At 66.9% G+C, this 110,005-nt stretch carries 115 protein-coding genes, 1 tRNA gene and 3 pseudogenes (1 of these 119 cut by a window edge); 51 read left to right on the top strand and 68 right to left on the bottom strand.

The window, feature by feature from the left end:
* Window positions 1-1,761, bottom strand: the 5' portion of a protein-coding gene (locus CVUC_RS05770; RefSeq protein WP_096033687.1) for a TonB-dependent receptor. 1,005 nt of this gene lie to the left of the window's left edge; the window shows 1,761 of its 2,766 coding nt (coding positions 1-1,761); its start codon is at window positions 1,759-1,761; its stop codon lies beyond the left edge, outside the window.
* 309 nt (window positions 1,762-2,070) lie between these two features.
* On the opposite strand from CVUC_RS05770, the gene CVUC_RS05765 reads away from it, so the two are divergent.
* Together CVUC_RS05765 and CVUC_RS05760 are read left to right on the top strand one after the other, a co-directional pair.
* On the top strand, window positions 2,071-3,885 hold the full coding sequence (locus CVUC_RS05765) for an alpha-amylase family glycosyl hydrolase (RefSeq protein ID WP_164468151.1): 1,815 nt from the start codon (window positions 2,071-2,073) through the stop codon (window positions 3,883-3,885).
* A complete protein-coding gene (locus CVUC_RS05760) occupies window positions 3,861-5,504 on the top strand; it encodes an alpha-amylase family glycosyl hydrolase (RefSeq protein WP_164468150.1) in 1,644 nt (547 codons plus the stop codon). The genes CVUC_RS05765 and CVUC_RS05760 overlap by 25 nt, the downstream gene beginning before the upstream one ends.
* On the opposite strand, the gene CVUC_RS05755 is transcribed toward CVUC_RS05760, so the two are convergent.
* Window positions 5,501-6,589 (bottom strand): LacI family DNA-binding transcriptional regulator, encoded by a 1,089-nt coding sequence (locus CVUC_RS05755; protein WP_096033685.1) that lies wholly within the window; start codon window positions 6,587-6,589, stop codon window positions 5,501-5,503. The genes CVUC_RS05760 and CVUC_RS05755 overlap by 4 nt on opposite strands.
* A gap of 246 nt (window positions 6,590-6,835) precedes the next feature.
* Between CVUC_RS05755 and CVUC_RS05750 the strand changes: the two genes are divergently transcribed.
* From CVUC_RS05750 to CVUC_RS05740, 3 genes are all read left to right on the top strand, one after another.
* A complete protein-coding gene (locus tag CVUC_RS05750; RefSeq protein ID WP_164468149.1) occupies window positions 6,836-8,347 on the top strand; it encodes an MFS transporter in 1,512 nt (503 codons plus the stop codon).
* 33 nt (window positions 8,348-8,380) lie between these two features.
* Window positions 8,381-10,696: a glucan 1,4-alpha-glucosidase gene (locus CVUC_RS05745; RefSeq protein ID WP_096033683.1), complete on the top strand. Its 2,316-nt coding sequence runs from the start codon at window positions 8,381-8,383 to the stop codon at window positions 10,694-10,696.
* 123 nt (window positions 10,697-10,819) lie between these two features.
* Window positions 10,820-13,165 carry a methyl-accepting chemotaxis protein gene (locus tag CVUC_RS05740; RefSeq protein WP_096033682.1) on the top strand — a complete coding sequence of 782 codons (2,346 nt, stop codon included), beginning with the start codon at window positions 10,820-10,822 and terminating at the stop codon, window positions 13,163-13,165.
* Here CVUC_RS05740 and CVUC_RS05735 read toward each other — a convergent pair.
* On the bottom strand, window positions 13,162-13,491 hold the full coding sequence (locus tag CVUC_RS05735; RefSeq protein WP_010920141.1) for a hypothetical protein: 330 nt from the start codon (window positions 13,489-13,491) through the stop codon (window positions 13,162-13,164). The two genes, CVUC_RS05740 and CVUC_RS05735, sit on opposite strands and share 4 nt — an antisense overlap.
* Window positions 13,492-13,684: 193 nt before the next feature.
* On the opposite strand from CVUC_RS05735, the gene CVUC_RS05730 reads away from it, so the two are divergent.
* From CVUC_RS05730 to CVUC_RS05700, 7 genes are all read left to right on the top strand, one after another.
* Window positions 13,685-14,179 carry a GAF domain-containing protein gene (locus tag CVUC_RS05730; RefSeq protein ID WP_096033681.1) on the top strand — a complete coding sequence of 165 codons (495 nt, stop codon included), beginning with the start codon at window positions 13,685-13,687 and terminating at the stop codon, window positions 14,177-14,179.
* 94 nt (window positions 14,180-14,273) lie between these two features.
* Window positions 14,274-15,425, top strand: coding sequence for a GNAT family N-acetyltransferase (locus tag CVUC_RS05725; protein WP_096033680.1), 1,152 nt, complete (start codon window positions 14,274-14,276; stop codon window positions 15,423-15,425).
* Window positions 15,425-16,345 carry a glycosyltransferase family 2 protein gene (locus CVUC_RS05720; RefSeq protein ID WP_096033679.1) on the top strand — a complete coding sequence of 307 codons (921 nt, stop codon included), beginning with the start codon at window positions 15,425-15,427 and terminating at the stop codon, window positions 16,343-16,345. The genes CVUC_RS05725 and CVUC_RS05720 overlap by 1 nt, the downstream gene beginning before the upstream one ends.
* Window positions 16,231-17,265, top strand: a complete 1,035-nt coding sequence (locus CVUC_RS05715) for a hypothetical protein (protein WP_124743071.1) — start codon at window positions 16,231-16,233, stop codon at window positions 17,263-17,265. The genes CVUC_RS05720 and CVUC_RS05715 overlap by 115 nt, the downstream gene beginning before the upstream one ends.
* A gap of 39 nt (window positions 17,266-17,304) precedes the next feature.
* Complete coding sequence (locus CVUC_RS05710; protein ID WP_010920136.1) at window positions 17,305-17,829, top strand: flavin reductase family protein; 525 nt, start codon at window positions 17,305-17,307, stop codon at window positions 17,827-17,829.
* A gap of 75 nt (window positions 17,830-17,904) precedes the next feature.
* A complete protein-coding gene (locus CVUC_RS05705; protein WP_096033677.1) occupies window positions 17,905-19,401 on the top strand; it encodes a CoA-acylating methylmalonate-semialdehyde dehydrogenase in 1,497 nt (498 codons plus the stop codon).
* 177 nt (window positions 19,402-19,578) lie between these two features.
* Window positions 19,579-20,547, top strand: coding sequence for a M15 family metallopeptidase (locus tag CVUC_RS05700; protein ID WP_096033676.1), 969 nt, complete (start codon window positions 19,579-19,581; stop codon window positions 20,545-20,547).
* An 11-nt stretch (window positions 20,548-20,558) separates the two neighbouring features.
* On the opposite strand, the gene CVUC_RS05695 is transcribed toward CVUC_RS05700, so the two are convergent.
* The 3 genes from CVUC_RS05695 to CVUC_RS05685 form a co-directional block, all read right to left on the bottom strand.
* Window positions 20,559-21,965: a serine hydrolase domain-containing protein gene (locus CVUC_RS05695; protein ID WP_096033675.1), complete on the bottom strand. Its 1,407-nt coding sequence runs from the start codon at window positions 21,963-21,965 to the stop codon at window positions 20,559-20,561.
* Between the two features lie 236 nt (window positions 21,966-22,201).
* Window positions 22,202-22,939, bottom strand: coding sequence for an endonuclease III domain-containing protein (locus tag CVUC_RS05690; protein WP_096033674.1), 738 nt, complete (start codon window positions 22,937-22,939; stop codon window positions 22,202-22,204).
* Window positions 22,940-23,020: 81 nt separating this feature from the next.
* Window positions 23,021-23,584 (bottom strand): NUDIX hydrolase, encoded by a 564-nt coding sequence (locus CVUC_RS05685; protein WP_164468278.1) that lies wholly within the window; start codon window positions 23,582-23,584, stop codon window positions 23,021-23,023.
* Between CVUC_RS05685 and CVUC_RS20795 the strand changes: the two genes are divergently transcribed.
* Genes CVUC_RS20795 through upp form a run of 3 tightly spaced genes read left to right on the top strand, consistent with a single transcriptional unit; the run spans window position 23,478 to window position 27,301 of the window.
* Window positions 23,478-24,443 carry a (2Fe-2S)-binding protein gene (locus tag CVUC_RS20795; protein WP_423748627.1) on the top strand — a complete coding sequence of 322 codons (966 nt, stop codon included), beginning with the start codon at window positions 23,478-23,480 and terminating at the stop codon, window positions 24,441-24,443. The genes CVUC_RS05685 and CVUC_RS20795 overlap by 107 nt on opposite strands.
* 2 nt (window positions 24,444-24,445) lie before the next feature.
* Entirely contained in the window at window positions 24,446-26,620 is a 2,175-nt protein-coding gene (locus CVUC_RS05675; protein ID WP_096033671.1) for a xanthine dehydrogenase family protein molybdopterin-binding subunit, read from the top strand.
* Window positions 26,621-26,671: 51 nt separating this feature from the next.
* Window positions 26,672-27,301 (top strand): uracil phosphoribosyltransferase, encoded by a 630-nt coding sequence (upp, locus tag CVUC_RS05670; protein WP_096033670.1) that lies wholly within the window; start codon window positions 26,672-26,674, stop codon window positions 27,299-27,301.
* Window positions 27,302-27,472: 171 nt separating this feature from the next.
* Here upp and CVUC_RS05665 read toward each other — a convergent pair whose 3' ends face one another.
* The 6 genes from CVUC_RS05665 to CVUC_RS19855 all read right to left on the bottom strand — a co-directional run bounded on the left by CVUC_RS05665 (window position 27,473) and on the right by CVUC_RS19855 (window position 32,227).
* A complete protein-coding gene (locus CVUC_RS05665) occupies window positions 27,473-27,871 on the bottom strand; it encodes a Dabb family protein (RefSeq protein WP_096033669.1) in 399 nt (132 codons plus the stop codon).
* A gap of 41 nt (window positions 27,872-27,912) precedes the next feature.
* A complete protein-coding gene (locus CVUC_RS05660; RefSeq protein ID WP_096033668.1) occupies window positions 27,913-28,812 on the bottom strand; it encodes a 5'-methylthioadenosine/S-adenosylhomocysteine nucleosidase in 900 nt (299 codons plus the stop codon).
* A 133-nt stretch (window positions 28,813-28,945) separates the two neighbouring features.
* The gene (locus CVUC_RS05655) at window positions 28,946-29,383 is read right to left on the bottom strand and encodes an acetyltransferase (protein WP_010920126.1); all 438 of its coding nucleotides are present in this window, start codon (window positions 29,381-29,383) and stop codon (window positions 28,946-28,948) included.
* A 79-nt stretch (window positions 29,384-29,462) separates the two neighbouring features.
* On the bottom strand, window positions 29,463-30,959 hold the full coding sequence (locus CVUC_RS05650) for a phosphomannomutase/phosphoglucomutase (protein WP_096033667.1): 1,497 nt from the start codon (window positions 30,957-30,959) through the stop codon (window positions 29,463-29,465).
* A gap of 99 nt (window positions 30,960-31,058) precedes the next feature.
* Window positions 31,059-32,015 (bottom strand): KpsF/GutQ family sugar-phosphate isomerase, encoded by a 957-nt coding sequence (locus CVUC_RS05645; protein WP_096033666.1) that lies wholly within the window; start codon window positions 32,013-32,015, stop codon window positions 31,059-31,061.
* Window positions 32,012-32,227 (bottom strand): hypothetical protein, encoded by a 216-nt coding sequence (locus CVUC_RS19855; RefSeq protein ID WP_164468277.1) that lies wholly within the window; start codon window positions 32,225-32,227, stop codon window positions 32,012-32,014. Before CVUC_RS19855 ends, CVUC_RS05645 begins: the two co-directional genes overlap by 4 nt.
* A gap of 160 nt (window positions 32,228-32,387) precedes the next feature.
* Between CVUC_RS19855 and gpmA the strand changes: the two genes are divergently transcribed.
* From gpmA to CVUC_RS05625, 3 genes are all read left to right on the top strand, one after another.
* A complete protein-coding gene (gene gpmA, locus CVUC_RS05635; protein WP_010920122.1) occupies window positions 32,388-33,101 on the top strand; it encodes a 2,3-diphosphoglycerate-dependent phosphoglycerate mutase in 714 nt (237 codons plus the stop codon).
* A gap of 92 nt (window positions 33,102-33,193) precedes the next feature.
* Window positions 33,194-34,453 carry a pentapeptide repeat-containing protein gene (locus tag CVUC_RS05630; protein WP_010920121.1) on the top strand — a complete coding sequence of 420 codons (1,260 nt, stop codon included), beginning with the start codon at window positions 33,194-33,196 and terminating at the stop codon, window positions 34,451-34,453.
* A gap of 102 nt (window positions 34,454-34,555) precedes the next feature.
* On the top strand, window positions 34,556-35,821 hold the full coding sequence (locus tag CVUC_RS05625) for a pentapeptide repeat-containing protein (protein ID WP_096033664.1): 1,266 nt from the start codon (window positions 34,556-34,558) through the stop codon (window positions 35,819-35,821).
* Window positions 35,822-35,899: 78 nt separating this feature from the next.
* Here CVUC_RS05625 and CVUC_RS05620 read toward each other — a convergent pair whose 3' ends face one another.
* Window positions 35,900-36,358, bottom strand: a complete 459-nt coding sequence (locus CVUC_RS05620) for an Hsp20 family protein (protein ID WP_010920119.1) — start codon at window positions 36,356-36,358, stop codon at window positions 35,900-35,902.
* 231 nt (window positions 36,359-36,589) lie between these two features.
* Between CVUC_RS05620 and CVUC_RS05615 the strand changes: the two genes are divergently transcribed.
* From CVUC_RS05615 to CVUC_RS05595, 5 genes are all read left to right on the top strand, one after another.
* Complete coding sequence (locus tag CVUC_RS05615) at window positions 36,590-37,432, top strand: class I SAM-dependent methyltransferase (RefSeq protein WP_010920118.1); 843 nt, start codon at window positions 36,590-36,592, stop codon at window positions 37,430-37,432.
* 44 nt (window positions 37,433-37,476) lie between these two features.
* Complete coding sequence (locus tag CVUC_RS05610) at window positions 37,477-38,373, top strand: class I SAM-dependent methyltransferase (protein ID WP_096033663.1); 897 nt, start codon at window positions 37,477-37,479, stop codon at window positions 38,371-38,373.
* A complete protein-coding gene (locus tag CVUC_RS05605; protein WP_096033662.1) occupies window positions 38,370-39,047 on the top strand; it encodes a hypothetical protein in 678 nt (225 codons plus the stop codon). Before CVUC_RS05610 ends, CVUC_RS05605 begins: the two co-directional genes overlap by 4 nt.
* Before the next feature lie 88 nt (window positions 39,048-39,135).
* A complete protein-coding gene (locus CVUC_RS05600; RefSeq protein WP_010920115.1) occupies window positions 39,136-39,444 on the top strand; it encodes an SCP2 sterol-binding domain-containing protein in 309 nt (102 codons plus the stop codon).
* Between the two features lie 3 nt (window positions 39,445-39,447).
* Entirely contained in the window at window positions 39,448-40,428 is a 981-nt protein-coding gene (locus CVUC_RS05595; RefSeq protein WP_096033661.1) for an alpha/beta fold hydrolase, read from the top strand.
* Here the strand turns inward: CVUC_RS05595 and hisN are convergent.
* Entirely contained in the window at window positions 40,403-41,239 is an 837-nt protein-coding gene (hisN, locus tag CVUC_RS05590) for a histidinol-phosphatase (protein ID WP_096033660.1), read from the bottom strand. The genes CVUC_RS05595 and hisN overlap by 26 nt on opposite strands.
* A gap of 62 nt (window positions 41,240-41,301) precedes the next feature.
* Entirely contained in the window at window positions 41,302-41,697 is a 396-nt protein-coding gene (locus CVUC_RS05585; RefSeq protein WP_010920112.1) for a helix-turn-helix domain-containing protein, read from the bottom strand.
* A 117-nt stretch (window positions 41,698-41,814) separates the two neighbouring features.
* On the opposite strand from CVUC_RS05585, the gene CVUC_RS05580 reads away from it, so the two are divergent.
* Complete coding sequence (locus CVUC_RS05580) at window positions 41,815-42,759, top strand: lysophospholipid acyltransferase family protein (RefSeq protein ID WP_096033659.1); 945 nt, start codon at window positions 41,815-41,817, stop codon at window positions 42,757-42,759.
* Here CVUC_RS05580 and CVUC_RS05575 read toward each other — a convergent pair.
* The 4 genes from CVUC_RS05575 to xseA all read right to left on the bottom strand — a co-directional run bounded on the left by CVUC_RS05575 (window position 42,756) and on the right by xseA (window position 46,006).
* Window positions 42,756-43,274, bottom strand: a complete 519-nt coding sequence (locus tag CVUC_RS05575) for a response regulator (RefSeq protein ID WP_010920110.1) — start codon at window positions 43,272-43,274, stop codon at window positions 42,756-42,758. The two genes, CVUC_RS05580 and CVUC_RS05575, sit on opposite strands and share 4 nt — an antisense overlap.
* A gap of 135 nt (window positions 43,275-43,409) precedes the next feature.
* The gene (locus CVUC_RS05570) at window positions 43,410-44,261 is read right to left on the bottom strand and encodes a M23 family metallopeptidase (RefSeq protein WP_096033658.1); all 852 of its coding nucleotides are present in this window, start codon (window positions 44,259-44,261) and stop codon (window positions 43,410-43,412) included.
* Window positions 44,246-44,461, bottom strand: coding sequence for a DUF2093 domain-containing protein (locus CVUC_RS05565; protein ID WP_012640448.1), 216 nt, complete (start codon window positions 44,459-44,461; stop codon window positions 44,246-44,248). The genes CVUC_RS05570 and CVUC_RS05565 overlap by 16 nt, the downstream gene beginning before the upstream one ends.
* Before the next feature lie 27 nt (window positions 44,462-44,488).
* On the bottom strand, window positions 44,489-46,006 hold the full coding sequence (gene xseA / locus CVUC_RS05560) for an exodeoxyribonuclease VII large subunit (RefSeq protein ID WP_096033657.1): 1,518 nt from the start codon (window positions 46,004-46,006) through the stop codon (window positions 44,489-44,491).
* An 86-nt stretch (window positions 46,007-46,092) separates the two neighbouring features.
* Between xseA and CVUC_RS20315 the strand changes: the two are divergent.
* Window positions 46,093-46,182, top strand: a pseudogene (locus tag CVUC_RS20315) (hypothetical protein); the annotation flags it as partial.
* Window positions 46,183-46,281: 99 nt separating this feature from the next.
* On the opposite strand, the gene gcrA reads toward CVUC_RS20315, so the two are convergent.
* On the bottom strand, window positions 46,282-46,803 hold the full coding sequence (gcrA, locus tag CVUC_RS05555) for a cell cycle sigma 70 cofactor GcrA (RefSeq protein WP_024265783.1): 522 nt from the start codon (window positions 46,801-46,803) through the stop codon (window positions 46,282-46,284).
* Window positions 46,804-47,041: 238 nt separating this feature from the next.
* On the opposite strand from gcrA, the gene CVUC_RS05550 reads away from it, so the two are divergent.
* The 4 genes from CVUC_RS05550 to CVUC_RS05535 all read left to right on the top strand — a co-directional run bounded on the left by CVUC_RS05550 (window position 47,042) and on the right by CVUC_RS05535 (window position 51,414).
* Window positions 47,042-47,863: an ABC transporter permease gene (locus CVUC_RS05550; RefSeq protein ID WP_010920105.1), complete on the top strand. Its 822-nt coding sequence runs from the start codon at window positions 47,042-47,044 to the stop codon at window positions 47,861-47,863.
* Between the two features lie 154 nt (window positions 47,864-48,017).
* Window positions 48,018-49,235: an aspartate aminotransferase family protein gene (locus CVUC_RS05545; RefSeq protein ID WP_010920104.1), complete on the top strand. Its 1,218-nt coding sequence runs from the start codon at window positions 48,018-48,020 to the stop codon at window positions 49,233-49,235.
* A 117-nt stretch (window positions 49,236-49,352) separates the two neighbouring features.
* Entirely contained in the window at window positions 49,353-50,288 is a 936-nt protein-coding gene (gene argF, locus CVUC_RS05540) for an ornithine carbamoyltransferase (RefSeq protein WP_010920103.1), read from the top strand.
* A 217-nt stretch (window positions 50,289-50,505) separates the two neighbouring features.
* Window positions 50,506-51,414, top strand: coding sequence for an Hsp33 family molecular chaperone (locus CVUC_RS05535; protein WP_096033656.1), 909 nt, complete (start codon window positions 50,506-50,508; stop codon window positions 51,412-51,414).
* Window positions 51,415-51,564: 150 nt separating this feature from the next.
* Here CVUC_RS05535 and CVUC_RS19850 read toward each other — a convergent pair whose 3' ends face one another.
* The 3 genes from CVUC_RS19850 to metZ all read right to left on the bottom strand — a co-directional run bounded on the left by CVUC_RS19850 (window position 51,565) and on the right by metZ (window position 53,702).
* The gene (locus CVUC_RS19850) at window positions 51,565-51,999 is read right to left on the bottom strand and encodes a hypothetical protein (RefSeq protein ID WP_024265782.1); all 435 of its coding nucleotides are present in this window, start codon (window positions 51,997-51,999) and stop codon (window positions 51,565-51,567) included.
* A gap of 73 nt (window positions 52,000-52,072) precedes the next feature.
* Entirely contained in the window at window positions 52,073-52,537 is a 465-nt protein-coding gene (gene apaG, locus CVUC_RS05525; protein WP_010920100.1) for a Co2+/Mg2+ efflux protein ApaG, read from the bottom strand.
* Entirely contained in the window at window positions 52,518-53,702 is a 1,185-nt protein-coding gene (gene metZ, locus CVUC_RS05520; RefSeq protein ID WP_012640446.1) for an O-succinylhomoserine sulfhydrylase, read from the bottom strand. Before metZ ends, apaG begins: the two co-directional genes overlap by 20 nt.
* 175 nt (window positions 53,703-53,877) lie before the next feature.
* Between metZ and CVUC_RS05515 the strand changes: the two genes are divergently transcribed.
* From CVUC_RS05515 to CVUC_RS05470, 10 genes and pseudogenes are all read left to right on the top strand, one after another.
* Window positions 53,878-54,903, top strand: coding sequence for a 2'-deoxycytidine 5'-triphosphate deaminase (locus tag CVUC_RS05515; protein ID WP_024265781.1), 1,026 nt, complete (start codon window positions 53,878-53,880; stop codon window positions 54,901-54,903).
* A gap of 112 nt (window positions 54,904-55,015) precedes the next feature.
* Window positions 55,016-55,540, top strand: coding sequence for a hypothetical protein (locus CVUC_RS05510; protein WP_096033655.1), 525 nt, complete (start codon window positions 55,016-55,018; stop codon window positions 55,538-55,540).
* Window positions 55,541-55,656: 116 nt separating this feature from the next.
* Window positions 55,657-55,920 carry a hypothetical protein gene (locus tag CVUC_RS05505; RefSeq protein WP_164468148.1) on the top strand — a complete coding sequence of 88 codons (264 nt, stop codon included), beginning with the start codon at window positions 55,657-55,659 and terminating at the stop codon, window positions 55,918-55,920.
* Window positions 55,921-55,948: 28 nt separating this feature from the next.
* Window positions 55,949-56,386, top strand: a complete 438-nt coding sequence (locus CVUC_RS05500; protein WP_096033653.1) for a hypothetical protein — start codon at window positions 55,949-55,951, stop codon at window positions 56,384-56,386.
* Window positions 56,296-56,812, top strand: a pseudogene (locus CVUC_RS05495) (hypothetical protein). Before CVUC_RS05500 ends, CVUC_RS05495 begins: the two are co-directional and overlap by 91 nt.
* Window positions 56,809-57,003 carry a helix-turn-helix transcriptional regulator gene (locus tag CVUC_RS05490; RefSeq protein WP_010920093.1) on the top strand — a complete coding sequence of 65 codons (195 nt, stop codon included), beginning with the start codon at window positions 56,809-56,811 and terminating at the stop codon, window positions 57,001-57,003. Before CVUC_RS05495 ends, CVUC_RS05490 begins: the two are co-directional and overlap by 4 nt.
* A gap of 27 nt (window positions 57,004-57,030) precedes the next feature.
* A complete protein-coding gene (locus CVUC_RS05485; protein WP_096033651.1) occupies window positions 57,031-57,705 on the top strand; it encodes a hypothetical protein in 675 nt (224 codons plus the stop codon).
* A 116-nt stretch (window positions 57,706-57,821) separates the two neighbouring features.
* On the top strand, window positions 57,822-58,760 hold the full coding sequence (locus tag CVUC_RS05480; protein ID WP_096033650.1) for an alpha/beta fold hydrolase: 939 nt from the start codon (window positions 57,822-57,824) through the stop codon (window positions 58,758-58,760).
* Between the two features lie 93 nt (window positions 58,761-58,853).
* Window positions 58,854-59,744 carry a TraB/GumN family protein gene (locus CVUC_RS05475; protein WP_096033649.1) on the top strand — a complete coding sequence of 297 codons (891 nt, stop codon included), beginning with the start codon at window positions 58,854-58,856 and terminating at the stop codon, window positions 59,742-59,744.
* A gap of 516 nt (window positions 59,745-60,260) precedes the next feature.
* Window positions 60,261-61,241 (top strand): hypothetical protein, encoded by a 981-nt coding sequence (locus CVUC_RS05470; RefSeq protein WP_125469935.1) that lies wholly within the window; start codon window positions 60,261-60,263, stop codon window positions 61,239-61,241.
* Window positions 61,242-61,346: 105 nt separating this feature from the next.
* Here the strand turns inward: CVUC_RS05470 and CVUC_RS05465 are convergent, their stop codons facing one another.
* From CVUC_RS05465 to CVUC_RS05455, 3 genes are all read right to left on the bottom strand, one after another.
* Entirely contained in the window at window positions 61,347-61,685 is a 339-nt protein-coding gene (locus CVUC_RS05465) for a YciI family protein (RefSeq protein ID WP_096033647.1), read from the bottom strand.
* A gap of 17 nt (window positions 61,686-61,702) precedes the next feature.
* A complete protein-coding gene (locus CVUC_RS05460; protein ID WP_096033646.1) occupies window positions 61,703-62,251 on the bottom strand; it encodes a hypothetical protein in 549 nt (182 codons plus the stop codon).
* A gap of 460 nt (window positions 62,252-62,711) precedes the next feature.
* Entirely contained in the window at window positions 62,712-63,575 is an 864-nt protein-coding gene (locus tag CVUC_RS05455) for a DNA adenine methylase (RefSeq protein ID WP_096033645.1), read from the bottom strand.
* Window positions 63,576-64,146: 571 nt separating this feature from the next.
* On the opposite strand from CVUC_RS05455, the gene CVUC_RS05445 reads away from it, so the two are divergent.
* The gene (locus CVUC_RS05445) at window positions 64,147-64,587 is read left to right on the top strand and encodes a hypothetical protein (RefSeq protein WP_096033643.1); all 441 of its coding nucleotides are present in this window, start codon (window positions 64,147-64,149) and stop codon (window positions 64,585-64,587) included.
* A 307-nt stretch (window positions 64,588-64,894) separates the two neighbouring features.
* Here CVUC_RS05445 and CVUC_RS05440 read toward each other — a convergent pair whose 3' ends face one another.
* The 5 genes from CVUC_RS05440 to CVUC_RS05420 are packed head-to-tail and all read right to left on the bottom strand — an operon-like array spanning window position 64,895 to window position 66,989.
* Window positions 64,895-65,326, bottom strand: coding sequence for a hypothetical protein (locus CVUC_RS05440; protein ID WP_096033642.1), 432 nt, complete (start codon window positions 65,324-65,326; stop codon window positions 64,895-64,897).
* Window positions 65,323-65,694 carry a DUF6527 family protein gene (locus CVUC_RS05435; RefSeq protein WP_096033641.1) on the bottom strand — a complete coding sequence of 124 codons (372 nt, stop codon included), beginning with the start codon at window positions 65,692-65,694 and terminating at the stop codon, window positions 65,323-65,325. Before CVUC_RS05435 ends, CVUC_RS05440 begins: the two co-directional genes overlap by 4 nt.
* A 2-nt stretch (window positions 65,695-65,696) precedes the next feature.
* Window positions 65,697-66,191: a TIGR02594 family protein gene (locus CVUC_RS05430; protein WP_096033640.1), complete on the bottom strand. Its 495-nt coding sequence runs from the start codon at window positions 66,189-66,191 to the stop codon at window positions 65,697-65,699.
* Window positions 66,192-66,244: 53 nt separating this feature from the next.
* Window positions 66,245-66,607 (bottom strand): hypothetical protein, encoded by a 363-nt coding sequence (locus CVUC_RS05425; RefSeq protein WP_096033639.1) that lies wholly within the window; start codon window positions 66,605-66,607, stop codon window positions 66,245-66,247.
* A 4-nt stretch (window positions 66,608-66,611) separates the two neighbouring features.
* A complete protein-coding gene (locus tag CVUC_RS05420) occupies window positions 66,612-66,989 on the bottom strand; it encodes a hypothetical protein (protein WP_096033638.1) in 378 nt (125 codons plus the stop codon).
* 93 nt (window positions 66,990-67,082) lie between these two features.
* Here CVUC_RS05420 and CVUC_RS05415 point away from each other — a divergent pair, with 93 nt between their 5' ends.
* A complete protein-coding gene (locus CVUC_RS05415) occupies window positions 67,083-67,535 on the top strand; it encodes a hypothetical protein (RefSeq protein ID WP_096033637.1) in 453 nt (150 codons plus the stop codon).
* Window positions 67,536-67,595: 60 nt separating this feature from the next.
* Here CVUC_RS05415 and CVUC_RS05410 read toward each other — a convergent pair whose 3' ends face one another.
* The 32 genes from CVUC_RS05410 to CVUC_RS05270 form a co-directional block, all read right to left on the bottom strand.
* Window positions 67,596-68,510, bottom strand: a complete 915-nt coding sequence (locus CVUC_RS05410; protein WP_096033636.1) for a hypothetical protein — start codon at window positions 68,508-68,510, stop codon at window positions 67,596-67,598.
* 10 nt (window positions 68,511-68,520) lie between these two features.
* Entirely contained in the window at window positions 68,521-71,949 is a 3,429-nt protein-coding gene (locus CVUC_RS05405; protein ID WP_096033635.1) for a hypothetical protein, read from the bottom strand.
* A gap of 3 nt (window positions 71,950-71,952) precedes the next feature.
* On the bottom strand, window positions 71,953-72,243 hold the full coding sequence (locus tag CVUC_RS05400) for a hypothetical protein (RefSeq protein WP_096033634.1): 291 nt from the start codon (window positions 72,241-72,243) through the stop codon (window positions 71,953-71,955).
* A 20-nt stretch (window positions 72,244-72,263) separates the two neighbouring features.
* Entirely contained in the window at window positions 72,264-72,515 is a 252-nt protein-coding gene (locus CVUC_RS05395) for a hypothetical protein (RefSeq protein WP_096033633.1), read from the bottom strand.
* A 4-nt stretch (window positions 72,516-72,519) separates the two neighbouring features.
* Window positions 72,520-75,678 carry a hypothetical protein gene (locus tag CVUC_RS05390; RefSeq protein WP_096033632.1) on the bottom strand — a complete coding sequence of 1,053 codons (3,159 nt, stop codon included), beginning with the start codon at window positions 75,676-75,678 and terminating at the stop codon, window positions 72,520-72,522.
* Complete coding sequence (locus CVUC_RS05385) at window positions 75,675-76,073, bottom strand: DUF6950 family protein (RefSeq protein WP_096033631.1); 399 nt, start codon at window positions 76,071-76,073, stop codon at window positions 75,675-75,677. The genes CVUC_RS05390 and CVUC_RS05385 overlap by 4 nt, the downstream gene beginning before the upstream one ends.
* Before the next feature lie 10 nt (window positions 76,074-76,083).
* Window positions 76,084-76,713, bottom strand: coding sequence for a hypothetical protein (locus CVUC_RS05380; protein WP_096033630.1), 630 nt, complete (start codon window positions 76,711-76,713; stop codon window positions 76,084-76,086).
* Window positions 76,710-77,396, bottom strand: a complete 687-nt coding sequence (locus CVUC_RS05375) for a hypothetical protein (RefSeq protein WP_125469934.1) — start codon at window positions 77,394-77,396, stop codon at window positions 76,710-76,712. The genes CVUC_RS05380 and CVUC_RS05375 overlap by 4 nt, the downstream gene beginning before the upstream one ends.
* Complete coding sequence (locus CVUC_RS05370) at window positions 77,393-79,825, bottom strand: phage tail length tape measure family protein (protein ID WP_096033628.1); 2,433 nt, start codon at window positions 79,823-79,825, stop codon at window positions 77,393-77,395. Before CVUC_RS05370 ends, CVUC_RS05375 begins: the two co-directional genes overlap by 4 nt.
* Window positions 79,822-79,977, bottom strand: coding sequence for a DUF7697 family protein (locus CVUC_RS19845; RefSeq protein WP_164512717.1), 156 nt, complete (start codon window positions 79,975-79,977; stop codon window positions 79,822-79,824). The genes CVUC_RS05370 and CVUC_RS19845 overlap by 4 nt, the downstream gene beginning before the upstream one ends.
* 173 nt (window positions 79,978-80,150) lie before the next feature.
* On the bottom strand, window positions 80,151-80,594 hold the full coding sequence (locus tag CVUC_RS05365; protein ID WP_101685796.1) for a hypothetical protein: 444 nt from the start codon (window positions 80,592-80,594) through the stop codon (window positions 80,151-80,153).
* A gap of 52 nt (window positions 80,595-80,646) precedes the next feature.
* The gene (locus CVUC_RS05360) at window positions 80,647-81,939 is read right to left on the bottom strand and encodes a phage tail tube protein (protein ID WP_096033626.1); all 1,293 of its coding nucleotides are present in this window, start codon (window positions 81,937-81,939) and stop codon (window positions 80,647-80,649) included.
* Window positions 81,940-81,954: 15 nt separating this feature from the next.
* Window positions 81,955-82,374, bottom strand: coding sequence for a hypothetical protein (locus CVUC_RS05355; RefSeq protein ID WP_096033625.1), 420 nt, complete (start codon window positions 82,372-82,374; stop codon window positions 81,955-81,957).
* Window positions 82,375-82,376: 2 nt separating this feature from the next.
* Window positions 82,377-83,099: a DUF6441 family protein gene (locus CVUC_RS05350; RefSeq protein WP_125469933.1), complete on the bottom strand. Its 723-nt coding sequence runs from the start codon at window positions 83,097-83,099 to the stop codon at window positions 82,377-82,379.
* Window positions 83,083-83,445: a head-tail joining protein gene (locus CVUC_RS05345; protein WP_096033623.1), complete on the bottom strand. Its 363-nt coding sequence runs from the start codon at window positions 83,443-83,445 to the stop codon at window positions 83,083-83,085. Before CVUC_RS05345 ends, CVUC_RS05350 begins: the two co-directional genes overlap by 17 nt.
* 3 nt (window positions 83,446-83,448) lie before the next feature.
* On the bottom strand, window positions 83,449-84,099 hold the full coding sequence (locus tag CVUC_RS05340) for a hypothetical protein (protein WP_096033622.1): 651 nt from the start codon (window positions 84,097-84,099) through the stop codon (window positions 83,449-83,451).
* Window positions 84,100-84,150: 51 nt separating this feature from the next.
* Complete coding sequence (locus CVUC_RS05335) at window positions 84,151-84,483, bottom strand: DUF2190 family protein (protein ID WP_096033621.1); 333 nt, start codon at window positions 84,481-84,483, stop codon at window positions 84,151-84,153.
* Window positions 84,484-84,640: 157 nt separating this feature from the next.
* Window positions 84,641-86,695: a prohead protease/major capsid protein fusion protein gene (locus tag CVUC_RS05330; RefSeq protein ID WP_096033620.1), complete on the bottom strand. Its 2,055-nt coding sequence runs from the start codon at window positions 86,693-86,695 to the stop codon at window positions 84,641-84,643.
* 11 nt (window positions 86,696-86,706) lie between these two features.
* On the bottom strand, window positions 86,707-88,200 hold the full coding sequence (locus tag CVUC_RS05325) for a phage portal protein (protein ID WP_096033619.1): 1,494 nt from the start codon (window positions 88,198-88,200) through the stop codon (window positions 86,707-86,709).
* A 1-nt stretch (window position 88,201) separates the two neighbouring features.
* The gene (locus CVUC_RS05320; protein WP_096033618.1) at window positions 88,202-88,420 is read right to left on the bottom strand and encodes a phage head-tail joining protein; all 219 of its coding nucleotides are present in this window, start codon (window positions 88,418-88,420) and stop codon (window positions 88,202-88,204) included.
* Entirely contained in the window at window positions 88,420-90,570 is a 2,151-nt protein-coding gene (locus CVUC_RS05315; RefSeq protein WP_096033617.1) for a phage terminase large subunit family protein, read from the bottom strand. The genes CVUC_RS05320 and CVUC_RS05315 overlap by 1 nt, the downstream gene beginning before the upstream one ends.
* Window positions 90,571-90,578: 8 nt before the next feature.
* Window positions 90,579-91,208: a hypothetical protein gene (locus CVUC_RS05310; RefSeq protein ID WP_233279784.1), complete on the bottom strand. Its 630-nt coding sequence runs from the start codon at window positions 91,206-91,208 to the stop codon at window positions 90,579-90,581.
* A gap of 250 nt (window positions 91,209-91,458) precedes the next feature.
* On the bottom strand, window positions 91,459-92,154 hold the full coding sequence (locus CVUC_RS05305) for a hypothetical protein (RefSeq protein ID WP_096033615.1): 696 nt from the start codon (window positions 92,152-92,154) through the stop codon (window positions 91,459-91,461).
* Window positions 92,155-92,425: 271 nt separating this feature from the next.
* Entirely contained in the window at window positions 92,426-94,030 is a 1,605-nt protein-coding gene (locus CVUC_RS05300; RefSeq protein WP_164512738.1) for a DNA primase family protein, read from the bottom strand.
* The gene (locus tag CVUC_RS05295; protein WP_096033613.1) at window positions 94,027-95,223 is read right to left on the bottom strand and encodes a DUF7146 domain-containing protein; all 1,197 of its coding nucleotides are present in this window, start codon (window positions 95,221-95,223) and stop codon (window positions 94,027-94,029) included. Before CVUC_RS05295 ends, CVUC_RS05300 begins: the two co-directional genes overlap by 4 nt.
* On the bottom strand, window positions 95,220-95,435 hold the full coding sequence (locus CVUC_RS05290; RefSeq protein ID WP_096033612.1) for a hypothetical protein: 216 nt from the start codon (window positions 95,433-95,435) through the stop codon (window positions 95,220-95,222). Before CVUC_RS05290 ends, CVUC_RS05295 begins: the two co-directional genes overlap by 4 nt.
* A complete protein-coding gene (locus CVUC_RS05285) occupies window positions 95,432-96,172 on the bottom strand; it encodes a hypothetical protein (RefSeq protein ID WP_096033611.1) in 741 nt (246 codons plus the stop codon). Before CVUC_RS05285 ends, CVUC_RS05290 begins: the two co-directional genes overlap by 4 nt.
* Window positions 96,169-96,732, bottom strand: a complete 564-nt coding sequence (locus CVUC_RS05280; RefSeq protein WP_096033610.1) for a hypothetical protein — start codon at window positions 96,730-96,732, stop codon at window positions 96,169-96,171. Before CVUC_RS05280 ends, CVUC_RS05285 begins: the two co-directional genes overlap by 4 nt.
* A complete protein-coding gene (locus tag CVUC_RS19840) occupies window positions 96,729-97,100 on the bottom strand; it encodes a hypothetical protein (protein WP_164512737.1) in 372 nt (123 codons plus the stop codon). The genes CVUC_RS05280 and CVUC_RS19840 overlap by 4 nt, the downstream gene beginning before the upstream one ends.
* Before the next feature lies 1 nt (window position 97,101).
* Window positions 97,102-97,437, bottom strand: a complete 336-nt coding sequence (locus CVUC_RS05275; RefSeq protein WP_096033608.1) for a hypothetical protein — start codon at window positions 97,435-97,437, stop codon at window positions 97,102-97,104.
* Window positions 97,434-97,862 carry a hypothetical protein gene (locus CVUC_RS19685; RefSeq protein WP_125469932.1) on the bottom strand — a complete coding sequence of 143 codons (429 nt, stop codon included), beginning with the start codon at window positions 97,860-97,862 and terminating at the stop codon, window positions 97,434-97,436. Before CVUC_RS19685 ends, CVUC_RS05275 begins: the two co-directional genes overlap by 4 nt.
* Window positions 97,859-98,119, bottom strand: coding sequence for a hypothetical protein (locus tag CVUC_RS05270; RefSeq protein ID WP_125469931.1), 261 nt, complete (start codon window positions 98,117-98,119; stop codon window positions 97,859-97,861). The genes CVUC_RS19685 and CVUC_RS05270 overlap by 4 nt, the downstream gene beginning before the upstream one ends.
* 186 nt (window positions 98,120-98,305) lie before the next feature.
* Here CVUC_RS05270 and CVUC_RS05265 point away from each other — a divergent pair, with 186 nt between their 5' ends.
* Window positions 98,306-99,013 (top strand): helix-turn-helix domain-containing protein, encoded by a 708-nt coding sequence (locus CVUC_RS05265; protein WP_096033606.1) that lies wholly within the window; start codon window positions 98,306-98,308, stop codon window positions 99,011-99,013.
* Here CVUC_RS05265 and CVUC_RS05260 read toward each other — a convergent pair.
* Entirely contained in the window at window positions 99,010-99,315 is a 306-nt protein-coding gene (locus tag CVUC_RS05260; RefSeq protein ID WP_096033605.1) for a hypothetical protein, read from the bottom strand. The genes CVUC_RS05265 and CVUC_RS05260 overlap by 4 nt on opposite strands.
* Window positions 99,316-99,562: 247 nt before the next feature.
* On the opposite strand from CVUC_RS05260, the gene CVUC_RS05255 reads away from it, so the two are divergent.
* From CVUC_RS05255 to CVUC_RS05215, 8 genes are all read left to right on the top strand, one after another.
* Window positions 99,563-99,985, top strand: a complete 423-nt coding sequence (locus CVUC_RS05255) for a helix-turn-helix domain-containing protein (RefSeq protein WP_096033604.1) — start codon at window positions 99,563-99,565, stop codon at window positions 99,983-99,985.
* Window positions 99,985-100,317, top strand: coding sequence for a hypothetical protein (locus CVUC_RS05250; RefSeq protein WP_096033603.1), 333 nt, complete (start codon window positions 99,985-99,987; stop codon window positions 100,315-100,317). Before CVUC_RS05255 ends, CVUC_RS05250 begins: the two co-directional genes overlap by 1 nt.
* A gap of 2 nt (window positions 100,318-100,319) precedes the next feature.
* Window positions 100,320-100,841, top strand: a complete 522-nt coding sequence (locus CVUC_RS05245; protein ID WP_096033602.1) for a hypothetical protein — start codon at window positions 100,320-100,322, stop codon at window positions 100,839-100,841.
* The gene (locus CVUC_RS05240; RefSeq protein WP_096033601.1) at window positions 100,838-103,417 is read left to right on the top strand and encodes a ParB N-terminal domain-containing protein; all 2,580 of its coding nucleotides are present in this window, start codon (window positions 100,838-100,840) and stop codon (window positions 103,415-103,417) included. Before CVUC_RS05245 ends, CVUC_RS05240 begins: the two co-directional genes overlap by 4 nt.
* A complete protein-coding gene (locus tag CVUC_RS05235) occupies window positions 103,404-103,793 on the top strand; it encodes a hypothetical protein (RefSeq protein WP_096033600.1) in 390 nt (129 codons plus the stop codon). Before CVUC_RS05240 ends, CVUC_RS05235 begins: the two co-directional genes overlap by 14 nt.
* An 11-nt stretch (window positions 103,794-103,804) precedes the next feature.
* A complete protein-coding gene (locus CVUC_RS05230; protein ID WP_096033599.1) occupies window positions 103,805-104,281 on the top strand; it encodes a hypothetical protein in 477 nt (158 codons plus the stop codon).
* 216 nt (window positions 104,282-104,497) lie between these two features.
* Window positions 104,498-104,968: an ead/Ea22-like family protein gene (locus CVUC_RS05220; RefSeq protein ID WP_096033597.1), complete on the top strand. Its 471-nt coding sequence runs from the start codon at window positions 104,498-104,500 to the stop codon at window positions 104,966-104,968.
* Between the two features lie 182 nt (window positions 104,969-105,150).
* Window positions 105,151-106,305, top strand: a complete 1,155-nt coding sequence (locus CVUC_RS05215; protein ID WP_096033596.1) for a tyrosine-type recombinase/integrase — start codon at window positions 105,151-105,153, stop codon at window positions 106,303-106,305.
* A gap of 22 nt (window positions 106,306-106,327) precedes the next feature.
* Here the strand turns inward: CVUC_RS05215 and CVUC_RS05210 are convergent.
* The 3 genes from CVUC_RS05210 to CVUC_RS05200 all read right to left on the bottom strand — a co-directional run bounded on the left by CVUC_RS05210 (window position 106,328) and on the right by CVUC_RS05200 (window position 108,837).
* Window positions 106,328-106,402 (bottom strand) — tRNA-Gly (locus tag CVUC_RS05210).
* A gap of 68 nt (window positions 106,403-106,470) precedes the next feature.
* Window positions 106,471-108,348, bottom strand: coding sequence for a glycoside hydrolase family 9 protein (locus tag CVUC_RS05205; protein ID WP_164468147.1), 1,878 nt, complete (start codon window positions 108,346-108,348; stop codon window positions 106,471-106,473).
* A 153-nt stretch (window positions 108,349-108,501) separates the two neighbouring features.
* Complete coding sequence (locus tag CVUC_RS05200; protein ID WP_096033594.1) at window positions 108,502-108,837, bottom strand: calcium-binding protein; 336 nt, start codon at window positions 108,835-108,837, stop codon at window positions 108,502-108,504.
* A 187-nt stretch (window positions 108,838-109,024) separates the two neighbouring features.
* On the opposite strand from CVUC_RS05200, the gene CVUC_RS05195 reads away from it, so the two are divergent.
* A complete protein-coding gene (locus CVUC_RS05195) occupies window positions 109,025-109,879 on the top strand; it encodes a DUF6065 family protein (RefSeq protein WP_096033593.1) in 855 nt (284 codons plus the stop codon).
* 13 nt (window positions 109,880-109,892) lie between these two features.
* Here CVUC_RS05195 and CVUC_RS05190 read toward each other — a convergent pair.
* Window positions 109,893-110,005: pseudogene (locus CVUC_RS05190) on the bottom strand (IS5/IS1182 family transposase); the annotation flags it as partial.

Genomic DNA, 110,005 nt, shown 5'->3' with positions numbered 1-110,005 from the left:
GCCGAAATTGCCGGTCACCGGGATCGAGCCGACCTGGGAGTCGACGCCGAACTTGGCGTAGGCCACCTGCACGTCTTCACGGACAGACCAGTTGCGGGTCTGCACGGCCGGGTTTGCGTCGGCGATCAGGGTGTAGAAGCCGTTCTTCAGCAGGTAGGTCGGGTCATAGGCCAGCATGGCCTTGATGCCGATCAGGTCCAGCTTGGCGACGCCGATGATGGCTTCCTGCGGGATCGCGCGGCTGGTCGGGGCGCCGTCAGCAATACGGCCGCCGAAGGTCAGGAAGCTTTCGTGGACTTCTTTGTCCTTCTCGCGACGGCTGGCGTTCACGCCGAACTCGACCGACTTGACCGGACCCCACTCCAGGTCGCGCTTGGCGGTGAACCGGGCGGCCGTCAGTTCGTCGGTGATCGACGGGGTGTTGTAGAAGCCGGCCTGGGTCAGAGCACCGCCGGAGGCGCCGCCGCCCCAACCCTGCGGGTCGGTCAGCCTGAACAGGTTGCGGTCGGTGTAGTCGAGGGTCGAGGCGAACATCGTGCCCGCGCCCGGCGTGGTCGTGAAGCCTAGGGTGTCGGTCGCGCCGACGCCGTTCGGGCCGGTGCCCGAGTAGGACTCGAAGATCACGTCAGTGCGGTCGGCCGAGGAGTAGCTCAGGTCCGTCGTCAGCGACCAGCCATTGTCGGTCAGGTAGTTCAGGTTCCAGCCGGCCGACTTCAGGGTGGTGTCGCGCGTGTTCAGGTCGTTGCGCATCACGCCCTTGACGCCCGAGAAGGTGCCGTTGGTGATCAGGCCGACGCTGGTGGTGCGCGTCGGCTGCAGCGTCGCGGACGACCATTGCAGCGGCAGCTCGATGCCACGCAGGATCTGCTCTTCCTGGAACTCCGAGTAGTAGACGTCCAGCGAGGTCGTGACCTTGTCGTTCGGCTTGTACTCGAGGACGCCGATGGCGCCGAAACGCTCGAGGTTGTTCGACTGGATGTAGGGCTTGGCGCCGCCGATCACGCGATCATTGGCCGCGTTGATGGTCGGATAGCCCCAGGCGTTGAAGCGCTTGCTCTGGGTCGGGGTCGAGATGTCCGAAATGGCCAGTGCCAGGCCAACCGTGTCGTTCGCGAACTGGTTGACGTAGGTGGCGCTGAAGCGGTGCCCCGTGTCCTTGGCGTCCGGGTTCAGCTTCTTTTCGCTGTTCATTTCATAGCGAGCGTTCGCCGACAGGATGCGCTTGCCGTAGGTCAGTGGGCGGATCGTCCGCAGGTCGGCGGTGCCCGACAGGCCCTGACCGATCAGGCCGGCGTCCGGGGTCTTGTAGACCACCACGCCCGAGAGGATTTCCGACGGATACTGGTCGAACTCGACGCCGCGGTTGTCGCCGGTCGAAACCTGTTCGCGACCGTTCAGCAGGGTCGAGGTGAAGTCCGGGCCAAGGCCGCGGATCGAGATGACCTGGGCGCGGCCGTCGAGGCGCTGGGCGGTCAGGCCGGGCAGGCGAGCCAGCGACTCGGCGATCGAGGTGTCCGGCAGCTTGCCGATGTCTTCGGCCGAAATGGCTTCGACGATCGAGGTCGATTGCTTCTTGAGCGCGATCGAGTTTTCGAGGCCGGCGCGAATGCCGGTGATGACGACTTCCTCGACCTTGGTGTCATCCGCAGCGGTCGTGGTGGTCTGGGCCTGAGCCGAACCGGCGACGGCGAAGGCGAGCGCCAGGCCCGTGGCCCCGCCGGCCATCAGCCAGGCGCGACGGCGCAAAAATTGGGTGTTCATGCGAGTTCCCTCCCTGTCCGGCTCTGCGCTGTTGAAATCATGCGGCGGGCCGTTGCTGCAAACTACTGCAAATTAACGGACCGTAATCAACACAAAAATCTGCAAACCATAACCGTTCGGTGCGGCGAGGCGGCTCGAAACGGGCGATGTGTGTCTTCTTTGCGCCACTTATCACCCATGCCTGTGGGCGCTAAGTGCGCAAATCCCCCCAAGTTGACGGATTGACAGGTTGCCAATCGGGCTGCAAATTCTTGCAAAGAATTGCAATGCTGCTCGCAAGTCGGGGCGCGCATTGAGGGGAGGGGAGCGATGTCGGCCTTGACGCCTTGGCGGCGGACGCTGCTGGCCATGACGGCCGTGAGCGCGCTCGGCATGGGCGCCATGACGACGGCCGCCGCGGCGGCTCCCGATCCCTACCTTCAGCGCAAGCCCCAGGACGAGGTGATCTACTTCGTCCTGCCCGATCGCTTCGAGAATGGCGACGCGACCAATGATCACGGCGGCCCCGCCTTGGGGGCGCTGGTCGACGGCTTTGATCCCGCGCGCGCGGGCTTCTATCACGGCGGCGACCTCAAGGGTGTGACGCGGCGTCTGGACTATATCCAGGGCCTGGGGGCGACCGCCGTCTGGCTGGCGCCGATCTTCGTGAACCGGGCCGTGCAGGGGCCGCCCGGCCAGGAATCGGCCGCGCATCACGGCTACTGGATCACCGACTTCACCGACGTGGATCCGCACCTGGGAACCAAGGCCGACTTCAAGGCCCTGGTCGACGCGGCCCATGCGCGCGGCATGAAGGTCTATATGGACATCGTCGTGAACCACACGGCCGACGTCATTCAGTACAAGGAATGCCCGGACAACCGCTGCGCCTATCGCGGCGTCTCCGACTATCCCTATGTCCGCCGCGGCGGGGTCGACGGGGCGCCGATCAATGACGGCTTCGACGGCAAGGATTTCAGCAAGCTCAAGCGCCCGGACTGGGCCTATACGCCCTATGTCCCGCCCGGCCAGGAACGCGCCAAGACGCCCGCCTGGCTCAACGATCCGATCTACTATCACAATCGCGGTGACAGCACCTTCGCCGGCGAGAGCTCGCTGCTGGGTGACTTCGCCACGCTCGATGACGTCTTTACCGAGCACCCGCGCGTGGTCGAAGGGTTCATCGAGGTCTATGGCCGGTGGATCGACGAGTTCGGGATCGACGGCTACCGCATCGACACCGCTCGCCATGTGAACCCGGAGTTCTGGCAGGCCTTTGTTCCGGCCATGCTCGCGCGCGCCAAGGCCAAGGGTATCGAGAACTTCCACATCTTCGGCGAGGTCTTCGACGCCGACGTCGCCACGCTGGCGCGGCATGTGAAGGTCGACAAGCTGCCGACGGTGCTGGACTTCGCCTTCCAGGCGGCGGTGACCGATGTCGCGCTTGGCCGCGCCGGACCCGACCGGCTGGCCAGTGTCTTCGCCGGGGACGCCGTCTATGAGGGCGGCGAGGCCACGGCGCGCCAGCTGCCCACCTTTCTGGGCAATCACGACATGGGCCGCATCGGTCACTTCGTGCTGAAGGCCCATCCGAAAATCGGCGATGACGCGCTTCTGGCGCGGGTCACCCTGGCCAACGCCATCATGCTGACCGCGCGCGGCGTGCCGACGATCTACTATGGCGACGAGCAGGGCTTCACCGGCGACGGCGACTATGCCGACAGCCGCGAGGACATGTTCCCGAGCCAGGTGGCCAGCTACAACGACAATCGCCTGGTCGGCTCGAGCGCCAAGGGGCCCAGGTCCGCCTTCCAGACGGACAGCGTGCTCTATCGCCGCATCGCCGCGCTCGCCAAGCTGCGGAGCATGACGCCCGCATTGCGCGAGGGGCGTCAGGTGACGCGCATCGCCGAGGGCAAGGCCGGCCTGCTGGCCTTCTCGCGGCTGATGGCGGGAACCGAGGTGCTGGCCGTCTTCAACACTAGCGACAAACCGATCAAGGCGCGCGTGCCGGTCGAGATGGGCTCTGCGGCTTGGAAGAGCCTGCACGGCGCCTGCGTCTCGAGCGCCGCCGCGCCAGGCAGCTACGCCGTTGAGTTGGCGCCGTTCGACTACATGATTTGCGTTTCCGAGGGACGATCGTGACAGTGCAGCTACTTGAGCGCCCCGATGCGGAGACCTCGATGAACGCCGAATGGTGGCGTGGCGCCGTCATCTATCAGGTCTATCCGCGCAGCTTCGCCGACTCGAACGGCGACGGTGTCGGTGACCTGCCGGGGATCACCGCTCGCCTCGATCACATCGCCTCGCTGGGCGTCGGGGGCGTGTGGCTGTCGCCGTTCTTCGCATCGCCGATGAAGGACTTCGGTTACGACGTCTCGGACTATTGCGATGTGGATCCGATCTTCGGAACCCTGGCCGATTTCGACGCCCTGATCGCGCGGGCCCATGACCTCGGCCTGAAGATCATCATCGACCTTGTGTTCTCGCACACCTCGGACGAGCACCCCTGGTTCGTCGAGAGCCGGCAGGACCGGTCCAACGCCAAGGCCGACTGGTTCGTCTGGGCCGACGCCAAGCCCGACGGCAGCCCGCCCAGCAATTGGCAGTCGGTGTTCGGTGGTCCCGCTTGGACCTGGGACGCCCGGCGCGGCCAGTACTACATGCACAACTTCCTCAGCAGCCAACCGCAGCTGAACCTGCACAATCCGGCGGTCCAAGAAGCCCTGCTGGCCGTCACCCAGTTCTGGATCGACAAGGGCGTGGACGGCTTCCGCTTCGACGCCATCAACTTCTCGATGCACGATCCGAAGCTGACCGATAACCCGCCCCTGCCGCCGGGCGGCAAGCGCACGCGGCCGTTCGACTTCCAGGACAAGATCCACAACCAGAGCCACGCCGATATTCCGAAGTTCCTCAGCCGCCTGCGGGCGCTGACCGACGCGGCGGGCGGACGCTTCTCGGTGGCGGAAGTCGGCGGCGACCACGCCGAGCGCGAAATGAAGCTGTTCACGGCCGGCGAGGATCGGCTGAACAGCGCCTATGGCTTTCTCTATCTCTACGCCGACAAGCTGATCGGCGAGATGATCCCGCAGGGCGCGGCCATGTGGCCGGGCGAGGCGGGCGAGGGCTGGCCGTCCTGGACCTTCTCCAACCACGACGCCCCGCGCGCGGTGTCGCGCTGGGCCGAGGGGCGCGATCGCAAGGCCTTCGCCGAGCTGTGCCTGCTGCTGCTGATGGGCCTGCGGGGCAATGTGTTCGTCTACCAGGGCGAGGAACTGGGCCTGCCCCAGGCCCATGTGCCGTTCGAGCGGCTGCAGGACCCTGAGGCCATCGCCAACTGGCCCCAGACCCTGGGCCGCGACGGGGCCCGCACCCCGATGCCGTGGGTTTCAGGCGCATTGAACGCCGGCTTCTCTGGCGTCGAGCCCTGGCTGCCCGTCGATCCGGAACATCTGCCTCTGGCGGTCGACGCGCAGGAGGCAGATCCGGCCTCGACGCTGAACGTCGCGCGTCGCCTGATCGGCCTGCGTCGCGCCTATCCGGCCCTGCGCACCGGCGCGATCACCTTCAGCGACACCAACAGCCCGCTGCTGATCTTCCAGCGCGGCGAAGGGGCGGACGCGGTGCTGCTGGCGTTCAACCTGGGCTTTGAGCCGGTCGCATGGTCGCTGCCCGATGGCTGGACGCTGATCGACGGCGTCAACCTGGGCGGTGAGGGGCAGATGCCGGCGTGCGCGGGGCTGATCGCGCGGCGGGGCTAGCCCCCGCAGCTTTCCCGAATGATCAGATCCGTTGGCACGCGCTCGGACCGGCTGGCGCGCTCGCCGCTGTCGAGCAGCTTGGAGACCATCAGCTTGCCGGCCTTGGTCGTGTCCTGAGCGATGGTCGACAGGGCCGGGCTGGCGTAGCGGCTGAACGGCACATTGTCGAAGCCGATCACCGAAACGTCGCCCGGAACCGAGAGGCCCGCATGCTTCAGGGCGCGGATCGCGCCCAGGGCGATCAGGTCCGAGGCGGCGACGACGCCGTCGAACGTGATGCCGTGATGGATCAGGCTGTCGACTGCGGCTTCGGCCGACTCGACCTCGAAGTGGGCCGGGACGATCAGGTCGGGATCTATGCCCAGCTTGGCGTGCTCGAGCGCGTCGAGATAGCCGCGATGGCGCTGCATGGCTTCGGGGGCTTCGGTATCGCCCAGGAAGACGATGCGCTTGCGGCCCAGGCGCTGCAGGTGAAGCGTCGCGCGACGCCCGCCCATGACGTTGTCCGATCCGACCGAGCAGTAGTTCTGGTCAGGCAGTTGCGCGCCCCAGACGACAAACCGGTTCTCCGTTTCGGCCAAGCGGTTGAACGCCGCGTGCAGCGAGCTCTGGCCCAGGAAGATCACGCCCTCGGCCCGGCTGGTGGTCATGGCCTCGGACAGGTCGTCGAAATTGGTCGGCGCGATGTGGGAGAGGATCACGTCGCAACCCCGCTCGCGAGCCGCCTCGCCGACGCCGGCCAACAGTTCCAGGAAGAACGGGTCCGACATGCTGCTGCCCCGGCCCTGGGGGCGCGGGGTGACGATGGCGATGGTCGCCTCCGCGCCGATCGGGCCGGCGGGCATGTAGCGACGGAACGGGTAGTCCATCTCGCGCGCCAGCTTCCAGATCAGCTGCTTGGTGCGCTTGTTGACCGCCGGACTGTCGTTGAGGGCGCGCGAGGCGGTCGAGATCGAAACGCCCGCCAACTTGGCCAGGTCTTCCAGTCGCGTCGCGCCCTTGCTCACCCCGAACTCGCCCCTAATGCAAAGATTTCTGCAAATTTTTTCAGAGCCCCATAAGGCGCGGTTTGTCCGGCTTTGCAAGAGCAGGGCGGCGGCTTCGGATCGAAATTCATCTTTGAAAACTCTTGCAAAGAGTCGCCGTTCTCCCTTGTGGTGCTAAGTCGGATCACTGGGTCAGTCAAAGCGCATCGTGCCGAAATTGGTCAAGCAATCATGCATTTTACGTTGCGTGTGGCGTCCGCGCGTGCGCAAATGCCGCCTGCAAAGCGAGATGAAAAATTTTGCGAACCAGCCGGGCCAGCCGGTGGTCGGAGTGGCGGAGGATCGATGGCCAGGCAAAGGCTCAGTTTCCTGCAGATCTGGAACATGTGCTTTGGCTTCTTCGGAATCCAGATCGGTTTCGGCCTGCAGAACGCCAACACCAGCCGCATCTTCCAGTCTCTCGGCGTGGATGTGAACCACCTGGCCATCCTGTGGATCGCCGCGCCGGCCACCGGCCTGCTGGTTCAGCCCATTATCGGTCATTTCAGCGACAAGACCTGGGGGAGGTTCGGGCGTCGTCGCCCCTACTTCTTCTGGGGCGCGATCCTGACGACCCTGGCCCTGCTGGTCATGCCCAACTCGCCCACGCTGTGGGTGGCGGCGGCGGCGCTGTGGATCATGGACGCCTCGATCAACATCACCATGGAGCCGTTCCGCGCCTTTGTCGGCGACAACCTGCCTGACGAGCAGCGCGCCACCGGCTACGCCATGCAGAGCTTCTTCATCGGGCTGGGCGCGGTGTTCGCCTCGGCCCTGCCGTGGATGCTGACCAACTGGTTCGACGTGGCCAACACCGCGCCCGCCGGCCAGGTGCCGGACTCGGTGCGGATCGCCTTCTACACCGGCGGCGCCGGCCTGCTGCTGGCGGTGCTGTGGACGGTGTTCACCACCCGCGAGTACAGCCCCGAGCAACTCACCGCCTTCGAGAAAGCCGAGCGCGAGATCGCCGGGCTGGGCCTGCATGAGGAGCCCGAGCCGTCGGTCAACGCCTACATCGCCTTGGGCGTCGGCGGCGTTCTCCTGGGAGCGGCCCTGGCGCTCATTGTCTGGGGTGCGGGCCTGGAGAAGGAGCTCTACGTCCTGGCCGGTCTGCTGTTCGCTTTCGGTCTCGCGGGCGTGGCGGGGGCCTGGCTCAAGCGGATCGGGCGCACCGACAACGGCTTCTCCGAAGTGCTGGCCGACGTCTTCCGCATGCCCAAGACCATGCGCCAGCTGGCGGTGGTGCAGTTCTTCTCATGGTTTGGCCTGTTCGCCATGTGGATCTACACGACGCCCGCCGTGGCGACGATCCACTTCGGCGCGGTCGACGCGTCTTCGAAGGCCTATAACGAGGGCGCCGACTGGGTCGGCGTACTGTTCGCCGTCTACAACGGTGTTGCGGCGCTCGCCGCGCTGGTGATCCCGCTGATGGTCAAGGTCACCAGCCGTCGCGTCAGCCATGCGGTGTGCCTGGGCCTTGGCGCGCTGGGCCTCTTGTCGTTCCTGGTGATCCGCGATCCTGGCCTGCTGTGGATCGGCATGGTGGGCGTCGGCTTCGCCTGGAGCTCGATCCTGTCGGCCCCGTACTCGATCCTGGCCGGGGCGCTGCCGGCGCGGAAGATGGGCGTCTATATGGGCATCTTCAATGTGTTCATCGTCGTTCCGCAGCTGCTGGCCGCCACGCTGCTGGGACTGATGCTGAAGACCTTCTTCGGCAATCAATCGATCTTCGCCCTGGTGCTGGGCGCCTTGTCTTTCGCGCTGGCCGCCGCCGCGACCTTCCTGGTCCGTGACCGCGTCGCCGGCGCCCCCGCCTGACCCCTTTCCTTCAAGCCTGACGAGGTCCTCGCCATGCGCACGTTGAAAACCTTCGCCCTGGCCTCGGCCGCGACCCTGATCGCCACCGCCGCCCAGGCCGCGCCTACGACCTGGGCCTATTCGGCCAAGACCGGTGTCGGCGCCTCCTATGAGGCCTATGTCGACGGCGCCTACAAGGCCGGCGGCAAGACCGGGGCGGTGTCGAAGGTCTGGTTCTCGATCGCCGACGGCGTCCTCACCGAGACGATGTACGGCCTGATCCATGAGGCGCAGATCAAGCAGATGCGCGTCGCCGTCGAGACGGCGAGCGGCCTGGCCATTGAGGGGGCGGATACGACCTCCAAGACCGAGTATCTGCATGTGGACGCCGCCGGCCGGCCGCTGTCTCCGGCCTACAAGATCACCACGACCGATCGCCAAGGCCGGTTTGTCATCGAAAAGCGCATCTTCACCGATCCCGACCGCAATGCGCTGTTCGTGCGCGTGACGGTGACGGCCCTGAAGGGCGCGGTCACGCCGACCCTGCTGCTGGAGCCGCACATGGCCAACACCGGCGGTGGCGATGTGGGCGCGGCCTCGGCCTCGGCGCTCACCGCCCACGAGGGCAAGGCGTTCCTCAGCCTGAAGGCCAGCAAGCCCTTTGCGAAAGCCTCGGCCAGCGTTCTGAAGGATGGCGATGCTCTGGCGGCTTTGAAGGCGACCACGACTTCGGCCAAGGGCGCGATCGTGCTGGCCGGAGAGCTGCCCAAGGTCGCCAAGTCCGAGACCTTTGATGTGGTGATCGGCTTCGGCGCAGACGCCAAGGCCGCCGACCAGACCGCCGCCGCGACGCTGAAGACGGGCTACGCCGAGGTCCTGGCCCGCTACAACGGCGAGGGCGCGCATGTGGGCTGGGAGGACTATCTGGCCTCGCTGAATGAGTTGCCGCGTCTGCGCGAAGCGTCCGAGGACGGCGGCAAGCTTCTCCAGGCCAGCGCCCTGATGCTCAAGGTGCAGGAAGACCGCACCTACGCCGGCGCGCTGATCGCCTCGCTGTCCAACCCCTGGGGCGACACGGTCGACGCGACCAAGTCCTCGACAGGTTACAAGGCCGTCTGGCCGCGCGACTTCTATCAGTGCGCCATGGCCTTGGCGGCCCTGGGCGACAAGGAGACGCCGCTGGCGGCCTTCCACTATCTGCCCACGGTCCAGGTCGGGCCCAAGACGCCGGGCAACAAGGGCGACGGCGGCTGGTTCCTGCAGAAGTCGCACGTCGACGGCACGCCCGAGTGGGTCGGGGTCCAGCTCGACCAGACGGCCATGCCGATCATGCTGGGCTGGAAGCTGTGGACGTGGGGCTGGCTGCCGGACGCCGAGCTGAAGGCGTTCTACGGCAAGATGCTGAAGCCGGCGGCCGACTTCCTGGTGAAGGGCGGCACGGTCAATCTGGATTGGAACACCGCGACCATCACCCCGCCGTTCACCCAGCAGGAGCGCTGGGAGGAGCAGGGCGGCCACTCGCCCTCGACGACCGCCGCCGTCATTGCGGGCCTGGTGGTCGCGGGCGACATCGCCGAGGCCGCCGGCGACGCCGGCTCGGCCACGCTCTATCGCCAGACCGCCGACGACTACGCCGGCCGGCTCGAGGCCCGGATGGTCACGACGAAGGGGACCTTCGGCGACGGCCACTATTATCTGCGCCTGAACAGCGACCAGGACCCGAACAACAAGAGCCCTGTGGAGGCGCGCAACGGACAGGCCCCGGTGGCCGAGGATAAGATGCTGGACGCGGGCTTCCTGGAACTGGTGCGCTATGGCGTTCGCCGCGCCGATGATCCGGCGATCCTGGCCAGCCTGCCGGAGATTGATGACGAGGCCCTCGAAGACCTCTACCGCGTTCGCTACAGCTTCACGTTCCCTGGCGTGGAGGGCAGCTTCCCCGGCTGGCGCCGCTACGGCGTCGACGGCTACGGCGAGGACACCAAGACCGGCGCGAACTACGGCGCCGACAACCAGATGCGTCCCGGCCAAAGGGGCCGGGTGTGGCCGATCTTCACCGGCGAGCGTGGGCACTACGAGCTGGCCTTGGCGGGCCTCTCGGGCAAGCCCGATCCCACCGCCGTGCAGAAGATCCGCGATACCTACGTCAAGGCGATGGAGTTGTTCGCCAACGAGGGACTAATGATCCCCGAGCAGGTCTGGGACGGCGTCGGGGCCGACAGCGCTCATGGCTATGTCCGGGGCGAGGGGACCGATTCGGCCACGCCCCTGGCCTGGAGCCACGCGGAGTACGTCAAGCTGCTGCGATCGGTCAGCGACGGGCAGGTCTGGGACAACTATGCGCCCGTAAAGGCGCGGTACGCGCGCTAGAGGGGCCAAAAAGTGCGCGACAATGTCGCGGTCGCGCATTCTCGAGACGTGGTTAACGGGCCTTTAGGCATTGGGCCGTGAACTTGAGCGTAATCGCCTAGTTCATGGCCGGAGGCCTTTGTTATGAAAGCGTTCCGTCGACTGACCATCGCCTGGAAACTGGTCCTCGTGGCGGGTCTTGCGATCGGACTCCTGCTTGTCGCCGCGGCTGTGGCGGTGTCGTCTCACACCAGCGCGATCGTTTCACAGCTCACCAATCAGTACGCCGGGGCGGTGGCGGACGAGGCGATTGAGCAGGTGACGGCCGACATCAACGCAGCCGCGGCGGCCGCCAAGGCCATGCAGGGGTCGATATCCGCGGCGCATGAGGCGGGGTTGACCGAACGCGACAAGTTCATGGCGCTGGTCAAGCCGAACGCCATGGCCACCAAGAGCGTCATGGGCGCCTGGCTGATGGCCGAGCCCAATGGGCTGGACGGCAAGGACGCCGATCACATCGGCGACGCGGCGACCGCGTCCAACAAGGATGGTCGCTTCTCGGTCTACTGGGTCAACGACGCGGGCCAGCCCACACTGGAGCTGCAATCCGACGGCTCGGATTTCGCCGAAGACTATTACAACGACACGGCCAAGAGCGGTGAGCCGCGCCTGACCGAGCCCTATTTCGACAGCATCGCCGGCAAGCAGGTGGCGATGACCTCGGTGGCCTATCCGGTCAAGTCGGGCGGGCGCATGATCGGCGTGGCCGGCCTGGACATGTCGCTGGACAATCTGTCGACGGCGCTGGGGCAGATGCATCCCCTCGACGGCGGACGGGTGATGCTGCTGTCGTCGGCGGGGCAGTGGGTGGCGCACCCTGATCCCGAACAACGGATGAAGCCTTACGCAGACACCGGCGCCGACGCCGTGCGGGGCGTCTTGGCCGGCGGCGCCGCTGTCGAGGTCAAGGGCGTCGCCGATGGCGACACGCCGATGATCCGTATTGTCCGGCCGATCGCCATTCCCGAACTGAACGCCCGCTGGGCGCTGGTCATGGATGTTCCGGCGGCGGCGATCACCGGTCCCGCCGATCGCTTGGCCAAGATCCTATTCGCCGGTGGCGTGCTGATCACCCTTGCGGTTCTGGCGGCCTTGTTCCTGGCCAGCGCAACCCTCGTGAAGACCCCGCTGACCGGTCTGACACGCTCGGTCGATAAGCTCAGCGCCGGACGCTATGACGACGCTGTGCCGGGCGTGGATGGCGGCGATGAGATCGGCGCGATCGCGCGCGCGCTCGATGGTTTCCGCCACGATCTGGCCGACGGCCAGCGCCGGCGCGCCGAGCAGGAGGCCGAGCGGGCCGCCGCCGAGATCGAACGACAAAGGCACGCCGAGGAAGCGGAAGCCTTCGCCCAGGCGCAGGCCCGATCTGTCGCCAAGCTCGGCGAAGGCATGGAGCGCCTGGCCGATGGCGACCTGATCTGGCGCATGCGCGAGGAGGAGTTTCAAGGCGACGCGGTCAAGATGCCGCGTGACTTCAACGCCGCGGTCGAGAGCCTGCAGGCCACCATGGCGGGCATCCTTACCGCCGCGCGCAGCATCAAGAGCGGTTGCGCCGAGATCAGCATCGCCGCAGACGATCTGGCCCAGCGGACCGAGCGACAGGCCGCTGGCCTTGAGCAGACCGCCGCAGCCCTGGACCAGATCACCGCCACGGTGCGCCGCAGTTCGGAAGGCGCCGAGCGGGCCCGTCAGGTGACCATGACCGCCAAGGCCGCCGCCGAGCGCAGCGGCGCGGTGGTCGAGGAGGCGGTCGAGGCGATGGGCGGTATCGAGCGGTCTTCGCAGTCGATCACCCAGATCATCGGGGTCATCGACGAGATCGCCTTCCAGACCAACCTTCTGGCCCTGAACGCCGGCGTCGAGGCGGCGCGCGCGGGCGAGGCTGGTCGTGGTTTCGCGGTGGTCGCCCAGGAAGTGCGCGCCCTGGCGCAGCGCTCGGCGGACGCCGCCAAGGAGATCAAGGGCCTGATCAGCGCCTCGACCCAGCAGGTCGGCAAGGGCGTCAAGCTGGTCGGCGAGACCGGCGAGACCTTGCGCGAAATCCTGGTTCAGGTGGCCGAGATCAATGAACTGGTCGGCGAGATCGCCGCTTCGTCCAAGGAGCAGGCCGTTGGTCTGGCCGAGGTGAACCAGGCGGTGAACCAGATGGACCAGGTCACCCAGCAGAACGCCGCCATGGTCGAGCAATCTACGGCCGCCAGCCATGCGCTGTCGAACGAGGCTGCTCAGCTGGAACGTCTGATCGCTCGCTTCCAGGTCGGCGCGGAAGTCCACGAGCTGCAGACGCGCTCCGAACGTCCAGCCATCTCCACGTCGCGTCCGGCCACCGCTCCGACGCGCGAGAGCTTCCGGCAGCGCTACGTGCAGGGCGCCAACGCCCTGAAGGTCGCCCCCAGCTCCCGTCCCGGGGAATGGGAAGAGTTCTAGGCCTGACCGCTCTCAGCCGTGCGCAGGGCGAAACGGAGCTCTGACAGAGCGATACCGTTCTGGGCCTTCTCGGCTTCGCGAACGCTGACCAGGAGCTCATTCATGCCATTGGCGACGGCCCAGTCCCAATGGGCGTGACCTGGGGTCGCCACACGGCTGATGTCGGCGGCCGATTCAAGGTGCAGAACCGTGCGTCCACCGTCCGCGTCGCGGCGGCAGAAAGCAAAGGCGCCTTCCCGCCGCACGAACCGGCCATCGTGGTGATAGAGGCTCACGAAGCGCACGTCCGGTTCGCCAAAAGCGCTTGATCCGTCGGCCATGCTCAATCCCCTCTACGCGCCCGGCGGTCGTCCGGGTCACCTTGCGTTGGTCACCGTCGCGGGATTCGCGGCGCGGGCGGAAGGGCGCCTCTTCGACGATCCACAGGGACGTGGACCGGGGCTTGGGGTCAGGCGCTACGCCCTGAGGAATTCTGCGCCGCCCTCTGACATATCGCGAAGGCCACGCTATATCCGCGCCATGGCCGAAGCGTTCAACGACATCACCCTCTCCGCCGATAAGGCCACCCGCTACGCCGAGGTGGCCGACGAGATCGCGTCCGTTCTGGATGGCGAGCCGAACCTGACCGCTCGCATGGCCACCGTGGCCTCGATGCTGGCCAACAGCTTCGACAGCTATTTCTGGGCAGGCTTTTACGTGGTCGATCCCACCAAAGAGCGCGAGCTGGTGGTCGGGCCGTATCAGGGCACACTGGGCTGCCTGCGGATCGCCTTTGGTCGCGGTGTTTGCGGCGCGGCGGCGGCGACAGGCCAGACCCAACTGGTGCCGGACGTGCATGCCTTTCCCGGACACATCGCCTGCGATGGTCGTTCTCAGAGCGAGATCGTTGTCCCGGTGTTCGACCCGGATGGCCAGCTGATCGCGGTGTTTGACGTCGACTCCGACAAGCCTGCGGCCTTTGACGAGATCGACCAGGCGTGGCTGGAGAAGATTCTGAAGGCGACCTTCGGCTGATACCCATTTTGCGTTGATGGGCCCAGGAATGGCCTGTCGATTGCAGCCGGCGATCCATCTTTCCCTAACCCGCGTCGGAGTAGGACAGGTGGACATGCTGGACGTCGAGACCATCCATCCGAGCTTTCTGAGCCCCGCCGACGCGGCGCTGTGGCGCAGCCTTGCCGCTTCGGCGGAGGGCTTTGGCAATCCGCTTCTGGGGCCTGAGTTCGCACAAGCCGTTGGAAAGGTTCGCGAAGACGCGCGTGTCGCGGTGATCCGTCGCGGCGGCGAAACCGTGGGCTTCCTGCCGTTCCACCGGCGGCCGGGGGGGCGGGCGCGTCCGATCGGCGCGCCGCTCTCCGACTATCATGGCCTTGTCTCGCGTCCCGATGCGGGACTGCGGATCAGCGACGTCCTGCGCGCCGCCGAGGTCAGCGTGTTCCGCTATTCGGGTCTGATCGATCCCCACGCCGTGTTTCCGACCTCGCCCGAGACCGATCGCACGGCCTATCTGATCGACCTGACCGGGACGACCGTCGAGGCCTATCTGGAGGCCGTTCGGGCCGAGAGCCCGAAGAAGATCAAGAACTATCGCCGCCTCGACAACAAGCTGGACCGGGAGATCGGTGCGGTGCGTCTGGTGGCGAGCGACTTCTCGCGAGACGCTTTCAATCTGCTGATCGACTGGAAGCGCGAACAGCTTGCCCGAACGGGCGCCCATGATTTCCTGCGCGCCGACTGGACGCGCGAGCTGTTGGCGGACCTGTTCACGACGCGGAGCGGCGCGATGCAGGGGTTGATGATCAACCTCTATGCCGGCGATACCCTGGTGGGCGGGCACTTTGGCATCCGACAAGGCGCGACCTATCACCCCTGGATCGCCTCGACGAACCCGGAGATGGCCGCCTGGTCTCCGGGGCAGATCTTCTTCCTGCGGGCCATCGCGGCCATGCCGGGAATGGGCCTGACGCGCTATGATCTTGGTCCCGGCCATGATCACTACAAGCGGGCCTATGGCCTGCGCACCGTTCAGATCGGCGAGGGCGCGGCGACCGCCGCCAATGTGGCCGGTCGCGTCGCGCATTCCATGGAGAGTGTCTGGAATCTGGCGGGCGCGCACGGCGCGGGCCCTGTCGGTCAACTGCGTCGTCGCATGGACGCCATCGCCAGCACCGAGCTGACCATGACGGGGCGCGTCCGCGGCTTTGTCGAAGCCGTGGCGGCGCGGGCGCAGCGCGGGCGCGGAGAGCACACGGAGGCCTGATGGCGCGCGTCACGGTCATGATCCCGACCCAGAGACGCCCCGACGGCCTGGCCGTCGCGGCGCGCTCGGTGTTTGGCCAGGTCGGCGTCGATTTCGCCGAGCTTGAGCTGGTGATCGTCGACAACGACCAGGTTCCTTCGGCCAAGGCGGTGGTGGATGCGCTGAGCAAGGGCGCGCCGTGCCCGGTGATCTATGTCAACGAGAAGCGGCCCGGCGTCGCCTTCGCGCGCAACGCCGGCATGGCGCGCGCGTCCGGTGACTTCATCGCCTTTCTGGACGATGATGAGGAAGCGCCCAGTGGTTGGCTGGCGGCGCTGCTGGCCGCCCAGGAACGCTACGACGCCGACGTCGTGTTCGGGCCGGTCAAGGCCCGCGCGCCGGCCCATATCGACCAGCACCGGGACTATCTGGAGCGCTTCTTCTCGCGCATCGGCCCTGCCGAGGCGGGCGTCATCGACTATCATTATGGCTGCGGCGACAGCCTGATCCGGCGCTCGGCGCTGCCCGATCCGGTCGCCCCCTTCGCGGTCGAGCGCAACTTCATCGGCGGCGAGGACGACCTCCTGTTCGGCCACATGGGCGCAGCGGGCAAGCGCTTCGCCTGGGAGCCGGCCGCCTGGGTCTGGGAAGATCCGGTCCCGTCGCGGCTGAACCTCGGCTACACGATCCAGCGGGCCTTCGCCTACGGCCAGGGCCCCTCGGCCCACTGCGCCGCCGCCGTGCCGCGCGATAATCTGGGCGTCACCCGCTGGATGGTCATCGGTCTGGGCCAGGCCGCAGTCTTCGGTCTCGTCGCCGCAGTGAAATGGGCCGTCCGCGCCAAGGACCGCGCCGAGTGGCTGGACCGCGCCGCCCGGGGTCTGGGCAAGACCTTCTGGTGGGGACCCTTCAAGATCCAATTCTACGGGAGGACCGCGTGAGCGTGATCACCGACTGGACGCCGGAGAAGGCCAAGGCCTTCGGTCGCGAGAACCTGACGTTCCAGCACGCTCTGCACGAGCGTCCGATGTTCGATGATGAAGGCCTGGCGCGTCTGCTCGACCTCTATCCCCGCGACAAGCTGGGCGTCTTCACCATGGGCGAGGATCCCAAGGCCTGGACGACCTGGCGCAAGGGCTCGGCCGGCAACCTGACCGGCGACCAGCTGCTTGAAGCGGCCAAGACCGGCCGCATCTGGCTGAACCTGCGCCAGACCAACGATCATGTGCCCGAGTACGCGGCCCTGGCCGACGAGATCTTCGCCGACAAGGAAGCGCACGTGCCTGGCCTGCGCACCTTCAAGCGCGACCTTGGCATGTTGATCTCCAGCGCCAATGCGCAGGTGTTCTATCATCTGGACGTGCCGCTGGTGTCGCTGTGGCAAATCCGGGGCCAGAAGAAGGTGTGGGTCTATCCGGTGGCCGATCCCTATGTGGGTGATCTGGCGCTGGAGAAGATCGTGCTGCGCGAGACGGCCGAGCAGTTCGCTTTCGATCCCGAATGGGACAAGGGCGCCCAGGAGGTCGATCTGACGCCGGGCAAGATGGTCACCTGGCGCCAGAACGCCCCGCACCGGATCGAGAACGGCCCGATGCTGAACGTCTCGATCTCGATCGAATTCATGACCCCGCCGGCCCTGATGCGGGCCAATGTGATCTACGCCAACGGTGTCTTGCGGCGGCGTCTCGGCGCCAAGCCACGCGTCCAGGAGGGCTTTGGTCCGACGGCGCTGGGCAAGCTGGCGGTGGCGCGCGGCGCCAAGGCCCTGGGCCTGCAGACGCCGCATGTGCGGCATCTGCCGGTCACCTTTGGCCTGGATGCCAGCCAGCCGGGCGTCTTGATCGAGCCGCCACGACCCTAAGGCTTGCCCGTCGCGCCGCTTTGCCCCACTGCTTAGCCGATGAGTAAAGCGGTTACGATCGAACTGGGGGAGGGCGCCGAGCACGACGCCCGGGCCCTGCGCAATGCGTTTGGATGTTTCACGACGGGGGTCACCGTCGTCACCACGCTGGCCCCTGACGGCCGCCGGGTGGGCCTGACCGCGAACTCGTTCACCTCGGTCTCGCTGGATCCGCCGCTGGCGCTGATCTGTGTTGACCTCAAGTCTTCCAGCCTGCCGGCGCTGGACGCGGCGCAGAAGTTCGCCGTCAACGTGCTGCACGCTGAGCACCAGCAACTGGCCCGCCAGTTCGTGCAGAAGGAAACGGATCGCTTCGCGGGCCTCGAGACCGAGACCTGGCGCACCGGCGTTCCGATCCTGCCCGAATGCATGGCCAATTTTGAATGCGAGACCCATCACGCCTTCGACGCCGGCGATCACCGGGTCTATGTCGGCCGGGTGGTCAAGCTTCGGTATGACCCCGACCACGAGCCGCTCGTGTATCTGCAAGGGCGGTTCCGCCGCGTGCACGTCGACGCGGAGTAGCTTGGCAGAATTTCGCGCGATACGGCGTGAACCTGGGGTGCTATTGACGCGCAAAACAGCGTTAGGGAGCGCATTATGCGAGACATCGCCCATTTCGTGAACGGCCAGACCCTGGTCGGCGCCTCCGGCCGCTTCGGCGACGTCTTCAATCCCAACACCGGCGAGGTCCAGGCCCGCGTTCAGTTCGCGACTGACGCCGAGCTCGACGCCGCCGTCCAGGTCGCCGCCAAGGCGCAGGTGGGCTGGGCCCAGACCAATCCGCAGCGCCGCGCCCGCGTGATGTTCGAGTTCAAGCGCCTGATCGAGCGCGACATGAACACCCTGGCCGAGATCCTGTCGTCCGAGCACGGCAAGGTCATCGACGACAGCAAGGGCGACATCCAGCGCGGCCTCGAAGTCATCGAGTTCGCCTGCGGCATCCCCCACATCCTGAAGGGCGAATACACCGAGGGCGCGGGCCCCGGCATCGACGTCTATTCGATGCGCCAGCCGCTGGGCGTCTGCGCGGGTATCACCCCGTTCAACTTCCCGGCCATGATCCCGATGTGGATGTTCGGCATCAGCATCGCCGTCGGCAACACCTTCATCCTCAAGCCTTCGGAGAAGGACCCGACGGTGCCGGTCAAGCTGGCCGAGCTGATGATGGAAGCCGGCGCGCCCGCCGGGGTGCTGAACGTCGTGCATGGCGACAAGAGCGCCGTCGACGCCATCCTGACCCATCCGCTGATCCGCGCGGTCAGCTTCGTCGGCAGCTCGGACATCGCCCACTATGTCTACCAGACCGGCACGGCGCACGGGAAACGCGTCCAGGCCATGGGCGGCGCCAAGAACCACGGCATCGTCCTGCCCGACGCCGACATGGACCAGGTGGTCAAGGACCTGTCGGGCGCGGCCTTCGGCTCGGCCGGCGAGCGCTGCATGGCCCTGCCGGTGGTGGTCCCCGTTGGTCAGAAGACCGCCGATGAGCTGCGCGAGCGCATGGTCGCCGAGATCGCGTCCTTGAAGGTCGGCGTCTCCACCGATCCCGACGCCCACTACGGCCCGGTGGTCAGCGCCCAGCACCGCGACAAGATCGCCGACTACATCCGCATCGGTCAGGAAGAGGGCGCCGAGCTGGTGGTCGACGGCCGCGGCTTCCAGCTGCAGGGCTTCGAGAAGGGCTTCTTCATCGGCCCGTCTCTGTTCGACGGCGTCAAGAAGGGCATGAAGACCTATCACGAGGAGATCTTCGGCCCGGTGCTGCAGATCGTCCGCGCCGAGACCCTGGAAGAGGCTATGGCCCTGCCGTCCGAGCACCAGTACGGCAATGGCGTCGCCATCTTCACCCGCAACGGCCGCGCCGCGCGCGAGTTCGCCGCGAACGTCAATGTCGGCATGGTCGGCATCAATGTGCCGATCCCTGTGCCGGTGGCCTATCACACCTTCGGCGGCTGGAAGCGCAGCGCGTTCGGCGACACCAACCAGCACGGCGTCGAGGGCGTGAAGTTCTACACCAAGGTCAAGACGGTCACCGCCCGGTGGCCCGAGGGCGAGGTGGCGGATTCGAGCTTCGTCATCCCGACGATGAAGTAGTCTTCTTCCTTGTGTCATCCCGGAAGCCTCGCAGAGGCTATCCGGGACCCAGGGGGTGACAGAGCTCTGTGCGCGCTGCCCCTGGGTCCCGGCTCTACCCCCGGCTTTCGCCGGGGTTCGGCCGGGATGACACCTGAGGTTATGGTGCGCCTTGAATTTAGGTCGGGGAGACGCCCTATGCGTGATCTTGCGCGACGATCCTTCCTGGCGCTCACCGCTGCGGGGCTGGCCGCGCCCGCCGCCTTCGCTCAGAGCCGCGCCGAACAGGCCGCGATCGGGCAGTACGGCGACAAGGCCGCGCCCTTCACCGTCTTCGAGAGGGACGGCGCGCTGTACATCGACGGCGAAGGCTTCAAGGCCGCGCGGTTGAACGCTCTGGGCGGTGGCCGCTACGCGATCGCCGGTGGCGGCGAACTGATCCTGGAAGCGGGCGCGGTGCGTCTCAACGGCAAGGTTCTGGCCTTCCACGATTTCGGCGCCGAGGTCGAGGCGGCGATCCGCAAGGCCGTCCGGGCCGATCCCGCCCTGCTGCGCCAGCGTGCGCTGGCGGCCACCCCGCCCACCGAGACGGGCGACAAGCTTGCCTCCGACCTCGTCGATGTCACGACGATCACGCCGGGGATCAAGCTCGACATCCGTTATGCGGGCGCGAACAACTTCATGGGCATTCCGCTCTACGAGAAGTCGGCGGCCTATCTGCAGCGCCCGGCGGCCGAGGCCCTGGGGCGTATCCATCGCGCTCTGTCGGCGAAGGGCTATGGCCTGCTCATCCACGACGCCTATCGCCCCTGGTCCGTGACCTGGATGTTCTGGGAGGCCACGCCGCCCGAGGCGCGCATCTTCGTCGCCGATCCCGCCCAGGGCTCGCGCCACAACCGGGGCTGTGCGGTGGACCTGACCCTGTACGACCTCAAGACCGGCCAGCCGGTCGAGATGCCCAGCCGCTATGACGAGTTCTCGACCCGCGCCTATGCCGACTTCGTTGGCGGGACGACCAGGCAGCGGGCCCTGCGCGGCGTGTTGCGCGAGGCCATGGAGGCGGACGGCTTCATGGTCCTGCCTGATGAATGGTGGCACTTCGACTACCGCGACTACGCGCGCTACCCGATCGGAACAAAGACGTTCACGCAGCTAGCGGCGGGGTAGGGGCAATCCACCTACTGCAGCGAAAATCGATCCGCTGCGAACTGAGCGATCGAACCCGCCAGAAACGGCGGCGCCGTGTTGCTGAGCGTCACAACGACGCCTTCGCCGCCGTTCAGGATTCGCAGGTCGCCGTTCATGCCTGGCGCACCGCCGCCGTGTCCGAGAGTAGGTATGTCGGATGGCAGGATGTACAGGCCATAGCCGTACTTTCCACCCCGGCCGTCTTCGGCCTGGACAGCGGTCATCATCTTGAGATGGGTCTCGTCCAGAAGCCGGCCATCGAAGAGCGCCATGGCGAACTTCAGGAAATCCTCCGCCGTCGAATAGCCGCCGCCGGCCGAGGTGCCGCGCCAGGGCAAGCTCCCGGCTGGCTTCCAGATTCCGCCCACCAGTTCATAGGCTACGGCTCGATCAGGCACTGGCGTTGTCTCCGGCGCGAAGCCGCTGCCCGAGATGCCGGCTGGTTTGAAGACATGGTCACTGACGTAGTCATAGTAGCTCTGGCCTGAGACCATCTCGACGACCCGACCCAGCAGGATGAAGCCATAGTTGGCGTACTCGTGCCTTGCGCCAGGCTCGAAATTTGGTTCGCGGGCACCGTAGAGGACAACGTAATCCTGCAGCGTCCGCAGGTTATCGCGGTTCTTCTCGTAGTCCGGACCGAAGAAATCGCCGGCGCCGCCGGTGTGGGTCAGCAGTTGGCGCACAGTGACTTTCTTGGCCCAGGCGGCGTTGGGATAGTCCTTCAGATAGGTGATCAGCGGCGCCTGAAGGTCGATCTTGCCAGCCTGGGCCAATTGCAGGACGGCGACTGAGGTGTGCATCTTGTTCATCGAGCCAACGCGAAACTTAGTCGCCTGGGTGATTGGGGTTTTTCGGTCGCGGTCGGCCAAGCCCTGGGCGAAAGCGATGAACGGCTTGCCCTTGCGGGCGATCAGCACGACGCCAGAATAGTTCTCGCCCATCATGGCCAATTTTCCGGCGACGGCCTTGGTGAGCGCGGCGTCGTCGAGCCGGGGGACGGCTGCGATGTCGGATGGACGCTGGACAGGGCGCGCGCCCAGCATCTTGATCTGTGTGGGCGCGGCCGGATCGGTCTCGATCTGAAGCCGGGCGAAGCCTTCGCTATGGCGCTCGCGTACGAGCGCCGTAAGCGTAGTTGGTGTGGCCGCCTCTATCTTCACGAGGTCGAAGCCGCCGACTTGGCGCCCGAAGCCCACGAAACCGTCCGCGTCGAGCGGAGATGCTGGAAAACGGTCTTTGATGAACGCTGCAGCCTTGGCCTGGTCGCGCGAGTTTAGCGCCTCAAGATAAGCTTTCGCCGCTTCCCCGACAGAGGTCGATGGCAAAACGACCTGGGCGAGAGCAAGGGCGGGCAGTGCGAGTCCGGCGAGAACGCTGGCGAGAAAGAGGCGCATCGATCGATCCACTTGAGGTTGGCCGATGTTCGCCGTGAATTCTATGGATGTATAGGCGGGTTCAGGTCAGGGGCGAGAGTTGGTCCACCGTCTAGAAGGACGAAATGTGCCCTATGCCCGACCCGGGCGCTTCAACATCAATGCTCCTATGCAATTCCGCCCCTCCCAACGTCTCGCCGGGACGGTCGGAACAGCGATGACGCTTTCCAGTCAGCGGAGTGAGGGACGGGGAGGCTTCATCCTTGCCCCGCTGTCCTCGGTCGCCAGGCCAGCACCTCTGCGCTGTGACCCACGTCGACCTTGGCGCACATCGCCTTCACCGGACACGCCCCGCACTTCGGTCCCTCGTGCGGGCAGAGCATCTGCCCCAAGCCGCGCTTCATCAGCCAATGCAACTCGAAGAGATCGTCCGCCGTCCAGCTCGCCGGCGCCATGGCCATTAGCGTGTGATAGGTGTTGGTCGTGTCGCCCGAGCCCACCAGGCCGATGCGCCGGGCGACGCGGTCGACGTGGGTGTCGACCACCAGGGCCCGCATGGCCAGGTCGCTGAAGTTCAGCACGCAGGCGGCCACCTTCACGCCCACGCCGGGCAGGGCCTGCAGTTCCCAGCGGGCCTGGTCGACCTCAAGCGTCTTGAGGTGGCTCAGCGACAGCCAGCCGACCTTCTCCTGGATCATGCGCAGGGCGGTGGTCAGGCGGCGGGCCTTGTCCTCCGGAAAGGTGACGTCCTGGATGGCCATGGCCACGCGCGCGGGCTTGGCCTCCGCCAGATCCTCCCAGCTCTTGAACTCGGCCCGCAGGCGCAGGAACGCCGCCCACGACACCGCATCGGGCGTTCGGCCGCTGATCGACGACTTCACCAGCTGCGAGATGGGGTCCATGCGCGCCACCGGGCGCTGAGGCCCAAACTCGCACAGGAGAGCGTCCCGCACGCTTTCCAGCGGTGACCGGGCCAGGGCTAGGGACAGCTGCATGGAACCTCTCCGCGCGAGAACATAGCAAGAACATTATGCTCGGCGTCGAGGTTTGTCCACAGGCTTATAGGGAAGGTGGCGTTAGCGGCGGTAGCGGCCCCAGAGCGCCGTCACGCGGCGACGCAGGCGCTGGAACGCCACGCGTACGGGCGTCGGGGCCTTGGCGGGCATGTCGTGGTCGCTGGCCAGATCGACGCCGGCGAAGCGGGCGATGAGGTCGCGCAGCTCCGGTTCCTGAACGGCGAGCGCGGCTTCGACCGGAGTCATCCACTCGAGGGTTCGCTGGCCTTGCTCAGGCCATGCCGCCAGGGTCTCTTTGACCTCGAGAGGATAGACATCGACCTTGACCATCCGCGCCTGACCGTTCTTCAGCCGCTTCAGGTACGGGTACTCGCCGAAAGGACGCGGCGCGATGGCTCCCTTCAGACCGGCCTCCTCATAGGCCTCCTGGGCGGCGGCCTGTGGATCGGTGCGCCCCTTCATCGGCCAGCCTTTGGGGATGACCCAGCGCCGCGTCTCGCGCGACGAGACCAGGAGGATGCGCAGGGCGTCGCCTTCGCCGCGCCAGGGCAGGGCGGCGACTTGGCGGCGTTTGCCGCTTTTGCGTCCTTCCATCTCGTCGTCCGACCGGCTCACGTCATTCAGAACTCCAGAGAAACCCAAGCGGCCATCGCACGCACCGGCGCGACCCGCCCGAGGCGTCCATACCGCCCATCATCGGCCGAGTCGTCGAGACCATTACGCTCGCGACCAATGTCCGGAGATGGGCGTAGTCCTGGCGCGCACGATGCGCCAAGTCTCTTCCGCACGGCCTCGCCTTCGAATCCGCCGATCCGGCGCAGCCGCGGGCAGGCCCCTTAAGCCACGCGCTCAATCTTGTCTTGATAAATGTCCTTGGGCGGATGATTTCGATGATTGCGCTTCCAGGCTTGGGTGGTCGGGGCTTTCAAAACGCGCGCCGACGCGCCAAATTCCATGTCTGTCCAAGAGAAACATCGCGCGCGCTCGTCCGCGCCGCCCTGATGAGGAGCGTTCGACCATGGCGTTCAATCTGACCGTCAACGGAGAAAGCCGCATCGCGGATGTCGACGGCGACACCCCGCTGTTGTGGGTTCTGCGCGATACGCTGGGCCTGGTCGGCGCCAAGTACGGCTGCGGCGCGGCGCTTTGCGGCGCCTGCACCGTGCATCTGGACGGTATTCCGGTGCGCGCTTGTGTCACGCCGATCAGCGGGGTCGGCGAGCAAAAGGTGACCACCATCGAGGGCGTGGGCAAGACGGCAGTCGGCGCCAAGGTGCAGGCGGCCTGGAAGGCGGTCGACACGCCCCAGTGCGGCTACTGCCAGGCCGGCCAGATCATGTCGGCCACGGCGCTGCTGGCCACCACGCCCAAGCCGACCGACGAGGAGATCGACGCGGCGATGAACGGCAATCTGTGCCGCTGCGCCACCTACATCCGTATCAAAAAGGCGATCAAGGTCGCCGCCGGTCTGGAGAAGGCTTGATCATGGACGGCGAGATCCTGCGCGACCCGACCCGTCGCTTCGTCCTGCAGTCCGGCGCCGCTGTCGGCGGCGGCCTGCTGCTCAGCTTCACCATGTCGTCGGAAAGCCAGGCGGCGGGCGACACCAAGGTCAACGCCTATGTGCGCATCGCGTCCGACGGCAAGGTGACCATCGCGTCCAAGGTTCCCGAGGTGGGGCAGGGGATCAAGACAGCCCTGCCGATGCTGATCGCCGAGGAACTGGACGTCGACTGGTCGGCGGTCACCGTCGAGCAGGCCATCGCCGACACCAAGGTCTACGGACGCCAGGTGGCCGGCGGCAGCATGGCCACGACGCTGGAATACGACGGTCTGCGCCGGGTCGGCGCGACGGTTCGGGCCTTGCTGATCGCCGCAGCCGCCGCCCGCTGGAACGTCCCGGCCGACAGTCTCAAGACCGAGGCGGGCTTTGTCGTTGACGCCGCCGGCAAGCGCCGCGCGTCCTATGGCGAGCTGGCCCAGGCCGCCGCCGCGCTGACGCCGCCGGACCCCAAGTCGCTGACGCTGAAGGACCCCAAGGCCTTCCGCATCATCGGCAAGAGCCACAAGAGCCAGAACCTCGACGCGATCGTCACCGGCCAGCCGACCTACGGCATCGACGTGCGCCTGCCGGGGATGCTGTTCGCCGCCTTCGCCAAGGCGCCGGTCTATGGGGCCAAGGTCGCGTCCGTTGATCTGGCGCCGGCGAAGGCGGTGAAGGGCGTTCGCGACGCCTTCATCATCGAGGGCGGGACCAACCTGCAAGGGCTTCTGCCCGGCGTAGCCGTGGTCGCCGACAGCTGGTGGGCGGCGCGCAAGGGCCGCGAGGCGTTGCAGATCCAGTGGGCCGAGCATCCGACGGCCCGCCAGAGCACCGCCGGCTTCGCGGCCAAGGCCGCCGAACTGGCCGCCGCGCCGCCGCATCGCAACCTGCACAACGACGGCGATGTCGAGGCGGCGCTGAAGGGCGCGGCCAAGACCGTCAGCGCCGCCTACAGCTATCCTTTCATCGCCCATGCGGCGCTGGAGCCGCAGAACTGCACCGCGCACGTCAAGGACGGCAAGGTGGAGATCTGGGCCCCGACCCAGAACCCTGAGTCCGGCCGCGCCCTGGTCGCCCGGTCGCTGAATATCGACCCTTCGGCGATCACCATCCACTTGATCCGCGGCGGCGGCGGCTTTGGTCGCCGACTGATGAACGACTACATGGTCGAAGCCGCCGCCATCGCCGCCAAGGTCAATGCGCCGGTCCAGCTGATCTGGACCCGCGAGGACGACATGCAGCACGACTTCTATCGTCCGGGCGGCTGGCACAACCTGACCGCCGGCCTGGACGCCAAGGGCGGGCTGACAGCTTGGAAGAACCACTTCATCACCTTCGGCGAAGGCGAGACCTTCAACACCGCTGCGGCGATGAACGCGACCCAGTTCCCGTGCCGCGCCGTGGCCAATTACCGCCATGACGTGTCGGTGATGCCGCTGGGCTTCCCGACCGGCTTCCTGCGTGCGCCGGGCAACAACGCCTTTGGCTTCGTGATCCAGAGCTTCACCGACGAGCTGGCCCTGGCGGCCGGCAAGGACCCTGTCGCCTTCCGTCGCGAGCTGCTGGGCGAGCCGCGCCTTCTGGGCGAGCCGGGCAAGGGCGACAGCTTCCACACCGGTCGCATGCGTGGCGTGCTCGACCTAGCGGCCGAGATGTCGGGCTGGGGGCGTAAGGTTCCCAAGGGCACGGGCCTGGGCGTGGCCTGCCACTACAGCCACCTGGGCTATGTGGCGGTGGTCATGCAGGTGACGGTCAAGGACGGCGCGGTGAAGGTCGACAAGGTCTGGGCCGCCGCCGATGTCGGTCGCCAGATCGTCAACCCCAGCGGCGCTGATCAGCAGATGCAGGGCTCGATCCTCGACGCCATAGGCAGCACGCTCTACCAAAGCATCACCTTCGAGAACGGCGCGGCCGTGAACAGCAATTTCGGCGACTTCCCGCTGCTGCGCATGGCGGACGCGCCGCCCGTCGAGGTGCGCTACAAGCTGTCGGACAACAACCCGACGGGCCTTGGCGAGCCGGCCTATCCGCCGGCGCCGGCGGCGCTGTGCAACGCCATCTTCGCCGCGACCGGCAAGCGGATCCGCAGCTTGCCGATCGGCGACCAACTGGCCTGATTTCCGAGGGGCTGCTAGGAGCGTGAAGCCACGTTCCTAGCAGAGCTCTCCATGTCCAACGTCACCGTCGTCAGCCATCCGCTCGTCCAGCACAAGCTGACCAAGATGCGGGACAGGACGACCTCGACCAAGACGTTCCGCGCCCTGATGCGCGAGACCGCGACGCTGATCTGCTACGAGGTCACGCGCGACCTGCCGATGGACGAGGTCCAGATCGAGACCCCGGTCGCGCCGACCACGGCCTATGAGATCGCCGGCAAGAAGCTGGTCTTCGCACCGATCCTGCGCGCGGGCCTGGGCATGTGCGAGGGCATGCTGGACCTCGTGCCGTCGGCGCGAGTGGCGCATATCGGCCTCTATCGCGATCACGAGACGCTGGAGGCGGTCGAATACTATTTCAAGGCGCCCGAGGACATCGCCGGCCGCCTGGTCATTGTCGTCGATCCGATGCTGGCCACCGGCCACTCGGCCATCGCGGCGATCGCCCGCCTCAAGCACTATGGCGTCACCAACCTGCGCTTTGTCTGCCTGCTGGCGGCGCAAGCGGGTGTCGATGCTCTGCGCGAGGCCCACCCGGACGTGCCGATCTGGACGGCGGCGATCGATCAGACGCTGAACGACCACGGCTACATCGTGCCGGGGCTCGGCGACGCGGGCGACCGCACGTTCGGGACGCGGTAAGGGGCGACTCACCCCTTCCGTGTCATCCCGGCCGAACCCCGGCGAAAGCCGGCGGTAGAGCCGAGACCCAGGGGCGGCTCGCACGGCGCTCTTGGACCCCCCGGGTCCCGGACAGCCTCTGCGAGGCTTCCGGGATGACACGGGGTTTTAAAGGCTAGGGTGTTTGCCCCTTCAAACCGACATCGAGTCGTAGACCACCACCTTGCTCCACAGATGGCTGCAATCGGCCACGAATTTCTGGAGCAGCGGGTGGTCCCGGTAGCGCTTCTGGTCCTCGACGCTCTTGAACACCATCAGTTCGGAGACATCGTAGCTGTTGTCGACGACGTCGCGCTTCTCGGTCGCAGCGGGCACGCCGACGTGCAGTTGCTGGATGACGTCGATGGCCTTCAGCGCCTTCAGCCCCGCGATCAGTTTGTCCCGATCAGCCTTGTCGCCCGGGTTCTTTAGCCAGAAGAACACCTGGTGAAACAGCATCGGGGCGTCAGGCGCGGCGCTCGCGGGCGTCGCCAGTGCGGCGCTGGCCGCCAGGCCGCCCGAGATCAGGACGCGGCGATCGAAAGACGACATGGTTTGCTCCTCCGGGGTCTGAACTCAGGGTGTTGGGAAGTTTAGGGCAGCGCCTTGACGAACGCCTTCACCACCGTGGCCGAGTTGTCCGAGGCGAGGGCCATGAAGGTGTGCATCTCATTGTCGCCCGCGCCGCCGCCGGCCAGGTCCGACAGGCTGCGGAAGGCGATGAACGGGGTCTTGTTGACCAGCGCCACGTGGGCGACGGCCGCGCTTTCCATGTCGACCACCCGGGCCTCGAAGGTGGCGCGCAGGTATTTGCGATAGGCGGCGTTGTCCAGGAACACCGACGCCGAAACGCCGTTGCCGCCGATCACGACCTTCGGCGGGTGAACCAGGCACTTGTCGGCCGCGCAGCGCTGCAGGGCGACATCGGCGGCCACCTTGCGGGCGGTATCCAGCAGGATCGGATCGGTTGGGAACCAAACGCGCGCGGGCGCTCCCAGGGCATCGCCCGGCATGTGGATACCGCGCGGAAAGATCATGCCGTAGTTGGCCAGGGTCGTCGTGCGGATGCTGGGCGAGACCTCGAAGCCCTTGTCGGTCTCGCGCGCGAAGGCGCTTTCCAGGTTCTGAGCCCACTGGTCGGCGACCACAACGTCGCCGATGTCGAGGCTCTCGTCGACGCCGCCGGCGATGCCCGAGAAAACGATCCGCGTGATGTTGAAGCGCTCCAGCGCCATCTGGGTGGTCATGGCCGCGTTGACCATCGACACCCCGCTCAGGAACACCACGACCGGTTTGCCCTCGAGCTTGCCGGTCATGAATCGCACGCCGTTGACCTCATAGGCCTTCTGTTCGGCGGTGGCGGCGTTCAGCGCGCCGATTTCCGGCGGAAAGGCCGAGATGACCGCCACGCGCGGCGTCTCGTCCAGTCGCTGGGCCCAGGCGGGCGAGACCAGCAGGGCGATGAAGGCGAGGACGAGGGCGGGCAGGCGCATGGCGGGTCCTTGAGTCTAACGATGCCTGCTTACCCCTCCGTCGGACTTGGCCCAAGGGGCAGGGCGCCCCGACGCGGCCGCTACGCCCGGGATGATCAGCAAGAAAGCCGCCCCGCCTTGGCGCTGCCCAGGCTCAGTCGCCGAACCGCATATGGACCAGCGGATAGGGCCGGCCCTGGCCGTCGGTGGCTGACCAGCCGATGGGGTCGAAACCCATATGCCGGTAGAAGCCGAGCGCCTGGGCGTTCTGTTCGTTGACGTCCAGGTCCAGCAGCGGATGCACCGCCAGGGCGTACTCGATCAGCATGCGGCCGATCCCAGCGTCGTGGTGCTCGGGATCCACGAACAGCGCCTCCAGGCGGCCGTCTTGGATCAGCATGAAGCCGACCGGCCGATCCCGGCGATCGACGGCCACGGTCAGGGGCGCATAGGGCAGGAACGCCTCGACCTCGCGGCCGATAGCGGTGCGATCCTCGGCGGAGAGGAAGTCGTGCGTAGCGTCAACGGCGGCCGCCCAGATCTCCAGGACCCGTGGACCGTCATCGGGGCGGGAAGGGCGGAGCCTGATCATGGCGTCTGGTTAGACAATCGCGCACCAAAGAAAAAGGCCGGAGCGTTCGCCCCGGCCTTTGGTGAGCATCTCAGCTCACTCAGATTTCCTGATTGTACTTGCCGACCCGGTCGCCCAGGCGCGGCTTGACCTCCTGGCGGAAGAGGGCGCGCATGTCGTCTTCGGACTGGGTGCTTTCGACCACGACGACGACCTCGGGCTTGTTGGACGAGGCGCGGACCAGGACCCAGGAGCCGTCCTCCAGGTGCACCCGCACGCCGTTGACCGTGATCACCTCGGTGATCTTGCGGCCCAGGATCGAACCGCCGGCGGCGAACAGGTCCTCGTATTCCTTCACCACGTCGGCGACGACGCCGTACTTCACCTCGTCGCCGCACTTGGGGCTCATGGTCAGGGAGGTGAAGGCCACCGGCAGGGCCTTGCGCATGTCCGACAGCTTCACGCCGGGATTGCGGTCCAGCATGGCCAGGATGGCCGCGGCGGCGGTCAGGCCGCAGTCGTAGCCATAGCCCAGCTCGCCGTTCATGAAGAAGTGGCCGCTCTTTTCGAAGCCGGCCAGGGCGCCCAGCTCCGCGCTCTTGCGCTTGATGTAGCTGTGGCCGGTCTTCCAGTAGATCACCTTGCAGCCGTGCTGGGCCAGGATCGGATCGGTGGCGTAGAGGCCCGTCGACTTCACATCCACGACGAAGGTCGCGCCCGGATGCAGCGGGGCCAGGTCGCGCGCCAGCATCAGGCCGATCTTGTCGGCGAAGATCTCCTCGCCCTCGTCATCGACCACGCCGCAGCGGTCGCCGTCGCCGTCGAAGCCGAACGCCAGGTCCGCGCCCGTCTCACGGACAGCGTCAGCCATCGCGTGCAGCATCTCGGCGTCTTCGGGGTTGGGATTGTACTTGGGGAAGGTGAAGTCGAGGTCGGTGTCCATCGGCACGACCTCAGCGACACCCATCTTCTGCAGGGCCTCGACCACGAAGGCGCCGGCCGTGCCGTTACCGCAGGCGGCGATCACCTTCAGGGGACGGGTGACGCTGGCGCGCTTGGCCACGTCGTCGATATAGCGCTGGGCCTCGCCCTGCACGCGGATCAGCTTGCCGCCATCGCGCTCGACGAACTCGGCGTTCAGCACGATGGCCTTGAGGCGGCTCATCTCGTCGGGGCCGAAGGTCAGCGGCTTCTGGGCGCCCATCTTCACGCCGGTCCAGCCGTTTTCGTTGTGGCTGGCCGTGACCATGGCCACGCACGGGATGTCGAGGTCGAACTGGGCGAAATAGGCGGTGGGCGACAGGGCCAGGCCAATGTCGTGCACCTCGCAGCCGGCGCTGATCAGACCCAGGATCAGGGCGTTCTTGATCGAGGTCGAATACGAGCGGAAGTCATGGCCGACCACGATCTTCGATTGGCCCAGTTCGTGGATATAGGTTCCCAGACCCAGGCCCAGGGCCTGCACGCCCAGGAGATTGATCTCCGGCCCAAACAGCCAGCGCGCGTCGTACTCGCGAAAGCCCGTCGCCTTGACCAGGGCTTCGTTTTCGTAAGCAGCCGTATTCGGAACCAGATCGGCGCGGGGCGAGGAGAACATTGAAGGCTCGCTTCAGTTGAGATGGTATGGCTTTAGCCGTGCGGACGCGGCACGACTAGCGCGTTCGCATGACAAGGTTTTACAAAGTTTCGATGTGACCTAGATCACACCCGCGCGAAGCAGGTCGTGCACATGTAGAATGCCGACGGGGCGTTCGCGCTCGACGACGAAAAGCACGGTGATCCGCCGCTCGTTCATAACCTTCAGCGCTTCAGCCGCCAGGGCGCCGGGGCCGATGGTCAGGGGAGCGTGCGTCATGACCTCGCCGGCGGTGTGGGTCAGCAGCCCATCCATGTGTCGACGCAGATCACCGTCCGTGATCAAGCCGGCCAGGTGACCCGCGTCATCAACGACGCCGACCGCGCCGAAACGCTTTTCGCTCATGACCAGTAAAGCGTCGGGCATGGCGGCGTCGGCGGCGACCAGGGGAAGCTCATCGGCGCCGTGCATCAGGTCGCCGACCGTGCGCAGCATAGCGCCGAGCTTGCCGCCGGGGTGGAAGACGCGGAAGTCGCTGGCGGTGAAGCCGCGCCGCTCCAGCAGAGCCACAGCGATCGCGTCGCCCAGCGCGATCTGCAGGGTGGTCGACGTGGTCGGGGCGTTCACTTCCGCCGTCCCCTCGGGCGCGTCGGGGAGCAGCAGCAGGATGTCGCCCGCCTGACCGAGCGGGCTGTCGGCCACGGCGGTCATGGCGATCAGCGGGATCGAGAAGCGCTTAGCGTAGGCCAGGGTGTCGGCCAGTTCGCGGCCGGCGCCCGACTTGGACAGCGCCAGAACCACGTCGTCTGGCCCGATCATGCCCAGGTCGCCGTGCGAGGCTTCGGCGGGGTGGACGAACATCGCCTGGGTGCCGGTCGAAGCGAGGGTGGCGGCGATCTTCCGCGCCACATGCCCCGACTTGCCCATGCCCGTGCAGACGACGCGACCCTTGGCGTTGAAGATCGTCTCGACCGCATTGGCGAAGGCCTCGCCCAGCGAGTCTGCGAGGACGCGCAGCGCATCGGCTTCTACGGCGAGGACGCGGCGGCCCACCTGAACAGCGTTGAAGGCGCTCATTGCGAAAGCTGATCCATGGCCTCGACAGCCTTTTTCGCCGCCTCGTCCCGACGGCGCGCCGAGTCCTTTTCCCGCTGAATCTTGGCCCTCATCTCCGGGGTCTGCTGAACGGGCGTGTGGCCGAAGGGGCCCCAGGAGCGGTCGCCCTGGCCCTGGGGCCAGACGAGAGAGAGGGCGATCAGCGCGGCGGCGATGAGTCCCATAAGAGGCATGAAGATGCGATCAGGCATGGCTCGCCTATAGCACGCGCGGCGGCCTGGGGGAGGGGGCGCGCACCGGGCCGATCGGGTCCTTGGTCGCTTCGGCGCTTGACGCTGAAGCGGGCTGGCCTTAGCCCGCCCTGACATTTCCCTGATCTCCGAAGGAAGCCCGATGCCGACGCTCGTCCTGCTGCGCCATGGCCAAAGCCAGTGGAACCTGGAAAACCGCTTCACCGGTTGGGTTGATGTTGACCTCACCGCTGAGGGCGAAGCTCAGGCCCGGAAGGGCGGCGAGCTGATCGCTGCGGCCGGCATCGAGATCGACCGCTTGTTCACCTCGGTTCAGACCCGCGCCATCCGCACGGGCAATCTGGCGCTGGACGCCGCCAAGCAGAGCTTCGTGCCGGTGACCAAGGACTGGCGCTTGAACGAGCGCCACTATGGCGGGCTGACCGGCCTGAACAAGGCTGAGACCGCCGAAAAGCACGGCGTCGAGCAGGTGACCATCTGGCGCCGTTCGTACGATATCCCGCCGCCGGAGCTGGCGCCGGGCGGCGAGTACGACTTCAGCAAGGACCGCCGCTACAAGGGCGCAAGCCTGCCCAGCACGGAAAGCCTGGCGACGACGCTGGTTCGCGTTCTGCCCTACTGGGAAAGCGACATCGCTCCGCATCTCAAGGCGGGTGAGACTGTGCTGATCGCCGCTCACGGCAACTCGCTGCGCGCCATCGTCAAGCATCTGTTCAACGTGCCGGACGACCAGATCGTCGGTGTGGAGATTCCGACCGGCAATCCGCTGGTGATCGACCTGGATGCTGCATTGAAGCCGACCGGCGCGCGCTACCTGGACGACAGTCGGGCTGAGGCGCTTCCCAAAGTTGGTTAAAACGCCGAAAGCTTAAGCGGAAGGTGTTGGAAACACGGCGTTAATTTTGCTCTGCGCAAGGTGTCCCGTTAACTCGGGATACCCAGCGAGCCATGAGCGCCGCCGCCAGCACGCCACAAGAATACAAGCGCCTGACGCAGTACGAAGTGGACGTCATCTGCGCCAAGCATGACCGTCTGTGGTCGGCGCGGATGGGGGGCGCGCGCGCGGTGTTCGCGTTCTGCGACCTGTCTGGCCTCTCCGTGCCGGGGCGCAATCTCTGCGACGCCGATTTCACCGGCGCCATTCTCGTCGGCTGTGACCTGCGAAAAGCCAAGCTGGACAACGCCAACTTCTATGGCGCGGATCTGCAAGGCGCCGACTTGACCGACGCGTCGTTGCGGCGGGCTGACCTGCGCGGATCCAGTCTGCGCGGCGCCAACCTGACCGGCGCCGACATGTTCGAGGCCGATCTGCGGGAGGGCACGATCGCCGCCGCCGACCGCAAGGAAGGTTATCGCGTCATCGAACCGACCCAACGCGAAGCCTTCGCGGCCGGCGCGAACCTGTCGGGCGCCAACCTCGAGCGTTCGCGCCTGTCGGGCATCGTCGCGACGAAGGCGGACTTCAGTGACGCTATCCTGAAGGACGCCAAGCTGGTTCGGGCCAACCTCAAACAGGCCAATTTCAACGGCGCCAACCTGGCGGGGGCCGATCTGTCGGGCGCTAACCTCGCCGGCGCTGATCTGCGCAACGCCGTGCTGGTTGGGGCCAAGACCCTGTCCTGGAACGTCAACGACACCAATATGGACGGCGCGTTGACCGACAAGCCGTCGGGCACAAGCGTCTCTGACCTGCCGTATGAGCAGATGATCGCCGACCACGCACGATGGATCGAGACCGGCGGCGGCGAGGGCAAGCCCTCGGTGTTCGACAAGGCCGATCTGCGGAATCTGCGATCTGTCCGAGGCTTCAATCTCACGGCCCTGTCGGCGAAGGGGGCGGTGTTCTACGGCCTCGACATGGAAGGCGTGCAGATGCAGGGCGCGCAGTTGGATGGCGCCGATCTGCGAGCCTGCAACCTGCGCCGCGCCGACCTGCGAGGCGCGCGGTTGAAGGGCGCCAAGCTGACGGGAGCGGACCTGCGTGACGCACAGCTGGGGCCGCTGCTCATCGCAGCCGACCGCTTGCTGCCGGTCGATCTGACGGGGGCGATTCTTACCAACGCCGACCTCGCGCGCGCTGACCTGCGGCAGGCCCGAATGGCCGGCGCGGATGTCTCGCGCGCCAACTTTACCGGCGCGCAGCTACGCGACCTGGATCTGACCGGCGCCATCAGGCTGGCGGCGCGCGGCCTGGATGATGTCATCTAGGAAATATTTTGCGACAATCCGACGCAGTCTTAACGCTTCGCTCGTTGGTCGGCGTTAGAGTCCCCGTAACTAAGAGAACAAAGTCATACGGGGAAATTCCTTATGAACGCCGCGCAGAGCGTGGCCGGGCGACGCCGCCTGAGCCAAGCCGAGCTCGACATGATCGTGACGGCGCACGAGAAATTCGTTACCGGCAAGCAGGGGGGGAAGCGGGCTTCGCTCCGTTTCGTCCAGCTGTCGGGCCTAGATCTGTCGTTTCGGAACCTGGTCGATGCGGACCTTTCCGCCTCGGTCCTCGAGGGCTGCCGCATGGTCCGCACCAAGCTGGACCGGGCGAGCCTGTTCGGCTGTGATCTGCGCAAGAGCGACATGCGCCAGGCGTCCATGGTCCGCGCCGATCTGCGCGGCGCCTGCCTGCGCGGCGCCAACCTCGCCCAGGCAGATTTGACCCAGGCCGACTTCCGAGAGGGCCAGATCGCCATTCCCCATCCCCGGAAGGGTCTCGATACGCTGCGCCATGAAACGCGTCAGGGCGAGGCCGACGAGGTCAACTTCTCCGGGGCCACGCTGGACGGCTCGCAGTTCGAGGGCGTCTCCGCCTTCAAGGCCGACTTCAGCGATTGCTCGCTCAAGGGCGCCAAGCTCTCGGGGGCGAACCTCAAGGAAGCCAACCTGTGCGGCGCGATCCTCGACGGCGCCGACGTCAAGGGAACCAACCTTGAAGGCGCCAACCTGTCGGGAGCGGTCATGGCCGGGGTCGACACCTCGACCGCGCGGGTCAGCGGCGCTCACATGAACGGGACCCTCAAGGCCGCCAGCCGCGAGGCTTTGGCTCGGGCCGAAGAACTGCTGCGTCGCTGCGTCGACAATCAGCGTTGGTGTCAGACGGGCGGCCGGGAAGGCTCGGCGGCGCGCCTGGATGGCGAGGATCTGCGTCCGCTCGGCGACAAGCTCAAGGGTCTTCGGCTGACCGCCATGAGCGCCAAGGGCGCCTGCATGATCGGTCTTGATCTGTCGGGCGCGCAATTGCAGGGCGCCAATCTTCAGAACGCCGATCTTCGGGCGGCCAATCTGCGTGGGGCCGACCTGCGTGGCGCCAAGCTGGCGGGCGCCAACCTGACCAAGGCGGATCTGCGGCAAGCCGTCCTGTCGCCTTTGCCGCTGGGGCCGGAGCGTCGGACCCAGTCGAGCCTGCAGGCCGCGCGTCTGCGGTACGCGCTGTTGCAAACGGCGGATTTGAGCGAAGCCATCCTCGATGGCGCCGATCTGCGCGGCGCGGACCTCACCGGCGCGCGAGTGGTCAAGACCAGCTTCCGGGACGTGGATCTCAGCCAGATCCAGGGCCTTGATCTTTCGATGCCGGACTGATCCCACGAAAAAGGCGGCGCCTTTCGGCGCCGCCCAAGTTCAGAGGGGATTGGGAGACAGAAACAGCAGGGCTGCGGGTTACGCGGCCTTTTCGCCTTCGATCAGGGTCGAGGCAGAGGGCGTCTTGATCTCCACCGTGCGGGGCTTGAGCGCTTCGGGCAGTTCGCGCTTCAACGCGATCGACAGCAGGCCGTTCGACAGATCGGCGTCGACCACCACCAAGTAGTCGGTCAGCTGGAACTTGCGCTCGAAGTTGCGCTCGGCCAGGCCGCGATGCAGGTACTGCTTGGCTTCGTCGTTCGCGGCCTTGCGGCCGGTGACGGTCAGCAGGTTTTCCTTCACCTCGACGTTCAGTTCTTCGGGCTTGAAGCCCGCCACCGCGATCTCGATGCGGTAGGCGTTCTCGCCGGTGCGTTCGATGTTGTAGGGGGGATAGCCCGAGGCCGCTTCGTTACGCGCGGCGGCGTCCAGCTGGTCGGCGAGGCGGTCAAAGCCGACGAGCGAGCGGTACAGGGGCGAAAGGTCGATCGTACGCATAGAATTAGATCCTTCTCATCAAGCAAGGTCTCAAGGGTTTCGTCCCTTCGGCGACCCGAAATCGGCGTCACCTGCGGTCCGGAAGGCCCGGTCATCCAGCGCCTTCGTTCATGTAGTTGGTGAGCGGATTTTCGGGTTCAAGGGGCGCCAACTCACAGAACGTGAATCGTTTGACGCGCCGATAACCATGGCTAAGGTCGCCGCTCCCATCCGACCGAAGGACACTTCCCCATGCCGCTTCGTCGCCAAGTTCTGCTTCTGGCCGCCGCTTTCACTCTGTCCGCGCCGGCCGCCTTCGCCGCCACCGACGCCGCCCTGAAGGCTGCGATCGCCTCGCCGACCCGCCCCGCCGCCGACGTCGCTCGCGACGGCGCCCGTCATCCGTATGAGAGCCTGATCTTCTGGGGTCTCAAGCCCAAGCAGACCGTGATCGAGGTCTCGCCCGGCGGCGGCTACTGGACCGCGATCCTGGCGCCCTACGCCAAGGCCACCGGCGGAACCTACGTGGCCGGCGTCGCCGACCTTGCCAATCCGAAGCTGTCGGAAGGCGCCCGCAAGGGCCGCGCTGACTTCGAAGCCCGCTTCGCTGACGAAGCCAAGTACGGCAAGCCGCAGTTCGCCAATTTCGGCCCGGTGTCGGGTCCGCTCGGCGCGCCGGGTTCGGCCGACATCGTGCTGACGGCGCGTAACGTCCATAACTGGACCGTGCAGCCGGGCGTCGCCGACAAGGTGTTCGCCGACTTCTTCGCCGTGCTGAAGCCGGGCGGCGTGCTGGCCGTCGAGGAGCACCGCGCCGACCCGCGTTCGGAAAAGGCCGCCGGCGCTGACGGTTACCTCAACACCGCCACGGTGATCGCCATCGCCGAGAAAGCCGGCTTCAAGCTGGACGCTCAATCGGAGATCAACGCCAACCCGAAGGACACCAAGGACCACCCGTTCGGCGTCTGGACCCTGCCGCCGGTGAAGCGCACCGCGCCGGGCGGCCAGCCCGCCGATCCCAACTTCGACCGCAGCAAGTATGACGCTATCGGTGAAAGCGACCGGATGACCCTGCGCTTCCGCAAGCCTGCCTGACTTTCGCCAAGGTCTGCCGCCAGGCTTTTCCGCGCTGTGGGGGAATGATGATTCCGGTTCAACTCTGGTCGCGGCGAAGCTTGGTGGCGGGCGTCGGCGCCTTGGCTCTGGCGTCGTGCGGGAAAAAGGACGACCCGGCGAAGGTGGAGGCCAAGGCCGCCGCCAAGGCCGGGCCGAATACGATCGAGGCGGCGGTGGCGGGAAACTGGCGTCCGCCGGCCGACCGCGCGCGCGACGTTTGGCGTCATCCTGTCGAAAGCCTGAAATTCTGGGAGCTCAAGCCCGGCCAGACCGTGGTCGAGTTCTGGCCGGGAGCAGGCTGGTACACCGACATCCTGGCGCCGTTCCTGGCCGACACCCGCGGCAAGCTCTATGAAGCCATGCTGGAGACGACCGGCCCCGCTGACCCTGCGGCCGCCACGATCGTCGACGGCTACCGCCGCAAGCTGGCCGAGAAAAAGAAGGTCTATGGCGAGGTGGCCTTTACGGCCTTCGGCCCGACCAGCGGGCCCGTCGCGCCGGCGGGCAGCGCCGATCTCGTGCTGTTCCTGCGCAATCTGCATAACTGGATGGCCGGCGGCATCGCCGAGAAGGCCTTCAAGGACGCGCTTGCAGCGCTCAAGCCCGGCGGGATTTTGGGGATCGAGGAACATCGCGGGCAGCCGGGACGCGTCCAGGACGTGCTGGCCGAGGATGGCTATGTCCAGCAGGACTACGTCATCCAGATTGCCAAGGAGGCCGGCTTCATCCTGATCGGGACCAGCGAGATCAACGCCAATCCCAAGGACACCAAGGACCATCCCTTCGGTGTCTGGACCCTGCCGCCCACGCGCCTGTCGGCGCCGCGCGGCGAGCCGGCCGAGCCGGGTTTCGACCATTCCAAATATGATGCGATCGGGGAGAGCGACCGCATGACCTTGAAGTTCGCGAAGCCGAAATGAACCAGAGCAAGACATTCAAGACGCTGGCCGTAGCCGGCCTTGGCCTTGCGCTGATCGCTGCCGCGACGCCCGCCTCCGCACGAGAGAAGGTCATCCCCGCCGAGAAGCTGTTTCCCTATCTCGACAAGTTCATGAAGGTGCCCGCTCAGGAGCGCTCGCGGATGCGTCTTCGGTACATCCTGCGCAGCGAAGGCAAGCCCATGGGCGGGGTGAAGGTTTCTGTCGTCGAGACCAACGGCTCCACCACGGTCTTGCCCGTCGGGGACGATGGCGAGTTTGATCGGCTGCCCACGCTGACCCAGTTGAACGGCAAGGCCAAGGTCGTGGTCGATGTTCCTGCCGAAAAGAAGTTCTCGATCAGCATGATACCGGCTCCGGTTCTCAAGCTGACCCAGGAGTACGATGCACGCGAACTTGCCTTGACCGTTTCGGAGTCGAACGCGGCGATGCGCAAGGCGGCCGGCCCCGCGCTGGCCCTCATGGTCCCGAAGCTGCCGGGGATCGGCTTTATCGGCGCGCAGAGCGGCCAGATCGTCTATGGCGACGGCCGCCAGGCCGCACTCGAGATGGTCGGTGGCGTGCCGGTCTTCTACCCTGAGGCCCACAAGGGCGCGGCCAGGGTGAAGCTGTCGCGAACGCCGACTAGGGTCGCGTTCGACGACGGCAAGAAATAAACCAACGGCTGTTCTAACCGGTGTTTACTTATCCGCGTCAGCCGGTCTAGCTTTTCATCAACTCACAAGCGCAGAGGGAGATCGCGCCATGGCCACCATCCAGGAACTCACCGACAAGATCAAAACCGCCGTTGGCGACGACAGCGGCCTGGGCAAGTCCCTGAAGTTCGACCTGAAGGACGCCGGTGTCATCCACATCGACGGCGGCTCGGTCACCAACGAAGACAAGCCCGCCGACCTGACCATGACCCTGGCCCTGGACGACCTGGTCGCCATGGGCGAAGGCAAGCTGGACCCGACGATGGCCGTCATGACCGGCAAGCTGAAGCTGTCGGACATGGGCGTGGCCATGGGCCTGCAGCCCAAGATGGGCGCCCTGTTCGCCAAGCTCCGCTAGGCCATGGAGGAACCGGCGCCTCTGGTCTCGATTCCCGAGGCCCCGGTTCCCGACCACGGCAAGGCTGAATGGTTCCGCGGCGCGGATGGGGCGACCCTCCGCGCCGCGACGTTTTTCCCGGCAGGCCCCGCCCGGGGTTCGGTGGTGCTCAGCCCCGGACGCAGCGAGCCGCTTGAGAAGTATTTCGAGGTCGTCGACGACCTTTTGGCGCGCGATTTCGCCGTCTTGCTGCATGACTGGCGAGGGCAGGGGCTGTCGGCCCGCGCCTTGCCGGACCGCCTGAAGGGTCACGCGCGCGGCTTCAAGACCTTCGTTTCCGACTACGAGGCGCTGCTCGATGCGTTCGAGACGCGGATGCCTAAGCCCTGGATCGCGGTGAGCCATTCGATGGGCGGTTGCCTGACGACCCTGGCCCTGGCCCAGGGTGAGACACGTTTCGCCGCCGCCGTGTTGTCGGCGCCGATGCTGGGCCTCAACACCGCCGGCGTGCCGCCGTGGCTGGCGCGGCCTCTGGCTTTCGTGATGTCGCGGGTGGGTTTGGCCGGCGAGTATGTGCAGACGCCGTATGATCCGCTGACCCAGACCTTCCAGGGCGACGGTCTGACCCACGATGAGACGCGCTATGATCGCTACCAGGCGCAACTGCGCGCCCACCCCGAGATCGCTCTGGGGGGCATGACCTGGGGCTGGGCTGATTTCGCCATCTCAGCGTGCGCGTGGCTCAGGCGCAGCAAGTCGGTCGAAGCGATCGCGATTCCGGTGACCATTCTCGGCGCCGAACTCGACAACCGCGTGCTGAACGCCGACTCAGAATCGATCGCACGGCGTATCCCCAAGGGGCGCTATGTCGAGGTCCCCGGGGCCTTCCACGAGATCCTGGTCGAGACCGACGCCCGCCGCGCGCTGTTCTGGCAGGCCTTCGACGAGACGGTCGATCCGATCGCCCCGCGCGAACCGCTCATTTCGCCGAACGTCTCAGACTGACCAGCGCCTCGTCCAAGGGGCGGCGATCACCCGAAATGACCATCTGGCCACCGTTCGGGCCGACGGGTTCGCCGCGCCAGTTGGTGACCAGGCCGCCGGCGCCCTCGATCAGGGGGATGGCCGCCTCGATGTCCCAGGATTTCAGGCCCGCTTCGATGACCATGTCCATCTTGCCCATGGCGACCATGGCGTAGGCGTAGGCGTCGCAGCCCAGGCGCGCCAGCTTGGCGGCCGCGCGGACTTGCAGCCAGGCCCCGCGCTCGGCGCCGTCGAAACAGGCGTCGGGATCGGTGGTGGCGATGACGGCGTCATTGATGTTGGCGCACTCGCGCACGCGGATCGGCCGTGCTTCGCCGCCCGAGACGAGGCGCGCGCCGCCCGCGTGGCCGACGAAGATCTCATTGACGTAAGGCTGGCCGATCGAGCCCAGCACCGGACGCCCTTCGTGGCGAAGGCCGATCAAGGTGGTCCAGAGCGGCAGGCCCGCGATAAAGGCTCGGGTGCCGTCGATCGGGTCGAGCACCCAGACGAACTCGGCGTCTGGACGGTCTTCGCCATACTCCTCGCCGATCACGCCGTGATCGGGAAAACGCTCGGCGATCAGCGCGCGAATGGCCGCCTCGGCGCCGCGATCGGCCTCGGTGACCGGATCGAAGGCGGCGTGGGTGTCGCGCGGCAGGTTCTTGCCTGCGCCCTTGTCCTCAAGGCCATGGTCGGCCCGGAACAGCGGCAGGATCACGTCCGCCGAAGCCCGGTTCAGGTCGAGGATGAAGGCGTCGAGCGCCGTGAGCCGATCAGCGGAAAGCGTCATGGGCGGGGATTTAACCTCCCCGCCGCAGGTACGCTACCAGTGACTGTACGCGGTGGTCGACTTTAGGCGTCGGCGTGCTCGGCGCCGCCGTTCAGCGACTTGGCCAGGTCCAGCAGACGACGGCGCGGACGCTCGCCCAGCAGGTAGTAGGCCCGGATCAGGTCTAAGGTTTCCTTGCGGGCGAACATCTCGCCGCCTTCCGCCGACTCGCTGGTCGTCTCGCGACGGGTGTCAGACAGGCCGTCGTAGAAGTAGCCGACCGGAACCTCGAGCGCTTCGGACAGCTGCCACAGCCGCGCGGCCGAGATGCGGTTGGCGCCGCACTCATACTTTTGGATCTGCTGAAAGCGCACGCCGACCGTGCCGGCCAGTTGCTGCTGGGTGAGACCCAGCAGACGACGGCGGCGACGCAGGCGCTTGCCCAGGTGAACGTCGATGTCGTTGCCCATGGAAGCCATGCCCCCTTGTTTCTCCCGACCCGTCCCGAAACGGAACGGTCTGGCTTGGCAGCCGCAAGTCGCGTGCCGGGCGAGACTCCGTTGCGCGAGGCGTGCGCGAGAGCCTACTAAGACCGCATGTCTGAAAAGCGTCAGCCTTGGGTCCAGGACCTGTTGTGGCGGTTGGAAGCCCTGGGCTTCGACCTGTTTATCGGCGCCGTGCGCCTGATGGGTGTGGATCGCGCGTCGGACTTCGGCGGCTGGCTCGGGCGGACGTTCGGGCCGATGAGCGGGGCGCACAAGGTCGCCAGCCGCAATCTGAAACTGGCGTTTCCAGACAAGGACGCGGCCTGGCACGAGACGATCCTGCGCGAGCAATGGGACGGTCTGGGCCGCTCGTTCGCCGAGTTTCCGCTGATGGACAAGATTCTCCCGTCCACCGGCCGCGTCGAGGTGGTGGGCAAGGAGCGCCTCGTCGAGATCGCCGAGAACAGGATCCCGGTCGTGTTCGTTTCGGGACACCTGTCGAACTGGGAGGTGATGCCGGCGGCCATCGTCGACAGCGGGGTGATCTGCGAGATGACCTATCGCGCCGCCAACAATCCCTATGTCGACAAGCGGATCAAGGAGAGCCGGTTCCGTTATGGCGTCCGGCTATTCGCGCCCAAGGGGGGCGACGGCGCGCGCGAGCTGCTGGAAGGCATGAAGCAGGGCAAGTCCGTGGCCCTGATGAACGACCAGAAGTTCAACAGCGGCGTCGCCGCGCCATTCTTCGGTCATCTGGCACATACCGCGCCCGGCCCGACGCGCCTGGCGATCCGCTTTGGCACGGTGCTTCAGCCGATGTCGGTACAACGTCTGAAGGGCGCGCGGTTCCGGGCGGTGGTCCATGATCCGATCGTTCCGCCCAAGACCGGCGATCGGACAGCCGATATCGAAGCCGGTGTTCGGATGATCAACGCGTTCATGGAGGATCGCATTCGCGAGCGCCCCGCCGAGTGGTTCTGGGTCCATCGGCGCTGGCCCAACGAGGTCTATGCCGCGCTGGCCGAACGTGAGCGCGCCGCAGAGTCGTCCAGCTAGATTTCGAGGGTCGGGCCGGCGGCGTCCTTCTCGCCCGAGCGACGGAACGGACCCTGGTGCTGCGGGTCCACACGGCGTCGGCGGCAGGGGCCGAAATAGTCCGGCGACCGGATGAACGGGCGCGGATGGAAGATCACGGTGTTGATGCGATCCAGCAACGACCGCGCCGTCACCGGCTTCACCACGATCTCGGTGACGCCGGCGTCGCGCGCCTCGAACACCCGATGCCGCTCGGCGAAGCCGGTCAGCATGATGATCGGCAGGTAGGGGTCGACCGTGTCGGGCGAGTTGCGGACCAGCTGGGTGAACATCACGCCGTCGAGCGGGTTCATCTTGAAGTCGACGATGGCGATATCGGTCTGCCAGTCGCGAAGGATCTGCAGCGCCTCGGCGCCGTCCATCGCTTCCCGGATATGCCGAACACCGACGCCCTTGAGGATCGCCGAGACGATCGAGCGGATGTGCTGGTTATCGTCCACCAGCAAAAAACGCAGCTTTTCGAGCACCGCCGACATGCGGGAGCCGTCTCCTCAAGGATCTCGCGGGATGACCGAAGCCGATGGTCGCTCCCCCGCGACATCGGCTTCTGATATCGGCGGCATAGCTAACGAATGATTGAAACTCTCGCCAGGGGCGAATTGATCCCAGCATTAGCCGAGAAGCGGGCCTGCGCCGACCAGAAGCGACGGGTCCATGTTCCGTCCACGCCATTTCATCCGCCAGCACAGATGCGGTCCGGTAGCCCGGCCTTCCTCGCCGGTCAGGGCCACCTCGTCACCTCGTCTCACGTAAGTCCCGGGAGAAACGAGGATTTTTGACAGGTGGAGATAGGCGGTCACCAAGCCCTGGCCGTGATCCAGCAGCAGCAGGCCGCCTTCAAAGTGCAGTCCGGTCTCGGCGAAAGCCACAATCGCCGACGCCGGCGATCGTACCTGCGTCCCCACGGGGACGGCCAGATCAACCCCATAATGGGGACGCCTTGGCTCGCCATTGAGGATCCGTTGGCCGCCAAACCGCGCAGAGCGGCGCGCGCCCACAACCGGAAGTATGAATCCCTCGCGGAAGCCTTCGATGTCGGCCTGGCTGGCGAAGCCGGCCACTTTGCGTGTGTTTTCGGCGGCGAGCCGTTCCAGCAAGGCCGGGTCCGTCGGAGACACCTGTTCGGGTGGCAGCCCGTCGATCCTTTGGATGTCGAAGTCGCCGAGGGCGATGGCGCGTTCGTCGACGGCGGAGCCATCGGGCGTGGTCACCGTCAGGACCGAGGTCGGCGGGGCGTCACGATCGAAGCCGATGACGAACCAGCCATCGGCCGAGGCGGTCGTCTGCACAAGGCCGTCGAGATCGATCATCGCGCGCGGTGCGGTGCGTCCGACGGCGTAGCCGCCCTGAACGAACTTTCCAGAAAGCGAAAGCCCCGGCGCGGCGGCGCGCGCCAGGCCAGATAGGCCCAAGGTCAGCGGAAGCGCGGTCAGGACCGCGCGGCGGCTCAGGCCCCCTGCCAACGCTTCAGCGCCTCGGCGGGTCCGGCATAGGCCTCCTGGTGCTCGGGGCTCCAGTAGCGCAGGGCCTCCAGCGGGATCTGCTTGTTGCTCACCGCGCACAGCACGAAGCGGCCGGGCGAGAGCACGGCGTACTCGCCGTCGCCATAGTGCAGGACGGCCAGGCCGTCGGACTTGCCGAGATCACGATCGAAAGCGTTCATGAGGTCATTCTACGCCAAGCCGCCGGTTCAGAACAGATCGCCCTGACCGGCGGGCGGCGCCGCAGGTTTGGGGCGCGGCTTTGGTGCAGGCGCCGTTGGCGCAGGGGCAAGGCCGCCTTCGCCGTCGATCACCGCGTCGCGGTCGCCGCTCTTGAACTTCAGGTTCACCCGCTCACCGGAGACGAGGTCGGCGGCAGAGCGGGCCAGGGTCCCATCGCCCTTGCGCACCAGCGCAAAGCCCAGTTCCAGCGGGCGCTCAGGATTGAGCGACTGGCGGAGCTTTTCCAGGTTCGCCAGGCGATCGGCGTCGCGCTGCAGGCGCCGTTGACCCGCCGCGTTCAAGCGGTCCCACAATGCGGGCAGACGGGCGTGCTGCGCCACGCGATCGGGCGCGCGCCGCGCGGCCAGGTCCAGGCGGCGGGACAGATCGGCAAGGCGCTCGGCCTTGACGGCGCGCTGGCGTCCGAGCGCTTCGGGCGTCAGGCGCGCGGTGACCTTCAGCAGGCTCTGGGCGTGGACGGTGGTGTTGCGATCCAGGGCCGCGTCCAGGCGGCCCGAGGCGATATCGAACCGCTGCTGCGCCAGGGCCAGCAGATCGTTGGGACGCGGCAAGCCCCGCGCGGCGCTGACCAGGCGCGTGCGGCGCTCCTCGATGGTGCGGGCGCCACAGCGGTTCAGGCGGCGATCGAGATCCGAGATCAGGGCGCGCAGCTCTGCCAGCACGGGCGTGGCCATCTCGGCGGCCGCCGTCGGGGTCGGCGCGCGGCGATCCGAGACGAAGTCGATCAGGGTGGTGTCGGTCTCGTGCCCGACGGCCGAGATCAGGGGGATGGTTCCCTCGGCGACGGTCCGGGCCAGGCCCTCGTCGTTGAAGGCCCACAGGTCTTCCACCGAGCCGCCGCCGCGCGCGACGATCAGCACATCGGGACGCGGCACGGGTCCGCCCGGCTGGATGGCGTTGAAACCCCGGATCGCGGCGCTGACCTGGCCGGCGGCGGCGTCGCCCTGCACCACGCACGGCCAGACCAGCACCTGACAGGGCCAGCGGTCGCGGATGCGGTGCAGGATGTCGCGGATCACCGCGCCCGTCGGGCTGGTGATCACGCCGACCACGGCGGGCATCGAGGGCAGGGGGCGTTTGCGCTCGGGCGCAAACAGCCCCTCGGCGGCCAGCTTGGCCTTCAGGCGCTCCAGCTGCGCCAAGAGGGCGCCGACGCCGGCCGCCTCCATGCTGTCGATGACGATCTGGTAGCGCGAGCCGGCCGGATAGGTGGTGATCTTGCCGGTGACGATGACTTCCAAGCCGTGCTCGGGCCGCACGCCGAGGCCTCGGACATTGCCCTTCCAGACCACGCCGTCGATCGCGGACTTGTCGTCCTTGATGGTCAGATAGACGTGGCCGTTGGAGTGGTGCGTGACCTTGCTGAGCTCGCCTCGCAACCGCACGAAGCCGTAGCGGTCTTCCAGCGTGCGCTTGAGGGCGAAGGCCAACTCGGAAACCGAGTAGGGCGGCGCGTTGGAATCGGTTGGCGGCAGGTCGCTCATGGCAGTTTATCTAAGTGGGAAGCGCCTGCGGGTCACCCAGTCGGATACCAATTGGATCGTCATCCCGCGCTTTATGCGCGGGATCTATGGCTCAGCTTCTACGTGAGAACTTCATTTCGCTCCGCACTTGCGGCGGACGAATGGGTCCCGCGCATAAAGCGCGGGATGACGCCGGTTAAGACGCGGATGGTCTTTGCCTGCGTCCAGAAATGAGAAATCCCGGACGGCCGTTTGGGCCATCCGGGATCCGCCGCTCTGAGAGACTATTGTTCTTCTTAGATGTAGCGGCGAAGCGAGCGGGCCAGTTCGGCGCCGCCGCTCTTCTTCTTGGTCTGCTGGGGCTGGTAGGCCACCCGCGCGTGCTCGACGCAATAGGGGCCTTCCGACGAGCGACGACCGCAGAAGGTGAAGCCTTCCGACGACGGATCGCCGATCGGCCACTTGCACATGTGCGCGCCCAGGGTCAGCACGGTGGCCGAGCCGGGTTCTTCGTGACGGAAAGCCGGCAGCGGAGCCGGAGCCGCGGCGACCGGAACCGACGTGGGGGCCTCGACCGGCGTCACGCGGCGCGGAGCCGACGGCATCGCCTGGGCGGCCGGACGCGCCGGGCGCGGCGCCTTGAAGGCCGGACGGGCCGGTTGCGAGGGAGCCGCGCGGCCCGACAGGCCCAGACGGTGCACCTTGCCGATCACCGCGTTACGCGTCACGCCGCCCAATTGCTTGGCGATCTGGCTGGCCGAAAGGCCGTCCAACCAGAGCTTCTTCAGGGTGGAAACCCGTTCGTCGGTCCAGCTCATTACCCGTCTCCGCCATTCGAGAGAGGGTGAGGGCGTCCCCACGCCCGTCACCCTATATATGGTGATCGATCCGCCCCGCCGGCGGTCGTCCTACTAGATATCGTAAAGAATGCGTTAAAACGCACAATGGGCGCCATCGACTCTGTCCACAGAAACAAGATGTTGATTCCGGCAAGCCCGCGCTTGCGAAAAGGGCCCCCAAGGCGCACATGGCCAAGCAGAACAAGGGTTTGAGCTGATGAGAGACACGGCCGAGAGCGTCATTCCGCCGCAGCCCCGCGACTATCGCGGCTGGAACTGGTCCGGCTTCGTCACGCTCTACCAGCGTGAGATCCGCCGGTTCTGGAAAGTCGGCACCCAGACGGTCGCCGCGCCGGTGGTCACGACGCTGCTCTACATGCTGGTCTTCGTGGTCGCGGTCGGCGCCAGTCGCCCGGCCGTGGGCGGCGTGACCTTCGGCCATTTCGTGGCCCCGGGCCTGATCATGATGGCGATCCTGAACAACGCCTTCGCCAATTCCTCATCGTCGCTGATCCAGGCCAAGATGATGGGCCTGACGCCGGACTTCCTGACGCCGCCGCTATCGGCGCTGGAACAGGTCTCGGCCTTCGCCCTGGGCGCGGCCACGCGCGGCGTGGTCGTGGGGGCGGTGACGGCGATCGTCATCGGCGTCCTGCCGGGCGCGGGCCTGTCGGTCGCGCACCTCTGGGCGGTGCTTTATTTCGGGCTTACGGCTTCGCTGATCCTGGGACTGGCGGGCGTGCTGGCCGGCCTGTGGGCCGAGAAGTTCGACCAGCTGGCGGCCGTGACGAACTTCCTGATCATGCCCATGACCTTCCTGTCGGGCACCTTCTACCTGGTCGACAAGCTGCCCGAGCCGTTCCGGTCGGCGAGCCACTTCAACCCCTTCTTCTACCTGATCGACGGCTTCCGGTATGGCTTCATCGGCCATGCCGACGGCTCGATCGCGATCGGCGTCGTGACCGCCGGTCTTCTCACCGTGGTGATGTTCCTGTGGTGCTGGAGGCTCTTCGTCACCGGTTACCGTCTCAAGAGCTGAGGCGCCGGCGCCATAGCCCGGAATTTCGCTGGCGTTTCAGGGCCTTTTTGAGGGGGCTTTCATTGACACGACGGCGTTCCACGGCGACAACCTGCGGCCTTCCAGTCCCCGCGCTCAAGGCGCGGGGGCTTGTTTCCTTTTAGGGAGGCCGGTCTTGAGCACCGCGACGTCGTCCACCACCTCGCAGCACCACATCATGGGCGTGTACAACCGCGCTCCGCTGGCGTTTGAGCGAGGCCGAGGCGCGCGCCTGATCTCGACCGAAGGCGAAGAGTACCTGGACTGCGTGGCGGGCATCGCCACCAACGGCCTGGGTCACGCCCATCCGGCGCTGGTCGAGGTGCTGAAGGCCCAGGCCGAGAAGCTCTGGCACGTCTCCAACATCTACCGGATCCCTGAGCAGGAAGAGCTGGCCGACGCCCTGTGCGCCAACTCGTTCGCCGATGTGGTGTTCTTCACCAACTCGGGCACGGAAGCCGTGGAGTGCGCGCTGAAGACGGCCCGCAAGTATCACTCGGCCAACGGCCAGCCCGAGCGCATCGATATCTACGGCTTCGACGGCTCGTTCCACGGCCGTACCTACGCGGCGGTCAACGCCTCGGGCAACCCGAGCTATGTCGACGGCTTTGGCCCGCGCCTGCCGGGCTACAGCCAACTGACTTTCGGCGACCACGACGCGATCAAGGCCGCGATCGCCAGCCCGACCACGGCGGCGATCATCGTCGAGCCGGTGCAGGGCGAGGGCGGCGCGCGCTCGATCCCGACCCAGTGCCTGGTCGGCCTTCGCCAGCTGTGCGACGAGCACGGCGTGCTGCTGATCTATGACGAAGTTCAGTGCGGCATGGGCCGGACCGGCAAGCTCTTCGCCTACGAGTGGGCGGAAGGCGGCGAGCCGCACATCATGGCGGTGGCCAAGGCCCTGGGCGGCGGCTTCCCGATCGGTGCGTGCCTGGCCACCACCGAAGCAGCCAAGGGCATGACGGTCGCGGCGCACGGCTCGACCTTCGGCGGCAACCCGCTGGCCATGGCCGTGGGCAAGGCGGCGCTGGAGATCATCAAGTCGCCTGAGACGCTGGACAATGTGAAGACCGTTTCGGGCTTCTTCACCCAACAGCTGAACGGCCTCAAGGACCGCTTCCCGGACGTCATCGTCGACGTGCGCGGCAAGGGCATGCTGATCGGCGTCAAGCTGATCCCGAACAACCGCGACTTCATGGTCCTGGCGCGCGACGAGAAGCTTCTCATCGCCGGCGGCGGGGACAACTGCGTGCGCCTGCTGCCGCCGTTGAACCTGACCATCGAGGAAGCCAGCGAGGCGATCGCCAAGCTCGAAAAGGCTTGCGAGGCCGCGCGCGCCAAGGCCGCCGCCTAGACCCAACCCTTTTTCCGACCTTCCCGGCGAAAGCCGGGACCCAGATTAAGCCCGTCTAGTTCCCGGATGACTCTGGGCCCCGGCATTCGCCGGGGAGGCGGGGATAGGGATCGTCCGATGACTCAACCCCGCCACTTCATCGACCTGTGGAAGCTGGACGGTGCGACCCTGCGCCTGCTGCTGGACGACGCCCACGCCCGCAAGGCGGCCCGCAAGGGCTGGCCGCAGGGCAAGGTCGACGCCGATGCGCCGGCCAAGGACCGCGTGCTGTCGATGATCTTCCAGAAGAACTCGACCCGCACCCGCTTCTCGTTCGACGCGGCCATGCGCCAGCTGGGCGGCAGCGCGATCATCTCGACCGCTTCGGACATGCAGCTGGGCCGCGGCGAGACCATCGAGGACACCGCCAAGGTGCTGTCGCGCATGGTCGACGCGGTGATGATCCGCGCCAACAGCCACGCCGACGTCGAGCGCTTCGCCCAGGTCTCGACCGTGCCGATCATCAACGGCCTGACCGACAAGAGCCACCCGTGCCAGATCATGGCCGACATCCTCACCATCGAGGAGCATCGCGGCCCGATCGCCGGCAAGACCATCGCCTGGGTCGGCGACGGCAACAATGTCTGCTCCAGCTTCATCCATGCCGCGCCTCTGCTGGGCTTTGAGCTGAAGATCGCCTGCCCGGCGGTCTATCACGCCGATCTGCACGACCTAGCCCGCGCCGAGGGCCTGCAGGGCAAGGTCAGCATGACCACCGATCCCAAGGCCGCCGTCAGCGGCGCGGACGTGGTCGTGGCCGACACCTGGGTCTCGATGGGCGACACCGACCATGACGAGCGCTTGGCGGCGCTTGAGCCCTATCAGGTCGACGACAGGCTAATGGATCTGGCGGCGGGTAACGGCGTCTTCCTGCACTGCCTGCCGGCGCATCGCGGCGAAGAGGTCACCGACGCGGTGCTGGACGGTCCGCGCTCGCTGGTCTGGGACGAGGCCGAGAACCGCATTCACGCCCAGAAGTCCGTCCTGGCCTGGTGCTTCGGCGCGATCGGATAAGGTTACCGGCCAGCGCCGGTTGGTAAACGCTGGCCGGTGTCGCCGTCGCATATGGGCAAAAGCGGCGGCGATCCCAAGTGAGTCCGAATCCCTCGTTGTCGCAACGAGGCGTTCGGTCGCATGCACCCGATCTCGGGAGACCCTGGTGCGGGCTCCGTTGCCGTGTGTCTTCGATCCGGGCTCGCAATTTCGCCAGAACCTCCTATCTAGCCTCCCCATGACCGACATCGCCCCCGACACCGGCGTCCTCGACGACGTCGTTTCCGCGTTTCAGATCGAGAACCTGCCCGTACGCGGCCGGGTGGTGCGCCTTGGCGCGGCGATCGACGAGGTGCTGACACGCCATGACTACCCCGAGCCGGTGGCCAACCTGCTGGGCGAGGCCTGTGCGTTGGCGGCCCTGGTCGGGTCGAGCCTGAAGTTCGAGGGACGGTTGATCGTCCAGGCCCAGGGCGACGGCCCCGTGCGCTATGTGGTCGTCGATTACGACACCAGCGGCGGCCTGCGCGGCTATTGCCGGTTCGACCCCGCAGAAGTGGCGGCGGTCTCGGAAGGGTTCGTGCGCCCCGGCGCCAAGACCCTGCTGGGCGGCGGCGTGTTCATCATGACCCTGGATCAGGGACCGGACATGGATCGCTACCAGGGCGTCACGCCGATCGAAGGTGAGACCCTGGCCCTGTGCGCCGAGCAGTACTTCGCCCAGTCCGAGCAGACCCCCACCCGTGTTCGTCTGGCTGTGGGGCAGGCCGATACAGGGCAGGGCGCAACCTGGCGCGCGGGCGGCATCCTGATCCAGGTGATCGCCGGCGATCAGGCGCGGGGCGAGACCCAGGACGCCTGGACGCACGTGCAGGCGCTGTTCGAAACGACCGGCGAGGACGAACTGATCGACCCGACGGTTTCGACCCCGACGCTGCTGTGGCGCCTGTTCAACGAGGACGGCGTTCGCCTGCTGGACGAGAAGCCGCTCAAGGCGTTCTGCCGCTGTTCGGAAGACCGCATAGGCGTGGTGATGGACTCGTTCTCGGCCGAGGAGGTCGCCGAGATGGTCGAGCCGGACGGCAAGATCCACGTGACCTGCGAATACTGCTCGCGGATCTACAAGCTGGATCCGCCGGGGGCGTGAGGGCCCTTCGGCCTGACCGAGTTAGAATAGCGAACAAGAAAGGCCGGCTCTCGGATGGGAGCCGGCCTTTTTCGTGCCTGAATAAGCTTGGGATTGGTGGGGCCAGAGCGACTTCGAGCAGCCTCAAAGCTCAGGCCAAACCCAATACCTTTAGAAACCGCAACCCGTGCTCTTCCAGCCGGCCCTGAACGCGTCAGCGTTTTCCGACGTCTCAAGGGAGGCGGCGCCGGGACGCGCGATGAAGCGGCGTTTTTCGGTCTCGCCCGAGGCGGCGATACTGTCGACCACGCCGCAGACAACCATGACTTTCTGGTAGCGGCCAGTGCGGATGCCTCTGAACTCGGCCGTTTTGGGGTTGGCCAGCTTGATCGCGATGGCCTTCTCGATCTGCGGCATCAACCTTTCGACACGGGCTTGCTGAGCGGGCGTTTGAAAATCCACGCGCCCGCGCCCGATATCGACCGTAGGGGTCAGGACGACGCCTTGGTGCATGTAGTGCTGCCTGGCGATGGCGGACTGCGCCATGACCTGCGGCGCGAGCGCCATGGTGAGGATCAAGGCGCAGATGGAGGTCCGGACAAGCATGAGCGAGGCGCCTCAGAGCTGATCTCTGAAGGCTCTACCTATCCGCGTCTAATGTCAATTACGCCTCAATCGATCAGTTGAGCTTCATCGCCGCGCCCGGCAGGTGCAGCGAGAACTCCGGGATCGCCACGTCGAACAGGTCGCCCGCGTCGGTGACCATCTGGTAGCTCCCCCGCATCGCGCCCGACGGCGTAGGCAGAGGGCAGTTGGAGACATAGCGGAACGCCTCGCGCGGCTTCAGCTCGGGCTGTTCGCCGACCACGCCGCTGCCCTCGACCTCGTTCACCCGGTTGAAGCCGTCGGTGATCGTCCAGCGGCGCGCGATCAGGGTGACCGTCTCTTCGCCGTGGTTCTCGATCTCGACCGTGTAGGACCACAGATAGAGGCCCTGCTCGGGCGAGCTTTCCTCGGCCGCATAGGTGGGGAAGACGCGCACGACGATGTCGCGCGTGCGGGCCTCATAGGCGGCGCTGTCGCTGCCCCGGCGGCGTCTCATGCGTTGCATGGGCGGGGAGGTCTCACGCCTGATCGAGCGCACGGATCACATCCCGCTTGAGATCTTCCACGCTCTCCAGGCCCACCGACAGGCGCACGCCGCCTTCGGTGACGCCCAGTGACGGGCGTTCGGCTTCGGGGACCGAGCGGTGGGTGGTGGTCGGCGGGTGCGTGGCCATCGACTTGGCGTCGCCGAGATTGTTGGAGATGTCGACGATCTCCAGCGCGTTCAGGAACTTGAAGGCGGCCTCGCGGCTGCCCAGATCCAGCGCGATCACGGTGCCGCCGCCGGTCATCTGCGCCTTGGCGACATTGTGGCCGGGGTGGTCGGGGCGGAACGGATAGAGCACCGTCTGCACCTTCTTGTGCTCGGCGATGGTGTTGGCCAGGGCGAAAGCGCTGTCGGCCTGGCGGCGCACGCGCAGGTCCAGGGTCTCGAGACCCTTCAGCATCACCCAGGCGTTGAACGGCGACAGCGACGGGCCGGTGTGGCGCAGGCTGTCGCGGTAGAACTCCTCGTTGATCGCCTCGCTGGTCAGGATGGCCCCGCCCAGCACCCGGCCCTGGCCGTCGATATGCTTGGTGGCCGAATAGACGACGACGTCCGCGCCCAGCTCCAGCGGCTTCTGGAAGATCGGGGTGGCGAACACGTTGTCGACGATGACCTTGGCGCCGACCGCATGGGCCAGTTCCGACACCGCGCGGATGTCGGTGATCTCCAGCACCGGGTTCGAGGGCGTCTCGACCAGCACCGCCTTGGTGTTGGGCCGCATCGCCGCTTCCCAGGCCTTGGGGTCGGTGGCGTCGACAAAGGTGGTCTCGACGCCAAAACGCGGCAGCCACTCGCTGACGATCCAGCGGCACGAGCCAAAGAGCGCGCGGCCGGCCACGACGTGGTCGCCGGCGCGGACCAGGCCCATCAGGGCGGCGTGGATCGAGGCCATCCCGGTGGCCTGGGCGCGACAGACCTCGGCGCCTTCCAGCAGCGCCAGGCGGTCCTCGAACATCTTCACGGTCGGATTGTTGAACCGCGAATAGACGAATCCGGGATCTTCGCCGGCGAAGCGGCGGTCGGCGCCCTCGGCGCTGTCATAGGTGAAGCCTTGCGTCAGGTAGAGCGCCTCGGCGGTCTCCATGAACTGAGAGCGCGCGATCCCCCCACGGATCAATTTCGTCGCGACGTCCCAGTCCTTCGGGTTCTCGGCCACGGGCCCGCCTCCTACGCAAAAACGCGCGCATAAGGAGCGGGGGAGGGGGCGGGGTCAAGCCAGAACGCCTGCCAGAGCGTCAGAGAATTGTCATAGGGGAAAAGTGCGGTGTCACAGGCGAGCGCCATTCGCTCGCGCCTTGCGTTTGCGGCCGGGTTTGGCGAGTGTCGCGCCGATGACCGACGCCCATTCCGCAGGGATTCTGCCCTGCCAGACCATCGAAGAGCTGATCGCTGAAGAGGCCATCACCTCGGCCACACCGTTCGACGTCGATCAGGTGCAGCCTGCGAGCCTGGACTTGCGGCTGGGCGCGCGCGCCTGGCGCATCCGCGCCTCGTTCTTGCCCGGTCTTTCCAGGAGGGTACCCGAGCGCCTGAAGGACGTGGCCATGCACGAGCTGGACCTGACCAAGGGCGCGGTGCTGGAGAAGGGCTGTGTCTATATCGCCGAGATCCAGGAGCGCCTGGCCCTGCCGATGACGGTGTCGGCGCGCGGCAATCCCAAGAGTTCGACGGGGCGGGTCGACGTGTTTGTGCGTCTGCTCACCGATCACAGCCGCGCCTTTGACGACGTGGACGCGGGCTACACCGGGCCGCTCTATATCGAGATCGCGCCGCAGACCTTTTCGGTTCTGGTCCGCGCCGGCACGCGCCTCAACCAACTGCGCTTGAAGCGCGGCGAGCCGGCCAAGCTGGCCACCCGCAGCGTCGGGGTGGACCTGCTGTCCGAGACCGGGATCGTCGGCTTCCGCGGGCGTCGCCACGCCGGGGTGGTGGATCTCGATCACGAGGACGGCCATGATCCGCGCGACTTCTGGGAGCCGCTGGAGGCGCGCCGCGGCGAACTGCTGCTGGATCCGGGCGAGTTCTACATCCTGGCCAGCAAGGACGACATCGAGATCCCGGTTCTGGAAGCCGCCGAGATGACGCCGATCGACCCATCGGTCGGTGAGTTCCGTGTGCACTATGCCGGTTTCTTCGATCCGGGCTTCGGCACCGAGGAGGCCGCCGCCGTCGGCTCCAAGGGCGTGCTCGAGGTCCGCAGCCACGAGACGCCGTTCCTGCTGGAGGACGGCCAGACGGTCGCACGCCTGGTCTATGAGCCGCTCACCGCCCGTCCCGCGCGGCTCTACGGCGAAGGTGGCTCCCACTATCAGCGGCAAGGGCTCAAATTGTCCAAGCACTTCAAGGCTTGGCGCTAGAGTCTTCTGACTTGGGGCGATAGGTCGCGGCCCGGGTTACGAGCCGGGTAACCGAGATGCGGTTTGCTGGGCGCGTGCTTTTACACGGGCCTTTTGGCGATGCCGCGCGACGCTGCACAGGGATTATCGGATCTGCCGCCGGCGCGCGCCCGGGCGGAAGCGGCGGTGCGCCGTGTCCGATGACCTGTCGCAGGGGCTGTCGCGCGTCAACGCGCCGCAACCGCATCTAGTGGACAGTCTGTGCGGTTACACAAAATCTAGTCGTCGTTCTCCTGGGGCGCGACTCAGTCCTGTCCGACGCGGAGGATGGCGCAGGTTTCTACGGAGGCCCTTCTTGGCCCGCATCGCTCATGACCCGTTCCTGATCCTCCAAGGTCGCGTCGAGGCCTGGGAACGGTGCATGCGGATTCCCGGCTGCGACAAGTCGCTGTGGCGACAGGACGCCCAAGGGCGGGTCATCCGCTGGTCTGATTTTGGCGATCGCTTCTCACGCTACGGCTGGGAGGTGATGGCTTTGCCGCCGACCGGCGTGCTGGGCCGCGCGCTCTTGCGGCGGCGACTCGTGGCGGTCCATTGGCGCGGTTTGGTCGGCGAGACCTTGAACGAAGACCCCTTCCTGGGCCGTCGCGCAGCCTGAAACATCAAGCAGATCCGTCATTTAGTCTTGCTCGCAAGACAAAATGACAACTACGCTTGACATAATGCTGCGAATGCATGACAAACATCCTTGTCATTTCGACGAGGAGGCTTGTCATGAAGAAGAACGCTCAACGCACCCCCGCCACCCGCACCCAGAAGCTGGCCATTGGTATGGCCGCCAGCTCCGGTTCGCTGGTGGTGGCGATCGGCGCGGCGCGTGAGATGGGTGGTCCGCTGCTGGCGGCGGGTCTGGCCCTGGGGCTGGCGGCGCTGGGAGCGGTCTTGTTCCTGGTTCTCCGGGAGCGCCCGTCGAAGGGCCCCAAGGACACCTCGAAGAGCGAGCAGGACGGCGCGGTCGAAGCGCTGGCCGCCCTCTAGTCGCCCGATCCGGAGCAAGGCTTTCCCAATGAGCGAACAAAACGGAACCCAGGCCCGCCGACAGGCGATCGCGCTGCGAATGCTTGTGGGCTGCGGCATGTTCGGCGCCGTCTGCGGCGCGAGCTATGCGCTCCTGAACAAGATGGGTGTGTCGCCGCCGTCGCAATGGATGGGGATCTCGCTGCTGATCTTGACCCCGATCCTGGTCGGCATCTCGGTCATCTACTGGCGCAACATCGATGAAGCCGCTCGCGAGGCGCACAAGTTCGCCTGGTTCTGGGGCGGTTCGACCACGATGCTGTTGGGCGTGGGCGTGGCGCTGCTGATCGGCGACGATCGGCTCGTCGCCATGGCCGGCCCGCACTCGCCTTCCGAATGGTTCGCGATCGGCATGTTCAGCCTGATGGCCGTGCAGCTGGCGGCCTACAGCCTGGTCTGGTCGATCTGGTGGCTGCGCCAGCGCTGAGCGCCGCTGAAAAGGAGAATTGCGATGGCCCAGAAGATGTCTCCCGCCATGCGCCGCTACCTGCTCCGGTTCACGCCCGCGATGCTGGCCTATGTGGCGGTCTTGCCTTGCTCGATCCTGCTCTACGAGCACTTCAAGCCGACCGGCTTGGCGCTTTGGGCGGTGGCGGTGGCGCCGGCGCTCCCGATCGTCGCGGTGATCGCCATCATGGGCGTCTACCTCGCCGAGGAGACCGACGAGTTTCAGCGGAACATGTCCGTCCAGGCCTTGCTGTGGGCGATGGGGCTTACCCTGGCCGGCGCGACCGTCTGGGGCTTCCTCGAGAACTTCGGGGTGCTGGGTCATGCGCCGACCTATCTGGCCTTCCCGGTGTTCTGCGGAGCTTTCGGTCTGGCCCAACCTCTGGTTCGCTGGAGGTACAAGTGAAGAACCGCCTCAAGGTGCTGCGCGCCGAGCGCGACTGGAGCCAGGCGGATCTCGCTGACCGGCTGGAGGTCTCCCGCCAGACCATCAACGCCCTGGAGACCGGCAAGTACGACCCCAGCTTGCCGCTCGCCTTCAAGATCGCCCGCCTGTTTGGGCAACCCATCGAGTCCATCTTCCAGGACGAGGCCTAAGGGCCCGCACAGTTCGAGGATACCGTGATGAACCTCGTTTCGAAGTCTCCCAAGCCGCGCCGCCATCGCCTGCTCCAGGCCCTGGTCGGCGCCGTGGTGGCCGCGCCTCTGGGCTACCTGTTCGGCGGCTATCTGGTTTCGCTGGAAGAGGCTGGCGCGGCCGTTTCGGTCGACCTGTCCTGGTCTGACGTTTTGGCCGTGGCGTTGGCCGCTATGATGGCGCTGACCGGTCTCATCACCCTTTTGATGAGCCTCAGCCGCCGCGCCCTTGGACGCCAGATCAATCCCGAGGAGGTGCGACCGGCGACTCCCGCCCAGGCGGTCTTCTACGCCCAGAACGGCTTCGTGCTGTTCCTTGCGGGCGTGATGATGGCCACGCCGGTCATGGTTCCGCTCGTCTTCGCGCCGCTGTCGCCGATGATCGCCTCGGCGGCGATGGCGGGACTGATCGCGCTCTTGCTGATCCAGACGGCGGGCAACATCGCCATCTGGGTTCGAAGCGACGAGTTCATGCGCCGCGCCATGGGCGAAAGCGCCGCTATCAGCTTCGCCATCCTCCAGGGCCTGCTCTTCCTGTGGGCGGCGGGCGAGAAGCTGGGCCTTCTGCCGCAACTCACCCTATGGGACGCCGCCAGCATCATGATGGCCGCCTACCTGGTGATCGGTCTGTTCATCACCTGGCGCCGGGGCCTGGCCAGCTAGGCCCTTACGCCCGCGCCCGGACCACCCGGGCGGCCATTCCACCAAACCCTTCGTCACCCCAACACCGGCGCGCGACGCTGAAGCCTTCCGCGCGCCCCTATCCAAGGACAAAGATCGTGACCCTCAAGACCTCGTGCTCCCGTCGCAACCGCCTCGGCGCTTCAGCGGTTTTCGTGGCCATTCTTGCCGCCACCGGCGTGTTCGGCGGCGACCACGCCCACGCCGCGCCCCTGGCGCCGATCGCCGCCAGCCCCGCCGCCGACCGCATGACCGTGACGGTCGTCGGCCAAGGCCCCGACGTCATCCTGATCCCGGGCCTGGCTTCGTCCAGCGCGGTCTGGGACGCCACCGTCAAGCAGCTGTCGGCGACCCATCGGGTCCACGTGGTGCAAGTGGCGGGTTTCGCCGGCGCGCCGGTGGCCGGCAACGCCGACGGCGCGGTGGTCGGTCCGCTGGTGGAGGCGGTCGACGGCTACATCAAGGCCAAGGGCCTGAAGTCGCCCGCCGTGATCGGCCACTCCCTGGGCGGGTTCACCGGCCTCTTGCTGGCCCAGCGCCATCCGGAGTCGATCGGCCGTCTGATGATCGTCGACAGCCTGCCGTTCTTCTCGCTGCTGTTCTCGCCGGCGGCGACGCCCGAGACGGTGCGTCCGCAAGCCGTTCAGATGCGCGACGCGACGGCGGCGATGAGCCCCGAAGCTTTCGCCGGCCAGCAGGCCATGGGCGCGCCGCGCTTTGTGAAGTCGGCGGAGGGCCAGAAGCAGGTCATCGCCTGGGGTGGCGCCTCGTCGCCCTCGGTGGTCGGACGCGCCATGTACGACCTCCTGGTCACCGACGCGCGCGGCGACCTGGCCAAGGTCAAGGCGCCGACCACGCTGCTCTATGCCTACGACACCGCCATGGGCATGCCGTCGACCGCCGCCGACCGGCTGTTCGTCGACGCCTATGCCGGTCTGCCGGGCCTGAAGGCGACCCGCATCGATGATGCGCGCCACTTCATCATGCTCGACCAGCCTCAAGCGTTCGCCCAGGCGGTCGCTGACTTCCTCAAGTAGCTTACCAAGAAAAATCAATCCTGGGTCGAACTTGGCCTTGCGCTGACCTCAGACCCGCCTCACTTCTCTTCATATCAAGCCATCGGGGTTCCCATGCTGTTCAAATTCAACCGTCCCGCTCGCCGCCTCCTGGCCGGCCTGGCCTCTGTGTTCGCGCTCGGCTTCGCCGGGACCGCCCTGGCCGAACCGGCCCTCTGGGCGATCAAGGACAAGGACTCGACCATCTACCTGTTCGGCACGATCCACGTGCTGAAGCCCGACACCCAGTGGCGCTCGGCCAAGATCGACAAGGCCCTGGCCGACAGCGGCGACCTGACGCTCGAACTGGTCGGCGCGGACGATCCGGCGGTGATGCAGCCGCTGGTCATGCGCTACGGCCTCGATCAGGCCAACAAGCTGTCGGCCAAGATCGGCACTGAGGACTTCAAGCGCGCCACGGACATCGGCCAGTCGGCCGGCATGCCGCCCCAGGCCCTGGAGATGATGCGTCCGTGGCTCGCCGCCGTTTCGCTGGCCATGGCGCCGATGATCAAGGCCGGCTACGACCCCAAGAGCGGCGTCGAGGGCGTGCTGACCCGCGAGGTCAAGGCCGCCAACAAGCCGATCGCCGGCCTGGAGACCCCCGAGCAGCAGATCCGCTTCTTCGCCGACCTGCCGTCGGCCACCGAGATCGAGTTCCTCAAGTCCAGCCTGAAGGACGCCGAGGGCGGCGTCGAAAAGCTCGACAAGATGGTGGCGGCCTGGGCGGCGGGCGACGTGAGCGGGCTGGAAGCCCAGTTCATCACCGAGATGAAGACCCAGTATCCGGACCTTTATGAGCTGCTGCTGGTCAAACGGAATGTCGACTGGGCCAACCAGCTCAAGACCAAGCTGGCCGGTTCGGGCGTCAGCTTCGTGGCCGTCGGCTCGGGCCACCTGGTCGGCGCCGAGAGCGTGCAGGCCCAGCTGGCCAAGCTCGGGATCAAGGCCGAACGCGTCAAATAGGTCACGTCGCCCTTGATCTGAAGAGCCCGCCCGGTTCGTCCGGGCGGGCTTTTTCGTGGGCCTAGTGGATCCTTTCTGACGCTTCCCTCCCGCGCTTGAGGCGTCGGGATCATGGGTTCAACGCCCTTCTTCCCAATCCTCGCCAAGCAGAAAAGCGATCTGCAGCCGCGATTTAACTCGCGGTTGTTGGGGGATCGCCGTAAGGCCGCTTCATCCAACGGGGTGAGTGATATGAGTCTGAAATCCATCGTAGCCGCCTTGGCGCTGGCAGGCTCGTGCGCGGCTTCCGCTCACGCCGAGACCGCTAAGCCGCTGACCTTCGTTGAGCGCCTGACGCAAGCGGGGGCGCCGCTGACCGTCCGGCCGCAGGGTTTTTCGGGTCCAGGAGCCGCGATCCTGTCGGAGGCTGTCAACGCCAGCCGGTACGTTCTTGTCGGCGAGAGCCATCATTCGCGCGAGATCCCCGCCTTCACCACGAACATCTGTCGCTTGATGGCGCCGGGCGGCCTGACGGCCATGGTCGTCGAGATCGGACCGGAGGCGGCCGGCGTGGTCAACGCGCGGCTGAGAGCGCCGAACCGGGAACAGCAGATTTCCGATTTCATGCGCGCCCATCCCGACGCGATGGCCTTCCTCAACGGCCGGGACGAAGGTCAGACGGCGGCCGATTGCGCGGGCCTCGCCGGGCCGAACTTCAAGCTGTGGGGGCTTGATCAGGAGTTCTTCGGCGTCAGCGGCTATCTGTTCGAACAGATGCTGGCGGCTGGTCCAGGACCGCTCGCCAGCGCCCAGATCAAGGCTCTGGCCGAACAGGAGCGGGCGGCGACGCAGGCCGCGCTGGCCTCCGGCTCACCTTTCGACCTGTTCCTGCTCAAGGTCACCGATGCGACGCTGGATCAGGCGGGAACAGCCATCGACCAGGACGGCGGCGAACGGGCCAAGGCGTTGTTCGCCGCCTTGCGCGAAACACGCGCCATCTATCAGGGCTCGCGGACCCGCACCGGCGACTCGAACGGGCGCAGGGCGCGCCTGATGAAGCGGACGCTGGCGGCGCATTTCGCCGAGGCGCCGCAGGCGCGCCTGCTGATGAAGTTCGGCGCCTACCATCTCTACAAGGGCTACAATCCGCTCGGTCAGCGCGACCTGGGCAATTTCGTCGCCGAACGTGCCGACGGAGAGGGCGTGAAGTCCCTCAACCTCATCGTCGCCGGCGCGAAAGGCGCGCTGGGCGGATATGCCGGCGTCGGCCGCCAGGTGACCGCGAAGACCTTCGATGGGACCACTAAGGACGGCGACTGGCGCAAGGATGTGATGCTGGCCCGCCCATCGAACGCGCCGGCGAGCGACTGGTTCGTGGTGGATTTGCGCCAATTGCGCAGCGCCGATCTGGAAGCCCTGACGCCTGAATGGCGCGCGCTCATCCGCGGGTACGACCTCGCCGTTGTGGCGCCGGAACTGTCCGCGTCCACCGTGCTGGGGGCTCGTGACGCCCCCTAGAGCGTTCTCCGATCAGTGTGAAGCGGTGATCGGAGAACGCTCTAAGCTTTTGAAGTAGAGCCCTTTTTGTCCGATCTGATTGGTTCAATCAGATCGGAAAGGGCTCTAGCTGGCCGGGTCGTACATGAACTCGCGCAGCTCCTGATCGCACTGGCAGGCGGCGGCCATCTTGCGGGACCAGGCGATGGCGGCGTCGCGAGACGGCAGCTCCAGCACGGCGAAGCCGCCATCCAGATGACTGCCCGGATAGATCTCTGCCGAGACCGCGCCATCGGCCGACACCCGCACCGGCGCGACCCCCTCATGGATACCGCCGGCGAACACATAGACCCCGGCCGCCTTGGCCTCTTCGATCACCGCACGGGCGGCGTCGCCGACGGCGGGCAGGTCCTCGGGCGACACCTGCATGGCCGCGCTGGGGAAGGAGATCAGGTACTTGGTCATGCCCGCCGTACGTCGCGCTACGGATTGGGTCTGGTCGCGGGCGTCGCAGGGGGCGCCGCGATGCCGGCCTCCTTCAGCGCGTAGGCAAATTCGCTCGAGGCCTTAAGGCGCGGCAGATACCGGATCGTCCGCCGGGCGCTCACGGGAAAGGACTGGGTGTCGTAGGACCCGCGTTTCGAGCAGGTCGCCGCCTCGCACCGGCTGCCTTCGTCGCGCAGCACGATCGTCTGATTGCCCTTGGCGTCCCTGCCGCGCTCGAGCGTCAGCGTGCAGCGCTCGCCCTGATGGCCGTCGACCGGACCGCGATAGCGCAGACGATCGCCCTCCAGGGTCGCCACGCCATAGAATTTGCAGCTGTTGGCCGCTGAGAAGGAGAGATCGGCGCGGACATACGCGCGGTTTGGCCCAACGGGCACGATTTCGAGCACGTCCTCCGACACGCCCGGCGCAGGCCCCGTCACGTTGAACCGCTGCTTGTAGACCCCGGACCAGTCGGCGACACCGACGGCGGCCATCGCGCTCCCCGCGGCGAGGATAGCGATCACGGACAGGACGAGGGGCTTCATGGATCTCTCCTCAGACGAAGGGTCGTGTAGCGCAACCTAGCCACGGCAGGCAATCGCACGCGCCGCAGAGGTCGGGCTTGTGGTTGAGTGCGTCCTTCGAGGCTCGCCTTCGGCTCACACCTCAGGATGAGGAACACTGCTGCTACGCCCCTCATCCTGAGGTGCGCGCTCTTGAGCGCGCCTCGAAGGACGCAGGGAGCCAAGGTCCCCTCGGGGTCGAAAGCCGATGATTTTAAGCGGAAACTGGAGCGGGCGGGGGGAATCGAACCCCCGACATTCAGCTTGGGAAGCTAGGGCTGATCTAATGTTTTCAATGGCTTGAAGCCCAACTTCCGACAAAACCCGCTACCGTGAATCAATGGGTTAGCTGGATTTTCCCAACCAAAAGGGCAGGGAATTTTCGGCTCGGAAGCCGGGTGAATTGCGCCCGGGAGGCGCGCCGCCACCCGGGCGCCTAGCCCTAGAACAGCGCCGCCTGGGGCTCAGCCAGGCCGAGCGGAACGCCCTTCGCGATCAGGAGCTCGGCCGCCGGCGCGACGTGGTCTCCGCCAGCGATCGAATAGGTCGTTTGAACCGCCTCGATGTCCGCCCATGCGAACGCCGCTCGCATTTCCGGGACGTCGTTGATCGACAGCAGGAAGCGGCCCCGGATCCCGGCCAGGGTTTCGGCCAGGCGCAGGAAGTCCGCCCGGGCGAAGATCTCGCGGCCATAGTCGTCCTCCGAGCCGTAGTAGGGCGGATCGAGATAGAACAGGGTCCCCGGCCTGTCATAGCGGGGGATGAAGTCCGCCCAGTCCAGGTTCTCGATGATCACCGTCGCCAGGCGGTCGTGGATCCGCTTCAGGCGCGGCTCGAGGCGGGCCAGGTCGAAGTTATGGGGCTTGGACGGATCGACGCCGTAGTTCCGCCCTCGGACTTTTCCGCCGAAGGCAAGTGTCTGCAGATAGAGCAGCCGCGCCGCGCGCTCGATGTCGGTCAGGTCGTGCGCGGCGACCGTCTTCAGGCGATCAAACTCGACCCGCATCGCCGGCCGCCAGCGGAGCTCGCGCAGCAGCGCCTCGGGATGTGAGCGCAGCACGCGGAAGAGGGTCACGACGTCGCCGGATACGTCGTTGATCACCTCGACAGCCGGCCGAACCGACCGGCGCAGGAACACACCGCCCATGCCGAGGAAAACTTCGCAGTAGGCGTCGTGCGGCGTGCTGGCCAGCACCTGGCAGATCCGCTTGGCTAGGTGGCGCTTGCCGCCAATCCAGGGGGCGGGCGGCTCGGCCGAGGAAACAGGCAGGTACGGAATTCGCACCCCTTCAGGGTTGTGCGTCATTGTGGGTTACTCCTGTGAGCGATTAGGAGTCCGCCGCCTCCGGAGGCTGGGGCGGACGCGCCGTCGGCGATCGACGGCGTCGCGTGGCGATGGAGCTATCGCCGATCGGCGCGTTGCCGCGCGCCGGTCCCGCCCTATCCGGAGGGGGCGGAATGTCGCGGCGGCTTGACTCGAGGTCGCCGCCGGCATGAGAACATCGCGAGAACAATCGCGATGGCCCATCATGTATCCTGGCCTAAACCAGCCGCCGAGAAGCCTCGGCCATTGCGCCGATCGCGGCATGGAGTTGCGGACCTATTGCCGCGCCTGCGATACCGTCCGCGCCTTCAAGGCCAGAGAGGTCTGCCGCGCCTTCCGGTCCTGGACTATCGACGAGATCCAGCGGGCAGGGGCGCTTGGTTGCGGGGTCTGTCGCCAGCCCACCAGCTTGGTCTTGATGGGGGAGTATTGGGGCCGGCCGACCAGTGTCGAGGCTTGGCCAGTCGACGACGCGGCCTGGACCATGGCGCAGTGCGACGGGCTTAGTGGATAGATTGGGCGCTTCGCGCTCGAGGACCCAAGGTTAGCAAGCATGAGCGAAACGCCGCAAAGTCGCTGGAAGACCGCCTGGTCGTACCTCTTGAGCATCAAGCATCTGGCTTCGGAGTCGCCGGATGTTCACAGCCACCACTCGCCGGCGATCTATCTCCTTGGCGGCTTCGTCTTGGAGCTCGGGTTCAAGGCCTTTCTGTCTGGCCGGGGCGCCACCTTCAAATTCGATCACGACCTGAATGCGCTCTACAGCGACTACCTTCGCCAGGGCGGTGAGGATGATCCCGGGCTTGCCGGGATGATCGATATGATGGCCGTCCCTCATAAGCGCCACTTCTGGCGCTACATGCCCAACGAGGAGCAACTGCTGGTGCCCACGCCGGCGGCGCTGGCAAAGCACCTCGAGCCGTTTCTGATCAGCATCGCTAACCAGGTATCCGGCGGGCCAGAATACTCAGAGGCGTGGCTGGCTGCAGGCTAGGCCCGGGACAAGTGAAAGCCCGCCGCCAGCGCGAGCCGGCGGCGGGCTTTGTTTGGCGCGCTCAAGCCATAGCGAGCGCGGGTGTAGAGGATCGGCCCGGCCAAGACCGGGCTAGGGTCGTTTTCGATCGTCGGGCGGGGGCGTGCAGCGTGCCTGGCCCTGCTCGAGGCGTCGCCAGCCGCGCCGCGCCCAGGCCGGCCAATCCGTCTCGCGCCACTGCAGGAAGGCAACGGCCTTCACCTCGCCCAGCGCGGCGACGATCGCCTGATAGAGCAGATCCTGGTCGACGCCGGCGGGGGGAAGCGGTTCAGCCTCGAGGGGCGCGCAGATCGCCGCTGGCGGCGGATCCGGCGGCGCCGGGCTTGAATGCGGAAGCTTCCCAGGCCTGCCGATAGTCGAGCATGCCGCCAGGGCCAGGCTGGCGGCCAGGAGCGGGAGGAGGAGCGCCTTTCGCATGGTTGATCGCGCGGCCAACGGCCACGCCCTTCTGAAAGCTGCTGGAGATCTCGGTGGCGCAGGCTTGGTCGGCCTCGCCCCGATCGTCGGCCTCGTCGCCGGCGCGCGCGAGGATCTTGCGATCGCGCTCGCCGATGTCGCGGCGGAGGTTGTACTCGCGGGCCTGCTGGTCCTTGTCCTTCAGCCGCCAGGTCACCAGCTGGTCGTGCTGGTAAAGCGTCAGGAGGCCAAGGACGCCGGCCAGAACCCACGGCCCAAAGCGAGCGGCGATCGGCGCGATCACGACGCCACCTCGCCCTCGGGCCAGGCCGGCAGGTCGACGGTATGGCCGGCCAGGTCGTGGGTGCTGTCGGCCAGGAACTGGATGCGGCCGTCCGTCACGAAGCTGTGGCAGACGCCACACTTCAGGTCCGGGAACTCATCCTTGTCAGGCCAGGTGCAGTAGCATTGGCCTGAGTGACCTTCGATGAAGTGGCCCTGACGGACCAGGATCGAGGGCGTGAAGGTGGGCTTTCCGGGATCGCCGTTGAAACCCCATCGCGGGCCAGGTCCCTGCCCAACCGCGATCATATGCGAGGCCTGACAACCAGGACACCAGAAGGCCAGCCCGCCGCCTTCGATAGAGCGGAGAATGATGGAAAGCTGCGCCACGGCTAGGCCTCCCCCGTCGTCACCGGCACGCCGGCGGCGCTCACGCGAAGCGGCCGCGCGTCAATCGGCCGGCCCCCTGGCCAACGGCAGGCGACCTTGCGGGCCTTATCGATCCGCGTGACGCAGACCTTGTCGCCCTGGTTGCCGCCCAGGACGTGGAAGTGGGTCTCGTCCTCGCCGACATAGAAGCCGACATGGCCGCCGCCTTCGCGCTCGAAGACCAGGACCGCGCCGACGCACGGCGTGACAGCCAGGCCCCACGTCGTCCAGGCCTTGGCGCGGACGGCGATCGGCGGCAGCTCGATCCCCACGGCGTTGACGCAGTGCGCGACGAACAGGCCGCACCAGGGCGTGCTGTCGCTGGCGTAGGCGACGCCCAGCTTTCGCGCGCCGACCTTGGCGGCCATTTCCATGATCTTGGGAGTGTTGGCAGGCCCAGGGGTCTCGCGCACGCCGATCAAGGCGCGTGCGACCGCGAGCCAAGGCGCATCGGCCATGACGAGGATCCTTTTTGACGATGGAGAGGGATGCGAACGGCGTTCGCAGAGAACTAGGGCAGAAGCCGCCGGCGGCGATCGAGCGCCATCGCCTGGCGGATCGCTTCGGGGCTGATCGAGATCGGCCCAACCCGCGCGCGGCCGTCGATGACGCCGTCCAGGCCGTCAACGTGACGCAGGATCTTGGGGCCGTAGGTCGCGCCGAAGAACAGCGCCAGGCCGGCCAACATCAGGAAATCACCAAGGCCTGGGGGCTGGCCGTTGAACCGCGGAATCGCGGCTAGGACCAGACCTGAGGCGAACATGGCCAGGCCCAGGCGCTGCAGCCGGGACAGCAGGCCGCCCCAGCCCAGCAGCAGGAGGCAGACCATGCCCACGAGGACACTCGCCGCGATCATCGAGAGGATCTGCGCCATGGCCTTAAGCCTCCCCGCCGCCGATGCGCAGTCCGCCGACCTCGAACTTGATCAGCTTCAGCGGATCGCCCGCGTACTTGGCGGCCGCCTGGGCTAGGCCGGCCAGCACTATCATGCCGAACAAGCCGGTCAGGAACGCGAAGGCGCTGCCGAACTCGGCCGGCGGCTTGCCCCAGGGCCACACCGCGCCGACGCCCGCGACGATCGCCGGCGCGATCCACAGAGCGCAGAGGAAGCCGCCTAGAACGCTGAAGGCCTTACCTCTGACCGTGAGCTTTTCACCGAACGCCAGCGACAAAACAGCGCCAGCGACCCCAGGCGTCATCGGCGCGAGTTTGCTGAGGAGGGCCAGCAGATGCGGGTCCCCCGAATTGTCGGCCATGGCCGCCCCCTTTGTATGGTGATGCGTTACTGGCGGGCTCGACTCCCGCGCGTGGTTAAGGCTTAGCTGCCGCCTTCGAAGAGGAGGGCGAGCTTGAGCGAAGAGAGAGACGAAGAGGGCCCTTACCCTATCTCCGGTCCTGACCAGGTGCTCATGTGGCCCAAAGGCGAGCGTGCAGGGTTCGGGCTGAAGGTGGAAGGCGGCCCTACGATCCTCTTCGACTGTGAGCCGTCCGTTCTCGATCACGTCATTCGAGAGCTACAAGCGATCAAGGCAAAGGCTGATCAGTTGGCGGAGGAACGCCCTGACGGACCAGTCGTCGTGCCGTTCCCAATCCAGACCCTGGGCCTGACCCACGACCCCGAGAATGATCAAGCCTACCTGACGCTCAAGAGCGCTGGACCGGCTCACCTCGGATCGCCGGTTCCCCACGATCTGCTGGCGGGGCTGTTCCGGGCCATTGGAGCACTACTCGAGATTTCGCCAGGCCTAAAGCGAGCAGTCGCGCAGCTTGGCGCTGCGCCGCCGACGACGCGTCGCCAGTAAACATGCTCGGCAGCACGACGGCAGGACGAAGGCGTTCGCTTCGCCGCGTATCGAGCCGCCTCACGGGAACGTCGCCGGGTTGGTCCAAGTGTCGCCGTTGAACTTTCCGCCGACACCAAAGAACGTGTTGAAGTCCTCCTGGTCGCGCGCCAGAGCGGCTGCATATTCTTCGGCAAGCGTGCCGCCTGCACCGTTGTTGGCCCGCCTGGTGTTCGTGAGGTCCTCAACCTTTATCCGGTACAGGACTATGCCGTCGCCCTTGTTGATGTTCAGGGACGACCACGAGCCGAAGATGCCCACGCCAAACCCCGTGATCGTGTTCGCGCCGGAAGAGGGCTTAGTTCCCGTCCAGTTGCTGACGCCGATGGCCGATAGCATGCTGGTATTAACGGCCGGGGGCGAGGCCGGCGTTTTACCGATGAGCTGCGATCCCGATATTGGTACGGGCGCCTGTCCGCCAAGCGAGTGCAGCAGGTAATTCGTCGTGGCCGCCGTAGCGCTGTGGATGTGGGCGTGGGACTGCGGTGCCGCCGGGCTACCGGTGTACTCGCGAGTCTTGCAGCTCATGAGGGACACGTAGAGGCCCCCGGTGGGAACGAGGCCCCAGATGTAGTCGCGAATGGCGTTCGGCAGCGTGAAGAACCAGCCGTTGTTCGCGATTGTCTGCGCGCTCTGCGACGGCAGACCGTGCAGGCCGAGCTTGGTTGTGCGCTCGACCAGTAGGGTGCTCGTGGACTCGCGGGCGAAGGTGACTAGCCCGTTCAGGGTCGCGGGGGCCGCCCCGGTGAGCTCCGCGGCGGCCGAGGCAGCAATGTTGGGGATGCTGCCGCCGTTGGCCGGAACCCCGGTGAAGGCCCCTTTCGAGTGCGCGCCGTCCATCAGGAACAGCGTGCCTGCCGAAATGCCTGGATCATCGTAGAGGGGCTGGATATTCGTGTCGGTGACATAGTCACTAAGGCTGACGCGCTGGCCCATTATCAGGCTCCTATAGTTTGGTCGTGATGAGGTGATCGTTAAGCGCGGCGGCGAGCTGCGGGCCGCCTTGGGTGGCCCCTCCGCCGATGTGGATGGTGTCGGGCGCGTACTCGCCCCAAACTCCATCTTGCCGGACGATGAGATTGCCGACACCGCCGGTTCCGATCGTGGTGGCCCCGCCGCTGCGCACATAGGCGTCGCCATCAGCGCCGCCGCTGGGGAGAGTCCCCGCGCCGGACCACCAGCCGATATAGTTCAGCCCCACCAGCGAGAAGCTGTAGGCCGTGTTCTTGTTCATCCAGCTATACGGCACCCAGCCATAGGCTGCGGCCGTCTGCGCCTCGGTCATGGCGCCCAGGACACGCGGATCGGGAACCGCGCTCGCGGCAGCCTTCGCCAGCAGGACCTTGCGGGTGTTCACGAACTGGCCCGGGAAGTTGGTGGCGTACCAGTCCTCCAGCTTGGCTAGGACGTGGGTGCCGGCGTGCATCGGTTCCCACTGGGTGCAGTTGATCCGCGTGCCGTCAAAGGTCATCGCCATGCTGCCCAGGATGGACAGGAAGGCGAACCGACTATCCCGAACGCCGATCAGTTCGGCGATCCGCAGCGCGGCCTCGATCGTGCGACACCAGTTCGCATCGCCAACGGCGCCCGGCTGGTTGTTCTGACCCTGCCAGATGAACTCGAACCAGCCACGATACGGATCGCCCCGGTTCGCGATCTCATGCTCCATAGTCGCCAGGACGTTGTCGCTGGTGCCTCCGCCCCTTGCGATCGCCACGACCTGGCGCGGCGTTACAAGGTTGCCGAGGTTCGTCTGGATCGCGGCGACGCCGAACATACTGTCGGACCGGCAGACTATGCCGTCCGAGCTGCGTCGAGGAGAAAGCTGATGGCGGCCGGCCGCAGTGACGCCGACGCGATTGTTGTTCTTGTCGGTGCGCCGCACCTCCCATTCCGAAGCGCTTTGCACACAAGACAGTCCAGGGATCATCTTGCCGCTGGCCACCGTCGTGATCGGGTTACCAGGCACGCGCCCCCAAACACCGCTGTCGTAGATCAAGTAGTCGTTCGCCGCGAACGCCTCACCGCCAATCGTGCCCGCGACCGAGATCTGCCAAGTGTGGCCATGGGCTGGGCTGGCCGGATAGGCGCCGCCCGACGCGTCATGTTCGCCGCGATAGAACAGGTCACCTTCGGCGGCTTGGCCCTTGAACCAAAGCATGACGCCAAAGCCTGATTGGCTATCGAAACCGATGCAGACGATCCGGTCGCCGGCTACGTAGGACACGCCGTCGAACGTTCCGTCAGCCGTCACGACCCACCAATCGCCACGCTCTCGGCTGGTGTAGCCGCCGCCATTCGGCGGGGTCGGCCCCTTCTGAACGCGGAAATCCGAGCCGTCGTAGACGATCAGGTCGCCCAGGCCGACCGTTTGCCCGTCAAAGGTGGTCGTGCTGCTCGTTACCGAGTAGCGATAGTAGTCGCCGAGCACGCGGCCGGCCGTGGACAGCGCGGATGGATCGGTCGTGTTGCCCTTGTTGACGAGCGAAGGCACGGCTGTCGTCGCGACGGGGCTCCAGTCGTTCCCTTGTCGCTTGCCCCTGAACGACAGCCCAGCCGACTTGCGGAAGTCGATCGAGGTCGATGCCGGGTTCAGCCCACGAAGCGCCTTGGTCATGAACCTCGGGAACTGAGCCCATAGGCTGCCGATCGCCTCGGTACGCACCGCAACGCTTCCAAGTTTGGAACGCCAGGCGTCGGGTGGAACCTCAATGACGTCCCCGACCCGTGGAACCGCAAGGCGCGCCATCGGCGGGTCCAGCTTTCCCTCGGTGACCGCGCCGCTGGCGATTTTCAGCGTCGTCACGGCGCCGTCGTTCAGAGCGTTCTCAAACTTGCCGACCAGAGTGCCGTCGGTCCTGATCCCGAACAGCCTACGGTTTGCCGCATCCACGATGGCGTAGACATAACCGCTCTCCGGCGAGAGGCTCGTCGCCATCAGCTGGCGAACCTCGGCCGAGAACTTGGCCTCCGTGATCGAGGCATCCTTCAGTTCGAACTTGGCGGCGTAGAAGGTCCCGTCGCGCTTGATCCCCGCGAGCAGGCGATTGGCCGCGTCCGTGATCGTCCAGACGTAGCCGGTCTCTGACGCCAGCATGGGGCTTGCGATCAGGGCGGCGAGGTCCGTCGCCAGCTTCGCGCTCGTGACCGACAAGTCTTTGGGGATCAGGGCGGTAAGCGGCGAGAACTTGGGAATGAACGTCGAGCCGTCGCGCGCGATGCCGAACAACAGCCGCTTGGCCGCGTCGGTGATCGCATAGACATAGCCCGTTTCCTCGACCGGAGACTCGGCAGGGATACGGGTGAGGCTGGACTGAATCGTCGCCTCGAGCTTCGACGCGTCGACGGTGCCTGGTGACAGAGAAGCCCCCGCCAGGATGCCCGCCGGCATGACGATCTTGCGGACCTCGAACGCGCCGTCGAGGCGCACAAGCCAAGCCGGACGGCCGGCCGCATCACAGAACGCGGCCAGATAGCCGGTGTCGCGGGGCAGCTCCTGGAAGGTCAGGCCATTGACCGAGTCGATCTTCGACCACGAACCGGTCCCGCTGGCGCCCTGCTTTACATAGGTCCCGTTGTAGGTCGGATTGCTGTCGTCCGCGACGATGCCCAGGACCTTCGCATCATGGTCAAGGTCCGCATAGAGAGCGGCGCGGGTGAGATAGATCGCCTTGAAGCGGGCGACGTCGCGAGCGAGGTTCGCGGATGCGGCCGCCGCGAGCGCCTCGACCTTAGCCTCGAGCGCTTCCAGACGCGCTTGGTCTGTAGCAGCGCGGACGTCCTCGGTTTCGTCGATCTTGAGGTTCGCCGCATCAATAACGGCTTCCGTCGCCTCTTTGGCGTCCAGCGCATCGAGGCGCGCCTGGTCCGTGGCTTCCCTTACCGCATCCGCTGCAGCGGCGGCGTCCAAAGCCGGTTGCTTGATCGCGGCGATAAAAGCCGCTTCGTTCGGGGGCGGTTCTTCTTCAGCCGCTTCCGCGACAGCAACCGCAATCTCGAACGCACTTAGACCGACACGACCACGCAGCGGACCCGCGTCGGTCCAGGCCCCCGCCACTCGTCGGAACAGGTGGCCGTCGAGCGCATCGACAGGGTTCACGAGCTGATAGGCTTCGCCATCCTCGGCCTCGGCCGGCAGCGCGCTGACGCTTGCCACCGTGCCTTTCAGGTTCAGGGCCGCCTGCAGCGCCGTGAGGATCGTCGCCTTGATGGCGATGACTTCCTGCATGTTCTGGAAGAGGAGGACGATATTCTCCGTCTCCTCCCAAAGGGCCTGCAGGCCCGCCGCCAACTCCGCCTGGTCGATTTCCCCGGCCGCGAATTGCGCCTGCAGGGCGGCGAGCTGCGTAGCGAATTCCGGGATACCGATGGCCATGTCTTAGGCTTCCAGTTGCTTCTCGATTTTCGTGAAGGCCTCGCGCAGGGAGGTCGCGAGGTTCGGCAGGATCTGCATGCCGACCTGCGCCATCGTGTTCTTGGCCTGGGGGTCATCCACCAGCTGCGAGAGCGTCAGGGCGACCGTAGCCAGCTGGCTGGCTGTCAGCGTATCGGCCTGCGCGACCAGGGTTCGCAGCGGGTCTAGGCTGGCCTGCAACTGCTGCTTCTTCAGGGCTGCGAGCGCGGCAAGGCTCGCCCCGGCCGACGCGGCGGCCGTGGTTTCGTCAGACATCTCGACGTCCTTCGTTGTGGTTAGAGAGGCTCCAGGCCGACCCGGCGGCCATCGGCGTCCAGGATCCAGCGATGGGTCTGGATGAGTTGGCCGCCCTCGACCTTGTGGCTGCGGTCGTACTCGCCGTCGTATTCGACGGTGGCGATCCATGGCCGCTGCTCCATGGCCATCGCGCCGGCGGGAGCCCGGGTAGACCAAAGCACCCTTCCAGACGTCGGGTCGCCTGGAAGGGGTTCGTAGATCACGGCGTTGATCATCGTCGCTTCGGTCATCGGGTCACCAGCTCGCCATGGAGGTCATGCTTCGATAGTCGACGTTTGTGCTGCTGTGGCCGGACCAAAGAATCTCGACCAAGCGATAGCCCGCCGCGCAGTCGCGAGAGCCGCTCAGGGGCACCGAGTCCTGGGCATTGGCGCCGTAGGTTCGGTACTCAAGGCCACCGTCGATATAGAGCTCCAAGGCCCAGCTGCGGTCGCCGCTCGGGAAGTGCTGCGAAATGGCTGCGTGAACGTCGATCGTCCCGGCCTTGGAGAGGTAGACGTAGTGGGACAGCAACGTCTGATAGCCGCCCGACCCCGACATGACCCAGGAAGCGCTTGAGCGGGAGACACTCGTCGCCGCGCGCGAGGCCAGCTGCGGAGCGTCGATCGTCCCCTCGACCACTAGGTTGCCGCCGATCCGGACATTGGTGCCCAGATAGATCAGGTCGCCTAGGATCGAGACCAACTGCCGGTCGCCGCCCGAGGTTCGGAAGAAGAAGTAGTCCCCGTCCATGACCCAGCCACCCGTCGCGCCGCTATTGATGCCCTTCCAGCCGATCGAACGCCCGTCGACTGTCAGATTGACCCCGACGGCTGCGCCGACCTGTCCATTCAGCGTCGCCAGCGTAGTGGCGATGAAGCTGATCGAGGACGTATGGCCGCTCACGGTAGAGGACAGCGAACTAATGCTGGACGCCTGGGCGCTCTGGGCGTTTGACAAGGTCGTCAGCTGAGTGCTGACCGAGGCGACGTTGTTGTTGAAGTTCGTCGTCAGGGCCGTCAGGGCCGTGGCCGTGGCGCTCTGGTTCGTGGTCAGGGTCGCCAGTTGGCTGGTTACCGTGGCGTAGTTGTCCGCGACGACGGCAGCGAGGTTGATCTGGAAAACGGACAGGGCCTCGTCGGCGGTCGCCCGGGTGAGCATCTCAAGGGAAAGCGCGGCGGCCGCGTTAGCGAAACCAACCGTCATCTCCACGTAGTGCTCGGCGATCGCCTGGGTGTTGTCCTCGACGATGCGAACCTGGTCGTCGAGGGTCGCGCCGATCGGCCGACCGCTCGCGGGGCGGATCTGACCGAGGAGGTCCTGATCCGCCGCCTCCGCAACGGCCATGGCATTGGCCACGCGGATCAGTGCGTCGCGGGAATTGGCGTTCGCAAGGTCCGTCAGCTGCGTCCAAGTCCGCAGCTGCTCCTTGGTGAACTCCCCAATGTTGATGGTGTCGGTCGCGACCAGACCGCCCGTCGTGACGGAGATCCAGTTACTCGGCACGATCGACCGGCCCGGCGCGCCGAGCGGAACTAAGCGGACCTCGATATGCGCCGCCGGCGGCACGCCGTTGGTCACCACCAGCTGGCCGGCGTTGACCTCGGTCGTGCTGGTCGGCGTGGTCGCCAACTGGCCCTGCAGGCGGACCTCGACGCGGATAGTGGTGATCGCCGAGTCGACGGGCGTTTCCCAGCCGACCGCCACGGCGGGCAGCAAGCTGTCATTCTCGCCCTGCAGCAGGATCGGGATCACCGAGACACCGTCCAGCGCCAGCGCGCCAGGCGGGATCTCGACGGGCACGGTCGGAACCACCACGGCCGGGCCGCCGGCGCCGTAAACGCTGAACGCGGTTTGCTCCAGCGCCAGGCTGTTACGCCAGTTGGCGGCCAGGCCGTAGCGGGCCACCCGCATGGTGATCGGTTGGCCGCCGGTTCGCCGCTCGGAGGTGTAGGTGATCCAGTCGCCCTCCTCGAGCCCCGCGTATTCCGGCCCCAGCACAAGCGCGCCGCGCTTCTCGAGACGCGCTGAACGCCGGCGGATCTCGCCAATCCGCAGCGCCTGGCTCCTGTGGCGGACCAGCACGAGCGACAGCTGCAGCTCCTTGGGCCCGCCGTCGGCGACAATGTCAGCCTCGTCCCGCAGGACACCGGCGGTCGTCATCGCGAACTTCTGGTCGGGCTCGACGTAGCTGACGACGACGCTGTTGATGCGATCGCCGTCCGAAACCTCGTCGGACCACTGCACGGCCTCGCCGACGACCAGGTCGTTATCGGTGATGTCCGCGACTGGGTTGCGGGCATAGCCAGGCTCGACCGCCACCCCGCCCTCGGGCTGGACGATGTGGCCGCCCATGGCGTCTGCGAACCACTGCTCGACCGTGTCGAAGGTCTGGTCCGCGCCGATCACGCCACCGACGCGATAGCGCGGTTCGTGACGGGTCTCGCCGGTTTCGGCGTCGATCACCTCAACCAACTCGTCGCAGACGTTGGCGATCGGGGCCACGCGTTCGGGCGGCGCTTCGTAGGCGGTGAGGCCCCGACCCAGCATCAGCGCGGCTGGCTGGTCGACCTGGTCCAGGAAGTAGATCCCGCGCGCAATGTTGTAGCGGATGACCTCGGCGTTCTCCGACCATTCGCGCGTGCTGGGATCGTCCCAGCGATGACCGCCGAACCCGCCCTCGACCGTGTCGTCCTTGCGCGGGTCGTAACAGAGCAGGCCCTTGACTACCCAGACGAACGACGGACGGCCCGTGGTCCAGATCGGGTTCTTCGCGTCGGGCGCATCAGCCTGATAGGCGACGATCACCCGAGCCACGCCCCGCAGCGCGCCGTCCGCGACAGCCGGACCCAGGCCCGAGATCTCGGGCGGCAGGGGAGCGTCGTCGGCCGCGCCCGGCCGCCACCAGACCTTCAGCTGGCCATTGTAGCCCGGGACGACGCCGTCGCCTGTGTGGGTGCGGTAGGTGTCCTGGACATAGTAGCCGGTCAGGGCGTGGCAACGGTGATCGGCCACGGCGATAACCAGAACGTTCCAGTCAGTGCCGTTCTTGCCACCGTAGTAGTAACCGTCGACCAGCGAACCGCCCGTACCGGCCTCGCCGACCAGGGCCTCGCGGGCAACCTCGCCCACCGACAGCGTCGCCACCGACGCCTGGCGGTCCTTCGCCGAAGCCGCCTTGGCTCCGCTGACCTTGGACAGCGCCCAGCTGGCGGCCGTGGAGTAGATGATCGCGCCGTAGGCAATCAGGAAGTTGCCGACGGCGGCGGCGATCGTGGCACCGCCAATGACGTTGACCACGGCGACGATCGTCGCGGTGATCGGATCGGCATGCGCACAGGCGGGCGTCAAGAACGCGACAGTCGCGCTCAGCGCCAGGATCGCCCGGCGCTGAGCGCGGGTCAGTCGGGTCATCGCATGGCGCTCCAGGCGCGGGTCATGGCCTTACGGGGCAGGCGAAGTTGTCCGGACGGCCCAGGGCCGACCAGGGTTTCACCTTCGACGATCGCCAGCTGCAGACGCCCCCTGGCGTCCAGCCAGCCGGCGACGTCCCCGCGCTGTGCCATCGCTGGCGTGATCGGCTGCAGGACGGTGTTCACGGCCGCCTCCATGCCGCCCAGGCGCTTCAGGACGCGCGCAGCGCCGCGCTCGGAGGCCCAGCGGCCGCGATAGGCCCGCAGCGGATCCTCGCCAGTCTGGGCCTGCACCGCACCCGCCGCGAACAGCACGCAGTCATGCTGGCCCCATGCGAACGGCGTTCGCATGTGCGACGCCACATAGGCGTGCAGCGCCTCATAATTCCGAACCATGCGAAAGGCCTCAGCCGGTGAACTTGTCGAGATAGCCGCCGGCGGCGACGGCGCTGCTGTAGGTCGCTCCGGTGACGGTCGAGGGGATCGCACCGCCCCAGTACAGGATCTTCTGGCCCGCATAGCTGACGGCCTTGAACCCATCGTCCTCCGGGTTGTTCAGCTTCTGGTCCGCGTCGCTGCGCAAACGGCCGCGGAATCGCCCCAGACCCTTGGCCGCGCCCTCGATCATGGCGCTGATCGTCGCGTCCCCGCCGACCACCTCGTTGGTGATCACCTGGTCGAGACGACCGCGCGCGAAGACCTTGGCGTCCAGAAGGGTGTGCCCCAAGGCGTCGAAGACAAGCCGCCACAGCACCGCCGGCACGTTGCGCAGCGACGCGGCGTCGACCAGGCCCAGAAGGGCGGGCTCAACGCCGCTCAGCGTCACCGTAACCTGCTCGGCCGCGCCGCCGATCGCGCCGCCAGAGGCCTGGACTAACCCGCGATCGCCGATCCCTTGAAAGACGTCGTCGCCGATCGTCACCGCGCCGTAGCCGCTCCAGACCTTCACCGGAGGGTCGCAGGCAATCAGCATCGCGCCGGCGACGACCGCGCCCTGGTTCAGCGCCGCCAACGCGGCCTCGGAGAAGATCTTCATTCGATCAGGTCCTGAATGCCGGCCACCACGCCTGAAAGAGATCCTCGACGATCCTTGGAGCCGAGATCGGTCTCGTCTGGGATCAGCTTCATCAGGCAGGCGGGCTTGTCGAAGTGTGCGACCGCGTTCACCGGGACGACGGTATGCACCGCCGGCCGGATGGCCAGGCCGACGATCGCCCCGCCAGCGCTGGCGACGGCGGCCTGCTGAGCGCGCACCAGGTGGCGCCGATCCTCGCCGCCGGTCTGCCAGCGAAAGCCGACATAGTCTCCGATCGAGACCACGAAGCCTGGCGGTAGCCCGGCGAGATCCAGCAAGGGCTGATCGTCGGCTGCGATTGTCTGCGACCAGCTGGTCGCCGAGCCATCGAACGCGCCGCCGCCCGACCGGACCAGGCCGGTCATTCCCGAGGCCAGATAAGCCAGTGGCATGGGCCGAAAATGATCGCAGCCGAGGAAGTAGCGGCGTGGGCCGTCCAGCTGGTCGACGAAAGCCTGCCAGATCTCCGACCGGCGAGCGCCAATCGAACCGCCCAACTCCCAGCGCCCGTACCAAAGCGGAACGCCAGCCGAGACCGCGTTCAGCCGCCCGCCGGCCTTGGGCGAAATGTAGTCGACCCGCTTGGGATCGAAGCGAAGCGACGCAGGGCCCGTATCCGGCATGGCCAAGGGGTAAGTCGTCATTGGATCACCCGCCGCGCTTTGGCATCGGCATATGCCTGGATGGCGTTGGCGCGGAAATTGGCGCGGTCCTGGGCCATTTCTCCGCGAAGGGCCCTGATTTCCTCCGCCGTTCCTTGGAGGTGGTAGGTCGGGCTGTAGTGGAAGTTCACGACTTCTCCCGTTCCAACGTTCGCCGCCCGCGCCCCCAGGCCATGCAACATGGCTTGGGTCGCGGACGATGTTTTCACCTTCGCTCCTTGCGGCAGCTCGACGATCTCGGGGCCGTATTCGCCGACAAGAGACAGGCCACCGGGCGCGGAATTCGTGCCTACCGCGAACCCGGGGATCAGCTTGGAAGCTAAGCTGACCAACGCCCCTGCCTTGCCGGTGCCGTCCCTCTTGCCAAACAGGCTCGAGGTCAGGCTGTCGGCCAGGCCAGTGGCGGCGGCGTACTTCAGCCGGCTCGTGAAGGCGTCCCAGAAGTTGCCGTTCATGATGCCCGACACCAGGCCGTCGTTGAACGCTTGGCCGGTCGAGATCCGCAGCTGCTCAGCGTAGTCGTCCAGGGCGCTGTAGGGCTTGATGGTCGCGCCCGACAGCGCCGTGGCCATCCGATCCTGGGACGACACGAAGCCTTCCGGGTTCGAAAGCGACTTTCGCAGCGCGTCCGACTCGGCCTGCATTTCGGCCGCAATCTGCGCCCGGGCGTTGACGCGGGCCTGCTCGACGCTCAGGCCCTCGCGGACCCAGCGGTTGATTTCCTCCTGCAGGCGGCCTTGGCGCGCCAGGAGGTCGAGCGTGCTGTCGTCGTTGGCGGCCTGCGCGACGCGACGCTGGTTGTCCAACACGTGGTCGGCCCGCGCGCCTTCCAGACGGATCGCTTCCTCGGTATCGCGGGCTGCCTTCCGCGCCTCGGCCTCTCTTTCGCGCGTGGCCTTCTGGCCCTCGCGAATGGCCCTCTCGTGCTCGGACTTCAGCTTGGCGGCCATGTCGGCGGCGGAGCTATAGCCAGCCTTCAGCGCCTGGATATCGGCGTCGATCTTCTTGATCGTGTCGTCGCCTTCCTTCCCGCCCTTGGAAAGGTAGTTGGCGCGCTCGGCCTGCTTGTCGCGCAGAGACTTGACCTTGGGGTCGACATAGCGATCGGCGATCACCTGCCGATCGCGGTCACGCTGGTTGATGCCGGCGTCGCGCAGCCTGTTCGTCTCGGCGACGAAGTCCTTGTAGAGCGCGTCGATTTCGGCCTGAAACTGCCGCTTGTTGTTCTGGGCCACGATGTTCGTCGGGTCGAGGCCCAGCATCGTGTTCGCCTGGGCCAGGCCCTGGCGCGCCCGGGTCAGCTGCTCGGCCTTCGAACCACCGGTGACCAGGCGGTCGATATAGCGCCCGACCGCATCGAAGGCGTTGCCGGCCTCCGTGGAAAGGCCCTGGAAGGCATGAGCCCACCCCGTCGTCGTATCGCTGGCGTCGATCATCGCGCCGCGCAACGCCCTGACCAGCTCGGCCTGGGCTTCGGCCTCGCGGCCGCTCTTGGCCAGGTTCTCGATGTGCTGTTCCTGGGCGACGCTCAGGAAGTTCAGCTTCTGGTTCAGGTCGGCGGCACCCTTGGCCGGGTCGGAGAAGGCCGAAGCGAGTTCCTTGGTCGCCGACGCAGCGTCCTGCCGGGTGGTCGCGGCATAGCTGCCAGTGATCGCCACCAGGTCGCCCAAGACGGTCTGACCGATCCGGCCGGTCGCGGCATAGTCCGCCGCCATCGACCGCGCCGATCTGTTCGAGATGTCGCTCGCATCAGCCGCCGCCATGGCCTGGGCATTGATCTGATCGGCCGTCATGCCCGCGCTGGCGCCCAGGCCCCGCGCGGCCACGTCCAGGCCGATCATGCTTTTCTCGTAGGCGTTCTGCGCGGCCGCCGCCGCGATCACCGCCACGCCGACCGCCGTAATGCCCGCGCCCAGCGCTATCATGGCGGGGGTCGCCTTGAGACCGGCCTGCGCCAGCGCGTCCAGGATCTGCGGGCCCTGCTGGATCGCGATCATGCCCGGGCTCATGCCCATGCTGGCGGTCGTGAAGACGTCGGCGCCCTGGCGGACCAGGTTCAGACGACCGGCGCGCTGGCCTCGGGTCAGGACGCCGCCGCCGACCTCGTCAGCGCCTAGGAAGTCGGAGGGACGAAGCCCCGTGCCGCCGCCCACGCCTAGGGCCGAATTGAACCTCGCCTGAGCCTGCTCGGCGCGCTCCGCCTCACGAGCGGCCTGGGCCAGAGCCTTGTACTTGGCCACCTGGCGGTCGCTGAGCTCGCTGGTGTGCTGCATGCTGCGACCGGCGGCCACGAAAGCCGCGTCGCCACGCCGACCGGCGTCCTCGAGGGCGTCGCCGACAGCCTGGGCGTCGCGCTGCAGCTCGGCCTTGCCGTCCGCCTTCAGGCGATAGGAGATCTGGCGCACGGTCATGACGGCGGCGGGCTCCAGGCGAAGAGGATGAAGGGCTCGACCGCCGGCAGCACATCGGCCAGCAGGCTGAGATCAGCGCCGCGCGCGGCGGCGTGGGCATAGACGGCGTTGAAATCCAGCCCGACGACGCCGCCCATGGGTGCGACGCGCACCTGGTGGCCGCACTCCTGGACGACATCCCAGACCGTCTCGCCAACCGGCCCCAGCGGCGCGGGCGTATAGATCAGCTCGCCGTCTTCGCGCCGCGTGACGCGGTTGCGCAGCGGGCAGGCGTCGCAGGGTGTTTCGCAAGCGCTGCAGTAGTTCCGGCCGCCCCAGCGCTCGACTAGGGGTTCGCTGTCTCCGTCTTCGCTTCCGCCGGCGAACCACCAGCGCGCGGAAGCGATGATGCGTTTTTTTCCGCATCCCGGGCCAAGGCCGGCGCGACGTAGTCGGCGTGGATCGCGCTGTAGATCTCGTAATCGGACGCGATCAGATCCTTCAGCGCGCCGACGAGTTCTGGCGCGAAGTCCAGAGGCTGGCTGGCTGCGTCCTTGAAGCCGTCCCATCCCGCCACGGCCGCGCCGATGGCCCCCACGGTATAGGCGACGTCCGCGATAGCCACGTCGTTGGTGGCGGCCAGGGCCTGCCAGTAGGCGCGAAGGGCGGCGAGACGAATTCCCGCGCCCCACGGGCGAAGGTGAAGACGGCCGATGTCGCCATCCGCGTCGGGCGGCAAATCGACGACGTGCAGCGCGGGCGTGTCGCTCGCGGCGTTCAAAACAGGCATGTCGGGATCCTATGCGGCCCCATGCGAACGGCGTTCGCATGGGGCGCGGGGGCTAGTTGTAGTTGGGGACGTCGTTGACCAGGGTGATAATCATCGTGCGCCCCAGGGTCGGGTGCTTGTAGCCCTGGCCCTCATAGGTCTGCTGGATGCCGCCCGGGCCGTTCAGCGGCTTGGCGACCATGGCCGGCAGGCGGAAGGCGGGAAGCCGGATCTTCAGGCTCGCGCCGGCGCGCGTCCAGCGGGCGGCCAAGTCGAGATCCTTTCGCGCCCGGGCCAGGTCGTAATAGAGGCGATCCTTGAACCGCACCGTGACCCGCGCCCCGGCGCTGAACTTCCCCGGATCCGCGCCGTCGATCCGCCCGTCGGGACGGATGTTTTCGGCGACGTCCAGATTGTTGCTCCAGCTGACCTCGCCGGACACGAGTTCGGCCAGCGGGACGCCCCGGTCCAGGATATCGCCGGCGGCCTGGGCGAAGCGCTCGACCAGACCGTTGTTGAAGACCGTCGGCGTACCGGCGGCGGACGTGTTGCTCGCGGCCTTCTCGCCCTGGGCGATGACCGCCTGGACCAGGTTCAGCAGGCCGCTGCGCTGCAGGGCGATCGAGCCGGTATTGCCCATCACGCCGTAGTTCATGTGATAGGACGGCACCTCGGGATGGCCGATCTCGATCGCGGCGTCGGGCAGCGAAAGAGCGCCCGACGTGAAAACGTGGTTATAGGGTCCGGTCGCCGAACCGCCCGAAAGGGTCGCGCCGGACGCCGTGGCGGCCGAGGCTGCGATCGCGAAGCTGTTGCCGGCGGTGCCGATCGTCTTGTGCTCGATCGAGACCGCATTGTAGTCGCGGTCGGTCGAGTAGGACGCCGCCGCGACGCCGGCCACCGCGCTTTCGTTCAACGCCCAGACCGTGTTGCGAACGGTGTCGGCCAGGGTGGCGCCGATCAGGATCTGGTTCGCCGCCGGGGCGCTGGCCTTGTACGTGAACACCTGACCGCCGACCGTGATTGTGTCGTCCGCCGTCGGATTGTTCGCGAAGGTGATCGAGCCGACGGCCGCATAGCCCTGAGTCGTTTGCGGCGCGCCGAAGTGCAGTTTCAGCCACAGACCGATCCAACGCGTATCGACCGGAACGGTCATGTTCGTGCCGTTGCTGATGACGTCGTCCGTCGGCGCGTTCGGCTCGCGGCCGCCGCCCAGCAGATCGTCCTCGATCAGCCCTTGCTTGTCGCCCAGGTCGCCGAGGTCGGCGCCCTCGATCTGGTAGAAGCCGGAAGCCGGAACGGCTCCGTAGGTCGAGGCGAAGGCGAGCGCCGCTTGAACGTTCGCACCACGAGCTCGAGCGCCCATGTCAGTTCTCCGTGGTTAGAGGGTGTACTCGGCGATCAGGCTCGCCAGGCCAGTGGTGAGGGTCTTCGACTCGCTCACCGGGACCGGCGCGTTCGCCAGTTCGGTCAGGTCCAGGTAGTCGACCAGGCCACCCAGGGACCGATCGGCCTTCACCAGGATCTTGATGCGACCGTGGATGTCGTGGATCCGGCGATCCGCGCTGCTTTGCGTCGGCGCGATCTCCAGCGGGATCTCGTGGCGGTAGGTCTTGGAACCGCCGACCAGCTCCTCGATCGGCGCTCCTGGATCGCCGTCATACATGCTCACGCTGTCGCTCTCGCCAGGATCTGTGAGCGAGAAATCATTGCGGCGGAACTCAACTTCCGCCGCCGCCAAGCCGCTCCGCAGCAACTCCTCGATCGCCTCAAGAATCTGCAGTTGTCGCGGATCAGCCATGGCTATCTCCAATGCTTCGAGAGCAAGCCCTCCCAGCGCTGTTCGGCCCGCTGAACGGCGCCGGTGAAATCGAGGCGTTTGGGCAGGCGCACCTGGCGCACCAGGGTGAACACGACGATGGTCTGACCCGCCGGGCCGTACAGCTTCGAGCCACGGCCCTTGGCGCTGTAGGGCTGCGCTCGCCAAAGGCGGTCACGGCGCGCGTTGTCGACCACCAGATAGGCCTTACCCGGCCCCTTGGGGACGAAGCGCAGGGTCATGCCGCTGCGACGTTCAAAGCCTTGCGGCGTGATCCGCGCTTGCTGGGATCCGCGTCCGCGCGCCGGCGCACCCGGTAGCGGCGCGCGCTTGCCGGCCGCCTCGGTGGGGATCGCCAGCCACCCCCCTCGGCGAGCGCTGATCGTCACGCCCTTTTCGAAGGCGTCGATCAGTACGGCGGCCGGTGTGCCTGCCGTCGGCGCGCCGGGGCGCGGGCCGCGCACGTAGATCCAGCCGGCCGGATCTAGACTAGCACCCGACTGGGGATAGGCCTTCATCCGCCAGGCCATCGGCAGGCGACTGCGAAAGTCCGTGCGGCCGATAAACGCCTCGCGGGTTTCCTGGCGCAGGTCGTCGCGGAACAGCTGGCTAGCCTCGCGCACAGCGGCCGTCTGGATCCGCGCGAGGTCCTCCTCGAGGCCCGACGCCACGTCGCGCGACTTCGGACCATCAACCCCCATTCCCATGATCGGCCACCTCGACCTCGACGCGCCATTCCTGGCCCATCCGCGCTTTCAGCGGGCGATCCGCGACCAGGTAGGCGTCGATCACCTCGCCCGCGTCGTCCATGATCTCGATCCGGTCGCCCTTGCGGGCAGTCGAGACCTCGGCGACGCGGACGCGCAGAACGATCCGCTCGACCACGGCGCGGCTGCTGCCGCCGTAGTCGACGACGTCCTCCTCCTGGGCGATCCGACGCACCTTGATCCCGGTGATCACGTCACCGTTTACCGAGATCCAGCCCGCCGGCTCGCCCCAGGCGCGGTAAACCGACTCGAGGGTCCGCGCCCGGCGGTTCGCCGGCGAGCTCATGGCCTACAGCCCCTGCAGTTCGGGGATGTCCTCGCCGCCGGCCTCGACCTCTTCCGGCGAAGCGAAGCGAGCGCGGCCCCGGGCGCGCAGCGCCTCGGCCTCGTCGGCCGGGACGCTGACCAGGACACCGATCGACATCATCGGGTGACCGGGCTCGGCCCAGACGATCACCTGGCGCGGGCCGGTGTACGGCTCGACTTCCGAGACGCCCTTTTCGGGAGCTTCGGCGGCGGCCTGGGCCTCGGCCAGAGCGACCTTGGCCTGCTCCAGATCGCTCTGAGCCTGCGCGAGCTCGCTGCGCGCCCGTTGCGCATCGGCCTTGGCGTTGTCGGCCGCCCTGGCTTCGGCCTCGGCGTCGGACTTGGCCTTGGAGGCCTCCGCCTTGGCGGTCTCGGCGGCGGCCTTGGCCTTGTCCGCCTTGGCCTTCGCTTCGTCGGCCGCCTTGATCTGCTTTTCGGACTCGGCGATCGCGGAAGCGGTCTCTTCCTTGACCTTGGCCAGGTCGGTGACCGCCTTAGCGCGGGCGCCTTCGGCTGCCTGCAGTTCTTCAGGCGTCGGAGCCGGCGGCGTTTCCGGCGCGGCGGAGCCCGAGCCGGTCTCGGCGGCGAGCAGGGCGAGCGCGCTCACGCTCGCCAGGGAAGCATACAGGCGCATCGTGGCGCTCCTGGATCAGTTGAGGGAGAGGGCGAGTGGTCCGGCGATCGGTTAGATCGTCGGGACCAGGATGACGTCGCCGGTGGTCGCGGCCGCCAGCTGCGCGGCCGACGCGACGGCGGCCTTGGTGTTGCCGGACGCCGTCGTCGTGAAGCGCTTGTTCGTGTTGTCCCAGTACAGCAGCTGACCCTGGGTCCAGGCCTCGCCGGTGGCCTTCGGTTGCGTGAACTCGCCCTCGCGGACGAGGACGTTCGGATCGCCCTGGACGGTCGTGTTCATGGCGACGCCAAACATGGCGCCAATCAGGGCGCCCAGGCCCGAGGTCAGGCCGCCGGCGGGCGTCGTGACGTTCACGCGGTCGCCGGACGAAAGCATGGTCTTCATGGTGCAGGTCCTTCGATGGAAGCCGGACGATTCCGGCGAAGACGTCGAAGGCCGCGCGGCGCGGCCTTGGAGATCTGCGCAGGTCCAGAAAGCCGAAGGGCCGCCACAGAGGACGGCCCTTCGGAAGGTGGGGAGGGGGAAGTCTCAGCCGGGCGGCTTAGGTGCCCGGGTTCATGTAGAGGCCACGGTAGTCGATGGCCTTCACCGCGAAGTCCAGGCGGGCCTTGTACTCGATGCCGTCGACCTCGAAGCCATTACGCTCCTCGAGGTAAACTCCGTCGTCGCCTTCCAGGTAGCAGTACTCGATCGTGTCGATCTGGGCGTTGTCGGCGGCCATGAACCACGGGACCGCGCCCGAAGCACGAGACAGGCGGGCCTCGACGATCACGTCGAAGGCGTTCTGATAAACGTTGGTGGTGTTCGGCTGCGAATTCGCCGCTTGGGACCCCGTGGAACCGCGGAGTTTTAGCGCCGGGACACGATCCTTGGTCGCCACGATCATCCAGCGGGGCAAGACGTTGATCGGGCGGCCCTCGATACCAGTTTGAGCGCCAAAGGCGATTTCCGCGTTCTGAACTGACGTTTCGCTGATCGCCGCGCCGGCGCCGGCGAGGTTGCCGTGGCTGGCGTGGAAGAGCGCGATATTGTCGCCCATGTTCGGGTTCGAGATCAGCGGGGCGTAGGCCGCGTCGCTCTCGAAGTCGGCGGCAGCGCGGCCGAACAGCGTCGGGATCCGAGTGAAGGCGTCCAGATCATCGTTGATGATCGTCTGACGCGTCACCGAGAAGCGGCGGCCGTAGGTCGCCAGGGCATAGACCTCCTTGGCCTCGCCGATGGTGCCCATCTTGAACTCGCCGCCTTCGGGCACGGCCAGCAGGGACGGCGCGCCGCCCATCTGCAGGCGCGTCACCTGCTTGAAGTCCGGCGCGGTAGCCCGGCGCTGCCACTGGGTGAAAGTGCGCGGCGAGGCTTCATAGGCGCCGCGCAGCGTCCGGCCGGTGACGTTGCCCAGGATATTCGGGAAGTCGCTGGTGGAGTGCTGGCGCAGCGCGAGATCGGCGATCTCGCGGCGGCCGAGCCCGGCCACGCGCTCGCCGTTGCGCTCCAGGTTGCGGCGGCAGATTTCCAGGAGGCTCATGCCCCGGAATTCGCGGCCCGGCTCGCTGAGCTCGTTGGACGGATTGAAGCGGTGCAGCAGGGCCGAGGTGATGGCCGAACGCATGGTGTCGCGCTCGTCAACCGTCACCCGGCCAGCCGACATCGCCGGGGCCAGCGGCGCGGCGGCGCGCTGGCGCTCAGCGGCGGCCGACAGCAGGGCGTCGCGGGCCGCTTGGGGCGTCATGTTCTCAACCCAGTTCCGGACCTGGGCGCCCTCGAAGCCGAAGGAGCGAGCGGTCTCGGTGAAGTCGATGGCGTCCACGCCCGACATGCGAACGGCGTTCGCATCGCCGGCCGAGGCAGCGGGAGCAGCCGGGGCGGCCGGGGCGGCGCGAACTTCCGGTGCAGCAACAGCGGCCGGGTCGGCGGGAGCCGGCGCAGCCGGCGGGGTTTGAGCGCGGGCGGCGGGCTCGGCCGGGGCCGGTGCAGCCGGGGCGGCCGGGGCGCCCGGCTGGTTGCGGGTTGCCATGTCGGGATCCTCGTTCGGTTGAGAAGGGTTGGAGCCGGGAGGGGCGGCCGCTGATCGAACCCCGGCGTTCGGGTCGGCGGGTACGGAGACGAGACTGGCCTCGAGCAACTCCCATTCGGAGGCCTGCCAGATCTCGTTGTCGTTGGCGTCGATCTCGACCAGCCGCCAGGCGCGGATGTTGTAGCCGATCGAGATCCCGGTCAGTTCGCCGCGAGACACCATGCCCTCGGCGATGCGAGCGCGTTCGGTGTCCGCGAATTTCAGAGTGCCGACCAGCTGGCCGTTCTGCACGCGAGCGGTGACGACCACGCCCAGCACGGCGTCGATGTCCCACTGGTTGTGGCTGTCGAGCAGCCGCACCTGGCCCATGGCCACGCGCGCCAGGTCGACCGCGCGGGCGTCCATGGATAGTTCTTCGAAACCGAACCAGCGCCGCACACGAGCGCCGACCGAGAGAACGGCTTCGACCGTCCGGTTGGCGGCGTCGTAGCTCGAGCCGTTGAAGGTCGCGAGGCGCGTTCCGTGGTGATCAGGAGGCGCACTGCGACGGTCTTCCGCTCGCGCGGGAAGAGCCGAACGCGTCATGATGGGGTCCTCTAGTTTGCGCTGGTGGGCGCGATGTAGCCGGCGGGCGGTTGGAGGCCGCCGCTACCGTCGATGCGGCGCGCGTCGGTGTCGAAGACAACGCCGGCCGCGTCCGTGGCTTCCTGCCATTGCCGCTGTTCGGCGACGTGATCTCGCCAATTGCGGCCACGCTCCGACAGAGCCTGCGGCATGGTCTTAAGACCCGCCCGAATTTCCGCCTTCTCGCCGGCGACATCCTTTACCGGGTCGATCAGGCGGCGGACGTAGACGGCCCACTGAACCTTGACCTCGAGAAAGCGCTTGTCACCGGTCTCGGCCGCCAGGCGGCGCATGCGCCGCTTGAAAGCCGGATTGCAGGCTAGAGGGATCATCATGTTCTGCTGACGATCGTCGAGGAGGCCATACTCGCCGATCTGCGCGGCGCGCTGGCTGGTATAGTTCGCCTCGCTCACGTCGCCGGTGACCCGGTAGTAGGGCGCAAACTGAGCGGTCATCGCCGCGACCTGTTGCTTGATGAACTGAGTCGTCTCGCCTCCAGCTGGCGGCTGGACAACAGTGGCGGTCTCGCCCGGCCGGCCACGCATGACGAGGCCGGGACGGATGGTCTCGACCGGCTTCTCGCCAGTCTTTGCAGTGACCGTAGCGCCCTCTTCAGTGAACGGAGTCGTAGGGCCACTGCCTTCGGGCGCATTGAACACGATAGCCAGGCAGGCGGTGATCTTCTCTTTGAGCAGGCGAGCCTGCTCAACGTCGGCGACGTCACGAAAATCCATGCCGACGGGCGCGAACCAGGAGATCCCGCGCGCTTGGCCGGCGCGTAGCTCTTCGAAGACGTGGTCGACGTTCGCCGCGTCGTAACGGGTCGAGCGCGCCCACGCGCCGCCAATGTCGCCAGGATGACGGGGCAGAATCCAGTAAGCGACGCGATTGCCGTCCTTATCGAATTCCACACCCTGAACGATCCGGGTGCCGTCGGCGCGGTCCTCGTTCTTGGTCTCGTCCAGCAGGTCGCCCTCGAGGACGCGCACGCGGCCATCCGGCCCCTTGGCGTCGGGTTGCCAGACGATCAGCATGTCGCCGCACTCAACCATGCCCCGGAAGACCAGCTTTTGGACGGCGTAGAAGTCGTTTCGCCCATCGACGGGGCCGTGCGCCCAAGCTTCCCAGGCTTCCTGAGCCTTTCGCGCGACGGCCTCGTCCGGATGAACGGCGCGAGCCTCGATACCGTCGCCGATCGTCGCCACGACCATGTGGCGCAGCGCGGAAGAGGCGTACTTGTTGTTCCTCACGAGCTCGCGCGCGGCATTGCGGGCGCCGCGCAGGCCCTGCTGGATCTCGCGGTCCTGGCTGCCGCTGGTGCGCCGCCAGTTCTCCTGGCGGCGACCGTTGGCGGCGACGTCGAACTGGCGCTGCAGCTTCAAAGCGGAGCGCTGGGCATGACGGCGCCGGGCCAGGGCTGGCGCGAAGGGTTCGATCGCGCGGTCGAGCAGGTCGCCCAGGTCCATGTCAGTCCCCCGAATAGGCGACGGCCGAGAACCCGAAGCCCGCGCCGCGCGACGACGCCGAGGCTTGGGCGGCCAGGTTCTCGAAATAGTCGATGCGCCGGCGGATCTCGGTGAACGTCGTGTAGGTGACGCGCTCGCCATTGGTCTCGATCGTCAGTTCGCTGTTGGCCAGGCCCGACCTAAGCGCGGCGATTTCGGCGGCGTAGTCGGGTGCGGGCATCAAAGCCTCCAGTCAGAGCTGTCGATGTAGACCCCGTCGGGATCCGTTCGAGGGACCTCCGCCGCCCCACGGGCTTCAGGGGCGGCGGAGGGTTCCGGGGCCGTCGGGGAAACGACGGGTGACGACCCCGAAAGCGGTCGGTTCATCATGCTAACCAGGTCGCCCTGGTTAGGGTCAGCGGGCGCATAGCGCAGGGCCTGGCCGGCCAGCCAGTCGGCCTCGGAAAGGCTCCCGAGGGCCAGGGCCTCGGCGGCCGCACGGTTGTAGATCCGGCAGTCGAGCCAGTGGTTCTGCCGGCCCGGGTCGGGCTTCCAGACGCGCCGGGTCTCGCCGCCAACCTTTTCGGTGACAACGCTTTCGGCCGTCAGCATCTCGAAGTACTCGGTCGTTGCGTCTCGGCCGAAGTGGACCAGGCCCATGGGCGACGGGCCCTCGCCATCCGCCTTGGCGTGCGCGATCGACATACGCAGGACGCCGTAGAACCACAGCTTGGCACCGAAGGTGCCGACCAGGTGCGCGTCGTCCCCCGCCTTCTTCTTGGCCTTCCGCCGGTTGTTCACGCCGACCTGATAGGCGATTGCCTGGCCACGGCCGAGGATCGGCATGGACCATCCGGGCCTGCCGAAGACGGCAAGGCGCTTTGGGCTTCGCTTGCAGAACGCCTTGGCCGCTTCGGTGTTGTAACCAGCGTCGACGCAGATCTGGTCGTAGCCGTAGGCCTTGCCCCCCGGCATGACGAAGGTGCGCTGCGCGACCTTTTCCAGGATCGCCCAGGCGCCCTCGCCGGGCACGTCAGTCGCGCCGGGGATGAAGCCGAAGTCCAAGCCCCAGCTTTCCAATCCATAGGCCCAGCCGACGCCCTCGAAGTAGAGGCCGTCGCCCTGGACATCGACGCCAAGCGTGAAGATCGAAGGCCCCCAGGGAACCTGGTCGCGGCCCCAATCCTGTTCGCGCAGGATGGCGAGCTCCTCCGCCGGCGGCGCATCGCCCTTGACCTCGAACTCGTCCCCCATGTCGAGGTTGGTCCAGGTCTTGAGCTTGTTGACGTCGCCCTGCGCGTCCACGAAGCCGACCGCCAGCTGCGCCCAGGTCATGAACGCGCTGATCAGGCCGGTGATGTGGTAGCCCCGGCGGCGGCCCTGCAGATCGCGCGCCTTCCAATAGGCGATTTCCTGCTCAGCCAGGACGCGCGGCGGCTTCTCGCCATTGATCTCGACCGTCGGAACCCAGCCGTCAGCCAGGCTCATAAGCTCCTTTTCCCAGTGCGCGACAGGAACCCCGCAGCAAGGCGCAACGAGCTCGACCAGGTCGGGGCGCGTATCCGGCCAGCGGAGATCGGAGAACACCGGGTCAAAGCGCGATCCGCAGTGGCGGCACTTCAGATAGAACCGGCGCTGATCGCTCGCGCGATAGCGCCTGCCGATCTTGGATCCGCCCTTGATCGTCGGCGTCGAGATCCCGAGGCGCTTGGAGATCCCCTGCCGCGCGTAGGTGCGCAGGCGGGCCGTGATCATGCCCTCGGGCGAGCCCTGGTTGTCCAGGTTGTCCGGAAACTGATCGAGGTCGTCCTCGATCACATAGCGGATTGAGTGCTGGCGCAGCGTGGCGGCCGAGTTGGCGCCGGCGATCAGCATCCAGCCGCCCCGCCGGAAGCGCACGCGCAGGCTGGTCGAGCCGTCGCCCTTGCGCGCACCCTTGGGCATCACCGTCCCGCCCTTTTCGGGGTTTAGGCGGCGCGTGGCCTCCACCATCGGCCAGAACTTCTCGGCCAGCCAATCCTTGGCCGCCGTGATCGTCGCCTGAACGTACATCAGCGGCCCCGGGGCAATGTCGCTGATGTAGCCGATCCAGTTCTCGCCCGAGGCCGATCCGCCCGACTGGGCGCACTTCATGATGTCGATCTCGCTGCACGGATCGTGCGGCGAAAGCGCCTCCATGATTTCGACCAGGTACGGCGCATTGCTATGGACCCACGGCCCGGGCAACGGCGCATCGTCCGGAAACTCGCGATACTTCTCCGCCCACTCCGCCGGCGTCATCCTCGGTGGCGGGCGAAGGCCAGCGGCGAAAGCGTGGTTGATGCGAACGGCGTTCGCACCCAGGACCTCCGCCGCGTAGGGCGATGGGATCAGGAAGGTCGGTGCGTTCATCGGCCCTCCTAGGTCGCTGGGGGTTCGTCCTCCTCGATTTCGGCCTCAACCGCCGCCAGGGTGATATCGGCCGAGAGCTCGGCGACGGCCTCCGCCTCGAGCTCGCTGGCGATCTTCTCGAAAAGCTTGTCGAACTCGCCGGCCAGCAGCGCCGCCACAGCGCGCGGGTCCGTTTCGGCCGCGAGGCGCTCGGCGTGCTGGCGGATTAGGCCGTGCGTCCTCTCGCGGATCATTCGGCCCATGTCGCCGGCGCGGCGCTCATACTCCGCCACCGGGACCAGCTGGCCTAGCAACTGGCCGTTCTCGATGCGCCGCCGCGTCGTGCGTTCGCGCATTTCGTCCAGACGCGCTTGCTCTACCTGGCTCAGCTTTGTGGGCGAAGCCCCTTCCAGCGTCGGCGACTTGTTCGGATTTTTCTCGTCCGCCGGCGCTTCGGCGGCGGTGCGTTCGGAATTCTTGGGGCGACCGCGCGATCGGTCGACGGTGGCGTTGATCAGGATCGCGGACTTCTCCGCGTCGACCTTCTCACGGCCTGGGCAGTCCGGATCCGGACCCATCACGATCAAGCCGCGCTTGGCCCAGTTCGACACCGCCGAGGGGCCAACCTTCATGAAGGCGGCAAATTCGGACTTGGTCATCATAGCCATGAATTCACGACTTTCATAATGAATTCAGCGGGATAACTAACGCGAGGTCGCGCTCAGCCCCACCGCATACACCCGGGGTACCCCGGGGAGGACCCGAGGGGGTGGGGTGATGACGGCTAGGCGCTTGATTTGATTGAGGTTTTGGGCATGAGAAAGCCCGCCGCGGTGACCCGGGCGGGCTTCAGTCGCACCTCTGTGCTTGAGCTATCTATGGAGGAACTGGCCCCTGATTCGCTAGCCCCTATTTCATGAACAAGCGGCGCTTCACGTCGTGAAGCTCGTAGGCCACCACGCCCAGGCCCTCGCGCAGGATCACGACGGCCTGCTCCCTGGCGCGGCCGCCGAGCCCGAGCGAGCGGATCGTCTGACCCTCGCCCGCAACAGAGCGAACGTAGGACAGGCGGCGGCCTGTCCGGTCGGAGGCCATCACCGCCTGGTCGATGCGGGTCAAGTGAACGCCGATGTAGGCGCGGAAGAGGCCGGCGGCGACCGCGCCGTGGGACGTCGAGCGGATCGCCTTGGGCTTGTCCTCCAGCTGGGAGCCGAGGCCCGCGCCCTTGCCTGCGTTCTCATAGAGGAAGCGATAGGTCATGGCCGTGCTCACGTCGGTCGAGGTCAGCGAACCCTTGCGAGCAAGGTAGGCCACGCCGTCCCGACCCAGGGCCTGGATGGCGCGGTCGTCGAAGGGGACGACGATGTCCTGCCGGCGCAGGCCAGCGTCCCGCGCCCTCTGGTGCATGGCGTCCAGTTCGGCGCGAACAACGGCCACACGGCGAGCCGCCTCCAGCGCCGCGCCCGGCTGGCCGGAGATCGAAAGGCGCATGGCCTCGCGAAGGCGGACCATCTGATCGGCGGCCTGGTCGCCGAGCGTCTCGATCGAGCGCAGCAGCTGGGCGGCTTCGTCTTCAGGGTTCTGGATTTCTTGATCTTGGATCATTGGAAGGAACTCGAAGAGAGAGACAGACAGACGGACAGAGAAGGGTCGCGACTTCGCACACGGCATGCGCCCCGTTCTCCACTGGGGCGGAATGTCCGTATTGTTCTGAGTGTCCGTTTCCTGTTCTGAGACAGAGCCTTAGCGGACGGACCTTTAAGCCGCGCCGGACCTTTCACCGTCCGTCGCGCGGCGCGCTGGGTTGGTCTCCCGTGGAGACCCCGGGCCGGAATGTCCGTCTGTCCGTCAATGTCCGTCATCGCCCAGGCCACGGTCAGCCCTCCCACGGCGGCGGGCTTTCGAAAGCCCCCATCGCGTCGTCCAGGGCCGCCCCGCGAGCGTCATTCGCGTCTGGGCCGCCGGCGCTAGCCAAGGCGATATCGGCTTGTCGTTCCTCGGGGGTTTTCAGGCGGATCGGGCCGCGCTGCTTGTTGCCGTTGCGGTCCTTGCCCGCAGACAGGATCTGGCGCTGCTGCAGGGCGTCGCCGAACGCGCGGATGGACATGGGCTTGTCGATCCCCTGGTCCTCGGCCCAGGCCTTGTAGTCGTTGTGAAGGACCGTCGAGAGGGTCTTGGCCTGGTCGGCGGCTTTGCCCCAGACGCAGCGCTCGTTGAGCCAGTCGCCGAAGGGGCTGGATTGCTTGCGGTAGTCGTCCCGGACCTTGGTGACGCCCTCCGGCGGCGCCAGGCCTTCGGAGAGCCAGGCCGCGACGCCTTCGATCAGCCAGTTCAGGATCCCCGCGCGCTCGGCCTCGAGCTTCTTGGGCAGCAGGCGGTCGACCTCGTCCGGGTCGACCTGGTTCGGGAAAAGGATGGGCATCATGCGCCGCCAGATCCCGTCATCGTCGCCCCGCGCCACCGGGAAGGCGTTGCACTCGACCCAGAGCTTTCCGGTCGGCCGGAAGTCGAAAGGCTTCTCGCGGAGCTCGCGGGCGGTGATCGGCGAGCCCGAGGTCCAGGCCTTCAGCAGGCCCTCGTTCCACTTAGCGCCCCTGGGCGGCTCGGAGAGCACGACCATCCGAGCATCGCCCGCCAACTTGACGATGTCGGGCGCGGCCTGGCCGCCAGCCTGCAGGCCTGTGTCGAGGAAGGTCGCTACTGCGCCGACCGCGCCATAGGAGCCCAGGGTCTCGCGGATCGCGTCCAGGATCGTCGACTTCCCGTCGCGGCCGAGGCCCTGGCAGAGGAAGATCGCCTGCTCATGGATCGCGGCCGTCGCTGAGTAGCCCTGCGCGCGATGGAAGAACGCCCGCATGGTCGGATCGGAGATCGACGTCTCGACCGTCTTGCGAAACAGCGGGGCCTGGGCGTCCGGATCGTAGTCCAGGTCGATCAGCCGCGTGAGGCGGTCGCCGGGGTCGTGCTTGCGCAGCACGGCTTTGAATTGCCCCCCTTCGGGCGCCGCCGCGTCATGGGACAACCAGAGCGTCCCGTTCCGGCAATTCAAGGCCATGGGGTGGCGGTCGAACGCGTCGATCTCGACGGTGAGATAGGGCTCGGCCAGGGACAGCATGGCCGACTGCGTCGAGCGGTTGCCCAGGCCGTCCAGGTACTTGAACAGCTCCTTTTCGGAGGCGCCGGTGTGGGCCGCCTTCAGATCCGTCCATAGGCCGCGCATCTTGCTGGCGACCTTGTGGCCCATCTTGCGGGCCAGCTGATCGCCGAGCTTGCGGTCCCAGAACTGGCCATTGTAGCCGACCCAGCCCTGGCCCAGCTGATAGAGCAGGGTACAGCGCGTGGTGATCACGTCGCCGTCGTCGTCGATCACGCCGCCGATCAGGCGGATGAATCGCCGGCTGTTGCCGTAGTCGTTGAGGTCGAACCTGGCGAGCTCGTCGGCCGTCGGCGCGTCGTCAAAATCGTACTCTTCGCCGCTCACTGCAGCCCCTCCCCAGCGGCCCGGCGGGCGCGCAGCTCGTCGTTGAAATCCATCCCGGCCGGCGCGCCGATCGCGCGAACCCGGGCAGCCGTGGTCGCCTTCCATGCGGCGACGGCCAGGCCGGCGCAGATCCGCGCGCGGTCCTCAGCGCCGAGGATCCGCTCCATGGTACCGCCGCCGGCCTTGCGGACGCGGACCTTGACCGGCTTCATGTCGCGGTCGATCGCAATCGCGACCTCGCCCCAGGGCCGCTTGGCGGGCTCAGGCCAAGTGAACGCCGGCATGGCTGGATCCGGTCGGATGACGGCCGGATCGATGCGGTTGTACTTGTCCTGCAGGATCCCGCCCTGGACCGCGCGCAAGGACAGCGCCGCCACTACTCGCCGAGGCCCGCCCTGCAGGATCGCGGCCGACAGGGCGGTTTCTATCCCTTCCGCCTCGACCAGGCCGCCTTCAGCCTCGGGATGGGAGAGCCAAACGCAACCAGGCACCCAGACACCGTCGACCAGACCAGCCTGCGGCCCCCACATGCGCTTGGCCTTTTCGATCGGCGCTTTCCCGCCGCCGTCGGGCGCGAGATAGGTGACATGGACGCCACCCGTCGGTCCGGCCGGCGTTCGGACCAGGCCGACCATGGCCGGGAACTTGACCGGCTTGCTCCGGGGGCCGCTGTGATAGGCGCTGCGCCGGAAGCGCAGCTGGCGCAGCGCGGCCTCCAGGATCGGGCCGTCCATGCCCCGCGCGCGAAGATAGGTCTCGACCAGCGTGCCCGTGGCGGGGCGGGCCTTCTTCCACATCTCGGCCGCGAACTTGAGCTTCCAGAGCTCCTCATCCTCGGCCGTGCGAACAGGCCGCCGGCGCTCCGGTTCCGAAGGGCGCGAGCGCTTCGGCAATGGGCGGCCAACCATCGTCTCGGCCGCTTCCTTCAGGCTCATGCCGGCCAGGAAGGCGTAGAGATCGACGGCGTCGCCGCCGCGAGCGCAGGCCGACGCGCCGCCGTTGAAGCATCCCCAGCGTCGTCCGTCGTCAGTCACCCAGAACCGCGTCGAGGTCCTGCTCTTGCCGTCACCACAGACCGGGCATGCACCGCGGAATCGCCGACCCGAGCGGAACACCTTGTGCTCAGGTCCCAGGACGTCGAACACCGTCGAGATCTGGTTCGCCTGGCGGATCAGGTCGGTGAGCTCGCTCATGCGAGGTCCTCGATGCGAACGCCGTTCGCACGCCGGACGGTAAAGTCGGCGCCGGCCTCCGCGAACAACACGAGCTCGAGGCGCGCCAGGCGCAGAGCGGCCGCCTGGTCCTCGCGATAGGCAAGGGTCGCCCAGGCGGAGCCCATCGCCTCGCTCTGCAGGATGCGGTGGACGACGTAGCGCTCGCGATCGTCCAGGGCGCGGTAGTTCATGGGCGCGCCTCGTCGAACAGGGGCGCGGGGGCCGCCGGCGCGAAGCGGCGCACATCGTCGGGCCGCGTCAGGCGGGCCTTGGTCCCGGGCGGGATTAGCAGGCTGGGCCAGGCCTTGAACCGCCGCGTCGCCGCGATCGCCTCGGCGAGAGGCGAGACGGCCTCGGCCGCCGGGTGCATCCACAGGAACCAGGAATAGGCGGTCGCGAAGCTGCCAGTGGGGTCCCAGTAGCCCAGGCGCATCGAAACACGCTCGGAGAAGGTCGCCTGCAGGGACAGGCGGCTCATGAGATCGTACCGGCCCTCGCTTTCGAGAGCGGTTGTGCGCAACAGCAGGCCAACGCCGTTGCGCGCGACCTCGAGCCCGCGATCGACGAACGCGCCCAGGTGCTTGAACGGCGGATTGGTGAATACCCAGTCAGGCCGATCAGCCGAAGTCCGCGCCGAGGGATCGAGGAAGTCCTCGATGGCGCCGAAGCCGTGCGGGTGGATGTCGCTGGCCCTGACGCTGAACGCCTCGCCCAGCGGCGCGGCCATGTGGCCCTGGCCGCATGCCGGCTCGTCGATCGTCACGGCTGAAGGGTCGGCCAGCAGCAGGACCTCGCCGCCGGCGCGGCCGGCCCAAGGCGGGGTCGGGAAAAAGTCCAGGGCGCGGTAAAGCGCCTCCTGGGCGTCGTCGGTCTCGACAGCCGCCGGCGCTCGGGCCTCCATGACCGCGCGGGATGGCTGACGGCTCATGCTAGCCCCACGCGGGCCTGGGCCAGGTCGTCCTCGGCGACATCGAAAAGGTCGGCCACTTCATGCAGCGGCCAGCGGGCGCGCAGGAAGTGGCCCGCCCACCGCGCGACCCGGTCGGAGACCGGGTTCAAGCGCAGACCGCCCCTACTGTACGCGGGCGGTCTGGCGGCGGTGGGCGACGCCGCCGGCGCCGGAGAGGGCGGCGCGGTGGCGGCGGATGGGAAAGCAGGATCGATCGCCGACCATGCGGCCGCTAGTTCAGCGCCACGGGTGAGGTCAGCTAGCAACTTGCCGAATGCGGGCGAGCCAATTTCGGCAAGACCATCGAGCCGACATGGCGGTCGCGGCTTCGGGTCGGCCGGCGCGCGCGGGGCCTTCCTGGCCTCGTCGTCGACGCGCAGCTGCTCCAGCGCCTGGCTGACGCTAGTGACCTGCAGGCGGGTCAAACGGTTGTAAATCGCGGCCTCGGTGCCGCCGCACATGGCCGCGATCGACGCCGTCGACATGCGCGCGGCGTAAAGGCCCAAGACCTCGCGGTCCTTCGCGGTCAGTCCCTTCATGCCATTGCCTCCGTGAACAGGTCCTCGACCAGCTGGCCCGCCGCGATCAGCGCGGGGGCGAAGATCCGCCGGCGGCGCGGGCCGGCTTCGGCGAAGGCCTTCCCGGCCACCACCAGCAAAGCCAAGGCCCGGCGCCCGTCCTCATGGTTCAGCAACGGCGGCGGTGCGCCCGCCTGGGCGAGCTCGGCGGCGAAAGCGATCGCGCTCCAGCGGGCGGCGCCCGTGGCGTCGGGCCGAGGGCCGTGGATCTCGCCCAGGGCGCAGCCGCCCAGCTGCAGCGCCTGCAGGGCCAAGCGACGCCAACGCACATGCGGGGTCATCTGGGCCTGGCGGCGAGCCTGCTCGACGGCGAAGGGGCGCTTGCGCATCTCAGCCATCCAGGTCCGCTCGAGAGCGACCGCCGTGGCCTTCGCTCAGGGCCTGCTCGACGGCATCAGCCAGTCCGGCCAGTTCATCGGCCCGTCGGACGCGCTGGTCGCGATCGAGGCCTGCCCAGACCTTCCCAAGCTCGACCAGGCGCGCGAAGACGCTCCCGCGCACCTGGTGGGCGGGCGGCATCACGGCCTTAGCCGCCGACTTGGCGCGCTTGCCCAGATCGCCCGCGTAGGATAGCGGCGCGAGGGCTTGCCTCTGCGCGACCCCGATTAGGGTTTTCCACTTGCGGATGTCTTCTGAAGACGGCTCGGGCGGGCGGCGACGGCTCATCGCACGCGCCCTTCGGGCGAAGAATTCGCCAATAAAGCGAATTCCGGTTTATGACTCGAAGCGCAACCTAGGGTCAACTGAGTCGCATTGTCGCAACTTGGAAGGATGATTTCTGGTTGCGTGCGACATTTTGGCGCGGCTTGAATACTCGCCACACGAGTAAACAAGTGGGGCGTTAATTTGATGTTGAGTTCCGAGAAGCTTGCGATCCGCCGCGTGCTGACCGCGCTCGAGACAATGCTCATGCATGAAGGCGAAAAGCGCCTGGACCAGTGCGCGACTTGCGCCGCGCAGCGATACGCCTTGCCGCCGAGCCAGCGGAGTGAGTTGCGCGGGCGGCTTGAACGGGCCAGGACCTTCGCCGAGACGGCCGTCGACACGATCGACCGGGCGCTGTCGGAGGTTGAGAGCGCGATCGCGTTCATTGAACCGCGCCCGCCTGCAGGGCCTCGGGAAGGGGAAAGTCCTTCCGCGTGACGGCGCCCTGGGTAAAAGCCTCGATCCGCGCGATCAGGTCATCGTCTGGGTAGCTCCGGCCGGCGTCGTCCGGGTGCAGGCAGATCCGCCGAACGTGCTCGTGAGAGCAGCCCAACGCATCGCCCGCCTGGCGCAGGGTGACGTCGTTTTCGAACATCCAGCGCCGAAACGGCGTCTTGGCGCGCGGCTTGGAGGGGGCTGACACGGTCGATGTCCCAGGTTGCATCGACCGTGCAAGCGAAACTGCTTCGTTGCATTTGTCAACGAAAGCGTTTCATATAAACAAACGATGCTGTCGCTCGCTGTCAGGGCATCACCTGCTCAGTTTCGCCTTATGGCAAACGAACGCAGCGATGATGATGAAGCCGTCCTGTGGGGCAGGGCGCTTAGCGTGCTGCGTCATTCCAAGGGTTGGAGCCAAGCTCAAGCGGCCGACGCCTTCGGCGAAGCCGGTATCAGCGCGCAGGGCTGGGGCCTCTATGAGGGCGGCAAGCGGCGCGGGATCTTCCGGCCTGAGACACAGCGCAAGCTGACGGCCGCCCTGGGCTTGACGCTCGACGACCTCGTCGAGGCCCGCCGCGCGCTAGAGGGGCAGTCGGAGCGTCCGCGCCACACCGCCGAGATCCGGGAGTTTCGCCCCCGCCATCAGGTCGGCGAGCTCGTCATCCGCGATCGCGTGCAGGCGGGCGCGTTCCTCGTCGCCGACGATCTGTCCCAAGTTGAGCCTCGGCCCTATCCGGCCGTGCGCGACGCCCGTTACCCCGCCGCCGAACAATGGCTTTCACAAGTGGTCGGCGACTCGGTGAACCTGCTGGGCATCGTTGACGGGGACCTGGTCCATTGCGTCTCGGCGATCGACATCGGCTATACGCCCCGCACTGGCGACATCGTCGAGGTCGAGCGCCTGCGCTTTGCCGGCCGGATGCGAGAGCTCACGGTCAAGCAAGTCGAGGTGACCGCCGATGGCGTGATCTTGTGGCCGCGCTCGACCAATGAGCTCTATCGCACGCCGATTTCCCTGACCGAAGGTCTCGAGGAGGGCGAGGACGCTGAGGTCCGGATCCGTGGCCTAGTCGTCGGCTCGCTGCGCCGCTACTAGCCCAGATAATCCGAGGACGGCTCGCCTCCTGCAGGCTTCGTCGCCGGCGCTTCAGCGGAGCCCGGCGAGGTCAATGCGACCTGAATGTCGATCAGGCGCAACTCGATCTTGTTGAACAGTCCCTTCCAGAAGCCCAGCGCCACCAGGCCAGCGCCCAGGGTCGCCAGTGCGATCGCCAGGGGAAGGGCTTCGGCTGCGCCGCCAGAGGCGGCCATGGCCAGAAAGCCGGCCAGCGCGAACACCGCGGCGCCCGTCCAGATGTAGCCCTGGCCGCTGCCGATCCGCGCCTTCTCGACTTTCATAACGCACCCCTTTTGTCTCTCCCGACGTCCCATCCGACCAGCCGCGCGCGCGGCTGAACAGCGGCCGTTTCGTTTCCTCCAACGATTTTGTTTTGTTTGCTCGTTGACAATGGCAACGAAACGGTTTCGTTTTCTCTCAACCTCACGCCGTACTCGCGACGCCCCACTCGTCGTTCGGACGGTCCGACCAGGTTCCTAGTCGCAGGGAATGTCTGGGGGACGGCGTGAGGCCCGAGGGAGACGAACCATGGCCTTTGACGCACCCGCCGAACACACCCCCGATCCCGTCGATCGCGCCGTTGGTCGACGCCTGAGAGCGCGCCGCCGGTTCCTGCGCATCAGCCAGGGTGCGCTCGCAGACGCGCTGGGCCTCACCTTTCAGCAGATCCAGAAATACGAGAGCGGCGCGAACCGCATCAGCGCCTCCAAGCTTTACGCGGCCGCTAGGTTCCTGAACACGCCGATCGCCGACTTCTTCAGTGATGTGCCCGACCCTGTCACGGATCCGGACGCGGTGATCAACGTCCCCGCCGCCGGCGCCGCTCTCACGGACTCGACCGCCGGCGTCCGCCTGGCGATCGCCGCCCAGCGCCTCCGGCCGGATCTTCTGGCGCAACTGGCCAACATCGCTGACGTGATGGTGACCGCTTCCGAAGCGGCGGCAGCGTGATGGTCGCCCCCGCTTATGACCGCGAGGTCGAGCGCGTCGCCAACGTCCTGGCCGCGCTCGAGGCCACGCCAACGGCCATGCGCTCGGCCGCGCTCTGCGTCATCGACCGCGTCGCCGAGCCCCGCGTCGTCATCGGCGTGTTCGCCGGCGGCCGCCGGTTCGCGCTCGACGCCGGCGAGGTCGAGTTGACCGCCCGGGTCCTGACCGAGGATCGGCCGTTCGCGGGATCGAGCGCCATCGCCAACAGCCTGCGCGCGCGCCTGGGCATGGCCGAGCTCCTGCGCTTCCGTGCGAACGCCGTTCGCATGCTCACCCCGATGGGGCGCGGCTGATCATGGGCGAGGTCCTGTCGCTGGCGGACGCCGCCAACCGCCTCGAGGCTCTCGGCGGGCAGGTCGTGGCCACGTTGATCCCCAGCGGATCGGCGGCCGAACCCATGCCGCCGTCGATCCGGTTCGCTGGCGAAGAGGGCGACGAGGTCTCGATCTTCTATCGCGCCTTCGAGGGCCGCGACGCAGCGGTCTCGGTCCTTTACGGCGCGACCACATGCAAGGTCATCCAGGAGCTCGAGCGCCGCCTCGGCCGAGCCGCCGACCAGCTGATCGCCAGCGACGCCCGCCACATCAAGGACCCCTTCGGCGGCGAGCCCGACCCCTTCGGCCTAGCCTACATCCACGAGGCCGCCGGCGAACGCGGCGAGCTTCCCGGTGAACGCCTGGCGTTCGTGAAGGGCGTCAGCTGGGTGACATTCAACGTGGTCCTGAAGAAGCCGGTTCGCCTACCGCCGGCGATCCGCGCTCCCCGCGACGGCGAGCCGACCGAAACCCCCGAGATCCTAACCGGAGACGACGAATGACGTCGCTGATTACCAAGGCCCTTCTTGAGGCTGAGGATGTCCTGCGCCTCCTGCGTGGCGAGGGGGAGATCCCCTACCAGCGGGCAATGACTGCGGACCAGGTCGCCAAAGCACTTGGCAAGGACCCATCGAACACCCGTCGAGGCCTGAACAGCTGGGTCAAGGCCGAACTGCTGAACACCGAGCTCGACGGCGGAGTAACTGTCTACCGCTGTTCGGCTGAAGGCATTGCAGGCCTGGAGGCCCTGGACCGCGCCAATGGCGTTGGCGTGGAGGTCGCCGGCCTGCCGACCTGGCCGCTGGACAAGATAGTCGAGAACCCGGCGAACCCGCGCAAGACGGTCGCCGCCGAGCCGCTGGAGCTGTTCGCCGAGACGATCGTCACGGCCAAGGGTTTGCTGCAGCCGATCGTCCTCTATCCGGCCGATGCGAACGGCGTTCGCATGCTGCATGCCGGGACCCGCCGAACCCTGGCCTGCAGGTTGCTCGCGGGCGAAGATCGCCTACCAGAGGCCCTGGCGCACGGCCTGCCGTACATTGAGCGCGAAGGTACGCTCGCGGAAGCGCTGCTGGTCGGCTTGATCGAGAACGGCCAGCGCGAGGACCTGACGCCATGGGAGGAAGCCCAGGCGCTTAAGGCCTATCAGACCGAGACGCAGCTCTCGGCGCGCGCGATCGCGTTCGCCACCGGCCGAGCCAAGGAGGGCAAGGAGAAGGGCGTTCGCGACGTCCAGGTCAAGATCAAGGTCGCCACGGAGGCGACCCAGGCCAACATCGCTCTGCACGAAAGCGGTCTGTGGACCTGGGAACAGCTCCGCGACAGCGTCAGCGTCTCGGCACCGCCGGCGGCGGATCCCGAGCCGGCCGAACCGACGCAAACCGACATCGAGGACCCGGGTCCTTGGAGCCGCGACGTCGACCATGAGGAATGGGTTCGACGGAAGCTTCTGCACGCCCTTTGCAAGATCAGCCCCCGCAACCTCTTGGCGCTCGTCGAACTCGCCGACGCCTGCCATTGGAGGCCAGCCCCCGACGGCTTGCACGAAGCCGCTACGCTAGTCTGGAAGAACCACCTGGGCGCATCGATGCCCCAGGATCTGGTTAGCGAATATGGCTGCGGAAGCGCCTCCGGTGGCGGCAAGCCGCACACCGCTCACGTTCACCCTGTGACGATGAAGTGGCTGGAGGATCGCGGCCTGCTCACCTCCGGGGCAAACCGTGCGGACATCCTCTATCAGGTTCGCCAAGCCGTATCTCAGGCTGCCGCCGATCGCTGCAAGCGAACCGGCCTCTACCACAGCGAATGGCTGAACCCGCCCGACGCGACCGAAGACACGCCGGAAAAGCCCTCCCGCCTCGGGCAGACGTCGTTCGACCTCATGAGCCCCGATCTGCTCCTGGTGCTTGCAGAGGCCGTCACGCGCTTCCAGAGCGATGAGGGCACGCACCCTGACATGTCCCGGGCGGTGATTTTGACCGCTCACTATCCAAACGATCTCGACCGTCAGCTGCGCCGCTTTGGCGTGGGCGCCATCGTGACGGAGCCGAGGAGCGACGGCTCGCACTTGGTCAACACCTATCTGACCTTCACCGACCGCGCGCTGCAGGCCTTGGTTCAGAGGAACGCCAGAAGCATTGTCCATGCGAGGGAGTTAGCGGGACTACCTCCTCTGATGTTCGACGGCGCGCTCTCGCCCTCGCTCTATCACAATGCCTTCCTTCGCTGGCCTCCGGCCGACCGGCTTCCCGATGCGGACAGCCCAGAGAGGACGGCCATAGTCGAAACCGCGCGCGAGCGTGCTCAGGAAGCTATCGCCCGCGCCGACGCCGATGCGCAACGGGCAGTCACGCCGCGCATGGCGGAGGTTCGCTCGGAGCTAGCCGCCGCACACACCGCCGCCTCCTCGCGGGAGGATCGCGACGAGGAAGATGACGATGAAGCGCTTACGACGCTCATCGACCTCTTGCGCGAGAACCTTTCGCAGAGCCTCGGCACAGCGGCTCGCTGGAATGATCCTGATCTGTCGCTTTCGGAGCTGGCTTCGCTCGCGATCAACCAGGTTCTTCGCCTGGATGTCGTCGACGCCATGGTCTCGCTTATGGGGCTGCTTCAGCGCGCCGGCGACGGGTTCGAGGCCACCAAGATCCTGCACGCCGCCGTCGAGGGACCGAACCGTCCCGAGGGCCAGGATCCTGCCTCCAAGCTCTATCGCGCCGGCCGAGCCGTCCAGGACTTCATGGTCAAGAACTATGATGAACTCCACGCGCTTCCGGACGCCGAGCACCTTTATCGCGATCTGGCCGGCGCGCTGACCGACCTCAGCTACGCCAAGAAGAACGGGCCGTTGCTGGTGCTGAACCGGGGCGACGTCGTCGAGAAATACCCCGGCGGGGCGACCGCGCACCGGCTGCTCGAACGCGCCGAGAGCGACGGGCCCCGCATCGTCTTCCGGGCTCAACCCATCCGTCACGGCAAGGACTACGGCAAACCGGCCGCCCTGGCCCTGACCGAGATCGCCGCGTTCGCGCGGGCCAACACCCACACCACGAAGGGGGAAGACCATGCCGCCGCTTAATGCGACGCCGCACGAACTGCTGGCGTACCTGAAGGACAAGGCCACGCGCTACGCCGCGATCGCCCGCCAGCACATCGCCCAGGCCGAGGTGTTCAAGGCCGGCACCGACCAGATCCGACCGAACCTGGTGCAGGCGAGCCGGTACGAGCAAGCCGCCCGCGAGGCCCTGCAGCTGGCTCAGCAGTACACCGACTACGGGACCTGGATCTCGATGCTCCGGCCGCTCGACCAGGTCCAGCGCGGCGACATGGTCCTGATCCCGGCGACCTTCATCCGTCGGGCCTCGGAGGAGGACTTCCCCGACGAGGGCTTCATCCAGATCCCCGGCGTCGAACTGCCAATCCGCCTCCCGCTTCACCCCGCCCAAGTCGCCTGAAAGGACAGCCCATGCCGCCGACCAAGTCGCCCCCCATCGGGGCTAGGCCGTTACCGCGCATCATCCCCGCCGCTCGCCTTGCCGAAGCGATCCGAACGACCCAGCAGGCCAAAGCGCATATCCGCGCCAACCAGCGCCGGCTGGGCACCGCCCTGGATGCGCTCAACTTCGCCATGGACAAAATCGACGACACTGCCGAGCGGAGCCGATTCCTCGACGACTGGCGCTGCGGCGACCTCGGGGCCTGGCCGGACTATCGGCCCCCGCAGCCCCAGCCGCCGGCGCTGAACGCGCACGGCTATCTGTTGCGCTCCTCGGCCCTCCTGGCCGGCTTCTTCGCGGGTCTGATGCTCCTGGCCGACCTGATCGACGCGGCCACGCGGGGCGGCGATCCGATCCGGATCCTGCTGACCTGCAGCTGGGGCGCCGCCGTCCTGATCTGCGCCGGCGCGGCCTGGGCGGCGCCGATGAAGCGCGGGGAGGGCTGATTGATGGCGCGGTTTTACATGGCCGCCATCGCTTGGGCTGCATGCTCTGCGTTCGTGTGGGTTTTGGCTTCCTACCCTCGCGCCGACGGCCCACAGCTCATTGATCGGCGTGATCTTATCCTCGTAGCAGCTGGGCCAGTGACGCTGGTGGTGATGTTCGTTATGGGGGCAGCGGCGATCCTGCGCCGGGCCCTGCAGCGCGGGGAGGGCTGAGACGTGAACCACTATCGAGCCCTCCGCACAGCCGCCGAACATGCGACCAAGGGGCGTTGGATCGTGCGGGAATTCTCGAACTATCAGGGCTTCCCAGCGCTGGTCGGCGCCTCGATAGAGACCGACGATACGGTCGTCGCCGAAGTCCGTGGAGCCGTCGTGATAGACGGCAACAGGCACGAAGAGCACACGGCCAACGCTCTGTTCATCGCCCTGGCGAACCCGGAGACCATCCTGGGTCTTCTGGATAACATCGAGCGCGCGTGGATCCCGATCGCGATGGCCCCTCGAGACGGAACCGAGGTCGATCTTTGGCGGGATGGGGAACGGCTCATCGGTTACGGTTGGAGCGAGCGACACAGGTCCTGGGTGCGCGAGCACGGGTACCCGACAGTTACGAACGTTCTCACCAAGCAGCCGACCCATTTCATGTTCGCGCCGCCAAAGCCTCCGAGCGGGGGCGAAAGTGAGTAGGGCCCCCGCCACCCGCCAAGCGGACATTGACCGCGCACTCAAGGCCCTCGCCAAGAACGGCCTGGGCGCGGCGAGCATCGTGATCCGACCAGGCGGCGAGATCGAGATCACTCCCGCCCCCTTGACCAGCACCACCCCAAAGGCAGAGCGTGACGAACTTGCGGAGTGGAGAGAGCGGAAGAATGCCCGTCGTGCGGCTGAAGGGGCTAAATAGGGTCCGCAAGGTCCTGAAGGACGGCTCTGTCCGCGTTCACTGGTATGCCTGGAAGGGCGGACCTAAGCTGGAAGGCCAGCCCGGGTCGCCCGAGTTCATCGCCAGCTACAACCGCGCCGTCGATCAACGCCGCGCCCCGCGCAACGACACCCTGGCCGGCCTGGTCACCGCCTACAAGGCCGCCCCCGAATTCCAGAAGCTGGCGACCAGCACCCAAGCCGAGTGGCGACGCTGGCTGGACCGGATCAGCGCCGACGAGGCCACCAATGACATCGGCGGCCTGACGCTTAAGCTGCTGGACGATCGCCGAACCCGTGAAGACGTCCTGGACTGGCGCGATCAATACGCCGACCGCCCCAGAACCGCGGACTACGGCATGCAGGTCCTGTCGCGCGTCCTGGGCTGGGCTGTCGATCGCGGCCGCCTGGCCATCAACATCGCCGCCGGCGTCGAGCAGCTCTACAAGTCCGACCGCGCTGATCAGATCTGGACGGCCGAGGAGGTCGCCGCCTATCGCGCGGCCGCGCCGTCGCCAGAGGTCGGCTACATCGTCGCGCTGGCTTGCGTGACCGGGCTGCGCCGCGAGGACCTGGCCAAACTGACCTGGAAGCACGTCGGAGATCTCGCGATCGTCGTCGCCACCGGCAAAAGCCAAGGGCGACGCTCCGTCACGATCCCTCTGTTGCCCGACGCCAAGATCCTCCTCTCGGAGATCAAGGCCCAGCAGACCGCGCGCCATGCCGAGCTGGTCGCCGTCGCGACCAAGAAGAAGCGGCCGCCGCCGCCGGTCTGCTTGACGGTCCTGTCGAACACCCGAGGCCAGCCCTGGTCGGTCTCCGGCCTCGAGCACCAGGTCATCGACACCAAGACCAAGGCCGGCGTCGGCAAGCACCTTCACGACGCCCGGGGCACGTTCGCCACCCGCCTGCGCAAGGCTGGCCTGACCGCGCCCGAAATCGCCGACATCCTGGCCTGGGATGAAAAGCGCGTGGAGCGGATTTTGGCGAAATATGTCGACCGAGACACCATCGTTCGGGCGCTCGCCGAGCGCATCGCGCGGAACGAATCCGGCTCAGCCGCTCCCAACTCTTTCCCAACCCTGTCCGACGAGGGTGGCGAGTAGGGCTCTAAGTCATTGAAATCCTTGGAGCGGGCGGGGGGAATCGAACCCCCGACATTCAGCTTGGGAAGCTGACGTTCTACCTCTGAACTACGCCCGCTCAGAAGACGCTCCGTTTAGCCCGGGACGTCTTGGTACTCAAGCGGCTATCCCTTGCTCCAGACGCGATCAACGCGCGGTGTCGTCGAGGAACGCCGACACCCAGACCAGCGGCGCGTTCCAGTTGATGGCGACCTCGTTCTGGGTGAAGGCGCGGTAGTCGTCGGTCCAGCAGGTCTGCGGGCGGCATTTGCCCTTCATGGCGCTGGCGACGGTATCGCTCATGTTGGTCGAGTTCGGGCCGCCCGAGAGCACGCCCGACGGTGGGGCGGGATAGTCCGGATTGGCCTGCTTTGCCCAGAAGCGGTGGTGCGGGTGGCGCATCGGCCGCGCGCCGAAGCCTGAGACATAAGACTGGTCCAGCGGGTTGCGGCCCAGCACATAGTCCATCGCGTCGACCGCGCCGTAGCGATAGGCGATCTCGCCGGTGAAATCGTGGGCCAGGCCCAGGACGAAGGCGCGGTTCAGCACCGACGCGTTCGAGCCCCAGGGATAGCCGGGGGCGGCGTACGGCAGGGCGTAGCCCTGGCTGACATCGTCCGACAGGTGCTTGCCGGCCGTGGCCACCAGATTGGCGCGGGCCTGGGCGATCTCTGCGGGCTTCAGGCCATTGGGGACCAAGGCCAGCGTCATCGTGCCCAGGGCGCCCACGCGGTTCCAGCCGATGTCGCCGGTCGGAACAGCGCCCTCGGTCGGCGAGGCCAGAAACAGCGGCGAGGCGCGCAGGGCCCGCTCGTAGGCCGCCTCGCCGGTTGTGGCGTAGAGCTCGGCGGCGGCCCAGTAGAACTCGTCGGTCAGGTCGCCGTCGCCATAGCCGCCTGAGCCCGTGAAGGGGCCGATGGCGTAGATGTCCGGATGGCGCTGGGCGGCGGCGAAGGCGCGGCGCGCGGCCTCCAGGCACTTGGCCGAGAACGCCGGGTCGATCGTCTTCCAGACGCGGGCGGCCTGGGCCGCCACGGCGGCGAGGTTCAACGTTGCGCCGGTGGTCGGATAATAGAGATAGCGCACCTGCTTGTCGTCGGCCGGGGCGGTGGGAAGGGCGGTCCAGTAGCGGTCGGCCAGCTTCTGGTGCGCCATGCCCGAGGCGTTGATCGCGCTCAGAGCCAGCTTGCCGTTCCCCGGGCGCTGATTGCCGACCGGGACCTGCAAGGTCTTGCCCTCTGGGACCTGCATGGCCAGCAGGAAGTCCAGCTGGAAACGGACCTCGTCCAGCAGATCCGGAACCCCATTGCCGGCTTCGGGCAGGGCCAAGGCCCCGTCGCCGAGCGCCGCCAGCGCGCCGGGGCGGTTGAGCAGCGTGGCCCGCTCCCAGGCGTTGACCAGGGTCCAGACCGTGATCCCGCCATTGACGACGTACTTGCCGTGGTCGCCGGCGTCGTACCAGCCCTTGCTGGCGTCGAGCGTGTAGTCGCAGCCCGGCCAGACCTGACCACGTTCGTCGGCCTGATCGAAACAGGTCGCCTTGTCCGGGGCGTGACCCGCCGGTCGCGCAAGGTCGGGGCGCTCGACATACTTGGCCTCGATCGGGACGCTGGCGCGCTGCTGATAGAAGAAGGACATGGCCGCGCGGGTCAGACGACCATCGGGCTTGGCCTTGATGGCGAACGGCCGGCTCTCGGCGGCGCCGACCTTCAGCCGATAGCCGTCGCCGGCCTTGCGGAACGCCGACAGGTCGATCTGATGGACATGCTCGCCCGAGGCGGCGTCATCGCCAAAGACACGGGTCTTGCCCTTGACGATCGCGACACCGGCGGCGTCGTGCAGCGTCCAGTCCAGCGGCGTCTTGGACGGATCGGCGAGGATGGCGCGCTTGGGGCCCTGAGCTTCGAAGCCCGTCTGATTGAGGCGGATCTGGCGGGGCGTTTCGTCGGCCAGGGCCGCGCTCGACACGGCCAGGGCGAAGACAAATGAAAGGGCGGCCAGGCGGATCATCGACGCTTCCTCCACGGCGCGTCGCTCGCGCGCCTTGGCGCGAAGCTAGCGGCATAGAGACAGCGTTGTCACGAGCTTTGTTACCGTTATCCCGGCGACCTCGCGCCCCAAACGAAGAACGCCGCCCGGTGGGCTGACCGGGCGGCGTTCGACGTTCCGTCGAAGGGGTTAATCCTGCGGCGGAGCGCCTTCCGGCGGCGGGCCCGGAGGCGGGCCTTCGCCCTGCTGCATCCGGCGCTGGCGCATGGTTTCGAACGCCGTCTTCAGCTCGTCGAGCGTGATCTTGCCGTCCTTGTTGCCGTCGATCATGGCGAAACGGTCCTCGGGGCGACCCGCGCCGGTCCATTCGGCCTTGTCGACGGCGCCGTCGGCATTGGCGTCCCAGCGCTTGAAGACGTCCTCCGGCGCGGGCATGCCACGCGGCGGCCCGTCCTGCTGGGCCACGGCGGCGCCGGCGGCCAGGGTGGTGAGCGAAGCGAGCGCGACGAGAAGCGTGCGGCGCATGTAGGCGATTCCTTCCAGGGTGATGTCCCTGGGCGGTGTGATTGAGCCTCTATTGTTGCGGCGGTGTTTCGGGATTGCGGCGGGAAGGGGCGGGCTGAAGGCGCGAGCCCGTGGGAGTCTTGCGAGCGACACGAAACTGTCATGCCAGACCGATAGGCCGAGCGGTGGTCAGCTTTGAGGCGAGACAATGCGGAAGCGGTTGAAGGGCTCGGTTCCTGAGCGTCCCCGGAATGCTCCAGCCCGCGCCGCCGAGACTGAACTGATCTGCTACGTCCACGAGGGCTGGCAGCCCAAGGTCGAGCCGGCGTCAGCCAAGCGCGACTGGATGACCGCGACGCCCGAAAGCTTTGCCTATCGGTGTCTGCCCCTGGCCATCGCCAACGCGCACGGCTGGGTCATGTTGAGCCCTTGCGGCTTCTCCGCCCGCTGGCTGGGTGATGTGGGCACCCATTCGGTCGAGATCGTTCTCGACGAAGGCGCCGACAAGAAGCGCGCGCCGGTCTCGCTGTTCGGCAGCGGCACCCTGACCTTCCATGTCGAAGGGGTTATGCGCACCTCCGAGGGCTGGAATCTCTGGGTCGGCGGGCCGCCCAACGCCATGAAGGACGGCATCGCGCCGATGGGCGGGGTGATCGAGACGGACTGGGCTCCGTACACCTTCACGATGAATTGGCGCTTCACCCGACCGAACCATTGGGTGCGGTTCGAGGAGAACGAGCCGTTCTGCTTTTTCTTCCCGACCCCGCGCGGCGTGATGGACCGCCTGAAGCCGGAGCTGCGTCCGATGGAGGACGCGCCCGAGCTGCTGGAAAGCTACCGAGGCTGGGCCGCCTCGCGCGCCGCCTTCCAGGAATGGATCAAGCAAAACAAGCCCAAGACGCCGGCCGATCAGTGGCAGAAGCTCTATTATCGCGGCCTGCACCCGGACGGGCGTCCCGGCGCGCCAGACCACGAGTCGAAGATCCGGCCGGCGGAGTTCAGGCAGACGGGATCCCGGCGGGTCTGCCCGGCTGGTCGCAGCAGCGCGCGGAAGCCGGACTAGGCGGTGTGGACACTTATCGCAGCCACAAGGCAATAGCGGCGAGGGTGACGACGGCGAGATAGTTGCGAGCGGTCTTTTCGAAGCGGGTTGCAACGCGCCGGAACTGCTTGAGCTTTGAGAAGCAGC

Origin of the sequence: Caulobacter vibrioides, assembly GCF_002858865.1 — a bacterium.
GTDB lineage: Bacteria > Pseudomonadota > Alphaproteobacteria > Caulobacterales > Caulobacteraceae > Caulobacter > Caulobacter vibrioides.
This window is presented reverse-complemented; position numbering and strand designations above follow the sequence as displayed.

Bases quoted from the DNA above. Each gene is read 5' to 3' on its own strand.
- CVUC_RS05765 (WP_164468151.1), top strand. From the start codon at position 2,071: ATGTCGGCCTTGACGCCTTGGCGGCGGACGCTGCTGGCCATGACGGCC.
- CVUC_RS05750 (WP_164468149.1), top strand. From the start codon at position 6,836: ATGGCCAGGCAAAGGCTCAGTTTCCTGCAGATCTGGAACATGTGCTTT.
- CVUC_RS05745 (WP_096033683.1), top strand. From the start codon at position 8,381: ATGCGCACGTTGAAAACCTTCGCCCTGGCCTCGGCCGCGACCCTGATC.
- CVUC_RS05740 (WP_096033682.1), top strand. From the start codon at position 10,820: ATGAAAGCGTTCCGTCGACTGACCATCGCCTGGAAACTGGTCCTCGTG.
- CVUC_RS05730 (WP_096033681.1), top strand. From the start codon at position 13,685: ATGGCCGAAGCGTTCAACGACATCACCCTCTCCGCCGATAAGGCCACC.
- CVUC_RS05725 (WP_096033680.1), top strand. From the start codon at position 14,274: ATGCTGGACGTCGAGACCATCCATCCGAGCTTTCTGAGCCCCGCCGAC.
- CVUC_RS05720 (WP_096033679.1), top strand. From the start codon at position 15,425: ATGGCGCGCGTCACGGTCATGATCCCGACCCAGAGACGCCCCGACGGC.
- CVUC_RS05715 (WP_124743071.1), top strand. From the start codon at position 16,231: ATGGGCCGTCCGCGCCAAGGACCGCGCCGAGTGGCTGGACCGCGCCGC.
- CVUC_RS05710 (WP_010920136.1), top strand. From the start codon at position 17,305: ATGAGTAAAGCGGTTACGATCGAACTGGGGGAGGGCGCCGAGCACGAC.
- CVUC_RS05705 (WP_096033677.1), top strand. From the start codon at position 17,905: ATGCGAGACATCGCCCATTTCGTGAACGGCCAGACCCTGGTCGGCGCC.
- CVUC_RS05700 (WP_096033676.1), top strand. From the start codon at position 19,579: ATGCGTGATCTTGCGCGACGATCCTTCCTGGCGCTCACCGCTGCGGGG.
- CVUC_RS05695 (WP_096033675.1), bottom strand. From the start codon at position 21,965: ATGCGCCTCTTTCTCGCCAGCGTTCTCGCCGGACTCGCACTGCCCGCC.
- CVUC_RS05690 (WP_096033674.1), bottom strand. From the start codon at position 22,939: ATGCAGCTGTCCCTAGCCCTGGCCCGGTCACCGCTGGAAAGCGTGCGG.
- CVUC_RS20795 (WP_423748627.1), top strand. From the start codon at position 23,478: ATGCGCAGGGCGTCGCCTTCGCCGCGCCAGGGCAGGGCGGCGACTTGG.
- CVUC_RS05675 (WP_096033671.1), top strand. From the start codon at position 24,446: ATGGACGGCGAGATCCTGCGCGACCCGACCCGTCGCTTCGTCCTGCAG.
- upp (WP_096033670.1), top strand. From the start codon at position 26,672: ATGTCCAACGTCACCGTCGTCAGCCATCCGCTCGTCCAGCACAAGCTG.
- CVUC_RS05665 (WP_096033669.1), bottom strand. From the start codon at position 27,871: ATGTCGTCTTTCGATCGCCGCGTCCTGATCTCGGGCGGCCTGGCGGCC.
- CVUC_RS05660 (WP_096033668.1), bottom strand. From the start codon at position 28,812: ATGCGCCTGCCCGCCCTCGTCCTCGCCTTCATCGCCCTGCTGGTCTCG.
- CVUC_RS05655 (WP_010920126.1), bottom strand. From the start codon at position 29,383: ATGATCAGGCTCCGCCCTTCCCGCCCCGATGACGGTCCACGGGTCCTG.
- CVUC_RS05650 (WP_096033667.1), bottom strand. From the start codon at position 30,959: ATGTTCTCCTCGCCCCGCGCCGATCTGGTTCCGAATACGGCTGCTTAC.
- CVUC_RS05645 (WP_096033666.1), bottom strand. From the start codon at position 32,015: ATGAGCGCCTTCAACGCTGTTCAGGTGGGCCGCCGCGTCCTCGCCGTA.
- CVUC_RS19855 (WP_164468277.1), bottom strand. From the start codon at position 32,227: ATGCCTCTTATGGGACTCATCGCCGCCGCGCTGATCGCCCTCTCTCTC.
- gpmA (WP_010920122.1), top strand. From the start codon at position 32,388: ATGCCGACGCTCGTCCTGCTGCGCCATGGCCAAAGCCAGTGGAACCTG.
- CVUC_RS05630 (WP_010920121.1), top strand. From the start codon at position 33,194: ATGAGCGCCGCCGCCAGCACGCCACAAGAATACAAGCGCCTGACGCAG.
- CVUC_RS05625 (WP_096033664.1), top strand. From the start codon at position 34,556: ATGAACGCCGCGCAGAGCGTGGCCGGGCGACGCCGCCTGAGCCAAGCC.
- CVUC_RS05620 (WP_010920119.1), bottom strand. From the start codon at position 36,358: ATGCGTACGATCGACCTTTCGCCCCTGTACCGCTCGCTCGTCGGCTTT.
- CVUC_RS05615 (WP_010920118.1), top strand. From the start codon at position 36,590: ATGCCGCTTCGTCGCCAAGTTCTGCTTCTGGCCGCCGCTTTCACTCTG.
- CVUC_RS05610 (WP_096033663.1), top strand. From the start codon at position 37,477: ATGATGATTCCGGTTCAACTCTGGTCGCGGCGAAGCTTGGTGGCGGGC.
- CVUC_RS05605 (WP_096033662.1), top strand. From the start codon at position 38,370: ATGAACCAGAGCAAGACATTCAAGACGCTGGCCGTAGCCGGCCTTGGC.
- CVUC_RS05600 (WP_010920115.1), top strand. From the start codon at position 39,136: ATGGCCACCATCCAGGAACTCACCGACAAGATCAAAACCGCCGTTGGC.
- CVUC_RS05595 (WP_096033661.1), top strand. From the start codon at position 39,448: ATGGAGGAACCGGCGCCTCTGGTCTCGATTCCCGAGGCCCCGGTTCCC.
- hisN (WP_096033660.1), bottom strand. From the start codon at position 41,239: ATGACGCTTTCCGCTGATCGGCTCACGGCGCTCGACGCCTTCATCCTC.
- CVUC_RS05585 (WP_010920112.1), bottom strand. From the start codon at position 41,697: ATGGCTTCCATGGGCAACGACATCGACGTTCACCTGGGCAAGCGCCTG.
- CVUC_RS05580 (WP_096033659.1), top strand. From the start codon at position 41,815: ATGTCTGAAAAGCGTCAGCCTTGGGTCCAGGACCTGTTGTGGCGGTTG.
- CVUC_RS05575 (WP_010920110.1), bottom strand. From the start codon at position 43,274: ATGTCGGCGGTGCTCGAAAAGCTGCGTTTTTTGCTGGTGGACGATAAC.
- CVUC_RS05565 (WP_012640448.1), bottom strand. From the start codon at position 44,461: ATGAACGCTTTCGATCGTGATCTCGGCAAGTCCGACGGCCTGGCCGTC.
- xseA (WP_096033657.1), bottom strand. From the start codon at position 46,006: ATGAGCGACCTGCCGCCAACCGATTCCAACGCGCCGCCCTACTCGGTT.
- gcrA (WP_024265783.1), bottom strand. From the start codon at position 46,803: ATGAGCTGGACCGACGAACGGGTTTCCACCCTGAAGAAGCTCTGGTTG.
- CVUC_RS05550 (WP_010920105.1), top strand. From the start codon at position 47,042: ATGAGAGACACGGCCGAGAGCGTCATTCCGCCGCAGCCCCGCGACTAT.
- argF (WP_010920103.1), top strand. From the start codon at position 49,353: ATGACTCAACCCCGCCACTTCATCGACCTGTGGAAGCTGGACGGTGCG.
- CVUC_RS05535 (WP_096033656.1), top strand. From the start codon at position 50,506: ATGACCGACATCGCCCCCGACACCGGCGTCCTCGACGACGTCGTTTCC.
- CVUC_RS19850 (WP_024265782.1), bottom strand. From the start codon at position 51,999: ATGCTTGTCCGGACCTCCATCTGCGCCTTGATCCTCACCATGGCGCTC.
- CVUC_RS05515 (WP_024265781.1), top strand. From the start codon at position 53,878: ATGACCGACGCCCATTCCGCAGGGATTCTGCCCTGCCAGACCATCGAA.
- CVUC_RS05505 (WP_164468148.1), top strand. From the start codon at position 55,657: ATGAAGAAGAACGCTCAACGCACCCCCGCCACCCGCACCCAGAAGCTG.
- CVUC_RS05500 (WP_096033653.1), top strand. From the start codon at position 55,949: ATGAGCGAACAAAACGGAACCCAGGCCCGCCGACAGGCGATCGCGCTG.
- CVUC_RS05485 (WP_096033651.1), top strand. From the start codon at position 57,031: ATGAACCTCGTTTCGAAGTCTCCCAAGCCGCGCCGCCATCGCCTGCTC.
- CVUC_RS05475 (WP_096033649.1), top strand. From the start codon at position 58,854: ATGCTGTTCAAATTCAACCGTCCCGCTCGCCGCCTCCTGGCCGGCCTG.
- CVUC_RS05470 (WP_125469935.1), top strand. From the start codon at position 60,261: ATGGTCGTCGAGATCGGACCGGAGGCGGCCGGCGTGGTCAACGCGCGG.
- CVUC_RS05465 (WP_096033647.1), bottom strand. From the start codon at position 61,685: ATGACCAAGTACCTGATCTCCTTCCCCAGCGCGGCCATGCAGGTGTCG.
- CVUC_RS05460 (WP_096033646.1), bottom strand. From the start codon at position 62,251: ATGAAGCCCCTCGTCCTGTCCGTGATCGCTATCCTCGCCGCGGGGAGC.
- CVUC_RS05455 (WP_096033645.1), bottom strand. From the start codon at position 63,575: ATGACGCACAACCCTGAAGGGGTGCGAATTCCGTACCTGCCTGTTTCC.
- CVUC_RS05445 (WP_096033643.1), top strand. From the start codon at position 64,147: ATGAGCGAAACGCCGCAAAGTCGCTGGAAGACCGCCTGGTCGTACCTC.
- CVUC_RS05430 (WP_096033640.1), bottom strand. From the start codon at position 66,191: ATGGCCGATGCGCCTTGGCTCGCGGTCGCACGCGCCTTGATCGGCGTG.
- CVUC_RS05425 (WP_096033639.1), bottom strand. From the start codon at position 66,607: ATGGCGCAGATCCTCTCGATGATCGCGGCGAGTGTCCTCGTGGGCATG.
- CVUC_RS05420 (WP_096033638.1), bottom strand. From the start codon at position 66,989: ATGGCCGACAATTCGGGGGACCCGCATCTGCTGGCCCTCCTCAGCAAA.
- CVUC_RS05410 (WP_096033636.1), bottom strand. From the start codon at position 68,510: ATGGGCCAGCGCGTCAGCCTTAGTGACTATGTCACCGACACGAATATC.
- CVUC_RS05405 (WP_096033635.1), bottom strand. From the start codon at position 71,949: ATGGCCATCGGTATCCCGGAATTCGCTACGCAGCTCGCCGCCCTGCAG.
- CVUC_RS05400 (WP_096033634.1), bottom strand. From the start codon at position 72,243: ATGTCTGACGAAACCACGGCCGCCGCGTCGGCCGGGGCGAGCCTTGCC.
- CVUC_RS05395 (WP_096033633.1), bottom strand. From the start codon at position 72,515: ATGACCGAAGCGACGATGATCAACGCCGTGATCTACGAACCCCTTCCA.
- CVUC_RS05390 (WP_096033632.1), bottom strand. From the start codon at position 75,678: ATGACCCGACTGACCCGCGCTCAGCGCCGGGCGATCCTGGCGCTGAGC.
- CVUC_RS05385 (WP_096033631.1), bottom strand. From the start codon at position 76,073: ATGGTTCGGAATTATGAGGCGCTGCACGCCTATGTGGCGTCGCACATG.
- CVUC_RS05380 (WP_096033630.1), bottom strand. From the start codon at position 76,713: ATGAAGATCTTCTCCGAGGCCGCGTTGGCGGCGCTGAACCAGGGCGCG.
- CVUC_RS05375 (WP_125469934.1), bottom strand. From the start codon at position 77,396: ATGACGACTTACCCCTTGGCCATGCCGGATACGGGCCCTGCGTCGCTT.
- CVUC_RS05370 (WP_096033628.1), bottom strand. From the start codon at position 79,825: ATGACCGTGCGCCAGATCTCCTATCGCCTGAAGGCGGACGGCAAGGCC.
- CVUC_RS05365 (WP_101685796.1), bottom strand. From the start codon at position 80,594: ATGCCTGTTTTGAACGCCGCGAGCGACACGCCCGCGCTGCACGTCGTC.
- CVUC_RS05360 (WP_096033626.1), bottom strand. From the start codon at position 81,939: ATGGGCGCTCGAGCTCGTGGTGCGAACGTTCAAGCGGCGCTCGCCTTC.
- CVUC_RS05355 (WP_096033625.1), bottom strand. From the start codon at position 82,374: ATGGCTGATCCGCGACAACTGCAGATTCTTGAGGCGATCGAGGAGTTG.
- CVUC_RS05350 (WP_125469933.1), bottom strand. From the start codon at position 83,099: ATGGGAATGGGGGTTGATGGTCCGAAGTCGCGCGACGTGGCGTCGGGC.
- CVUC_RS05345 (WP_096033623.1), bottom strand. From the start codon at position 83,445: ATGAGCTCGCCGGCGAACCGCCGGGCGCGGACCCTCGAGTCGGTTTAC.
- CVUC_RS05340 (WP_096033622.1), bottom strand. From the start codon at position 84,099: ATGCGCCTGTATGCTTCCCTGGCGAGCGTGAGCGCGCTCGCCCTGCTC.
- CVUC_RS05335 (WP_096033621.1), bottom strand. From the start codon at position 84,483: ATGAAGACCATGCTTTCGTCCGGCGACCGCGTGAACGTCACGACGCCC.
- CVUC_RS05330 (WP_096033620.1), bottom strand. From the start codon at position 86,695: ATGACGCGTTCGGCTCTTCCCGCGCGAGCGGAAGACCGTCGCAGTGCG.
- CVUC_RS05325 (WP_096033619.1), bottom strand. From the start codon at position 88,200: ATGGACCTGGGCGACCTGCTCGACCGCGCGATCGAACCCTTCGCGCCA.
- CVUC_RS05320 (WP_096033618.1), bottom strand. From the start codon at position 88,420: ATGCCCGCACCCGACTACGCCGCCGAAATCGCCGCGCTTAGGTCGGGC.
- CVUC_RS05315 (WP_096033617.1), bottom strand. From the start codon at position 90,570: ATGAACGCACCGACCTTCCTGATCCCATCGCCCTACGCGGCGGAGGTC.
- CVUC_RS05310 (WP_233279784.1), bottom strand. From the start codon at position 91,208: ATGACCAAGTCCGAATTTGCCGCCTTCATGAAGGTTGGCCCCTCGGCG.
- CVUC_RS05305 (WP_096033615.1), bottom strand. From the start codon at position 92,154: ATGATCCAAGATCAAGAAATCCAGAACCCTGAAGACGAAGCCGCCCAG.
- CVUC_RS05295 (WP_096033613.1), bottom strand. From the start codon at position 95,223: ATGAGCGAGCTCACCGACCTGATCCGCCAGGCGAACCAGATCTCGACG.
- CVUC_RS05290 (WP_096033612.1), bottom strand. From the start codon at position 95,435: ATGAACTACCGCGCCCTGGACGATCGCGAGCGCTACGTCGTCCACCGC.
- CVUC_RS05285 (WP_096033611.1), bottom strand. From the start codon at position 96,172: ATGAGCCGTCAGCCATCCCGCGCGGTCATGGAGGCCCGAGCGCCGGCG.
- CVUC_RS05280 (WP_096033610.1), bottom strand. From the start codon at position 96,732: ATGAAGGGACTGACCGCGAAGGACCGCGAGGTCTTGGGCCTTTACGCC.
- CVUC_RS19840 (WP_164512737.1), bottom strand. From the start codon at position 97,100: ATGCGCAAGCGCCCCTTCGCCGTCGAGCAGGCTCGCCGCCAGGCCCAG.
- CVUC_RS05275 (WP_096033608.1), bottom strand. From the start codon at position 97,437: ATGAGCCGTCGCCGCCCGCCCGAGCCGTCTTCAGAAGACATCCGCAAG.
- CVUC_RS19685 (WP_125469932.1), bottom strand. From the start codon at position 97,862: ATGAACGCGATCGCGCTCTCAACCTCCGACAGCGCCCGGTCGATCGTG.
- CVUC_RS05260 (WP_096033605.1), bottom strand. From the start codon at position 99,315: ATGAAAGTCGAGAAGGCGCGGATCGGCAGCGGCCAGGGCTACATCTGG.
- CVUC_RS05255 (WP_096033604.1), top strand. From the start codon at position 99,563: ATGGCCTTTGACGCACCCGCCGAACACACCCCCGATCCCGTCGATCGC.
- CVUC_RS05250 (WP_096033603.1), top strand. From the start codon at position 99,985: ATGGTCGCCCCCGCTTATGACCGCGAGGTCGAGCGCGTCGCCAACGTC.
- CVUC_RS05245 (WP_096033602.1), top strand. From the start codon at position 100,320: ATGGGCGAGGTCCTGTCGCTGGCGGACGCCGCCAACCGCCTCGAGGCT.
- CVUC_RS05240 (WP_096033601.1), top strand. From the start codon at position 100,838: ATGACGTCGCTGATTACCAAGGCCCTTCTTGAGGCTGAGGATGTCCTG.
- CVUC_RS05235 (WP_096033600.1), top strand. From the start codon at position 103,404: ATGCCGCCGCTTAATGCGACGCCGCACGAACTGCTGGCGTACCTGAAG.
- CVUC_RS05230 (WP_096033599.1), top strand. From the start codon at position 103,805: ATGCCGCCGACCAAGTCGCCCCCCATCGGGGCTAGGCCGTTACCGCGC.
- CVUC_RS05215 (WP_096033596.1), top strand. From the start codon at position 105,151: ATGCCCGTCGTGCGGCTGAAGGGGCTAAATAGGGTCCGCAAGGTCCTG.
- CVUC_RS05200 (WP_096033594.1), bottom strand. From the start codon at position 108,837: ATGCGCCGCACGCTTCTCGTCGCGCTCGCTTCGCTCACCACCCTGGCC.
- CVUC_RS05195 (WP_096033593.1), top strand. From the start codon at position 109,025: ATGCGGAAGCGGTTGAAGGGCTCGGTTCCTGAGCGTCCCCGGAATGCT.